This window comes from Amycolatopsis jejuensis, assembly GCF_000717335.1.
GTDB classification, from domain to species: Bacteria; Actinomycetota; Actinomycetes; order Mycobacteriales; family Pseudonocardiaceae; genus Amycolatopsis; species Amycolatopsis jejuensis.
This window is the reverse complement of the sequence record NZ_JNYZ01000035.1, coordinates 1-91,473: the sequence shown is the minus strand read 5'-3', so window position 1 is coordinate 91,473 and position 91,473 is coordinate 1. Positions and strand designations below refer to the sequence as shown.

83 protein-coding genes, 3 tRNA genes and 1 rRNA gene are annotated in these 91,473 nt (G+C 68.6%); 48 read left to right on the top strand and 39 right to left on the bottom strand.

The genetic code is table 11. The features are described from left to right. Positions 1-92, top strand: a 5S ribosomal RNA gene (gene rrf / locus OO71_RS47940); the annotation flags it as partial. 157 nt (positions 93-249) lie between these two features. On the opposite strand, the gene cobF is transcribed toward rrf, so the two are convergent. Next, positions 250-1,011: a precorrin-6A synthase (deacetylating) gene (gene cobF / locus OO71_RS37260; protein WP_033294709.1), complete on the bottom strand. Its 762-nt coding sequence runs from the start codon at positions 1,009-1,011 to the stop codon at positions 250-252. Positions 1,012-1,124: 113 nt separating this feature from the next. Between cobF and OO71_RS37255 the strand changes: the two genes are divergently transcribed. After that, positions 1,125-1,331: a heavy-metal-associated domain-containing protein gene (locus OO71_RS37255; protein ID WP_033294708.1), complete on the top strand. Its 207-nt coding sequence runs from the start codon at positions 1,125-1,127 to the stop codon at positions 1,329-1,331. A 519-nt stretch (positions 1,332-1,850) separates the two neighbouring features. Here OO71_RS37255 and OO71_RS37250 read toward each other — a convergent pair. From OO71_RS37250 to OO71_RS37240, 3 genes are all read right to left on the bottom strand, one after another. Beyond that, positions 1,851-2,132, bottom strand: coding sequence for a metal-sensitive transcriptional regulator (locus OO71_RS37250; protein WP_033294707.1), 282 nt, complete (start codon positions 2,130-2,132; stop codon positions 1,851-1,853). 69 nt (positions 2,133-2,201) lie between these two features. Next, positions 2,202-3,014 (bottom strand): DivIVA domain-containing protein, encoded by an 813-nt coding sequence (locus OO71_RS37245; RefSeq protein WP_033294739.1) that lies wholly within the window; start codon positions 3,012-3,014, stop codon positions 2,202-2,204. 119 nt (positions 3,015-3,133) lie between these two features. After that, positions 3,134-3,853 (bottom strand): MgtC/SapB family protein, encoded by a 720-nt coding sequence (locus tag OO71_RS37240; RefSeq protein ID WP_033294706.1) that lies wholly within the window; start codon positions 3,851-3,853, stop codon positions 3,134-3,136. Positions 3,854-3,921: 68 nt separating this feature from the next. Between OO71_RS37240 and OO71_RS37235 the strand changes: the two genes are divergently transcribed. The 3 genes from OO71_RS37235 (at position 3,922) to OO71_RS37225 (ending at position 6,229) form a co-directional block, all read left to right on the top strand. Next, positions 3,922-4,542 (top strand): L-threonylcarbamoyladenylate synthase, encoded by a 621-nt coding sequence (locus OO71_RS37235; protein WP_033294705.1) that lies wholly within the window; start codon positions 3,922-3,924, stop codon positions 4,540-4,542. 74 nt (positions 4,543-4,616) lie between these two features. Further along, a complete protein-coding gene (locus OO71_RS37230; protein ID WP_033294738.1) occupies positions 4,617-5,000 on the top strand; it encodes a YciI family protein in 384 nt (127 codons plus the stop codon). Next, positions 5,000-6,229 carry an RNA polymerase sigma factor gene (locus OO71_RS37225; RefSeq protein ID WP_033294704.1) on the top strand — a complete coding sequence of 410 codons (1,230 nt, stop codon included), beginning with the start codon at positions 5,000-5,002 and terminating at the stop codon, positions 6,227-6,229. Before OO71_RS37230 ends, OO71_RS37225 begins: the two co-directional genes overlap by 1 nt. Before the next feature lie 2 nt (positions 6,230-6,231). Here the strand turns inward: OO71_RS37225 and OO71_RS37220 are convergent, their stop codons facing one another. The 5 genes from OO71_RS37220 to OO71_RS37200 form a co-directional block, all read right to left on the bottom strand. Beyond that, positions 6,232-6,699: a nitroreductase family deazaflavin-dependent oxidoreductase gene (locus tag OO71_RS37220; RefSeq protein WP_211260793.1), complete on the bottom strand. Its 468-nt coding sequence runs from the start codon at positions 6,697-6,699 to the stop codon at positions 6,232-6,234. 35 nt (positions 6,700-6,734) lie between these two features. Continuing rightward, the gene (locus OO71_RS37215) at positions 6,735-7,757 is read right to left on the bottom strand and encodes an AAA family ATPase (protein WP_033294703.1); all 1,023 of its coding nucleotides are present in this window, start codon (positions 7,755-7,757) and stop codon (positions 6,735-6,737) included. Positions 7,758-7,800: 43 nt separating this feature from the next. Beyond that, positions 7,801-8,838: an aliphatic amidase gene (locus OO71_RS37210; protein ID WP_033294702.1), complete on the bottom strand. Its 1,038-nt coding sequence runs from the start codon at positions 8,836-8,838 to the stop codon at positions 7,801-7,803. Beyond that, on the bottom strand, positions 8,825-9,475 hold the full coding sequence (locus tag OO71_RS37205; protein ID WP_051792702.1) for an AmiS/UreI family transporter: 651 nt from the start codon (positions 9,473-9,475) through the stop codon (positions 8,825-8,827). Before OO71_RS37205 ends, OO71_RS37210 begins: the two co-directional genes overlap by 14 nt. An 89-nt stretch (positions 9,476-9,564) precedes the next feature. Further along, on the bottom strand, positions 9,565-10,635 hold the full coding sequence (locus OO71_RS37200) for a substrate-binding domain-containing protein (protein ID WP_033294701.1): 1,071 nt from the start codon (positions 10,633-10,635) through the stop codon (positions 9,565-9,567). A 94-nt stretch (positions 10,636-10,729) separates the two neighbouring features. Here OO71_RS37200 and OO71_RS37195 point away from each other — a divergent pair, with 94 nt between their 5' ends. Beyond that, entirely contained in the window at positions 10,730-11,131 is a 402-nt protein-coding gene (locus OO71_RS37195) for a MarR family winged helix-turn-helix transcriptional regulator (RefSeq protein ID WP_033294700.1), read from the top strand. 82 nt (positions 11,132-11,213) lie between these two features. Here OO71_RS37195 and OO71_RS37190 read toward each other — a convergent pair whose 3' ends face one another. Beyond that, a complete protein-coding gene (locus tag OO71_RS37190; RefSeq protein WP_033294699.1) occupies positions 11,214-11,966 on the bottom strand; it encodes an IclR family transcriptional regulator in 753 nt (250 codons plus the stop codon). A 109-nt stretch (positions 11,967-12,075) separates the two neighbouring features. On the opposite strand from OO71_RS37190, the gene OO71_RS37185 reads away from it, so the two are divergent. The 3 genes from OO71_RS37185 to OO71_RS37175 all read left to right on the top strand — a co-directional run bounded on the left by OO71_RS37185 (position 12,076) and on the right by OO71_RS37175 (position 15,411). Further along, a complete protein-coding gene (locus tag OO71_RS37185; protein WP_211260794.1) occupies positions 12,076-13,206 on the top strand; it encodes a CaiB/BaiF CoA transferase family protein in 1,131 nt (376 codons plus the stop codon). Then, complete coding sequence (locus OO71_RS37180) at positions 13,203-14,393, top strand: acyl-CoA dehydrogenase family protein (protein ID WP_033294697.1); 1,191 nt, start codon at positions 13,203-13,205, stop codon at positions 14,391-14,393. Before OO71_RS37185 ends, OO71_RS37180 begins: the two co-directional genes overlap by 4 nt. Positions 14,394-14,490: 97 nt before the next feature. After that, positions 14,491-15,411 carry a VOC family protein gene (locus OO71_RS37175; protein ID WP_051792701.1) on the top strand — a complete coding sequence of 307 codons (921 nt, stop codon included), beginning with the start codon at positions 14,491-14,493 and terminating at the stop codon, positions 15,409-15,411. A 54-nt stretch (positions 15,412-15,465) separates the two neighbouring features. Here OO71_RS37175 and OO71_RS37170 read toward each other — a convergent pair whose 3' ends face one another. The 4 genes from OO71_RS37170 to OO71_RS37155 form a co-directional block, all read right to left on the bottom strand. Beyond that, positions 15,466-15,996 carry an aromatic-ring-hydroxylating dioxygenase subunit beta gene (locus OO71_RS37170; RefSeq protein WP_033294696.1) on the bottom strand — a complete coding sequence of 177 codons (531 nt, stop codon included), beginning with the start codon at positions 15,994-15,996 and terminating at the stop codon, positions 15,466-15,468. A gap of 27 nt (positions 15,997-16,023) precedes the next feature. Continuing rightward, the gene (locus tag OO71_RS37165; protein WP_051792700.1) at positions 16,024-17,370 is read right to left on the bottom strand and encodes an aromatic ring-hydroxylating oxygenase subunit alpha; all 1,347 of its coding nucleotides are present in this window, start codon (positions 17,368-17,370) and stop codon (positions 16,024-16,026) included. Between the two features lie 78 nt (positions 17,371-17,448). Next, on the bottom strand, positions 17,449-18,240 hold the full coding sequence (locus tag OO71_RS37160; protein ID WP_033294695.1) for an SDR family NAD(P)-dependent oxidoreductase: 792 nt from the start codon (positions 18,238-18,240) through the stop codon (positions 17,449-17,451). After that, on the bottom strand, positions 18,240-19,475 hold the full coding sequence (locus OO71_RS37155; protein WP_033294733.1) for an NAD(P)/FAD-dependent oxidoreductase: 1,236 nt from the start codon (positions 19,473-19,475) through the stop codon (positions 18,240-18,242). Before OO71_RS37155 ends, OO71_RS37160 begins: the two co-directional genes overlap by 1 nt. Positions 19,476-19,596: 121 nt before the next feature. On the opposite strand from OO71_RS37155, the gene OO71_RS37150 reads away from it, so the two are divergent. The 4 genes from OO71_RS37150 to OO71_RS37135 are packed head-to-tail and all read left to right on the top strand — an operon-like array spanning position 19,597 to position 23,533. Then, positions 19,597-20,856 (top strand): cytochrome P450, encoded by a 1,260-nt coding sequence (locus OO71_RS37150; RefSeq protein ID WP_051792699.1) that lies wholly within the window; start codon positions 19,597-19,599, stop codon positions 20,854-20,856. Then, a complete protein-coding gene (locus tag OO71_RS37145) occupies positions 20,853-21,416 on the top strand; it encodes an alpha/beta fold hydrolase (RefSeq protein WP_033294694.1) in 564 nt (187 codons plus the stop codon). Before OO71_RS37150 ends, OO71_RS37145 begins: the two co-directional genes overlap by 4 nt. A gap of 3 nt (positions 21,417-21,419) precedes the next feature. Then, positions 21,420-22,544 (top strand): acyl-CoA dehydrogenase family protein, encoded by a 1,125-nt coding sequence (locus OO71_RS37140; protein WP_051792698.1) that lies wholly within the window; start codon positions 21,420-21,422, stop codon positions 22,542-22,544. Next, positions 22,535-23,533: an alpha/beta fold hydrolase gene (locus OO71_RS37135; protein WP_033294693.1), complete on the top strand. Its 999-nt coding sequence runs from the start codon at positions 22,535-22,537 to the stop codon at positions 23,531-23,533. The genes OO71_RS37140 and OO71_RS37135 overlap by 10 nt, the downstream gene beginning before the upstream one ends. Here the strand turns inward: OO71_RS37135 and OO71_RS37130 are convergent. Continuing rightward, complete coding sequence (locus tag OO71_RS37130; RefSeq protein ID WP_033294692.1) at positions 23,530-24,069, bottom strand: TetR/AcrR family transcriptional regulator; 540 nt, start codon at positions 24,067-24,069, stop codon at positions 23,530-23,532. The two genes, OO71_RS37135 and OO71_RS37130, sit on opposite strands and share 4 nt — an antisense overlap. A 91-nt stretch (positions 24,070-24,160) precedes the next feature. On the opposite strand from OO71_RS37130, the gene OO71_RS37125 reads away from it, so the two are divergent. From OO71_RS37125 to OO71_RS37115, 3 genes are all read left to right on the top strand, one after another. Then, a complete protein-coding gene (locus OO71_RS37125) occupies positions 24,161-24,964 on the top strand; it encodes an IclR family transcriptional regulator (protein ID WP_162186162.1) in 804 nt (267 codons plus the stop codon). Between the two features lie 20 nt (positions 24,965-24,984). Then, complete coding sequence (locus tag OO71_RS37120) at positions 24,985-25,290, top strand: non-heme iron oxygenase ferredoxin subunit (RefSeq protein ID WP_033294729.1); 306 nt, start codon at positions 24,985-24,987, stop codon at positions 25,288-25,290. A gap of 68 nt (positions 25,291-25,358) precedes the next feature. Continuing rightward, positions 25,359-26,147 (top strand): SDR family oxidoreductase, encoded by a 789-nt coding sequence (locus OO71_RS37115; RefSeq protein WP_033294691.1) that lies wholly within the window; start codon positions 25,359-25,361, stop codon positions 26,145-26,147. On the opposite strand, the gene OO71_RS47935 is transcribed toward OO71_RS37115, so the two are convergent. From OO71_RS47935 to OO71_RS37100, 3 genes are all read right to left on the bottom strand, one after another. Next, positions 26,144-26,800, bottom strand: coding sequence for a TetR/AcrR family transcriptional regulator (locus tag OO71_RS47935; RefSeq protein WP_162186161.1), 657 nt, complete (start codon positions 26,798-26,800; stop codon positions 26,144-26,146). The genes OO71_RS37115 and OO71_RS47935 overlap by 4 nt on opposite strands. Positions 26,801-26,810: 10 nt before the next feature. Beyond that, complete coding sequence (locus OO71_RS50595) at positions 26,811-27,041, bottom strand: hypothetical protein (protein ID WP_033294690.1); 231 nt, start codon at positions 27,039-27,041, stop codon at positions 26,811-26,813. Positions 27,042-27,622: 581 nt separating this feature from the next. After that, positions 27,623-28,465, bottom strand: coding sequence for an MBL fold metallo-hydrolase (locus OO71_RS37100; RefSeq protein WP_033294689.1), 843 nt, complete (start codon positions 28,463-28,465; stop codon positions 27,623-27,625). Positions 28,466-28,637: 172 nt separating this feature from the next. On the opposite strand from OO71_RS37100, the gene OO71_RS37095 reads away from it, so the two are divergent. Beyond that, positions 28,638-29,030: a carboxymuconolactone decarboxylase family protein gene (locus tag OO71_RS37095; protein WP_156096754.1), complete on the top strand. Its 393-nt coding sequence runs from the start codon at positions 28,638-28,640 to the stop codon at positions 29,028-29,030. Here OO71_RS37095 and OO71_RS37090 read toward each other — a convergent pair. From OO71_RS37090 to OO71_RS37070, 6 genes are all read right to left on the bottom strand, one after another. Further along, entirely contained in the window at positions 29,023-29,511 is a 489-nt protein-coding gene (locus OO71_RS37090; RefSeq protein WP_033294688.1) for an SCO family protein, read from the bottom strand. The genes OO71_RS37095 and OO71_RS37090 overlap by 8 nt on opposite strands. Further along, positions 29,508-31,019 (bottom strand): linalool dehydratase/isomerase domain-containing protein, encoded by a 1,512-nt coding sequence (locus OO71_RS37085; protein WP_051792694.1) that lies wholly within the window; start codon positions 31,017-31,019, stop codon positions 29,508-29,510. Before OO71_RS37085 ends, OO71_RS37090 begins: the two co-directional genes overlap by 4 nt. Positions 31,020-31,055: 36 nt before the next feature. After that, entirely contained in the window at positions 31,056-32,474 is a 1,419-nt protein-coding gene (locus OO71_RS46755; RefSeq protein ID WP_245633903.1) for a class I adenylate-forming enzyme family protein, read from the bottom strand. Continuing rightward, positions 32,423-32,563, bottom strand: coding sequence for a hypothetical protein (locus tag OO71_RS51805; RefSeq protein WP_211260791.1), 141 nt, complete (start codon positions 32,561-32,563; stop codon positions 32,423-32,425). Before OO71_RS51805 ends, OO71_RS46755 begins: the two co-directional genes overlap by 52 nt. Further along, on the bottom strand, positions 32,560-33,660 hold the full coding sequence (locus tag OO71_RS37075; protein WP_033294687.1) for an NAD(P)-dependent alcohol dehydrogenase: 1,101 nt from the start codon (positions 33,658-33,660) through the stop codon (positions 32,560-32,562). Before OO71_RS37075 ends, OO71_RS51805 begins: the two co-directional genes overlap by 4 nt. A gap of 89 nt (positions 33,661-33,749) precedes the next feature. Beyond that, positions 33,750-34,370 carry a response regulator gene (locus tag OO71_RS37070; RefSeq protein ID WP_245633902.1) on the bottom strand — a complete coding sequence of 207 codons (621 nt, stop codon included), beginning with the start codon at positions 34,368-34,370 and terminating at the stop codon, positions 33,750-33,752. A gap of 70 nt (positions 34,371-34,440) precedes the next feature. Between OO71_RS37070 and OO71_RS37065 the strand changes: the two genes are divergently transcribed. Both OO71_RS37065 and OO71_RS37060 read left to right on the top strand, forming a co-directional pair. Further along, positions 34,441-35,574 carry a GAF domain-containing sensor histidine kinase gene (locus OO71_RS37065; RefSeq protein ID WP_051792693.1) on the top strand — a complete coding sequence of 378 codons (1,134 nt, stop codon included), beginning with the start codon at positions 34,441-34,443 and terminating at the stop codon, positions 35,572-35,574. Between the two features lie 123 nt (positions 35,575-35,697). After that, entirely contained in the window at positions 35,698-35,997 is a 300-nt protein-coding gene (locus tag OO71_RS37060; protein WP_033294686.1) for a DUF1330 domain-containing protein, read from the top strand. 18 nt (positions 35,998-36,015) lie between these two features. Here the strand turns inward: OO71_RS37060 and OO71_RS37055 are convergent, their stop codons facing one another. Both OO71_RS37055 and OO71_RS37050 read right to left on the bottom strand, forming a co-directional pair. After that, positions 36,016-36,918 (bottom strand): fumarylacetoacetate hydrolase family protein, encoded by a 903-nt coding sequence (locus tag OO71_RS37055; RefSeq protein WP_051792692.1) that lies wholly within the window; start codon positions 36,916-36,918, stop codon positions 36,016-36,018. Positions 36,919-36,939: 21 nt separating this feature from the next. After that, positions 36,940-38,421: a class I adenylate-forming enzyme family protein gene (locus OO71_RS37050; RefSeq protein ID WP_033294685.1), complete on the bottom strand. Its 1,482-nt coding sequence runs from the start codon at positions 38,419-38,421 to the stop codon at positions 36,940-36,942. A 187-nt stretch (positions 38,422-38,608) separates the two neighbouring features. On the opposite strand from OO71_RS37050, the gene OO71_RS37045 reads away from it, so the two are divergent. The 5 genes from OO71_RS37045 to OO71_RS37025 are packed head-to-tail and all read left to right on the top strand — an operon-like array spanning position 38,609 to position 43,621. Continuing rightward, positions 38,609-39,556 carry an MBL fold metallo-hydrolase gene (locus OO71_RS37045; protein WP_033294722.1) on the top strand — a complete coding sequence of 316 codons (948 nt, stop codon included), beginning with the start codon at positions 38,609-38,611 and terminating at the stop codon, positions 39,554-39,556. Positions 39,557-39,581: 25 nt separating this feature from the next. After that, complete coding sequence (locus OO71_RS37040) at positions 39,582-40,937, top strand: MFS transporter (RefSeq protein WP_051792690.1); 1,356 nt, start codon at positions 39,582-39,584, stop codon at positions 40,935-40,937. Between the two features lie 19 nt (positions 40,938-40,956). Beyond that, a complete protein-coding gene (locus tag OO71_RS37035) occupies positions 40,957-41,865 on the top strand; it encodes an NADP-dependent oxidoreductase (protein ID WP_033294684.1) in 909 nt (302 codons plus the stop codon). A gap of 26 nt (positions 41,866-41,891) precedes the next feature. Then, positions 41,892-42,863, top strand: coding sequence for a zinc-binding dehydrogenase (locus OO71_RS37030; protein ID WP_033294683.1), 972 nt, complete (start codon positions 41,892-41,894; stop codon positions 42,861-42,863). After that, a complete protein-coding gene (locus OO71_RS37025; protein WP_051792689.1) occupies positions 42,860-43,621 on the top strand; it encodes a 2-keto-4-pentenoate hydratase in 762 nt (253 codons plus the stop codon). Before OO71_RS37030 ends, OO71_RS37025 begins: the two co-directional genes overlap by 4 nt. Here OO71_RS37025 and OO71_RS37020 read toward each other — a convergent pair. After that, positions 43,598-44,491 carry a LysR family transcriptional regulator gene (locus OO71_RS37020; protein WP_033294682.1) on the bottom strand — a complete coding sequence of 298 codons (894 nt, stop codon included), beginning with the start codon at positions 44,489-44,491 and terminating at the stop codon, positions 43,598-43,600. The two genes, OO71_RS37025 and OO71_RS37020, sit on opposite strands and share 24 nt — an antisense overlap. Before the next feature lie 4 nt (positions 44,492-44,495). Then, entirely contained in the window at positions 44,496-45,098 is a 603-nt protein-coding gene (locus tag OO71_RS37015) for a TetR/AcrR family transcriptional regulator (RefSeq protein WP_051792688.1), read from the bottom strand. Between the two features lie 163 nt (positions 45,099-45,261). Between OO71_RS37015 and OO71_RS37010 the strand changes: the two genes are divergently transcribed. The 5 genes from OO71_RS37010 to OO71_RS36990 are packed head-to-tail and all read left to right on the top strand — an operon-like array spanning position 45,262 to position 49,998. Continuing rightward, positions 45,262-46,122, top strand: coding sequence for a methylenetetrahydrofolate reductase (locus OO71_RS37010; RefSeq protein WP_051792687.1), 861 nt, complete (start codon positions 45,262-45,264; stop codon positions 46,120-46,122). Further along, positions 46,122-46,997: a formyltetrahydrofolate deformylase gene (gene purU / locus OO71_RS37005; RefSeq protein ID WP_211260789.1), complete on the top strand. Its 876-nt coding sequence runs from the start codon at positions 46,122-46,124 to the stop codon at positions 46,995-46,997. The genes OO71_RS37010 and purU overlap by 1 nt, the downstream gene beginning before the upstream one ends. Positions 46,998-47,024: 27 nt before the next feature. Beyond that, entirely contained in the window at positions 47,025-48,416 is a 1,392-nt protein-coding gene (locus tag OO71_RS37000; protein WP_033294680.1) for an aminomethyltransferase family protein, read from the top strand. Between the two features lie 24 nt (positions 48,417-48,440). After that, positions 48,441-49,277 carry a bifunctional methylenetetrahydrofolate dehydrogenase/methenyltetrahydrofolate cyclohydrolase FolD gene (gene folD / locus OO71_RS36995; protein ID WP_033294679.1) on the top strand — a complete coding sequence of 279 codons (837 nt, stop codon included), beginning with the start codon at positions 48,441-48,443 and terminating at the stop codon, positions 49,275-49,277. Position 49,278: 1 nt separating this feature from the next. After that, positions 49,279-49,998 (top strand): alpha/beta fold hydrolase, encoded by a 720-nt coding sequence (locus OO71_RS36990; protein WP_051792685.1) that lies wholly within the window; start codon positions 49,279-49,281, stop codon positions 49,996-49,998. Positions 49,999-50,083: 85 nt separating this feature from the next. Here OO71_RS36990 and OO71_RS50590 read toward each other — a convergent pair whose 3' ends face one another. The 4 genes from OO71_RS50590 to OO71_RS36970 all read right to left on the bottom strand — a co-directional run bounded on the left by OO71_RS50590 (position 50,084) and on the right by OO71_RS36970 (position 55,546). Beyond that, on the bottom strand, positions 50,084-52,885 hold the full coding sequence (locus OO71_RS50590) for a TrlF family AAA-like ATPase (RefSeq protein WP_033294678.1): 2,802 nt from the start codon (positions 52,883-52,885) through the stop codon (positions 50,084-50,086). 1,230 nt (positions 52,886-54,115) lie between these two features. After that, positions 54,116-54,190: transfer RNA gene (locus OO71_RS36980), tRNA-Val, on the bottom strand. Between the two features lie 36 nt (positions 54,191-54,226). After that, positions 54,227-54,298, bottom strand: a tRNA-Val gene (locus OO71_RS36975). 66 nt (positions 54,299-54,364) lie between these two features. Then, positions 54,365-55,546, bottom strand: coding sequence for a sigma-54-dependent transcriptional regulator family protein (locus OO71_RS36970; RefSeq protein WP_033294677.1), 1,182 nt, complete (start codon positions 55,544-55,546; stop codon positions 54,365-54,367). A 160-nt stretch (positions 55,547-55,706) separates the two neighbouring features. Between OO71_RS36970 and OO71_RS36965 the strand changes: the two genes are divergently transcribed. Together OO71_RS36965 and OO71_RS36960 are read left to right on the top strand one after the other, a co-directional pair. After that, complete coding sequence (locus OO71_RS36965; protein ID WP_033294676.1) at positions 55,707-57,524, top strand: flavin-containing monooxygenase; 1,818 nt, start codon at positions 55,707-55,709, stop codon at positions 57,522-57,524. 81 nt (positions 57,525-57,605) lie between these two features. Beyond that, entirely contained in the window at positions 57,606-58,457 is an 852-nt protein-coding gene (locus OO71_RS36960; protein ID WP_051792682.1) for a YwqG family protein, read from the top strand. On the opposite strand, the gene OO71_RS36955 is transcribed toward OO71_RS36960, so the two are convergent. Then, on the bottom strand, positions 58,458-58,964 hold the full coding sequence (locus OO71_RS36955; protein ID WP_051792681.1) for a GbsR/MarR family transcriptional regulator: 507 nt from the start codon (positions 58,962-58,964) through the stop codon (positions 58,458-58,460). A 221-nt stretch (positions 58,965-59,185) separates the two neighbouring features. Between OO71_RS36955 and OO71_RS36950 the strand changes: the two genes are divergently transcribed. From OO71_RS36950 to OO71_RS36925, 6 genes are read left to right on the top strand one after another with little or no spacing between them, the layout of a single operon-like run. Further along, positions 59,186-60,793, top strand: coding sequence for a peptide ABC transporter substrate-binding protein (locus OO71_RS36950; RefSeq protein WP_051792680.1), 1,608 nt, complete (start codon positions 59,186-59,188; stop codon positions 60,791-60,793). Further along, positions 60,790-62,163, top strand: coding sequence for a M14 family zinc carboxypeptidase (locus OO71_RS36945; RefSeq protein ID WP_033294674.1), 1,374 nt, complete (start codon positions 60,790-60,792; stop codon positions 62,161-62,163). Before OO71_RS36950 ends, OO71_RS36945 begins: the two co-directional genes overlap by 4 nt. A 1-nt stretch (position 62,164) precedes the next feature. Next, positions 62,165-63,091: an ABC transporter permease gene (locus OO71_RS36940; RefSeq protein WP_033294673.1), complete on the top strand. Its 927-nt coding sequence runs from the start codon at positions 62,165-62,167 to the stop codon at positions 63,089-63,091. Then, the gene (locus OO71_RS36935) at positions 63,084-63,971 is read left to right on the top strand and encodes an ABC transporter permease (RefSeq protein ID WP_051792679.1); all 888 of its coding nucleotides are present in this window, start codon (positions 63,084-63,086) and stop codon (positions 63,969-63,971) included. Before OO71_RS36940 ends, OO71_RS36935 begins: the two co-directional genes overlap by 8 nt. Next, complete coding sequence (locus tag OO71_RS36930) at positions 63,964-64,932, top strand: ABC transporter ATP-binding protein (protein ID WP_033294672.1); 969 nt, start codon at positions 63,964-63,966, stop codon at positions 64,930-64,932. Before OO71_RS36935 ends, OO71_RS36930 begins: the two co-directional genes overlap by 8 nt. Then, positions 64,925-65,914 (top strand): ABC transporter ATP-binding protein, encoded by a 990-nt coding sequence (locus OO71_RS36925; RefSeq protein WP_033294671.1) that lies wholly within the window; start codon positions 64,925-64,927, stop codon positions 65,912-65,914. Before OO71_RS36930 ends, OO71_RS36925 begins: the two co-directional genes overlap by 8 nt. Here OO71_RS36925 and OO71_RS36920 read toward each other — a convergent pair. The 4 genes from OO71_RS36920 to OO71_RS36905 all read right to left on the bottom strand — a co-directional run bounded on the left by OO71_RS36920 (position 65,887) and on the right by OO71_RS36905 (position 70,249). After that, complete coding sequence (locus tag OO71_RS36920; RefSeq protein ID WP_033294670.1) at positions 65,887-66,519, bottom strand: FMN-binding negative transcriptional regulator; 633 nt, start codon at positions 66,517-66,519, stop codon at positions 65,887-65,889. The two genes, OO71_RS36925 and OO71_RS36920, sit on opposite strands and share 28 nt — an antisense overlap. Continuing rightward, positions 66,516-68,105, bottom strand: a complete 1,590-nt coding sequence (locus OO71_RS36915) for an amidohydrolase (protein ID WP_033294669.1) — start codon at positions 68,103-68,105, stop codon at positions 66,516-66,518. Before OO71_RS36915 ends, OO71_RS36920 begins: the two co-directional genes overlap by 4 nt. Positions 68,106-68,456: 351 nt before the next feature. Then, positions 68,457-69,596, bottom strand: a complete 1,140-nt coding sequence (locus tag OO71_RS36910; protein WP_033294668.1) for a sensor histidine kinase — start codon at positions 69,594-69,596, stop codon at positions 68,457-68,459. Continuing rightward, positions 69,593-70,249: a response regulator transcription factor gene (locus tag OO71_RS36905; RefSeq protein ID WP_033294667.1), complete on the bottom strand. Its 657-nt coding sequence runs from the start codon at positions 70,247-70,249 to the stop codon at positions 69,593-69,595. Before OO71_RS36905 ends, OO71_RS36910 begins: the two co-directional genes overlap by 4 nt. A 186-nt stretch (positions 70,250-70,435) precedes the next feature. On the opposite strand from OO71_RS36905, the gene OO71_RS36900 reads away from it, so the two are divergent. Further along, positions 70,436-70,762, top strand: coding sequence for a hypothetical protein (locus OO71_RS36900; RefSeq protein WP_033294666.1), 327 nt, complete (start codon positions 70,436-70,438; stop codon positions 70,760-70,762). 66 nt (positions 70,763-70,828) lie between these two features. Here the strand turns inward: OO71_RS36900 and OO71_RS36895 are convergent, their stop codons facing one another. After that, positions 70,829-72,235 carry an aminotransferase-like domain-containing protein gene (locus OO71_RS36895; RefSeq protein ID WP_033294665.1) on the bottom strand — a complete coding sequence of 469 codons (1,407 nt, stop codon included), beginning with the start codon at positions 72,233-72,235 and terminating at the stop codon, positions 70,829-70,831. A gap of 31 nt (positions 72,236-72,266) precedes the next feature. On the opposite strand from OO71_RS36895, the gene OO71_RS36890 reads away from it, so the two are divergent. Further along, entirely contained in the window at positions 72,267-73,145 is an 879-nt protein-coding gene (locus OO71_RS36890; protein ID WP_245633901.1) for a DMT family transporter, read from the top strand. Here the strand turns inward: OO71_RS36890 and OO71_RS36885 are convergent, their stop codons facing one another. After that, on the bottom strand, positions 73,146-75,164 hold the full coding sequence (locus OO71_RS36885) for a bifunctional copper resistance protein CopD/cytochrome c oxidase assembly protein (protein WP_051792677.1): 2,019 nt from the start codon (positions 75,162-75,164) through the stop codon (positions 73,146-73,148). It abuts the gene before it with no gap. Positions 75,165-75,316: 152 nt separating this feature from the next. Here OO71_RS36885 and OO71_RS36880 point away from each other — a divergent pair, with 152 nt between their 5' ends. From OO71_RS36880 to OO71_RS36835, 9 genes are all read left to right on the top strand, one after another. Next, positions 75,317-76,357 carry a LacI family DNA-binding transcriptional regulator gene (locus OO71_RS36880; RefSeq protein WP_033294663.1) on the top strand — a complete coding sequence of 347 codons (1,041 nt, stop codon included), beginning with the start codon at positions 75,317-75,319 and terminating at the stop codon, positions 76,355-76,357. 303 nt (positions 76,358-76,660) lie between these two features. Beyond that, on the top strand, positions 76,661-77,032 hold the full coding sequence (locus tag OO71_RS36875) for a peptidase inhibitor family I36 protein (protein WP_033294712.1): 372 nt from the start codon (positions 76,661-76,663) through the stop codon (positions 77,030-77,032). Positions 77,033-77,881: 849 nt separating this feature from the next. Next, positions 77,882-77,955: transfer RNA gene (locus OO71_RS36870), tRNA-Arg, on the top strand. A 947-nt stretch (positions 77,956-78,902) separates the two neighbouring features. Further along, positions 78,903-80,579: an energy-dependent translational throttle protein EttA gene (gene ettA, locus OO71_RS36860; RefSeq protein ID WP_033294661.1), complete on the top strand. Its 1,677-nt coding sequence runs from the start codon at positions 78,903-78,905 to the stop codon at positions 80,577-80,579. An 18-nt stretch (positions 80,580-80,597) separates the two neighbouring features. Beyond that, positions 80,598-83,915 (top strand): hypothetical protein, encoded by a 3,318-nt coding sequence (locus OO71_RS52635; RefSeq protein WP_245633900.1) that lies wholly within the window; start codon positions 80,598-80,600, stop codon positions 83,913-83,915. Positions 83,916-85,134: 1,219 nt separating this feature from the next. After that, on the top strand, positions 85,135-90,135 hold the full coding sequence (locus OO71_RS36850; protein ID WP_033294660.1) for an NAD-glutamate dehydrogenase: 5,001 nt from the start codon (positions 85,135-85,137) through the stop codon (positions 90,133-90,135). Further along, positions 90,132-90,554 carry an acyl-CoA thioesterase gene (locus OO71_RS36845; protein ID WP_033294659.1) on the top strand — a complete coding sequence of 141 codons (423 nt, stop codon included), beginning with the start codon at positions 90,132-90,134 and terminating at the stop codon, positions 90,552-90,554. The genes OO71_RS36850 and OO71_RS36845 overlap by 4 nt, the downstream gene beginning before the upstream one ends. Then, on the top strand, positions 90,547-91,182 hold the full coding sequence (locus tag OO71_RS36840) for a DUF8010 domain-containing protein (RefSeq protein ID WP_033294658.1): 636 nt from the start codon (positions 90,547-90,549) through the stop codon (positions 91,180-91,182). The genes OO71_RS36845 and OO71_RS36840 overlap by 8 nt, the downstream gene beginning before the upstream one ends. 40 nt (positions 91,183-91,222) lie before the next feature. After that, positions 91,223-91,473 (top strand): hypothetical protein (locus OO71_RS36835; protein ID WP_033294710.1); only part of this gene is annotated, 251 nt, incomplete at its 3' end.

Below are 91,473 nucleotides of genomic sequence, written 5' to 3'. Positions count from 1 at the left end.
CGCCCGGTCCCATTCCGAACCCGGAAGCTAAGCCTGATTGCGCCGATGGTACTGCAACCGAAGGGTTGTGGGAGAGTAGGACACCGCCGAACTCAACATGAAAAGGGCTGGGCCCCGGTCGAGCACCCCCCCACACGGGGGGTGCTCCCGGGGCCCAGCCCTTTTTGTGTCTGCGGCCAGAACAGTGGGCCAGCCCGAGCAGGGGCTGGCCCCTTGCGCATGCCCGCCATCGGTCCCGAAAACCCCGCCTCACTCCGGTCGGCGCAGCAGGTACGTGTCCATGATCCACCCGTGCTGTTCCCGAGCGGCGGCCCGCGTATCCCGGATCTTTGCCGCCAGCGCCTCGTCCAGTGGGCCGGAAAGCAGGATCTCGTCCGGCGTCCCCACGTACGCGCCCCAATAGATCCACAACCCCCGATCCGTGTACCGGTCGAAAGTCGTGTGCGCGTCGAGCAGCACGAACACGTCGTCGGCATCGTCCGGCCAGCCTGCGGCCAGCCGGCGACCGGTCGTGAGCTGCACTGCGCGGCCGATCTGGTTCATGGTCGTGCGGTGTCGCGCCACCAGCGCCGAAATGCTGCTGATCCCCGGCACCACCTCGTACTCGAACGCGACGTTTCCGCGCGCCAGGACCGCCTCGATCAGCGCGATAGTGCTGTCGTACAGCGCCGGGTCGCCCCACACCAGGAAAGCACCGGACTCGCCGTCGGCGAGCTCGTCGCGGATGAGCTGCTCGTAGACCTCAGTCCGGAGCCGGTGCCAGTCGGCGACCGCGGTGCGGTAGTCGGCGGGGGTCCGGTCGCGGTCCGGGTCCTGCGCGCTCACCAGGCGATACCCCGGCCGGGTCACGAACCGGTCCAGGATCTCCTGCCGCAGCCGGACCAGGTCGGCCTTCGCGTTGCCCTTGTCCAGCACGAAAAAGACGTCGACGCGATTGAGCCGGTCGACCGCCTGAACCGTGAGATGCTCCGGGTCGCCCGCCCCGATCCCGATCGCGTAGATCTTCCGCATCCCGCAAGTCTCCCCCGGCGGATATCCGAGGCCGCGAGCGGGGCGGGCGTGAAACCCCTACCCCCGAGGGGTATAAAGGAGGCAGCGAACGACCCACGAGAAGGAGCACGGCGATGACCGAAGCCACCTACACCGTCGAGGGCATGACGTGCGGACACTGCGCCGGCGCGGTGAAGGAGGAGGTCAGCGGGCTGACGGGGGTGCAGACGGTCGACGTGGACCTCGCCACCGGAGCCGTCAAGGTCACCAGCCAGGAGCCGCTGCCGCGTGACGCCGTCGAGGCAGCTGTCGCCGAGGCCGGGTACCAGGTTGTCGCGTAGCAAAATTGCTCGGACGGACTCGTCATCGGCGGGATGACCTGCGCGTCGTGCGCCGCCCGGGTCCAGGGCGGCGAGCTTCACCGGCCGAGCCGAGGCCGGGAACCCGTCGTTGCCCCGGCTCGCGCAAGTTGCTGACGTCTCGGGGATCATCAACCGGGGAGGTGCCGGGCCTGCGTAACTTGCCGTGGTTGCCCCTGGGGTTCACCGGTTGTGGTGGTTGCCTGGGGCGGGTGTGACTTGTGGTGGTTGTCGGGCGTTCACCGGTCGCCGTGGTCGCCGCGAGCCTGTGCAAGTCGCCGTGGTTGTCTCACGGCGCGCCAGTTGCGGTGGTCACCCAGGGGCCTGCGCAAGTCGCGGCCGTTCAGCGGTGCGCCAATCACCGCGGTGGTCACCCTGGCCCGCGCGGCCGTTGTCCACCAGGTCAGGACCGCGGTGAGGACCGCGCCAACCGCGACCGCTTGTTCACCAGGTCAGCACCGCGGTCAGGACCGCACCAACCACGGCCCCTGTTCACCAGGGTCAGGACCGCACCAATCGCGCGATGGCGTCCGATGCTTCGCGTACCTTCAGGTCCGCTTCTTCGCCACCGGCGGCAGCTGCTTCCACCACGCAGGTTGCCAGGTGTTCGTCCAGTAGTTCCAGTGAGAAGGACTGCAGGGCTTTCGTCGCGGCGGAGACTTGGGTCAGGATGTCGATGCAGTACTTGTCCTGCTCCACCATGCGCTGCAGGCCGCGGATCTGGCCTTCGATCCGGCGGAGGCGTTTGAGGTAGGCCTCTCGTTCACTGCCGTAGCCGGTCATCGCGCATCATTCCCCTTCATCGGACACTTCCAGTCCACTATACCCTCCCGGTGTATCTGTGCCTGGGGCTCAGCCGGTGGGGCTGGGCTCGGTGAGGGCGGACGTACGGCGTTGGTTCGGGACCGGCGTGCCTTCCGGGGCCAAGTCGGCGTTTGCGGTGGCCAGGAGTTCGCGGGCACCGCGCAGTGCGGCCTTCAGCCGGTGCTGCACGGCGGCCAGTTCGGCGACCCGGTGTTCGGCGTCGGTCACCAGGTGAGTGGCGTGGGCCTTCGCTTCCCCGACGAGCTGATCGGCTTCGGCGCGGGCGGACGTGGTGCGGTCGGCGATTTCGCGGACTGCGTCGGTTCGGCGGTCGGCCAGGGTGCGCGTGACGTGTTCCGTCAGCCGTTGACGTTCCTTCGCTGCGGTCTCGTCCAAAGCTGCGCGCTCTTCGGCCGCGCGGCGCAGCACGTCTTCGTGTTCCCGGCGTTGCTGTTCCCGATCGTGGGACACCGCTTCGACCAGCGCGCGTTCTTTCTCCGTGAGCCGCACGGCCTCGGTTTTTGCGTCGGCGATGATCCGGGCGGCCGTGTGCTCGGCGTGCGCGATGATCTCCGTGGCCTCGTCGCGGGTCAGTTCGACCATGCGCCGGGACCGTTCCTGCAAGGCATCCGGTTCGATGGGGGTGCGGCTGATCCGGTCGATCGTCGCGCGCAGTTCGCGGTTGCGCTCGGCGAGTTCGGCCGCCTGCCGGGCCGCCGCGTCGCGTTCTGCTGCCAGGCGCCGGAATTCCGCCTCCACCCACGTCGCGAATTCTTCGACCTGGCCACGGTGGTAGCCGCGCCACGCACGGTCGAAGGCAGGCCGGACGGACATCAGGTCCTCGCCGCCGCCGGGGGCCATGCTCTCACCTCCCATTTGGATGATTTCTCCCCGCCGCTCGTTTTTCCTGCCGCGCCGGGGATTTTCGCGTACCTCCAGTGTGCCCGAAGTGTGGCGTCCGGTGCGAGACCGGGGGCCGATCAATCTTCGAGCGGATCCTCCGCGCCGGTCGCAGTGCTTCGTACGCCGGGCAATTCGGCCAGTTCCGCGGTGAGCTCGGGAAGATCACCGCGTCCTTGCAGGAGCAGCGTGACGACCGCGATCCGTTGTCCCTCTTCGGAAACCGTTTCACGATCGACCGCCACCCGGTGTACCGCCCACCCCCGTTCGGTGCACGTCGTGAGCACGGCACGCAGGACGCCGTGGCCGTCGGCGTAACTCAACCGGAGGACGGGTGGCCGGCGGCGATGGCGCGCGACGAACCGGGAAAGCAGCGGGAATCCCCGGGTGATCACCACGAGCCCGGCCGTGGTCGCGGCGGCGAGCACCGGCAGTCCGGCCCCGCAGGCGACCCCGACCGCGGCGGCGAGCCACACCGTCGCCGCGGTGGTGAGGCCGCGGACTGCGTCGCGGCGGACGAAGATCAGCCCGCCGCCGACGAAGCCGATGCCGGACACGATCTGCGCGGCGATCCGCGACGGGTCGAGTGCCACGTGCTCGATGCCGAGCAGGTCGGCGAACCCGTATTTCGACACCAGCATGAACACCGCCGACCCGACGCCCACCAGCGTGTGCGTGCGCAGGCCGGCCTGTTTGTTGCCGACCTCCCGCTCGATGCCGATCACGGTGCTCAGCACCAGGGCGAGCAGTACCGGCGGCAGCAGCGCCCACTGTTCGCCGGTGGACCACAGAGCATGCATCCCGCCACTGTGCCCGGCCCCGGGAGAGCCCGCGCGCCCGGCCCGGTGCGCACGCCTAAGCTCGGGCAATGGCCCGGTACTTCGACGTGCACCCGCAGAACCCGCAGCGCCGCGCTCTCGGCCAGGTGGTCGACCTGCTGCGCAACGACGGGCTGATCGCCTATCCGACCGACTCGTGCTTCGCGCTCGGCTGCCGCATCGGCAACCAGCAGGGGATGGAGCGGATCCGCACCATCCGCAAGCTCGACCACCGGCACCACTTCACGCTCGTCTGCCAGGACTTCGCCCAGCTCGGGCAGTTCGTGCACGTCGACAACGCGGTGTTCCGCGCGATCAAGGCCAGCACGCCGGGCCCGTACACGTTCATCCTCCCGGCCACCAAGGAGGTGCCGCGGCGGCTGCTGCACGCCAAGAAGAAGACCGTCGGCGTGCGGATCCCGGACCACGTGGTGACCCAGGAACTGCTCGGCGAGCTGGGCGAACCGATCCTGTCGAGCACGCTGCTGCTGCCCGACTCCGGCGAACCGCTCACCCAGGGCTGGGAGATCAAGGAGGAGCTCGACCACGTGCTGGACGCCGTCCTCGACTCCGGCGACTGCGGCGTGGAGCCCACCACGGTCATCGACTTCTCCTCCGGCGAGGCGGAGGTCGTCCGGCACGGCGCGGGAGACCCGTCCCGGTTCGAGTGAACGGGCGTGCCTCCGGCCGCACCGCGACGCTCCGCTATTTTGGCACCATCGGAGCGCCTACCTGGGGAGACGACGTGAAATTCCTGTTGACGATGCACATGAACCCGGAAGTGTGGAACGGACTGAGCGAGGAGACGCGCCAGGAGGTGATGAACGGGCAAGGGGCCTTCATCACGAAGATCCGGGAGTCCGGCGAGATGATCAGCACGCAGGCGCTCACCGGGCCGGAAGACGCCGCGGTCGTGCGCGTGCGCGGCGGGGTGCCGGTGGTGACCGACGGCCCGTTCATCGAGTCGAAGGAGTTCCTGGCCGGGTTCTACCTGGTGGAGTGCGAGAGCCGGGAGCGGGCGCTGGAGGTCGCCGCCATGATTCCGGACGCGGCGGTCGAGGGGCTCGGCATCGAGGTCCGTCCGGTCCTGTTCTTCGCCGACGCAGAGACCCCGCTCGACTTCGCCTGATGACGGACGTCGGCGAGCTGCTCCGCCCGCTCGTGCCGCAGGTGCTCGGGACGCTCGTCCGGCGGTACGGGCAGTTCGAGGCGGCCGAGGACGCGGTGCAGGAAGCCGTGGTCGCGGCCGTCGAGCAGTGGTCCGCGGGCGAGGTACCGGACAATCCGCGGGCCTGGCTGCTGACCGTCGCGACCAGGCGGCTCACCGACCTCTGGCGGAGTGAGAGCGCACGGCGGCGGCGCGAGGAGACCATCGCGGTGCAGGTGACCGCGGTCGTTCCCGGGCCGGAGGACGAGCCGCCGCCCGACCAGGACGACACGCTCACGCTGCTGTTCCTGTGCTGCCATCCGGCGGTCACGGCCAGCTCGCAGGTCGCGCTCACCTTGCGCGCCGTCGGCGGGCTGACCACCGCGGAGATCGCGCGGGCGTTTCTGGTGCCGGAAGCCACCATGACGCGGCGGATCACGCGGGCGAAGGAGAGCGTCGCGGCTGCGGGCTCGACCTTCGCGCCGCCGTCCGCCGAGGACTGGCCGGCGCGGCTGCAGGTCGTGCTGCACGTGCTGTACCTGATTTTCAACGAGGGGTACACGGCGTCGTCGGGGGAGGAGCTGCACCGGGTCGAACTGTCCGAGGAGGCGATCCGGCTGACCCGTTCGGTGCGCGCGTTGCTTCCGGACGACGGCGAAGTGGCCGGTCTGCTCGCGTTGATGCTGCTCACCGACGCGCGGCGGCCGGCGCGGACCGGGCCGGACGGTGCGCTGACTCCCCTTGCCGAGCAGGACCGTCGACAGTGGACGGTCCCGTTGATCGTCGAAGGTGTCGAGCTGGTGAACCAGGTGCTGGGGCGCGGCCCGATCGGGCCCTACCAGGTGCAGGCGGCGATCGCGGCCTTGCACGATCAGGCGACCGGTACCGACTCCACCGACTGGCCGCAGATCCTCGAGCTGTACGGCCTGCTCGAACAGCTCGCGCCCGGGCCGGTGACCACGCTCAACCGGGCGATTGCCGTCGCGATGGTCGATGGTCCGGACGATGCGCTGGCGCTGCTGGCCACCCTCGAGGACGACGCGCGGCTGAAGCAGGGGCATCGGCTCGACGCGGTCCGCGCGCATCTTCTCGAACTCGCCGGTGACCCCGCGGGCGCGCACGAGCATTACCTCCGCGCGGCCAAGCGGACGAGCAGCCTGCCGGAACGCCGGTACCTGCAGGCGCAGGCAGCGAAGTTCCTGAGCTCCTGAATTCAGGCCTTTTCCAGCAGGAATACCCGGATTTCGCGGTGGGCGGCTCGTTCGGCGTACCGGTCGTAGGCGGGCCAGTACGAGGCCACCTCGTCCCACATTTCCTTTCGCTCGGGGTCTTCGAGGAGCCGCGCGCGGACCGGGATGGTGCGGCCGTGCACGGAGACCGTCGCGTCGGGGCAGGCCAGCAGGTTGGCGGTCCACGCGGGGTGGTTTTCGCCGCCCCAGTTCGAGCCGATGACGACGTAGCCGCCTGAACGCTCGACGTACAGCAGTGGGACCTGCCGCGGTTCGCCGCTCGTGCGGCCGATCGTGGTGAGCAGCAAGGTCCGGAGGCCGACGGTCGCGCCGACCCCGACGCGGCCGCCGCTGACGCGCAACAGCAGCCGGTCGGCGGGCATGATCGCGCGTCCGAACACGGCGAATGCCTTGGTACGGCCCAGCCCGGCGAACACTTTGCGCAGTTCCATGATGGCAGCGTACGCAGTTCGCTGAGCGGGACGGTTCAGGAAATCGCGATCGACCCGCCGGTGGTGGTTGCGGTGATCTGCAACGGGTCCGTGCCGGTCGGGCGGGTGTGCATGATCTGCTCGGCTACCGGGGACGCCAGGTGGGTGCGCAGGGTCCGGCGCAGGCCACGGGCGCCGTACACCGGGTCGAAGCCTTTGGCGGCCAGCAGGTGGATGGCGGAATCGTCCACCTCCAAATCGACGCCTCGGCGGCGGAGGCGGGTTCTCAGCAAGTCGATTTCAAGCCGGGTGATGCGTTCGATCGTGGGGCGGTCGAGTTCGTCGAAGATGACGGTTTCGTCGAGGCGGTTGAGGAATTCCGGGTCGAAGAAGGCTTGCAGGGCCTTGTCCACGATGGTCCGCCGGGAATGGGCGCGGTCCAGGAGGGTGCGCCAGCGGGTGGCTCGGCGGCGGGCCAGTTCCCTCGACCCCAGGTTCGACGTCAGAAAGACGAAGCAGTTCCGGAACGAGATTTTCTCCTGACCGTTCGCCAGGCGCAGCATTCCGTTGTCCAGGACCCCCAACAGTGCGCGCAGAACTGTGGGGTGGGCCTTTTCCACCTCGTCGAACAGGACGATTCCCGGGGCGTACGGGTCACCCTCCACTGTGGACCGGTCGAAGACGGTGAAGGCTTCCTTGCTGCCCGCGTACCCGGGTGGGGCGCCGTTGAAGGACGCGGCGTAATGCTCCTGCGCGAGGGAGTTCATGTCGACCCGGCACAGGTCGTCCGGGCCGGCGCGGAGGGTGGCCGCGACCTGGCGGACGAGCTCGGTTTTGCCCACGCCGGTCGGGCCGAGCAGGAGCATTGTCGCGGGCGGCCGGTCGGGTTCGGTGGCACCGGCCCGGGCCAGCACGATGGCCCGGACCACGGCGTCGACGGCGGGGTCTTGGCCGAGGATGCGGCTGCGCAGGCGTTCGGCAAGGCCGTCGGGAGTGAAGACCGGGGGTGCGGGAGTGGGTGGTGGTGCGGTCTGCCGGTTCCGGTTCTGGTCGTGATACCTGTCGGTGATGAACGGCATGGTGTCCTTTCCCTGAACAAGAAACCGGCAGACCGCGGAACCGTCAGGCCTGTTTCGTCTTTTCCACCGGCAGCGCACCCACCGGGCATTCGGCGACGCCGATGGTGCTGCGGGTAATGGCCTCCGAGTTTTCCTGTGCCTTTTGCGCGTCGGTGACCCACGTGCGGTAGAACTCGAACGGGCAGTCGGCCACGCCCTTGTCCCCGTCACCGGCTGCGTGCACCCCGGAGTAACCGCGGTGCAGCAGTTTGAACAGGTGGTTCTGCGACTGGTCGTACTCGCGGGCGTCGCGGATGGCCGAGATCGACAATTGGGCGAACTGGATACCGTATTCCTCCTCGCCGGTTTCGCCGAGCGTCCGGCCGTCGAAGCCGATGATCGACGAATGGCCGAAATACGAGTACACGCCGTCGAACCCGGCTGCATTGGCGACGGCGACGTACGTGTTATTGGCCCACGCCATCGCTTTCGCCATCAATACCTGCTGGTCCTTCGCCGGATACATGTACCCCTGGCAGCGCACGATCAGCTCGGCGCCCTTCATCGCGCAGTCCCGCCAGATTTCCGGGTAGTTGCCGTCGTCGCAGATGATCAGCGAGGTCTTGAGGCCTTTCGGGCCATCGGTGACGTACGTGGAATCGCCCGGGTACCACCCCTCGATCGGGCACCAGGGCAGGATCTTGCGGTATTTCTGCACGATTTCGCCGTGATTGTCGATCAGTACGAGAGTGTTGTACGGCGGTTTGCCCGGGTGGTCCTCGTGCTGTTCACCGGTGATCGAGAAAACGCCCCATGTATCGGCTTCGCGGCACGCGGCGGAGAAGATCGCGGTTTCTTCGCCGGGGACGGTGGCCGCCGTGTCGTACATTTCCTGCTCGTCGTACATGATCCCCTGGGTCGAGTATTCGGGGAACACGACGAGGTCCATTCCGGGAAGACCGCCCTTCATGCCGACCACCATGTCGGCGATCTTGCGGGCGTTGTCGAGCACCTCGGCTTTGGTGTGCAGCCGCGGCATCTTGTAGTTCACCACCGCGACGCCGACCGTGTCCGGGCTCGCGGAAATGTCACCGTGTCGCATGGGTTTCTCCTAACCTCGGGTGATCCGCCGCGGCGGTGCGCGGACGGGGCTGGCCGCGGAAACCGAGCACCGCGGCGAGGGCGACGAGCAGGACGGCGGCCGCGGCGGCGACGCTCGCCGTGACCGCGGTGGAGCGGTACCCGCCGGTGAGCGCGAGGAAGGCGGGCACCGTGCAGGTCGGCTGGCTGAGAAGCACGGTCGCCCAGCCGGTGAACCGGGTCAGCTCCTCGCGGCCGAGCCCGAGCACCAGGAAGAACAGGCCCCACAGCAGGGCCCAGGAAAGCCAGATGACGCCGAACACCGGATCGTCCTGCCGCCAGAACGCCAGGCCCGCGTACACGATCGCGGCACCCGCGACGAACAGCGAGAACCAGCCGATGCCCTCGGGTTCGAGCCCGGCGAGGTTCGCGATCCCGACGTACAGGTAGGTGAACCCGAACAGGAAGAGGCCGGACGCGCCGAGGATCGCTTCGGAGTCCCCGTGCGCCTGGATGATCAGCACGGTCGGGGTCACGCACTGCAGTGCGCCCACGAACAGGTTCAGCGCGGCCGCCGACCGGGCGGGCACTCTCCCGAGCAGCATCAGGCCGTTGACCAGCAGTACCGCCCCGACGTAGAGCAGGCCGACGTTGTTCATCGCACGCCCTCTCAGTTGGTACCAGATGAAATACTGTCAGATGAAACTAATTGGGCGAGGGCAGCCCGTCAAGGTGCTCGGGGAAAGGATCAGAGCCGGGTGATCGGATCGAAGTCGCAGCCTCGGGCGGCGGCGAGGTGCACGTGCTGGGCGGCTTGCTGGCCGTGGAATTCGACCGTGCCGCGAGGCCCGTCGTACGCGACGCCGTCGATGGCCGCGTTGAGTGCGCGCAGGTCTGGGGTACCGGCGCGGCGGGCGAGCTGTGCGAGCGTGTGCAAGCCCTCGTAACAGGATTCGGCCGCGTTGTTGAGCGGGGGAGCGGCCGGGCCGTGCAGGTGGACGTAGCGGCCGAGGAGGTCCATCGCGTCCGCGGTGACCAGCGAGCGGAAGTACGCGGCGGACACGAAGAGGTTGCGCGTGGCCTCGGCTCCGCTGGCGAGCAGCATGTTCTCTTCCATCAGTGGGCTGAACCGCAGCATCTGCGCGTCGAGGCCCCTCGCGGCGAACTGCCGGTTGAACCGCACGGCATCCTGGCCCACGAACAACATCAGCACGCCGTCGCATGCGGCTGTTTCCACGCGCCGGACGAGCCGCGCCATGTCGCCGGAACCGAGCCCGACGAACGCTTCGCCGACGATCCGCAGGTCCAATTCCCTTGCGTAGCGACGGATTGCGTCCGCGGACCCGCGCGGCCAGACGTAATCGTCACCGGCCACGAACCAGGTCCGCGCGCCGCAGTTGTCCCGCAACCAGCGCAGCGCGGGCTGGATCTGGACGCGCGGGACTTCGCCGGAACAGTAGATACCGGAACGCCTTTCGCCACCTTCGTACAGTGACGTGTACACGTACAGCACGCGGTCGGCCAAGACCGGCGCGAGGGCGTTGCGTAACGAGGAAATGTGCCAGCCGGTGACCGCGTCGACCTCGCCCGCGTCGACGAGCTTGCGCACTGCGGAGGCGACCTGCGCCGGGGGCGCGCCGCCGTCGACGACCTCCAGCGTGACCTCGCGGCCGAGGATGCCACCGGTGTCGTTCAGCTCCCGGACCGCGAGCTCGCTGGTCGCCTCGCACGACGGCCCGAAGAGGCCCGCCGGTCCCTGGAGCGGGACGACCAGCGCGACGCGCAATGCGGTCGCGCGGCTGGCGAGTCCGAGTCCCATGCCGGCTCCGGGCTTCTTTGCCGGTTGACTTGCTTCCATCTGGAAGTCTTACAATGCGAAGGCATTTGCGCAAGGGCGGAACGAGGGCGGGCGGATGGAGCAGCTGGACACGGCCGAAGCGTCGCTCATCCGCACACTCACCCGCACCGCCCGCGAGGTCACGCTCCGGATCGAACCGCTGCTCAAAGCGGAAGGGCTCACCCTCGACGGCTGGCTGGTGCTCGACGCCCTTGCCGCCGGTGACGGTCTCACGATGACCGAGCTGGCCGGGCGCACGCTGGTCACCGGGCCCACGCTGACCCGGGTGGTCGACCGGCTGGTCACCACGGCGGCGGCGTATCGCGAGGTCGACGTCGAGGACCGGCGGCGGGTGCGGGTGTACCTCGCGCCGCGCGGACGCAGCGCGCATCAGCGGGCGAGCGCGAAACTGGCCGAGGTGGAACGCGAACTGGACCCGGCGGGAAGGATCCGGACGGCGCTCGGCGGCGAAAGTTAGCGCCGAAGCACGCACGGCGCTCGGCAGCGATGGTTGAGCCCGCCGCACGCCGGGCGTTCGGGAGCGACGGCCAGCGCTCAGCTCACGAGGGCCGGGGCGCGCGCCACTTCTCCCGGTGCCGCGTAAGCACTTCGATCAGCTCGGCTTTCCGCTCGGCCACCTCGGCGTGGCTGCCCATGATCCCCACTGCGGCAACGGTCCGGCCGTCTTCCACCACCGCGACCGACACGCCGTCGGCCTCGGTGGACGCGTTCGGTGCGGCCACCACGCCCTCGGCCTGGATCTGGGTGAGGTCTTTGAGGAACCGCTCGACCAGGTCCGCGTCGGCCGGGGGCAGTGCGCCGATCCGGGCCCACAGGTCGCGATTTTCCATGCCCGCCAGCAAAACCCAGCCGGTGGACGTGCGGATCGGGGAGCGGCGCACGAATCCTTCGGCGAGGTAGGCGTACCGCGGATCGTGTGAGGAATAGTCGACGTAATAGAGGTCGCTGCCCACCACGATCGCCAGCACCGCGGTCATCCCGGTTTCGGTGTGCAGGGCTTCGAGGTCCTCGTGGGTGACCGTGGTGACGGTGGGCCGCCCGGCCAGCCGGATGAGCAGGAACGGCGCCGGGCCGAGGGTGTAGCGGCGGTCGTGCTCGTCGAGATACCCCGTGGCGACCAGGCCGTTGACCAGGCCCTGGATCGAGCTCATCGGCGCGTCGAGCTCGCGGGCGAACTCGGTGAGCGTGACCCCGTGCCGGGACCGGGCGGCCAGGTCCAGGATGGTCGACACCCGGTCGATCATCCGGTGGTGCGGCCTCGGGCGGCCGTCCGGCGTGGGGTGCGTCGGCATCGGTGCTTTCTCTCCTCGGGGTGATCGCGAACTCTACCTGCCGCGAGGGGGTTGCGTAAATACGTATTTTGATGCCAGTATGCGTAGACAAGGAGGTGCGGGCGTGAGCATGCCATTGGACGGGATCGTCGTCGCGGACTTCAGCCGGGTGCTGGCCGGTCCGCTGGCTTCGGTGCTGCTGGCCGACCTCGGTGCCACCGTGATCAAGGTCGAACGGCCCGGTGCGGGTGACGACACCCGCGGCTGGGGACCGCCCTGGACCGGCAATTCCGCGTCGTACTTCGAATGCGCCAACCGGTCCAAGCAGTCGGTGACGCTCGACCTCGGCGACCCGGCTGACCTGGTTCTCGCGCGCGAGCTCGCCCGCCGCGCCGACGTGTTCGTGGAGAACTTCCGCACCGGCGCGCTGCAGCGGCGCGGCCTGGACTACGAGTCCGTCCGCGCGGACAATCCCGGCATCGTGTACTGCTCGGTCTCGGGTTTCGGCGGCGACGCCGACCTGCCCGGCTACGACTTCCTCGTGCAGGCGATGGGCGGTCTGATGAGCATCACCGGCGCGGCGGACGGCGAACCGGCCAAGGCCGGGGTCGCGCTGGTCGACGTGCTTGCCGCCAAGGACGCCACCATCGGCATCCTTGCCGCGTTGCGGGCGCGGGAAGCGACCGGACGTGGGCAGCGCGTCGAGGTGAACCTGCTGTCCAGCCTGCTCGGCTCGATGGTCAACCAGGCGTCCGCGTACCTCACCACCGGTCGCGCGCCGCGCCGGATGGGCAACCAGCATCCGTCGATCGCGCCGTACGAAACCTTGCGGTGCAAGGACGACATGCTCGCGCTCGCCTGCGGCAACGACGGTCAGTTCCGCCGCCTCGCCGAGGTATTGGGTACCCCCGAGCTGGCCGACGACGTCCGGTTCGCGACGAATGCCGAACGCGTACGCAACCGTCCCGAGCTAAGGGCCGCCCTGGAAGAGGGGCTCGGTACCGACACGGTGGTCGCCTGGGCCGCGAAGCTCACCGAAGCCGGGGTGCCTGCCGGACCGGTCGGCGATCTGGCCGACGGCTTCCGGCTCGCGGAATCGCTCGGCCTTGCCCCGACGGTGCGGGTCGGCGACGACGTCCCACCCCAGGTCCGCCATCCGATCGGCTACTCGGACACGCCGGTCACCCGCTACACCGCCCCGCCCCGGCTGGGGCAGCACAGTGACGAGATCCGCCGCTGGCTCGCAGAGGAGAAGAAATGACCACCACGAAGTCCCTGCCGCCGCTGGACCCGCGGGACCCCGCCGGGCTCGCCGACCTGTTCACCGACGACGAGAAGGACATCGCGGCCGCGGTGCGCCGGATGTGCGCCGACCGGATCGACCCGTACGTCGGCGACTGGTACGAACGCGGCGAGCTGCCCGATGTCCGTGGCCTTGCCAAGGATCTCGGCTCGCTCGGGGTGCTCGGCATGCACCTGGAGGGCTACGGCTGCGCCGGGATGTCGGCCACCCAGTACGGCCTCGCGTGCCTGGAGCTGGAGGCGTCCGACTCGGGCATCCGCTCGCTGGTGTCGGTGCAGGGCTCGCTCGCGATGTTCGCGATCTGGCGGTGGGGTTCGGAGGAGCACAAGCAGCGCTGGCTGCCGTCGATGGCGGCGGGCGAGGCGATCGGCTGCTTCGGCCTGACCGAACCGGACGCGGGATCCGACCCGGCGAGCATGCGCACGCGGGCGCGGCGCGATGGCGGCGACTGGATCCTCGACGGCCGGAAGATGTGGATCACCAACGGAAGCGTCGCCGACGTGGCCGTGGTGTGGGCGCAGACCGACGAGGGCGTGCGCGGCTTCGTGGTACCCACGGACGCCCCGGGTTTCTCGGCGCCGGAGATCAAGCACAAGCTTTCGCTGCGGGCGTCGGTCACGAGTGAACTCGTGCTGGACGGCGTGCGGTTGCCTGCCGACGCGGTGCTCCCGGAGGTCACCGGGCTCAAGGGACCGCTGAGCTGTCTCAACGAAGCGCGGTTCGGCATCGTGTGGGGTTCGCTCGGCGCGGCGCGGTCGTGTCTCAACGCGGCGTTGTCGTATGCCGGGGAACGCACGCAGTTCGGCAAGCCGATCGCCGCGTTCCAGCTGACCCAGCAGAAACTCGTCGACATGACGCTGGAGTACACCAAGGCGCTGCTGCTCGCGATCCACCTCGGCCGCCGCAAGGACGCCGGTACGCTGCGCCCGGAGCAGGTGAGCCTCGGCAAGCTCAACAACGTCCGCGAGGCGATGGACATCTGCCGTACGTCGCGCACCATTCTCGGCGCGAACGGGATTTCGCTGGAGTACCCGGTGATCCGGCACATGACGAACCTCGAATCGGTGCTCACCTACGAGGGCACGGTGGAAATGCACACGCTCGTGCTCGGCCAGGCGATCACCGGGCACGCCGCCTTCCGCTGAGTTCCGGGCATCGGAACGGAATCCGGGCCTGGGCACCCCGGCGCTGCCTACCATGCGGACAGCCTCAGCTGGCAGGCAGCGACCGGGAAGGAAGACCATGGATGCCAAAAAGCCCGTGAGTTCGTTGGGATACACCGTGATCACCGCGGAGGATCTGCCCGCCTGGCAGTCGTTCGCGGAATCGGTACTCGGGCTGCAGGTCAATGCCGGGATGACGACGGACTCGGAACTGTACTTCCGGGTGGACGACTGGGGCTGGCGGTTCGCCGTCGAGCAGGGGACCAACGGCGGGCTGGCCGCGCTGGGCTTCGAAGTGCACGGGTCCGACGCGTTCGCCGAACTGCAGGAACAGCTCACCGCCGCCGGGTTCCCGGTGAAGCACGACCCGGAGCTCGCGAAGCGCCGCCGGGTGCTCGACCTCTTCCGCACCGAGGACCCGGACGGCAACCCGCTGGAGTTCTTCTACGGCGGCACCCGGGTGCGCGAGCCGTTCGTGTCCGCGCAGGGCGCGCGGTTCGTGACCGGCAGCCAGGGTCTCGGCCACGTGGTGCTGTGGGTCGGCGACGTGCAGAAAACCGAGGAGTTCTACCTCAATACGCTCGGCTTCCGGCTCAGTGACGTGTTCAGCGCCGGTCCGATGACGTTGTACTTCACCTCGCCGAATGCGCGGCACCATTCGGTGGCCTACGGGAACATGCCCGGCGTTCCTTCGGGAGTGCAGCACATTCTGCTCGAGGTGGACGACATCGACGCCGTCGGCCGGGCGCTCGACCGCGTGCACGACGCCGGGATTCCGCTGGCCGCCTCGCTCGGCAGGCACACGAACGACCGGATGCTGTCGTTCTACTGCATCAGCCCGTCCGGGCTGGCGATCGAGTACGGGTTCGGCGGCCGGGTCATCGACGACGAACGGCACACCACCGATTTCTACGCCGAGGCCAGCACGTGGGGCCACCGTTTTCCCGACGGCACCGACCCGCAGGCGCAGCTGGAGCCGGGCGACGCGTTGCGCGGCTGAGCACCGGGAAACCGGGTCAGCCGTGGCTGACCCGGTTTCTTCGTGTCTGCAGAGTCAGAACAACGTGCTCAGGTTGCGCGCCAGCAGCACGGTCTGGTCGAGCAGGATGTGCCTGCGGGCGATGAGGAACGAGCCCTCGTGCCGGCGCAGCACGTCCAGCCGCCGCCCGACCCAGGTGTCCACTTCGGACTTCAGCCGCGTGCGGTAGAGGTGGAAGTACGATTCGACGTCCAGCTCGTCGCCGCGGTCCGCGGTGATCCGGATGTTGCTGATCAGGTGCCGGGTGCGCGACGGCGGGTCCTCCGCCCACGCGGTGCCGGTGTCGAACTTGACCTGCCGCAGGCGAAGCGTGCTCTTGTCGTCGTCGTAATACGCGGCTTCACCGGGTTTCGTGAACTCCTTGCCGAGCTCGCGGCGCAGCCGGGTGCGCCGGATCGGCATGAAGTAATGCGTGTCCTCGCTGAACAGGTCGACCCATTCGGTGAGCCGGTAGGAGTCCAGCAGCGCGGCCTCGTCGTAGTAGAACTGCTCGACCTGGCGCTGCAGCAGCAGCGCGGTGAGCTGGCCGGGATCGGTCATGGTCATCGGATGTCCACCTCGTCGTCAGTCGGTTCAGAGAACGTCCGGAGGCGTGGTGGCCTCCCGCAGTGCCGCCCAGCCGAGCCCCTTCATCCACTGCACCCACGAGTGGTACAGCCACAGCTGCGCGTGCTCGTTGGACGTGCCTTCGATCCGGGCGAGGTCGTGTTCCTTGATCACCTTGCCGCGGGCGAGGTCCATCGAGAGCAGTTGCGGTACCTGCTGGCTGCCCGGGCCGTGCACCTGCAGGGTCGACTGTGCCCAGTTCTCGCCGTCCTCCTGTTCGAAGAGGCCGGCCGGGCCGAAGCCGTGGTTGGTGAACCACAGGCTCTTCGCGCGCTGCTCGGGGGTGGCGTCCTTGTCGGCGAAGGTGAACCACCACACCTCGGTCTTGTTCGGGCTGATCGGGATCCGCAGCGAAACCTGCGGTCCGCTGGTGGAAATCCACGCGTTGGGGAAGATGTTGGGATGCCCGCCGACGCGGACGCCGACCGGGCCGAGCAGTTCCTGCACCTCCGGCCTCTCGCGCCACGATTCGTCCACGAACGGCGACGCGATGGCCGACGCCGTGGGACCGGCGATGGCGTGCCCGTATTCGGCGATCACTGCGATTTCTTCGAGCCCGGAAGACCCGGCGGCGGGGACGTTGAGGTCCTGTCCCGCGCTGTCGGTGGCGCCGCCGCTGTCGCTCGCGCCGTCCTGGGTACCGGAGATGATGCTCATCGCCGACATGTGGGTGATCTGCGCGTGGTAGAAGTCGAAAGTGTTGTCGACGGCGAACTTCCAGTTGCAGTCGATCACGAACTTCTGGATGCCGGGCAGCACCTCGACGTTGCGCGCGGCGATCAGGTCGATGCTCATCCGGCCGGCCGCGCCGAGGAATTCGGTGAGCGGCGGGGCGGTCGGGTCCATCGTGGCGAACACGAAACCGTGGTAGCTGTCGAGCTGGGCGACCTTGCGCATGCCGTGCTTCGACTTGTCGAGCTCGCCCTTGTAGTACGAGTCGATGTTCGGCACGCCGACGAGATTGCCGGCGAGGTCGTAGGTCCAGCCGTGGTAGGTGCACATGAAGGCCTTGGTGTTGCCTTCTTCGGCGCGGCACACGGCATTCCCGCGGTGGGCGCAGGTGTTCAGGAGTGCTTTGATCCCGCCGTCGCGCTGGCGGACGGTGAGCACGTTGTCACGGCCGATGGGGGTTTCGAAGAAGTCCCCGGCTTTCGGGATCTGGCTTTCGTGGCACAGGAAGTTCCACGCCCGGCCGAAGATCAGGTCGAGCTCCCGTTCGAAGAGTTCCTCGTCGGCGAAGATCCGCCGGTCGATTTCCCCGCGTTCGAGGGAAACGAAGTCGTCGAGCTGGTCGACGGTGCTGTCTGCAGACATTGTTTCCTCCTTGTCCCGCCCCAAAGTGCCACCTGAGGCGGTACCGGGACAGCGTGGTGTTCCGGGAGGCAGAACGGGCTAGCTCTTGGCGGGTGCGCCCAGCATTCCGTGTGTTTCGAACACGGTGCCGGTGGTGGTGCGGGATTGGTCGGAGGCAAGCAGGACGTATGCGCCGACGTAATCCTCCGGGCGGGGCAGCCGGGGCCGTCCGATCATTGTCGCGAAGGCGTCCTCGCCGCCGATGGATTCGATGGTGCCGCGCAGGGTGACGCCGTCCTGGTCGAGGGCGGGTAAACCGCTCAATTCCGTCGACATCGCCCCGGGCGCGACGCCGTTCACGCGGACCACGTTTTCCAGTTCCCAGGCCAATTGCGTGATCAGGCCACGGATTGCGTGTTTCGCGGCGACGTACAGCGGTCCGCCGCCACCGGGGTGGAAAGCCGCGTTCGACAGTGTGAAGATCATGCTTCCGCCGGTTTCCCGCAACGCTTCCACGCTCGCTCGCGCGCCGAGCAGGTAACCTTGGACGTTCACGCGGAACAGCTGGTCGAAGGCAGCGGGCCAGGCCTCCGCCGGGAGGTCGAGCAGGGCCTTGCCGAAGTCCCACAGCCCGGCGTTGCCGATGAACGTGTCCAGCTTGCCGAAGGCCTTGCGGGTGCGGGAAACGGCGGAAACGTTGTCGGCCGCGGAGCTGACATCGCCGACCGTGACCGCGACGGCGTCCCCGAAATCGGTTTCCAGCCGGGCGGCTTTCTCGGGTGAATGTTCCAGTACGCCGACGCGGGCGCCTTCGCGGAGGAAGCGTTCGACGAGGGCGCGGCCGAGGCCGGATCCACCGCCGGTCAGCAGCGTGACATTTCCGGTCAGCATTACCGTCCTCCGATCGTGCTCAGCTTGCGCAGGTCGGTCGCCGCGTCGGCGAGCACGTCCGGGTCCACCGGGGTGCCGGACTCGATCAGCTTCATCGCCGCCCGGACATCGCGGGGCCGGTTGACCGCGAGGACCCCGGTGATCTTGTTGTCCCGCAAGGAAAGGATGCTGAACGACAGGTCGTCCGGATCACCGCGGCGGACCGTGCGATCGGTTGCGGCGGGATGCCCGGCGTATTGGAGGTTGAGGTCGTACTGGTCGGACCAGAACCACGGGACCTCGTGGTACGGCTCGCCGCGGCCCAGCATCGCCCGTGCCGCGGCCATCGCCTGGTTCTGCGCGGTCTGCCAGTGTTCGAGCCGGACGTGCCCGCCCGCGTACCGGTTCGGGTGCCGCGCAACATCACCGGCGGCCGACACGTTCGGGATCGACGTCCGGCAGAACTCGTCGACCAGGATTCCGTTGTCGGTAGCGATTCCCGCCTCGTCGGCGAGTTCCGTGGCTGCGGTGGTGCCGACGCCGATCAGCACCAGGTCGGTTTCGATTACGTCGCCGGTGGTGGTGACGACCCGGCGCACCCGGCCGTGCTCGCCCTGGATTTCCGCGACCCCGGTGCCGATGCGCAGGTCGACGCCGCGATCGCGGTGGATGTCGGCGTAGAAGCGGCCGACCTCCGCGCTCACCGCCCGGCCCAGCGGCAGGTCGCCCGCTTCGAGCAGAGTGACCGAACTGCACACCTCCCATGCGGACGCGGCCACCTCGGCGCCGATGAACCCCGCGCCCACGACAGTGAGGTTCGTTGCGGCGCTGAGCTGTTCGCGGATGGCGAGGGCGTCGTCGAGCGTGCGCAGGTAGTGCACGCCGTCGAGGTCGGCGCCGAGTACGTCGAGGCGGCGCACGCGGGCGCCGGTGGTGAGCAGGACGTGGTCGGCCGTGACGGTGGTGCCGTCGGAGAGTTCGAGACCGCTCCAGCGCGGCGCGATCCGCTCGACCCGCGTGCCGAGCCGGAGTTCGATGTCGACGGCGGCGTAGTAGTCCTCGGTGTGCAGATACGTCGATTCGGCCTCGCGATGGCCTTTCAGCAGGTCCTTGGACAGCGGCGGCCGTTCGTACGGGGGGTGCGGTTCGGCTCCGATGAGCACGATCCTCCCGTCGAATCCCTCGTCCCGGAGGGTGAGCGCGGCGCGTCCGCCCGCGAGGTTGGCACCGACGATCGCGTACGTAGGGGTGCTCATCGCCCGAGCGTGCGCGTTGCCGCCCGGCTGGTCGAGGACGGTGTACCGCCTGGCTGAACGCCGGTGTTGAAGATCCACTGGCGGGCGGTGTTCGCTGGACGGTGAACCGAGGGGAGGTGCGATGACCTGTCCCGCACCGGATCTGACCACTGCCGGCCGCTACACCCGCGACGGCCATCCGTGGGCCGCGTTCGACCGGCTGCGTCGCGAGGCACCGGCATTCTGGTACCACCGGCCGGGTTTCGAACCGTTCTGGGCGATCACCCGGCACGCCGACATCGTCGCGATCTCGCAGCGGCCGGAGATCTTTTCCAACACTCAGCGGCTGCGGATCGCGGACCTCGACACCGTCGACCGCGAGAACGACCGGCGCGCGGCACGGACCGGATGTCCGTTCGACGCGCCGTCGAACATGCTGGCCATGGATCCGCCCGCGCACCGTGCCAACCGCCGGATCGCGTCGCTGCAGTTCACCCCGCGAGCGGTGGCCAAGCACGAGGAGGTTTTCCGGCGGCTGTCCGAGCATTACGCGGAAGACTTGCTTCGCGTCCTCACCGACGCCGACGGGCCGGTCGACTTCGTGCGGGCCTTCGCCGATCGGTTGCCGCTGTTCGCGATCTGCTCGATCGCCGGGGTACCGGAGGAGGACTGGCCGCGGGTGCTGCGCTGGATCGGCGCGCGGGTCGATCCGGGGCACTACCCGATTCCCGGGCTGACCCCGGCCGAGATCCACCGGGTCAACCTGCGGGAGTTCGACGACTACTTCCTCGCCCTGATCGCCGACCGGCGGCGCACCCCGCGCGAGGACCTGCTCAGCTCACTGGTGCACCGCACCGTCGACGGTGTGCAGCTCACCGATCGGGAACTGCTGGAGTACCTGCTGTTCCTGATCAGCGCGGGCAACGAGACGACGCGGTCGACCACGGCGTTCGGACTCGAAGCCGTGCTGCAGCACCCCGATCAGCTGCAGCTGCTCGTGGACGATCCCGGGTTGCTGCCGTCCGCGGTGGAGGAAATCGTGCGCTGGACGTCGGTCTTCGGGCATTTCGCGCGTACCTGCCGGGAGAGGTTCGCGCTGCACGGCCGCGAGATCCGGCCGGGGGAGACGGTCGCGCTGTTCTACCCGTCGGCCAACCGCGACGAGACCGTGTTCACCGATCCGTACACGTTCGACGTCACGCGGAATCCCAACCCGCATGTGGGATTCGGCCGCGGCGAGCACTTCTGCCTCGGGGTGAACCTGGCGAAAGCGGAGCTGCGGGCGATGTTCGGCGCGTTGATTCCACAGCTGCCGCGGCTTGCGCTGGCTGGTCCGGTGGAACGGATCCCTGGGCGGATCGACGTGCTCATGGCCCGTGCGCTCCCGGTGCGGCTCGCATGACGGCGTCCTGCCCGGTGCTGGTGTTCGCGCCCGGCCCCAGGGCACTGGCTGACGAGTTTGCCGTACACACCGTCGAGCCGTGGCTTTCCGATCCGGAGGCCGTGCTCGACGAGGCTGGGGTGAAGCGGTGCATTGTGCTCGGCGAATCCTGGTGCGCGACGCTCGCAATGCGGTTTGCCGTGGACGCGCGGGACCGGGTGGTCGCAGCGGTGTTCATCCGCCCGCCGGGTCCCCGGTGGGAACCGGTTGCGGCGTTGTTCGAGGAGACCATGCGGGTCGCGCGGGCGTCCGGGATGCGGGCGGTGGTGGACGCGGCCCGTCCGGGTGCCGGGCTCGAAGAGAACCCCGCCGCCGGGCCGTTCGGGCATCGGGTGGCGACCGATCCGGCGTTCCGGGACGAGCTGCTGGCCACTCCGGTCGAGCGGTATGTCGCCCGGATCGTCCGGTGTGCGCAGTCATTGCTGGTGACGGACCTTCCGCCGGTCGAAATGCCGGTTCTCGTTGCCCAGGACGAATCCCTGATCCGCAGTTTCATCCGCAAGCACGCCACGGAGGGCTGAGCCGTGTACTTCGAACTCGACGCCGACCAGCACCAGCTGAGCGAGGCGACCCGCGCGTTACTGGCCGAAGGCTCGGCCGGATTCGATCGGGCCGCGTGGCGCCGCGGGGCCACGCTCGGCTGGTACGGCGTGCTCGTTTCCGAACGCTACGGCGGGTTTTGCCTGACCCGGCGGCCGCTGGTCGACCTGGTGGTGGTCGCCGGGGAGTTCGGCCGCGCCGTGCAGCCGGGGCCGTTCCTGCCGACGAGTGTCGTGGCGCTGGCGATCGAGCGGGGCGGCACGGAGGAGCAGAAACGGCGGTACCTGCCCGATATCGCGTCCGGGGTGCTGGTGGCGACCTGGGCGATCGCGGAGCCGGGAAACCGCTGGGACCCGTCGGCGTTCTCGGTCACCGCGGAGCCCGCCGGGGACGGCTGGGTGCTCGACGGAGTGAAGACGCTCGTCCAGGATGCCGAGGCGGCCGACCTGATCCTGGTGACCGCCCGGGCGGAAAGCGGGTTGGTGCAGCTGCTCGTCCCGGCCGGTACGCGTGGGCTCACGTGCACCGCGAGCACCGGGCTCGATCGCACCCGCCGGTGGTACGACGTGCGGTTCGACGGGGTGTACGTGCCGGATTCGGCGGTGCTCGGGCCGGAGGTCGTCGCGGAACAGCTCCTCGTGGCGAAGGTACTCCAGTGCGCCGAGAGTGCGGCCGGAGCGGCGCGCCTGGTGGAATTGTCCGCGGGGTCGGAAAACTCCGTCCCGCGCGAGGTGGCCGGGTTGCACGTCGCCGCCGAATCCGCTGCTGCGGCAACGTATCGGGCCGCGCTGGCGGTGGCCGACCGGTCGCCGGACGCGGCGGCGGCGGTGGACGTCGCCCAGATCGTGGCCAACGACGCGTATGCGGCCATTGCGGATTCAGCCTTGCAGTCCGGCGGCGATTTCGGCGAGGACCGCGAGGTATCACTGCATTTGCTGCGGGCAAAGGCGAACCAGGTCCTGTTCGGCGATTCCGGAACCCATCGGGACCATCTGGGCGGGCTTCTCGAACTGCGTGCCGCGCACCGAAACGCGGGACGACCGGACGAGCGCCGCGCGGCGATACCGTCCACCGCAATCGACGAGAGAAAGGTGTCGGCATGGCGCTGACGGAAGAGGGCCTCATTCCCGTATCGGGGCTGCTGAGCAGGCGGGTACGCCTGGCCAGCGGATGCCAGGCGCACTACGTGACGTCCGGCGAGACCGGACCGGCGGTGGTGCTGCTGCACGGCGGGCTGTGGGGTGCGTCCGGGGCGGCGGCCTGGGCGCAGATCGCGCCGTTCCTCGGTGCCAATGGATTCCGGGTGTACTGCCCCGATTTCCCCGGTTTCGGGCTCACCGAACAGTACGAGCACGCGTACCCGCCGGACCTCAGCGGGCACCTCGATTTCCTGCACGAGTTCGTCACCGCGTTGTGCCTCGACGAATTCCACATTTCCGGCAATTCCATGGGCTCGCAGAATGCGGTCAACTACATCACCGCGCATCCGAAGAAGATCCTCAGTTACGCGCTCATCGCGGGCGGGCTGGAGGATCTGGTGTCCTTCGACGAGCTGATGGCGAAACTGCCGCAGCCCAAGGAAGTGGACCGCAGTATTGTGTTCGGCTACGACGGGACCACCGAGTCCATGCGGCGCACGCTCGAATGGCTCGTGCACGATCCGGCGAAAATCACCGACGACGTGGTCGAAATGCGCCGGCTCGCCGCGGCAAAGCACGTCGGGTATTACCGCCGGATGAACGAGCATTCGGTGTTCAAGAGCCCCGACCCGGACGTGCAGGCACGGATGAGCATCAAAGGCCGCTTCGACCGGCTCACCATCCCCGGCATCTACCTCTACGGCGCCGAGGACAGGTCGCTGCCGCCGGAAATCGGCGGGCATGCGCAGGAGGACGTGCTGCCGCACGTCCAGTTCTTCTACCCGCCGGACACCGGCCACCAGGGCCAGACCGATTCGCCCGAGCTGTTCGGCCGCGTGTTCCTGGAGTTCTTCCGCGACGGCAAGGTGTCCTGGGACACCGCCCGCGACGCCGGGATCTCGTCGCGGCGCCCGCCGTTGCCGGACCGGGTGGCGGTGCCGGAAACCGCGGTGCGCTAGTCCACGAGCTGTTTCAGCGCCAGCTCGACGACCTCGGGGCGGCTGTAGTCCTCGTAGGTCATCAGGTGGCTGCCGATCCACACGGCCGAGGTGAGCAGGACCTTGGCCTCGACCACCTCGGGCGAGTCGTAGAGCGTGGCGAACAGGGTACGGAGGTATTCGCGGCGGCGGCGGTCGACGCGGCGGAGCCGTTCGGCGACGTCCGCGTCCCGCTGCGCCCACATCCGCACCGCGAAGTCGGTCCGCGACAGGCGATCGTCCGACGAGATCGAGAACAGCAGCCGCAGTTTCGCCCGCGGGTCGGGGTCGGCACTCTCGACGAGCTCGATCGCGTCGGTGGTCGCTGACTTCTCCCAGGCATCCAGGATGGCGGTGAGGAAGGTCGGGCGGTCGGTGAAATGCCAGTAGAACCCGCCTTTGGACACGCCGAGCCGCTGGGCGAGCGGTTCGATCCGCACCGCGTCGGGGCCGCCGTCGGCCAGCGCTTGCAGCCCCTCGCCGATCCAGGCTTCGGGCGGGGTGCGCGTCAGGGCCATCGGAGTTCCCCCTTCGGGCAATCGGGTTGACAGCCTCGGAGGAAGGATACATAGTCGATCCATACGGTTGCGTATGGATCGAGGTGTGACGATGGCGGGTGCACCGGCCGGGCCGGGTTTCCTCGGCGCCGAACGGGACGGGACGGTCCCGGGCAAGCTGGACACGTCGGTGGGCAAGGCGCTGGCGATCCTCAACGCGTTCGATTCGCCGTCGGCGGTGCTGGGGGTCACCGCGCTCGCCGACGCGGCCGGAATCCCCAAGTCGACGGCATTCCGGCTGCTGGTCGCGCTGCACGACAGCGGGTTCGTGGAACGCCGCGGCACCGGGTACAGCCTGGGCAGGCGGCTGTTCGAGCTGGGCAACCTGGTGGCCGACCTCCGGCCGCGGAACCTGCGGGACGCGTCGCTGCCGTATCTCAGCGACCTGTACCAGCTCAGCGGGGAAACGGTGCACCTCGCGACGCTGGAGGACACCGAGATCCTGTACCTGGAGAAGCTTTTCGGGCACGTGAAGGCGCCGGTGCCGTCGTATGTCGGCAGGCGGTTCCCGGCCCACTGCACGGCAATCGGCAAGGCAATCCTGGCGTTCTCCGACGACGAGACGGTGTACCAGGCGATTCAGCACGGGCTCCGGCCGCGCACGCCGTACACGGTGGTGCTGCCGGGAGTGTTCCGCACCGGGCTGGCCCGGGCGCGGCGCGACGGCGTGGCGTACGACCACGAGGAAGCGTCGGTCGGCGTCGCGTGTGTTGCCGCGCCGATCATCGCCCGGGGGAAGGTGCTCGGGGCCATTTCGATTTCGGGGGCCCCACCGCGGTTCGACCCCCGCCAGTTCGCCGTCGCGGTACGCAAGGCGGCGGCGGGGATCTCCGCAAAGCTCGCCGTGCGGGCATGAATTCGGTCGAGGAGGAAACGGTGAGCTGGAAGCGCGCGTGCGCAGTGGACGAGGTCGCGCCGGGCGAGGCGACCAGGGTGGACCATTCGCCGCCGATCGCGGTGTTCAATGTGGACGGAGAATGGCTCGCGACGGCAGACCACTGCTCACACGACGAATCCTCGCTCGCGGAAGACGGGTACCTCGACGGCGACGTCGTGGAATGCGCCTGGCATTTCGCGAAGTTCTGTGTGCGTAACGGGAAGGTGCTTTCGCCACCGGCGCGGGAACCGCTGGCCACGTATGCGACCCGCGTCGACGATGGGGTCGTGTACGTGGAGGTCTGACCACGGTGGCCAAGTCTATGCTGGATGACATAGACTTGGGGTGACGGCCATCGTGGGAGGGCAGCGGGATGACGGAATGGCAGGGTTCGGTCGCCTTCGTGACCGGAGGCGCGCAGGGGATCGGGCTGGGCATCGCGCGGGCGCTGGGTAAACGGGGCGTCCGGCTCGTGCTGGCGGACATCGACGACGAGGCACTGGCGCGGGCGTCCGCCGAGCTTTCGTCCGTGACCCAGGTGGCGGCCTACCGGCTGGACGTTCGCGACCGCGGGGCGTTCGCCGCGGTGGCCGACCGGGCGGAAGCCGAGCTCGGTCCGGTCGGCCTGCTGTTCAACAACGCCGGGATCGTGCCGTATGCGCCGGCGGCGCAGCTGGGCTACGAGCAATGGGACCTGGCGCTGGACGTCAACCTCGGCGGGGTCGTGAACGGGGTGCAGACCTTCGTGCCGCGCATGATCGAACGCGGGGACGGCGGGTATGTGGTGAACACGGCATCGGGTGCCGGTCTGGTCGGCGGCCCGAATGTGCTGTACACGACTGCGAAATTCGGGGTGGTCGGGCTTTCCGAAGCGCTGAAGCTCGAGCTGGCCGAGCACGGGATCGAGGTCAGCGTGCTGTGCCCGGCGTTCGTCGACACCGGAATTCTGGAGCACACCGAGGCGGTCGGCAGTGTCTTGATGCCGGAAGAACGCCGCCGGGCGGCGGAGGCGTCGTTCGCGGGGGGCGTGAGCATCGACGCTGCGGGGGAAGCCGTGCTGGCCGGGATGGAAGCCGGGGCGACCTGGATTCACACCGACGATTGGCTGCGGCCGTACCTGACGATGCGGATGGAACGGCTGCTCGCGTCTCTGCCGGGTTAGCCCGGGTTCTTCTTGCGTCGTTTCTTCGCGGGCTTGTCCGGCGGCACCCACACGTCGGCGACGTTGCGGTCCACGAGGGTGGCCAGTGACTGCAGCGCGCCGTCGAGGTCGACCCCGTCCGGGTCGATCAGGGCTTGCAGGTGGATACCCAGCACGGCGCCCTGCAGGGCAACCGCGACCGCGTGCTCCTGTTTCGCCGCGGCGGCCGGGTCGGCCCTGGCCGGACGTTGCGCCCGCAACCACAGTTCGACCCCGGCGCGGCGCCGGCCCAGGAATTCCTGATACTGGCTGTGGACGTCGCCGGTGTTGCCCATGGCTTCGGCGAGGACCATGAAGATCAGCGCCGAATTGTCGCTCTCGGCCCACTTCCGGTAGTCGAGCACGACCTCGGCCAGGGTGGGGAACGCTTCGGCGTACTGCTCGGGCCCCATGTAGCGGTCCATTGCCCGCTGCAGGACGGCGATCACCAGGCCGTCCTTGTTCTTGAAATGCCACGGAATACTGCCGCGGCTGATGCCGGACCGCTCGGCGATGTCGACGAACGACGTCCGATCGAATCCGCGCTCGGCGAACAGCTCCTCGGCGGCATCGAGAATGCGCCGTCGGCTTTCGTCGCCGATCTCGTCGATCCGGCGCCGTCCTGGGGAACTCACGGCCGCCATCCTAGAACAGGCTACGCCGCCGCAGGAGAGAACCACCGGCATGCAGCGCGGCGGACGCGGCGGCGGCGTAGACGGGGAAAGCTGCGGGATCGAAGTCCGCGGCGTCCACGCCGGGAATGGCTGCGTGCAGAAGGACGACGACGCCCGCGGCGGCCAGCCCGCCGATCGCGCCGCGCAGAGCCGCCGACCACCACCGGCGATGCTCGAGCCCGGCGATCAGCGCACCCAGCATGCCGAGCGCCTGCCACCCCCACCAGACCGGCGCCGCCCACCGGAGCGCAAGAAGGGCGACAACGCCGAAGGCGACCGGGATGGCCGCGAGGGAGATGGCTTGCCGGGTACGGGAAAAGCCGGAGAAGAGGGGAGGTTGCCGAAAGGGACGCTTTCCTTCGGCGGGTCGGTGGCGCTGCTTGGGAGGGGTGGTGGTGGCGCGGTGGTGCGGACGAGGCTCGGGCGGGCGTGACTCGTGGCGCTTGGGAGGTGTTGCGCGGCCGGGCCCGCTCGGACCGGCCCGACCTGACTCGTGCTCGGGAGGCGCGGTGCAGCCAGACCCATCCGGATCGGCCCGACCTGACCGGCGCTGCTGCCTCGCACCGGCCGTGTGCTGGTCGCGTCCCGGATTGCCGGTGGGGCTGGCCGTCGTCGGCGGGGCCGGTTCGTGGGGTGCGGGCATGGGTCCAGACCTCTCCTCCGAGCTGGTTTGCCGGGTCCGGCTTCCTCCAGCAAACACAACAACCAAGTCTATGTCAACCGACACAGAGCATGGCCGGAAAAGGGAAACGGCCTGCCGCTGGGCAGGCCGGATGACTGGAGTCAGTGGGCGGTCAGCAGGGGGATGCCGTCGTAGGCGGAGACGTCGTGTGACGGTACGATTTGCATCCGGTCGGTGAGCGCCAGCATGCGCAGCAGGCCTTGCCGGACCAGTTTCGGGTCGGTGTCGGCCAGTAGGCGGAGCATCAGGGGGCGGTCGACGCGCAGGCGGAGGGCGTCCAGTTGCCACGCGAGGTCGCCGATGAACGCGTAGCGGTTGCCGGTCGGCAGGGTGACGAACACGATCACCGAGCCGGTCGTGTGGCCGCCTGCCAGTGCGATCACCACCGAGCCGTCGCCGTACACATCATAGCTCGACGGGAAACCCAGATATGCCGGGCCGGGGAAATCGTAGTGCCGGATCCGGTGCCCCGGCGAGATTTCGCGGAAGACCTTGCCGTCGGAATCCTTGGCCGCGTACTGCAGTTCGCCCTCGTTCATCCAGATCGGGAGCGAGAGGTCGGACACTCCGCTCACGTGGTCCCAATGCGAATGCGTCACCACCACGCCCTGCAGGCGGCTGCGGTCGTAACCGGCGGCGGTGAGCTGCTCGTCGACCGTGCCGCGCTGCGTGAACGGCGACTGCACGAACCGGGGGAGCAGCTTGATGTGGTCCGCGACTTCCGAGCTGAACCCCGCGTCGATCAGCAGGTCGCCCTCCGGATGCTGCACCAGTACCGCGGTCGAGGCGAAATCGCGCTTGTCACGGAACTTTCCGCCGCGGAAGGCGAAGGCGGCCCGGGTGACGTAGGTGCCCGTGGGCAGCTGGTGCAAGGTCATCTCCGCCGGTGGCGTCGCCTTGGGAAGGGCGCCGGACCAGGCCGGAGGAAGGGGAAGCGGGCTCATGGTTTCAGGGTAGGAACGCGGAAGTGCCCAGGGCAAGGTGACCAGAGTGGCATTGCCGCGGGTTCGCCGTCCGGGCTGCGGCGATATCGGTTCGGTATGGGCCGGACCCGATCGGTCTTGGACATCCGCGCGCGGGCAGCGGTTGCGTGGAAGGCAGCATCCGAAAAGGGGAGTGACCACAGTGGACATCGACACGACACGACGCGACCGCGGTATTGCCGCCTACGCCCGGATCTTCGGCGTACCCGAGCAGGAACTGCCGGCGGCGATGGCTGCCCGGGTGGGCCCGGTGTTCGCCGAGGAGGTGCTGTCGTCGGCCGGTGGCCCGGCGTGGTCGCACGCCGGGCTGACCGACCGCGACCACAGCGTCGCCATCGTGACCGCACTCGTCGCGCAGGGGGTGTCCGGCGAACGCCTCAGCGCCCACCTGCGGCTGGCCGTCGCGAATGGACTCGACCCGGACACCCTCACCGCATTGATGGTGTTGCTGGCCAACTACCTCGGCTACGCGCACGCGTCGGCCGCGATGGAAACGGTGCGCGAGATCACCGCCGAGGTCAGCTGAGTTCGGCCCGCAGCCGGGTGCGGAGTTCCTCGTCGGACAGCGAGTCGGGGAAATGCGCGACGTATTTCCCCTCCGGCGACACCAGATACGTGATGGCCGTGTGCGGAACCGCGTACCCGTCGGGGTCTTCCGGATCGTCCTTGCGCCGGGCGAACACCCGGAAGGCCTTCTTGGCCTCGTCGATGGCCTCGGGCGGTCCGGTGAGCCCGGTGAACGCCGGATAGTCGCGCAGGAACTCCTTCATCACCTCCGGCGTATCACGCTCCGGATCGACCGTGATGTACAACGGCGTGACGGTGTCCGCGAGCCCGCCGAGACTGTCCACAGTGGACGACAGCCGCTTCAGCGCCCGCGGGCACACTGCCCGGCAATGGGTGAAACCGAAGAACACCAGCTGATATCGCCCGCGATAGGTCTGCTCCGTGGCCGGGCGGCCATGGTGATCTACGAGCGAGTACGCCGGGGTGGTGGGGGCGGTCATGATTCCTTCCGGAAGGTGAAGGTCTGCGCTTCGTCCGGGCAGCGGAGGATGACGTCCTCGCCGTCGACCCGCAGGATGTCCGGCGTCTCGGTGGCGCCGTCGATCTGCGCGAGCGGAGCTCCGTCAACGGTGACCGTCCACCGGCCGCGCCCGGCGACGCGGGAGATCGTGACCGTGCCCTCGCCGGGCAGCCCGGCCGCTCGCTGCAGCCGGGTGTGCAACGCGCCGTCGACGACTTCGGCGCGGCTGACGTCCACATTCCGCTCGACCGCGGTGAGCGCAGGCTCCTCGAACCGCGCGCGGTCCCAGGGTTCGTTGTACAGCCGCCACAACCCGTCCGGCACGTTCAGCCGCGCGTAACCGAGCAGCACGTTTCCGGTCATCGGCTCGACTTCCGTGCGGTTTCCGTGCTCGTCGGTGAGCGTGTCGTTGCGCGGGTAGTACAGGCCGCCGTCGCGCCAGGTCGGGTTCATGAACCGGTCGACGTGCTCCAGCAGCCTGCCCAGCGTGCGCTCGTCACCCATTTCCGACGCCCATGCGGTGACCCAGCCGAAATCGCACGTGTCGGACACGACCGGGCGGCCCATGAACTCCTGCGGCGGGGACGGCGCCACCGACAGCGTGCCTGCCGGGCTCTCCTCCAGCAGCCGCGCGACCTGCTCCGGATAGTTCGAGTGCACGAAATCGCGGTTCCACATGTTCATCAGGGCACCGCACCACGCATCGACCCAGGGCAGCTGCCTGCCGTTCGGCAGGACCTTGCGCGAATCCTCGAGCACCATCATGTTGTAGCGCCCGGTTTCGTCGAGCCTGCCGAAATCGGCCCAGGCCCGTTCGTACCCGGTGACGACCTCCTCCGCGCGCTGCCCGCCGGTGATGAGGTCGTGCAGCCGGAAGCCGAGGATCGCGGGCTGGTTGCAGATCTGGAAAATGCAGTTGGGTTCGCAGGCGACGCCGAGATACCCGTTGTTCACCATCTGCCAGTAGATGTGCTCGTTGAGCTTTTCCCGATCGTACGGGAAATGGTGCCCTTCTCCACCCCAGAAGAACGACTGGTACTCGAAGGTGAGCGAACCTTCGGCGGCGTACCGGTCGCTGTCGAAGAGGTAGTCGTGCAGCAGCGCCATCGATTGCACGTACGCGCTGTACATGATGTTGTCCTGCACCACCGGATCCCATTGCTCGCCGAGGGAATCCGAGAGATGTGCGTTGAAGACGCTGCCGCCGCGGCCGACGTCCCGCCAGTACATCCACACCTCGGGGTGCAGGATCTTCTCGACCAGGCGTTGCAGCACCGGCTGGAACAGCCCGGGTGCGGCGGGCAGCCGATGCCGGTGGGTGAGCGCCAGCGCGTACGCCATGTACGCGAGCTGGAACCGGTAGCCGCCGAAGTCCTCCTGGTTGGTTCCCTTGCCCTGCATGAGGGACCAGTCGTTGGGCAGCTGCCGGGACAGGTTGTCGAAGTGCCGGACGTGGCCCAGCTGCTGGGCGGTGAGCGTCGTGGACACTCGTGACCTCCTGATTTTTGCGGTAGGGCACCGACTCTACCGGAAGTCCTCCACCGTGGAGCGGGCCAGCTCCCGGCGCATGATCTTGCCGGTGGACGTCTGCGGAAGAGCGGTCACGAACCGCACGGATCGCGGTACCTTGTACGCGGCGATGTTCCCGCGGCAGTAGTCGATGAGCTCTTCCGCTGTTGCCGCAACGCCTTCGGCGCGCACGACGTACGCTCGCGCGGTTTCGCCCTTGACCTCGTCGGGAACGGGTCCCACGGCCACCATCGCCACCGCGGGATGGGCGGCGAGCACGCGTTCGATCTCCGCGGGGTACACGTTGTACCCCGCAGTGATGATCATGTCTTTCCGCCGGTCGACGATGAAGAAGTGCCCGGCTTCGTCGGCATACGCGACATCTCCGGTGTGCAGCCAGCCGTCGGCGTCGATCGTGTTCGCGGTGGCCTCGTCGTTGCCGTAGTAGCCGAGCATCACCAGGTCGCCGCGCACGAGCAGCTCGCCGGGGGTACCCGGGGGTGCAGTCTGCACGGGGTTTGTCAAGTCTCCGACCCGGATTTCCGTGCCGGGAAGGGCAACTCCGATCGAACCGGGGCAGGGTGCGGCGTCGAGCCAATGGGTGGTGCCGAGGCCGGACAGCTCCGTCATGCCCCACAGTTCGATGAGCCGGGCCCCGCTGACCTTCTCCCAGCGTTCTATTGTGGACAGTGCGATGGTCTGCCCGCCGACAGTGCAGCGGGTCACCGTGGACAGGCCGGCGGTACCGAGCCCCGGATGCGCGAGCAGCATCGAGTACATCACCGGTACGCCTTCGAACATCGTCGCGTGGTGCTTTTCGATGAGTTCGAGCGCGGCACCGGCGTCGAACCGTTCCATCAGCACAACGGTTCCGCCGACGAGGAATGTACTGTTGATCACCACATTGCCGTAGACATGCGGGGCCGGGAGCGCGGTGAGCACCGTGTCCACTTCGGACCGGCCGTGCATGGCGGCGGTCGATTCGCAGTTCCGCAGCACCGCCCGATGCGATTGCACGGCACCTTTCGGACGGCCGGTGGTACCCGAGGTGTACCCGATGGTCGACGGTTGTCCGGCATCGACGTCGACCGGCGGAACAGGGTCAGCTTCAAGGCATTCGGCAAAGGACGGACCGTCGAACGAGAGCACGGTCTTCAGGGTGGCGGTTTCCTCGCCCAGGGTGGCCAGTTTACCTGCGGAAGCGAACAGCGCCGCCGACCCGCAGTCGCGCAGGACGTAGCCCACTTCTTCCGGGGTGAGCATCACGTTGATCGGATTCACGACGGCCCCGGCTTTGAGCGCGCCGTGATATGCGACGACCCATTCCCACCGGTTCTGCGAATAGAGCGAGACCCGGTCGCCGGGACGGATTCCCTGTGCGATCAGGGAAGCCGCGACGCTGCCGGACTCCCGGTCCAGTTCGGCGTAGGACAGCTGCCGGTGGGGGTGACCAGCGCGATCTTGTCCCCGAACCGCGCGGCGCTGCGCGGCAGAATCTCGTTCACCGCGGCCATGGTGCTCACGATTCGAACGTCAGCACGGCTTTGACCACCTTGCCGTGGTGTGCCGCTTCGACGGCTTCGTTGATCTGCTCGAACGGGAACGTGCTGATCAGTTTGTCGAACGGGAACGAGCCCGCCTGGTACAGTTCGATCATCCGCGGAAGGAACTGTGCCGGTACGGAATCCCCCTCGATCACCCCGATCAGCGTCCGCCCGAACAGCAGGTGCCCCTGGTCGATGGTGAGCTCGTTGGTCATGCCCTGGAATCCGACGCTCACACAGGTTCCCGGCGACTGCAGGCATTCCAGTGCCTGCCGCACGGTCGACGAAAGCCCGAGGCAGTCCACCGAATAACGAGCACCGGTTCCGGTGATTTCGCGGATCGCCGCGACCGGATCGGTTTCGCCGGGGTCGATCACGTGGGTGGCGCCGAGTTTGCGGGCGAGGTCGAGCCGCTGCGGCTGGGGGTCCACCGCGATGATCGTGGCGCACCCGGCGGCCGCTGCGGCCATGATGGCGCTCAGCCCCACGGACCCGGCGGCGAACACGGCAATGCCGGACCCGGGCTCGGGGTTCAGCGTGTTGAGTACCGCACCCGCGCCGGTCTGCACGCCGCAGCCCAGTGGTCCGAGCAGTTCCAGCGGCAGCGCCGGGTCCACCTTCACCACGTTCTGCTCGGTCGCGATCACATTACGGGCAAAGGAAGATTGGCCGAAGAAGTGCCCGAACACATTGCCGCCGCCCGAGGAGAACGGGCTGGACCCGTCGAGCCGCGCACCGGTGAGATTCAACGGGACGAAATCACGGCAGTGCACCATCACCCCGGCGCGGCAATTGTCGCAGCCGCCGCAGAAATTGTAGGTCAGCACCACGTGGTCGCCCGTTTCGACACCGGCCACCCCGTCGCCCACCGCCTCGACGACACCCGCGCCCTCGTGCCCGAGAACCACCGGCAGCTGTTCGGCGGCCGCGGTGGCGATCACGCCGAGATCGGTGTGGCACACCCCGGACGACACCAGCCGCACCTGCACCTCTCCGGCACGCGGGTCCTCGACGTCGACCTCTTCCAGGGACAGGGGGGCTCCGGCGGTGCGGAGTACGGCGGCGGTCGTCTTCATCGACGCTCCTCGCAGGTCACGGGTGCAGAGCGAGCACATCGTGCCCCGGCGGGCAGCAGGCCCGGCACCCCCACCTGGGCGTGCCGGGGTCAGAGGAGGCCGAGTTCCCTGGCCCGCGCGATCGCCTCGACCCGGTTGCGGGCACCGAGTTTCTGCAGGACGCTGCGCAGGTAGCTCTTCACGGTGTTGCGCGAAATGTCCATCGCTGCGGCGATTTCCGGGTTGCTCTGCCCCAGTGCGACGCGCCGGAGCAGCTCGTACTCGCGCGGCGCGATCACCTGGCTGGGCGCGCCGTTCTCACCGGTGACGACGGTGGGCAGTGCGCCGGTGCGCGCGACGGTGAGGATGGCGTGCACGAGATCGCCGCGGGCGGCGTCCTTGATCAGCACCCCGTGCGCCCCGGCGTCGACGGCGGCCTGCACACCGGCGTGTTCGGGATACGCGGTGAACAGCACGACTTTCACGCCCGGTAGCGCTCGGAGCAGGTCCGGGATGATCTCCGGCGCGAGGGTTCCGCCGAGGCGCAGGTCGAGCAGGACCACGTCGGGACGGAGCTCGCGCGCGGCGGGCAGGGTGTCCGCGGCGGAGCCGGCATACCCGACTACGCGCAAGCTGCGCGCGGCGCCGAGCTGGGCCGTGACCCCGTCCCGGACCACCGGATGGTCGTCGACCACCAGCACGCGCACCGGTTCGCCATTCGTGATGTCCACGCTGCTCCTCTCGCGTGCATCGTAGTGTCGCGCGTACATTCGCGGGTAGCCGAATGTGGAGTGTGGCGGGATGGACCGTGGAGAACTCACCGATCTGAACGCTGTTCTGACCACGCTCGCCGGGCTGGACCGGCTCTACCGGGAGTCGCTCACGGTCGCCGACCGGCATGCGGCGCTGCGGCAGTCGGTTGCGCGGCTGATCGAATCCGGGGTGCTGGACGTGGCCTGGGCAGGCGAGCCGGGGGACGGGCCGGACCTGACCATCGGCGTCACCGCGGGCACCCGCACCGACCTGCTCACCGGGCTGCCGGTGCCGTCCGGGTCGGGGCTCACCGGGAAGGTGTACGAGCACGCGGCAATGGATTGGGTGAACGAGTACGCCACGGCGCCGTCCATCACGCACGAGTTCGACCGGCACATCCAGGCCGAAAGCATCCAGCGGCTGATCGCGATCCCGATCGTGCACGACGGCCGGACCCTCGGTGTGCTGGCCGCGGGCGCCCGCAAGGCCGGTGCGTTCGGTGACCGGGCGATCGAGCAGGTCGTGGCCGCCGCCAACAGCGCCGCTTTCGCGGTCACCGCAGCAGAACGCGCGCGACACGCGGCCGAACTCGCCGTGCACGAGGAACGACGTCGGGTCGCATTGGAATTGCACGACACGGTCGGCGCGCTGCTGTACGCGATCGGCAGCGGATTGCGTGGCCTACGCGAACCCTCGGCGCCGGAAACCGCCGACCGGATCACCGCATTGGAAGCACAAACCGCCGAGGCATCCCGTTTCCTGCGCGATGCCCTTCGCGCCCTGCACGCTTCTCCGACGGAACTCGCCCTGACCGCCGCCGTGCACGCCGAATGCCGGGCGCTCGAAGAACGAACGGCAATACAGACACACGTGCTCACCCTCGGCGATCTCCCGCCGCTGAGCCGGGAAGTACTCGAACCGATCACCCGCGCAGTGCGCGAAGCCCTGCACAACGTCGAGAAACACGCTGCTGCGCAGTCGGTTGCGGTGACCTTGTCCGCCACCGAGAACGAGGTGGTCATTGCGGTGACCGACGACGGGACCGGGTTCGACCCCGATCCGGCCACCGCGGGGATCGGGCTGGCCGGGTCGGCGCATGCGCTGGGGGCGATCGGGGGAGCGCTGGACGTCCAGGCGAATCCGGACGGCGGAACTCGGTGGCGGGCCCGCATTCCACGGTGATTCCGGCCAGATCCCCGGTCCGGGCTCCGCGCGGCGTGGAAAGAACCGCTGGCGCGGCACACTCGTGCATGTTTTAATTATCCAGTACAAAGTAAGTACGTGCTAGTACAAAATGGAGGCTCGATGCCTGCGTTCGTCATCGCCAACATCGCGGTCCACGACCCGGAGAACTACGAGGAATACCGGCGCGACTCGCCGCCGCTCACCGCCGAGTTCGGCGGCCGGTATCTCGTCAAGGGCGGCGAAACCGTTTCCCTGGAAGGCGATTGGCGGCCGAACCGGTTCGTCCTCATCGAATTCGCCGACCTCGAGCAGGCGCGCCGCTGGTACACCAGTGATCGCTATGCGCCGCTGCGCGGCGTCCGGCAACGGACTGCCGATACGCAATTGCTGCTCGCGGACGGATTTGCCGAGCCGCATTAGCCGACGACGGGGGTTTACTCAAGGTCGGCGCCACGCGGCGAGCGGGACCCCGGGCAGGATCGTGCTGGTGATTTCGCCGAGCGGCCCGGCGGAGAGGCGGACTTCGTCGCCCGGGGCGAGCCAGCCGCGGAAATCGTCGGCGCCGGAGTGTTCCAGCAGGCACCCAGTGGGGACCGTGCCCGCCGCGATCACCTCTCCGGGTACCAGATCGACCCCGGCCGACGCGTACGCCACGAGTTCCGAAAAGGTCCAGTCCATCCCGGCGTACCGCGTCCCCGGGGCGGTCACCTCCTCGCCGTTGACCTGCACGCTGACCGGGAAGTCGAGGCCGTCGGCACGCACGAACGGCGCGGCGTCCGCAGCGGGCAGAATCCACGGACCGAGGGAAATGGCCGAGTCTTTCCCTTTGCCCTGCCCGATTTGCATGGCGCGCTCCTCGGTCTGGATGTCACGGGCGCTCCAGTCGCAGTACAGGACGTATCCGGCGATTGCCTCGCCTGCCTCGGCGAGGGTGAGGTCGCGACCACCTTTTCCGACGACCACGGCGATTTCCAATTCGAAGTCGAACGCCTTGCTCCCGGCCGGAATCGCGATGTCGGCAGAGCACGAATGCAGGGAGTGCGGATTCGCGAAATAGAACGCGGGACGCGCGGCCCATTCCGGTGGCAGGGGATCGACGACACCCCGGCTGCGCCGCGTGTTCCGGATGTGCTGCAGGTGGCCGACGAAGTCGCGCAGGCTCGCCGGACTTGGCACCGGGGCAAGTAATTCCCATTCACCAGCGGGTACGGTCTCACCGCCGGGCTCGGAGCGGAGCGCGTCGGCGAGACTCAGGTTCGGCGGCAGCAGGCGGAATCGGTCGTCGCTTTCGACGAACGCGAAGCGAGACTCGCCGCGTGCGCGGACCCGGACCAGCTTCATCGAGGAATCCTTTCGGCACAATCATTGCGGGATACGGAAACGGCGGACCTTGCCCACGCTCGTGCGGGGAAGCTCGCCGATGAGATGCCAAGCGCGCGGGCGGGCAGCGGGCGGAAGATTGCCCACGGCCCAGTTCTCCAGCTCGGCCGGTGTCGGTGGAGCGGCCTTGTCCTTGGGTACGACATAGGCGACCGGTACCTGGTCGCGCACCGGATCGGGCCGCGCGACCACGGCGACCTCCAGCACCCCGGGGGCCTGCGCGGCGGCCGCTTCGACCTCGGTGAGGCTGACGTTCTCGCCGGACACCTTGATCACGTCGTCGACCCGGCCGACGAAGCGCAGCGCACCGTCGTCCCGCACGGCCAGGTCACCGGTGTGGAACCAGACGTGGTCGCCGTCCGGGGTGAAGGCCGCGGCGTTGAGTTCGGGCGCGTCGAGGTACCCGGCGAACAGGTCCCGGCCGCGTTCGCCGCGGACCCAGATCTCGCCGGGAGTCCCGTCCGGGACGTCGCGGCCGTCGTCGACCAGCCGGATCTCGCGCACCGGCGGGCCGATGACGTCGTGCACCGGCGGATTTCGGTCGTCGGCGGTGACGATCGCAACGGTCTCGGTCATCCCGTAAAGCTGGCGCGGCAGCGTGCCCACGAGCTTGCCGAACGCGCGGTGATGCTCGACGCCCAGGCTCTGCGCGAACCAGACGTGCTTAAGCGCGAGCGGCTCGATCTCCGGACAGCGAGCCAGGATCATCCGGATGGGGGCAGCGAACAGGCTGGCATGCGTCACGCCGAGTTCGCGTGCCACAGGTACCCAGGCCGACGCCGAGAACGACGCCGTCAGGGCCACGCTCGCGCCCGCGCGGATCGCGGGCGCAAAGCAGTAGTACTGCGCGTTGGCATGAAAGAGCGGCAGCGTGACAAACCATCGGTGCTCGGGGCGGAGTCCGGTCGCCATTGCCGTCGCGACCTGGGCATAGTTGGCCTGGGTCAGCTCGACGCCCTTCGGTTCCGACGTCGTACCCGACGTGAACATCACCGCGAGCCGGGCATCAGGGGTCGCCGGACCGGCAGCGAGAGGTGCGCCGCGCAGGAGTGGTGAATTCCGGTCCACATCGGACGCAGTCTCGGAAACCTTTATCGCCACGGCACCTTCCGGCAAAGCAGTTCGGCTGGCTGCCACCACCGACAAGACCGGCTGGACCCGGCGGAGCTGGCTGCGGAGATCGCGGGTCGACGACGCCGGGTCGACCGGCACCATCCAGGCGCCGAGCCGGGCCACCGCCAGCCACACCGCCACGAACACCGGCGAGTTGCGCAGGACGAGATGCACGGCGGAACCCGGTGTCACCCCCGACTCCGCGAGGGTCCCGGCCACGCGGGCGACCACGTCCTCGAACTCGGCATAGGTCCACCGGGTGGTCGTGCCGGACTCCTCGCGGAACAGCAGGAACGGCCGGTCGCCGTGCTCGCCGACAGTACGCCGCCATACCTCGTCGAAGGTGCTCACGCGCCCAGCATGGATGGCGCGGAAACGCACCGGCAATGACGTCTTTCGTGCTGCCGGTGTGCAGAACTGCAGATGTGCATTGCTGCACATCCAAGGCACGCAAGACGTCATTGCGGCGCGCCGTCGCGTGGCACAGGCTTCAGCCAGGTTCTCTGTGCTTCTGCACCGGATCGAAGGTGAGGAAACCGTGGCAGCGACGCCGTACACCACCGGGCTCAACCGGATCGCCGACGGGTGTTACGCCTGGTTCGAGCCGCCGGGGAGCTGGGGACTCGCCAACTCGGGCATCGTGGTGGCGGGCGACGAAGTGCTCGTCGTCGACACCCAGAACGACGTGCCCCGGGCGCGGAACCTGCGGAACGCGGTGCGCGAGGTGGCCGGTCCCCGCGAAATCACCACCGTGGTCAACACGCACGCCGACGGTGACCACTGGTTCGGCAATCTGCTTTTCGAGGAGGCGCGGATTTTCGCCACCGAGGAGGCGGCCGCGCAAATGCGCGAACTCCGGCGCGATCCGCGGATCATCCGCAAGACCGCCGAAGCCGCGCCCGGACCGGCCCTGCGCAATTTCCTCACGTGGCGCGCCGACATGTTCGACTACACCGGCTGGCGGCCGGTCTTCCCGACCGACACCGTTTCCACGTCGAAGTCGCTGACCGTGGGCGGAATCCAGGTCGACCTGATCCCGGTCGGTCCGGCGCACACCACCGGCGACGTTCTCGTGCACGTGCCGGAGCACGGGGTCGTGTTCGCCGGGGACATCGTGTTCCACCGCACGACGCCGATGGTGTGGACCGGTCCGCTGTCCAATGTGGTCGCCGCGTGCGAGCTGATCCTCTCGCTCGACCCCGCGGTGGTGGTCTCCGGGCACGGCTCCGCGGCCGAGCGCACGGGGATCCGCGACCTCTGCGACTACCTGACCATGGTGCACGAGCACGCTTCGGCGCGCTTTGCCGCCGGGGACACGTCGTTCGAGGCGTTCAAGAGCATCGACCTCGGCAGGTACCGGCTCTGGGCGCACGGTTCGCGGGTGTTCCAGGCGATCAACGCGGTGTACCGGGAGCTCGATCCGGACGGCGAGCAGGTGCCGTACCACGAGGTCATGGAAACCGTGCTCGCGCACGACGCGTACTGACTCTTCGACTCAAGGGTGTGTTGCAATGGTGCTCTCGCCACAGTCCGAACAGCGTCGGATCCGGCGGAACATCCGCCTCGGCTCGCTCGGGGTCGGTCTCGAGAACTACGACCTCGTCGTCTACCTCTACGTCGCGACCCTGATCAGCAAGGACTTCCTGCCCTCCGGATCGTCCGAAACGCTCCGGCTGGCCCAGACTTTCGCGATTTACGCCATCGGTTTCCTGATCCGTCCCGTCGCCGGAATTCTCATTGCGCGCATTGCGGATCAGGTCGGCCGGAAACGGTTGTTCGTGCTCAACGTGATCGTGATGTCCGCGGCCACGCTCGCCACCGGTCTCCTGCCGACCTACGCGCAGATCGGCTGGCCAGCCCCGATCCTGCTGATCCTGATGCGGGCGATCCAGGGCTGCGCGATGGGCGGTGAAGTCCCCGCGGCGGCGGTTTTCGTGACCGAACACGCTCCTCGTGGCGGTGTCGCGAGAGCCGGATCATTCCAGCAGATGGTGACCTTCATCGGGCAGCTGTGCGGTGCCGGGGTCGCTTTCCTGAGCGGGGTCATCGCCGCGAACCTGACGCCGGGAATGCCCGACCTGGCGTGGCGGCTGCCGTTCCTCGTCGGCGGAGTCCTCGGTGTCGTGTCGATGTATCTGCGCCGCAAGCTCGACGAAACGCCGGTCTTCAGTGCGTCCGAGCGCACCGTTCAGAAGAGCCCGGTGCGCGAGGTGTTCAGGAACCACCGTCGCGCGGCCTTGTTCGGCGCGGCAATCGTGTCGACGCTCGTCATCGGCAACACCGCCTACATCGGTTTCTGGCCGACGTATCTCCAGCATTCCCTGCACATTTCGCCGACGAAAGCCCTCATGACGAGCCTGGTGTCGATTTCGGGGGCGCTCGTGCTGATGCCGGTGTGGGGCCGGGTCGCCGACCGTTTCGGCTGGCGGCGGGCGCTGCTCTGCGCGGCGGCGATCTCGGCCGCGGGGTCCGTGCTGCTGCTCGTGGTGCTGCCGGGGCTCCCGGCCGGGTCGAGCCTCGTCTACTGGATCGGCCTGCCGGGCGCGATCGGGTCCGGCGCGTCCATCGCGATGGTGCCCGGCCTGGTGTCGTCCCTGTATCCCGCGGAGGTCCGCCAGACCGGCTACTCGCTGTCGTACAACCTGGTCATCGCCTCCATCGGCGGGGTGCTGGGGCTGGTCATGGTCGGCCTGATCTCGCTGCTGGGCGTCGGCGCGCCGATGTACCTCGCGCTGGTCGGAGTGGGCGTCTCGGTCGTCGCGGCGGTAGTGGTCGCGAAACTCCCGCTGTACCTGGGTCGCACCGCCGGGCCCCGACCCGCCGACGACACGTCCAGCCGCACGGGCGATGCTGCTCATGCCGGATGAGCAGCGATGGAGGACGAACATGCGGGCGTACGGATTCACCCAGGTCGGCGGGCCGGACAACGAGGCGTTCCTGGAGGTCGGAGTGCCCGAGCCGGGGCCGGACGAGCTTCGGGTCCGGGTGCGGGCGGCCGGGGTGAATCCGGGGGACTGGCGGTTGCGGGAGGGCTCGTACGGCACCGCCGGGCAGGCGGTGCTGGGCCGCGAGGTCGCCGGAACCGTGACCGCGGTCGGCGAGGGCGTGAGTGGATTCGCCGTGGGGGACGAGGTTTTCGGCGGCTGCCCGGGCATGGTCGGCGGATGGGCGGAGGAGGCCATCGTCACGGCTTCCTTTGCCGCGCACCGGCCTCCCGCGGTGAGCCCCGAGCTGGCGGCATCCCTGCCGGTCGCGGCGGGGACGGCGTGGGACGCGCTGGAGGGCCTCGCGCTCCCGGCGGGCGCGACGCTGCTGGTGAACGGCGCGGGCGGCGGGGTCGGGATTCCGATGCTGCAGCTCGCCCGGGACCAGGGACTGCGGGTGCTCGGGACGGCCAGCCCGGCCAAGCACGAGATCGTGCGGCGGTACGGCGGAATCCCGGTGGCGTACGGCGACGGCGTGCTCGACCGGCTCCGCGCCCTCGCACCGGACGGCGTCGACGCCGTGTTCGACCTGGTCGGCGGCGACGCGCTGCGGACCGTCGCCGAGCTCGTGGCCGACAAGTCGCGGCTGCGGTCGGTCGCCGACAAACCGTTGGTCGGGGAGCTGGGCGGGCAGGACGTCACGCGGGATCGCAGCACGCGCGTGCTGACCGAGCTGGTCCGGCGGGTCGAGGCAGGAACGCTCGATCCGCTGGTGACGGAAATCCGGCCCTTCGAGGACGCCAAGGCCGCGCTCGCGCTGGTCGAGGACGGGCACTCGCTGGGGAAGGTTGTGTTGCGGATGGCCGCTTGACGCGGCCTTCCGGAAGGGAGGAACACATGCAGGCGATGATGGTCGCGCAGGGGCCGGGACCGGCGATTCAGCTGCGCGAAATCGAGGCTCCGGAGCGGTCGGCCGGTCAGGTCCTCATCGGGGTCCGGGCCGCGTCGGTCAACCGGGCGGATCTCGCCGCTCGAGGCGGGACGCACGGGGCCAGCACCGTCGCCGGGCTCGATTGCGCGGGCGTCGTGCTCGAAGCCGATGCGGATTCCGCGCTGGCGCCGGGTGATCGCGTGATGACCATCGTGGGTGGCGGGTTGGCGGAACGGGTGGTCGTCGACGATCGCTTGCCGATCCGCTTGCCGGACGCGTGGTCGTTCGAAATGGGCGCGGCCGCAGTGCTGGCGCTGATGACCGGGCACAACGCGCTGCGCACGGCGGGACGGCTCATCCCCGGCGAGACCGTTCTGGTCAACGCGGCCCGGTCGGGCGTCGGGCAGGCCACCATCCGGATCGCGAACGAGCTCGGCGCGAGCCGGGTCATCGCGGCGGTGCGGTCGTTGCGGGACGAGGAGTTCCTCAAGGAACTCGGCGCGGACACCGTGGTCGGGACCGGTTCGGGTGCCTTCGCCGACGCCATCCGGGCGGCCACCGACGGACACGGTGTGGACGTCATCGTCGACCACGTCGGCGGTCCTTATCTCGAACAGCACGTCGCCGCGGCAGCCGTGAAGGGCCGCATTGTGGGCGTCGGGCGGCTCGGTGGTGCGCTCGGCTCGCTGGACCTGGAAACGTTGGCATTCAAGCGGTTGGAGATCGTCGGCGTCACGTTCCGCACCCGGGACAACGCCGAGAAGGCCGCGATCGCCGCCGGGGTCCGCGCTGATCTGTCCGCGGCGCTGCACGGCGGACGGCTCGACCCGCGGATCGACCGCATCATGCCCTGGACGGACGTCCTCGAAGCCCAGGACGTCCTTGCCGCGGACGAACATCTGGGCAAGATCGTGCTGACCGTTTCGGCGAACGCGTGAGCGGCCTCGCCGCGGAATTGTGGCGGCGCTGGCAGTCGAGGGTACCTGGTGGGCCGCTGCCGGTCACGGCGGAGGAGGCATGGCCGGTCCAGCTGGCGTTCACCGAACTGGCCGGGCCGCGGGCGGGGTGGAAGGTCGCAGCGAGCAGCCTCGCCGGGCAGCGGCACCTCGGGGTGTCCGGTCCGCTGGCCGGGCCATTGCTCGCGCCGGGGGTCCGGGCGGACGGCGACCGGGTGCCGCTGACCTCGATGGCCTCGGCCGAGCCCGAAATCGCGTTCGGGTTCGGCGCGGACCTGCCTGCCGGACGCCGGTACGACCGCGCAACAGTCCTGGCCGCCGTGTCGGACGTCCTCCCGGCCATCGAGATCCCGGACTCCCGTTTCCTCGACGTGTCCGCTGCCGGGGAAGCACAGCTGGTCGCCGACCTCGCATGCGCCGGATTCGTCGTGCTCGGCGAGCCTCTCGAACGCTGGCGTGCCGAGGAGTTGCGGGACCACTGGGTCGTCCTGCGGATCAACGGAGCCGTTTCGTCCGAGGGTTTCGGAGCCAACGCGCTCGGCGATCCCTGTGACGCCCTGGTCTGGCTGGTCGACACCGTCACCGGACAGGGCAACGACATTCGCGCGGGCGAGGTCGTGCTCACCGGCGCCGCCGCGCCGCCGCGGACCATTCGAACCGGCGACGTCGTCACCTGCGAGATCGAGAATGCCCGGCCGCTGACTGCGATCGTCGGCTCAGACCGGGGCGCGCTCGGGTAAAAGCGTTGCGGCGACGGCTTTCAGTTCGGCGACCGTGGCTGCGACAGCCGGTCTTCGCAAGGCTTCGACACGTGTCACGAGCCAGTAGCCGACTGTCGCGGTGATTTCGTCCGGCATCACCTGGATGAGGTCTTCGTGTTGCCGCGCAAGGAAAGTGGGGATCAACCCGAGCCCGGCACCCGCTCGGGTGGCGGCCACGTGCGCGAACACATTGGTGGACGTGACCGCTTCGCGCATGTCGGGCACCACGCGGCGGCCGACGTCGAGGTCGTCGATCTGCAGCATCGACGGGATGAAGTAGACCAGCCCGTGCGTGGTGAGATCCCGCACCGACGCCGGAGTGCCTTGTGCCGCAAGGTAATCGCGGGAGCCGAACAAACCGAGAGTATAGGAGGCGATCTTGACCGCATCGGCCCGGAGCACCCGAGGTTCCCCGACGACCACCTCCAAATCCAGCCCGGAGCGATGCACGGTGGCGGGGCGGGTGGACGACACGATCTCGATGCTCAGGCGCGGATGTCGGCGGCGCAGCCGGGCGGCCGCCGGGGCCACCACGAGCACGCTGAACGCGTCCGGGGTGGACAGCCGCACGACGTCGTCGAGCAGCGTTTCGTCGGCGCCGCTGCGCAGCTCGTGCAGGGCTTCGTCGAGGCGTTCGGCGGTGCGCAGGGCCTGCCGTCCGAGCGGGGTGAGGTCCCAGCCGGAGGTCGACCGCATGAGCACCCGGCCGCCGAGCGCCCGTTCGAGCGAGTCGATCCGGCGGGCGACCGTGGTGTGGCTGAGCCCGAGCGTCTCGCTCGCGCGCGTGTACCGTCCGGCACGCGCGACCTCGAGCAGGATCAGGAAGTCGTCCGCGCTGACCCGGGGCATGGCGCTAGCCGTCTCGCCGGCCGAGGAGGCTCAGCAGCATGCGCGTGAGGACCTCGTAGGTTTCGGTGAGGTCGACGCGGTCCGGGCTGAGGTTCCATTGCTGGTTGACCCCGATCACGGTGCCGAAGACCATCACCGCGAGCGCGTCGGGGCTCACCCCGTCCGGAAGCAGCGACGCGACGTCGGGCTGCCGCGCCCATTCGCTGACGTGCGAGCGGAAGTTGTCGTGCAGCTTGATGAACGACTCGTGGATGGGGGATTCGGGCTGGCTCGCTTCGAGCAGCAGGGCGAGCATCAGCTGCGTCGTGCGGCTGCGGATCGCCCGGGTCGCCATGTGGGCGAGGTCGTGCGCGCCTTCCGGGCCCGGCCGCAGCGGCGCCGCGGCCCGCGACGAGGATGCTTCGTCGTAAATGTGGTCGACGACCGCGACCAGAAGTCCTTGTTTGTCCCCGAAATGCCAGGGAATGGACCCTCGGCTGACGCCTGACCGGTTGGCGACGTCGATCAGTGACGTCTGCTGGTAGCCCTGCTCGGCGAACAGTTCCGCCGCAGCGGACAAGATCATCTCGCGGCTCTGCCGTGTGCGCTCGTCTCGCAGCCCGGACATCGCGCCTCCTTCGCTGGCTTTCCCGAGACTGTACAGCCTGACAGTTGCCGTGTCTCCTGACATCCCCTATTCTGCTCAACACAGGCGCGGCCAGCCGGTTGAGTTTCCACCGGGGCCCATCCGCCCCTTTCCCGAGCCTGTTCGCCGACGAGGAGTTGACATCGTGAGCCCACTTGAGTGCGATACGAGCCCCGGTTCGGGTCTCCTGAAGGACTTCTCCCTGGAGATCACCGGCAAGGACCTGCGTGACCTGCAGCAGGCGGTGGCCGGAATCCCGCGCGGGACGAGGGTCAACATCACGTTCCTGGCGAACGAGGACGCCTCGGTCCGGGTCCACGCAGCGGAGGTGATCAAGAACCTCGGCTTCCGGCCGGTCCCGCACATTTCGGCCCGCCGCCTGGCTTCGCGCGAGGAACTCGGCAGCTACCTGGCGGCGCTGGCCGCGGTCGGGGCCACCGAGGACGTCGTGGTCGTCGCCGGTGATCCGGCGCAGCCGGCCGGGCCGTTCGAGGACTCGCTGGCCGTGCTCACCGGAGGCGACCTCACCGCGTATGGCGTGCGGTCGGTGGACATCGCCGGGTATCCCGAAGGGCACCCGAAAATCCCGGACGAGGTGTTGTGGCAGGCCATTCGGGACAAGACGGAAGCCCTGCGGGCGCAGGAATTGAGCTACGCCATCGCCACGCAGTTCGGCTTCGACGCGGGCGCGGTGGTGCGGTGGATCGAGCGGTTGCGCGGCGAGGGGATCGACGCTCCGGTGCGCATCGGCGTACCTGGACCGGCCGGGGTACAGCGATTGCTGCGGTATGCCAAGCGGTTCGGGGTGAGCTCGTCGGCAAGTGTGGTGCAGAAGTACGGATTCTCGCTCACCGGATTGCTCGGCACGGCGGGTCCGACACGCTTCATCGCCGATCTCCAATCCGCGATCGACCCGGCAGTGCACGGCGAAATCCTCGTGCATTTCTACACGTTCGGCGGCGTACGCGCGACTGCGGAATGGGTCCGGACTGCGAGGGCGGAATGATGGAACACATCGGCCTGTTACGGGATCACGCGAGCCTGGTCGTGCACGGCGACGACAAACGGGGAATCGTCACCGCAGTCGCCGCCGTGCTGACCCGGCATCAGGCGAACATCGTCGCGCTCGACCAGCACAGCGACAATCCCGAAGGCGGCGCATTTTTCCAGCGCACCGTGGTGCACATTCCGGGTCTGCCCGCGATTCTGCCTGCGCTGCAGGAGGATCTGGCTGCCACCGTAGGCACCCAGCTGGGATTGCACTGGCGGTTACGGGATCTTTCCGTTCCGTTGCGAGTGGCGATCCTCGCGTCCAAATCGGACCACTGCCTGCTCGACCTGCTGTGGCGGCAACGGCGGCAGGAACTGCCGATTTCCGTCTGCATGGTGATTTCCAACCATCCCGACGTGGCCGAGGACGTGCGGTTCTTCGACATTCCGTTCTTCCACGTGCCCAGCGCGGCCGGGAAGGACAAGTCCGACGCGGAACGCCGGATCGCCGAGCTGCTGTCCGGCAATGTCGATCTGGTAGTGCTCGCGCGGTACATGCAGATTCTGTCCGGCACCTTCCTTAAGGAGATCGACGTGCCGGTGATCAACATCCACCATTCGTTCCTGCCCGCGTTCATCGGGGCCGGGCCGTACCGCCGGGCGCAGGAACGCGGGGTCAAGCTGATCGGGTCGACCGCGCATTACGTCACCGAGGATCTCGACGAGGGGCCGATCATCGAACAGGACGTGGTGCGCGTGTCGCACAAGGAAAGCCTGGAGGAAATGGTGCGCCGCGGGGCGAATGTCGAACGCGAGGTGCTGGCCCGCGCCGTACTCTGGCACAGCCAGGACCGGGTCGTCCGATGGGAGAACCGCACGATCGTTTTCTGAACCGCCCCCGCTACCGGAAGGACTCCCATGCAGTCGCTGCAAGATCTCGTCGACCGCCTGCCCGGCCTGGTCGACTACTTCTACCACGAAACCCAGGCGCCGACGTTCAAATCCGCCGGCGGCCGGGCAGCGGCGCTCACCCCGCCCGCGTACTCCAACTGGCGCGGCGAGCAACGTGCCTGGAGCGAAACTGCCGTGCTGTTCCAGCAAACCCACAACATGCCGGAACTGTTCCTCGACGGCCCGGACGCACTCAAGCTGCTCGAACGCCTCGGCGTGAACACTTTCGCGAATTTTCCCGCCGATCGGGCCAAACAGTTCGTCGTCTGCACGCCGGACGGCCACGTGATCGGGGAAAGCATTCTTTACCGGCTCGGCGAGCAGAGTTTCGAACTGGTCAGCGGAATGCCCGCGCTCGACTGGGTGCACTACCATGCCGAAACCGGCGGTTACGACGTTTCCGTGGTCCGCGACGACCAGTCCACCGACAATCCCACCGGCCGCCGGGTACGATTCCGGTTCCAGCTCGACGGCCCGAATGCGGGCGCCATTTTCGCGGCAGCGGTCGATGGGGAGCCTCCCGCGATCCCGTTCTTCCGCACCGCCAAGGTGTCGATTGCCGGACGGGAAGTCCTTGTCCTGCGCCACGGAATGGCCGGGTACAAGGGTGTCGAACTGTCCGGCGCATTCGAGGACCACGACGTGGTACGGTCCGCGCTGATCGCGGCGGGCGAGGAGTACGGGCTCGTCCCGGCCGGAACGCAGGCGTATTACAGCACCCCGTTCTCGAGTGGCTGGATGCCTTATCCGGTACCGGGTATTTACAACGGGGAAGAGCTGCGCGGCTTCCGCGAATGGCTTCCGTCGACGTCCTGGGAAGCGCGGATTCAGCTCACCGGCAGCTTCCGTTCGCCGGACATCGAGGATTACTACGTGACCCCGTACGACCTCGGGTACGAACGCGTGGTGAAATTCGACCACGATTTCATCGGGCGAGACGCGCTGGAAAAGATCGGCGCGGAAGACCGCCGTACCAAGCGAACGTTGGTGTGGAACCGCGACGACGTCGTGCGGGTGCTTGCGTCGCAGTTCGGCGAAGGTCCGCGGTACAAGGCAATCGAGCTACCGATCAGTCATTACGGCTGGAACCAGTTCGACACTGTGCAGACTACTTCCGGTGGATTCGCCGGAGTTTCCTGCCACGCCGGGTACAGCGACGGGCACCTGGTTTCGCTCGCGATGCTCGGTGCGGACAACGCGGAGATCGGTACTGAACTGGTCCTGACCTGGGGCGAGCCGGATGGCGGTTCACGCAAGCCGCAGGTCGAGAAACACGAGCAGACGGAGATCCGCGTGACGGTCGCCCCGGCGCCGTTCGCCGGTGCCGTGCAACGGATGCAGCGCAGCGGGATTGCCTGAGTTCACTCCGTGGAAGGAGAGCCGATGACCGCCGAGCTGATCGACGGAAAGGCCGTCGCCGCCAAAGTCCGGCAGGAGGTGGCGGCCAAGGTGGCCGGTGGGCCCGCGCCCGGCCTGGCCACGGTCCTGGTCGGTGAGGACCCCGCTTCGGAGGTGTACGTCCGCAGCAAACGCCGCGCCTGTGTCGCCGCGGGAATGGCCGGCTTCCACCGGCGCCTCCCCGGCACGGCGACCCAGCAGCAGGTCGACGAGGAACTGGCGCGCCTCGCCGAAGACCCCGCCGTCAGCGGCATCCTCCTGCAATTACCCTTGCCCGGCCACCTCGACGCCGACGCACTCATCGACCGTATTCCCGTGCACAAGGACGTAGACGGCCTGACTCCGGGCAACGCAGGCCGCCTGGCCCAAGGCCGCGACGGCTTACGCCCCTGCACCCCCGCCGGAATCGAACGTCTCCTCGACGAATACGCAGTCCCGCTCTCCGGCGCTAAGGCCGTAGTGGTGGGGCGCTCGGTCCTGGTCGGCCGCCCGATGGCGCACCTGCTCCTGACCCGCGACGCGACGGTCACCCTGTGCCATTCCCGCACCAAGGATCTCGCCGCCGAAACCCGGACCGCGGACATCCTGATCGTGGCCGCCGGAATCCCCGGCCTGATCGGACGGGAACACGTCCGCCCCGGCGCAACAGTGATCGACGTCGGCATCCACCGCTCCAGGGCTGGCCTGCACGGCGACGTCCGCTTCCCCGAGGTCCGCGAAATCGCCGGTCTCCTGACCCCGGTCCCCGGCGGCGTCGGTCCCATGACGATCGCGATGCTGCTGGCCAACACCCTCCACGCAGCTCGCCGACAGGAGCCCTGACATGGCCGTTTTCGTCCTGGTCCACGGCGCCTACCACGGCGGCTGGTGCTGGCGCCGAGTGTCCGACCGCTTGCGGGCGCAAGGCCACACCGTGCACACCCCGACCCTCACCGGCCTGGGCGAGCGAGCCCACCTCCTGACCCCCGCCGTCGGCCTGCAGACGATGATCGACGACGTCGTCGGCACCTGCGAGGCGGAGGAAGTAACGGACGCCATCCTGGTGGGCCACAGCTTCGGCGCCCTCCCAGTTCTGGGCGCACTCCCACGCGTCTCGCAGCGACTCACACATGTCGTAGTCCTGGACGGCATCGTCGCGAGACCGGGCACCTCCGGCTTCGCCGCCCTGAACCCGGACGCACTGGAAGAACGCACCCCAACCGGCCCTTTCCTGCCGCCACCCCCACCGTCCATGTTCGGCGTAACCACCCCGGACGACGCCGCATGGCTGACCCGCCGACTGACCCCGCACCCCCTGCAGCCTTACCTGGACCCGTTCCCCGCACCAGGTCCGCTGGGCGCGGGAGTCCCTGTCACCTACCTACGCTGCACCGCCCCGCTGTTCCCCGGCGTCGATGGATCCGCCCGGCTAGCGGAAACCGAAGGCTGGACGATGCGCGAACTGGCCGCCACCCACGACGCGATGATCACCCATCCCGGGGAACTAACGTCAGAACTCACCGGGATCGCCGCGCGGAGGCGTACTTCGCGCTGGCCCCGGTGAGCGTGGTGTCATACGCACATAACATACAGAGGTCGTCACGGCCGCACATCGCCGAACACCAAGTTCGATAGATATGCGTGGTACCTCAAAAGCCGTATCTTTCCTTGCGAAGGCGGAACGCCTTCTCACCCCCTTCCATGACCTTCGTGATCTCGTCCCGAAGGCCGGGGACGTCTATCGCGCCTTGCAAGCTGATTTTTCCGCCGGACTGGTCTCCTGCCTTCCGGTAGTCGCATGCGACGACAAGTTCCGCATCACCGTTCACCACCAGGTTGGCATTGTGGCTTGCAAAAACAATTTGCCGTCCTGATTTGGTCTTCCAGATCTGTGCCACGACGTCTTGTATGACCTGGCTGTCGAGGTCATCTTCCGGCTGGTCAATGATCAACGGTGCTCCCGTTTGTGAAAGAAGGACCCGTAGCAATGCGGTCGCTTGCTGGCCGGCTGATGCGGCACTGAAGGCGATGAACTCCTCCTCTTTTGTTTGATACTCAAAAACGGGTTCGTCGCTTATGGGTGTGAGTGAGAGATCGAGCCACGAATCTGGTGTAATCTGGGTTCTGATGCGGTGCTGGTCGGCGATTGGGAAGCCGAGTCGAGTTAGGTTCGGTGTCGCCTCGGAAGTATGTTGGGCATCCGCTTCCAGTAGTAGAATTGACTCGATTTCATTCAGTACCTCCTCCCAGGTCGCCAAGGGGGCCGACTCGTCGCGAAGCCCTGAGAAAAGCTGCTCGACCCGTCCTCCGCGAACCCCGGACCCTTGAATGGTCGCTCGAAACTTTTGCTCGATGGCATTGATCCCTCGCCCGCGGTTGATTGATGCGCGTAAGAGTCCCTGCGATAGCTTGGTTAGTCGAATGCATTCTTCCGAAAGTAACGAAGACCGTTCCCAAAATAGGGCTACAAATTCAGATCGCAATTCGGAATGAAGAGTTCTAGGATCGCCCAGGGTCCTTCGGTCAAGCTCGTGCTGTTGAAGGAGGTCAGCTACACTCTTCCGCTGAGCTTCGATCTGGGCAAGCTCCTTTAGATGAGTCTGATGGGAAGTAGAACGTTGCTTCACTTCTTCGTAACGAATTTCGAAATCGGAAATTTCTCTTTCTAGAGCCGTTTTTGCTAGCTGTGATGTAGAGCCTGCTTCTTGGGTTTGCGCGAATGCGGTCGCTCCGGCCGCGACAGCTTCGTGCAGGCCTTCGATCGCGGATCTATTTGCGGTGAGTACCGCCGTCACAAGATCATTAAGGTGTGCCGGTGCATCGATCAGATCTTCGAGGCCTCGTGAAACCTGCTCCAATTCATTGATTAGAGCTGCAGCTGAACCATTGACCTGATGCAAATCACGTTCCTGGATCTGTAAAGACTGGCCGATGCGATCGTAGTCGGGTTTGGAATCGAGCACCATGCGATCATCTTGTGAAAGGTCAGTGAGAGAGTTGCGCAAGTTGGCTGCTTGTTCTGCAAGTGACCTTTTGGCGAGTCTCTGTTGCCTAATTGTCACGTCCAGGTGTTGTGCACGCTGCACCTTAGCATAGTTCTCGCGAATTCGCCCAGCAAGTTCTGAAATCCTTTGATCGACTGCGTCAAGATCTCGCTTGACAGGTGAGGTGACGAAACGTGTGAGTTCGTCAACTCGAAGGGCCACGCTGCTCAATTGCTTCTGACTGTACGCGTGAATAGGAAGAAGTGAGCGCACGTGGCTTTCTCGGACCTTTTCGAATTCGTCATCGCCAACTTTGAGGAGAATCTCTCCGGTTGCAGAGTCTCGTCGAACAACGTGTGGGATCTCGTTGATTGTGAAGTAGACCTCAACCTGACCAGAGACGGGCTTCAAGGTTTGTTCTACCAGTTTTTCACGACGAACTGTTGGGTCGGCAAGTTCGTCGTCGCCTGCTTGAGCTGCTTGGTCGCAAAGGCCCCAACGAAGGTAATCCAGTATGGTGGACTTTCCGGTTCCTCGTCCTCCGATTACCGAGTTGTACTGGGAGTTGAATGCTACATCGATAGGGCCGAGAAACTTGCTGTTTGAGACGTTGATCCGGGAAATGAATACACTTGGTAGTTCGGGCATTTGCTGCGAGATTCTCGACTGATACCCCAAGCATGCCTGACGCAAAGCTTCCGCCGTTGGTTCGGCCCACTTGACCCAGGTTGAGTATTTCCCGAGATCCTCTAGTGTGTCGCTTCGGCTGTCGGATGTCTGGAAGAGTGCAAGCGGCTTGCTGCCCCACGCTGCGTCCATGCCGGCGAACTTCCGAGCGTTACCCGTGCCGATACTGGCGACCGAGCCATCGAGGTAGCCGCCTACACATGGCATTTCCTTGTATTTCGATTGCATGCCAGGGCGCATGAGTGTTTGGTGGCCTTTATCGGTCACATTTGGTAGTACAATAAATCGGCCTTTGAGCCAAGTTCGTTGGTTGAGTAGCTCGTATAGCTTGCTTAGGCTCGAGATGTGTTCGAGTGGTTTTACGTCGGGAAGCTTTCCGGCCTGTTCATTGTGTTGCTCACAGGCCAAGGCATCCAGTACCTGGGGGAGGCGATCATCCGGCATGTCGGCGTCGAGGATCAACAGGGCTTGACACGGAACTCCCAGGGTAAGTTCGACACCGGGGAAGACGACGAGCTGTTGATCTAGTGGAATCGGACGACCGTCTGGGCCCGTCTCGCGCTGAGCGGCAGCCCTGATCAGTGGTGCGAAGACAAGGTCATGGTGATCGGTGATCGCAACCGCATCCAACCCGAGTGCACGACATTTTGCCACAAATCTGCTCGCATATGATTTCCGATCTTCGAGTGTCCGCGGACGCCGACCTTTCCATTGGGCGTCACGGGGTGAATGCACCTGAAAGTCGCATCGATAAAAGTGTGCGCCGCTATCGTCACGCATGCTTGTCAGTCTCGTTCATCCTCTCAGGCCACAGTTGATCGGAGCTACCCGACCGTGTCGTAGACATAGATATTCGGCCTCCTTATGCCAACAAGCATGACCATGGCGTACGGTTCAATAAGGCAACTTGCTGCAGGGTCAAACTGCCGGTTGATTAGTTAGTTGCCGTCAACCTGTCGGGCGATCCTCCAAGATTTCCTTTCCAGTTCCATGTGCAGTGATAGCCCTATTACACAAGCTGCGATGTCCGGTCCCAAGGGAGGTCGCCAATAGCCCCGAGCAGCGGTGGCTCGTTGTGATGTACCTGGACGCAGTCGACCACCGACCTTTCGGAACTTGGACCTTATCGTTCGGCAAGAACCACTTGTTACGGAGAAGAACCGGCTCACGACGAGAGAGACTGGAATTCGATTGGCGAAATTCCCTGGAGTTGGCTAAATGCTGGCTGCGGAGCCATCCGGTCGACTCTCGACCTATCCTCCTGGGTCATCGAGGACGTCGCCACATTGGCGGCTGAAGCGCTGTTGCCTGATCGGAATCGGCCAGGAACCTGGCGGGCCATCCGGGCCGACGTCGCGTGGCCGTGTCGTCCCGGCAGTCCGCTTGTTGCGCTTGTCATCGTGGGCGGAGTCATCCCGAAGCCCGCGCGCTCGTCGGCCAGCCTTCGCCGTTGGCCGAACTCGGACACGATTGCCTGACTTCCCACGACGTTCGCTCGTGCCGAAAGCCCGACGAGGTCGTTCAGCCTGAGGTTCCGGGCACCAACAGTACAACCTCACGGTAGCGATGTGGCGGGAGCAGGCGTTGCCCGCTTGCTGGCTGGAGCGGTGAGTGCCCGAATCTCCTCCGGGCCGTGGCAGCCGCCGGACGCAGGTATTCACCGGCTCCTAGTAAGCGCCATGGGACGAGGTAGCCACTCTTCATCGTGCATCGCGCACGAGGTCGACGCCGGTTGCCGCGGATGCGGTAACCGGGCTGAGAGAGCATTGCTTGCGTTGTGCTGTGGTGCGCCCTTGCGGCCAGCGGTCGGGAAGTTCTTTTCCTTCAAGACCCTTAACTGGCCAATCAACTGCGTACGTCGTCGACGGAGCATGACATTGCGTTTGTCGGTGAGCTTCTTGCTAGACGTGACGCGTGGTCAGGTATAGCGGGTGTGTCAGATACTGGAACGGCCGTCGTCCGTACGTCGCCGCGCACCGTGTGCTGCCGAGGTGTGAACAAGGACCGCGATGGTGGGCGATACTGGGATCGAACCAGTGACCTCTTCGGTGTGAACGAAGCGCTCTCCCCCTGAGCTAATCGCCCGTTTCAGCAACTCGCCGGCCTTGGGGTAGGCCGGAGTGCGCGATACTGGGATTGAACCAGTGACCTCTTCCGTGTCAGGGAAGCGCTCTCCCGCTGAGCTAATCGCGCTTGTCGCTGTGCAACGTGAGGTAAACCCTAGCGGACCGTCCGGCGACGGCTGACAGCGACCCCTCGCTACCCGGCGTGCACGGTCATCCGGACGCCGTCCGCGAGGCGGTACGGGCGGGTGTCCACGATGGCGCCCAGCAGGCGGCGCAGGCGGGACACCTCGGCGCGCACAGTGACCAGGTGCTCGGCATCGCCGTAAAGCGCGTGGCTCAAGGCAACTGCGGACAGGCCTTCGCGGCCCGCGTTCTGCAGTCGTACCAGGATTTCTGCGTGCCGGCGAGTCACCGGGCGGCGCCAGCCGGTGTCGCCGGTTTGCAGGCTCAGCAGGGGAGCGGGGGTGAGGTCCAGTTCGAGCAGGACGGCGCGGCCCGTGCCGGACGGGCGGACCAGCCAGCCGTCGCCGACGGGTTCCGGCAGGCACGCGCCCAGGCCGGGGACCGCGACTACCTGGCCTGCGCGCGGGGCGGCAATGCGTTCGCCTGCCGAGACGCCCACGCTGTGTGCCACCCAGCCGTCCTCGTCGACGACGAGTGCCGGGCCCGATGCCAGCACCGGTTCGGCGACCTGGCGTAGCCGTTCGAGGCGTTGCCGGTGCGAGCGCCACAGCTCGGATTCGGCCAGCCGGCGGCCGGTGTCGACGAGGGCGCCGATTGCGGGGTGCAGGGTGAGCGCCGGGCCGCTCACGTCGATGACGCCCAGCAGTTCGCCGGTGCGCGGGTCGTGGATCGGCGACGCCGTGCAGTACCACGGATGCTGGTTCTGCTCGAAGTGTTCACCCGCGAGCAGTTCGATCGGTGCGGCTTCGGCGAGCGCGGTGCCGATCGCGTTCGTGCCGACCCGCGATTCGGTCCATTCCGACCCTTCGGTGAAACCCAGCGTGTCCGCCCGCCGCCGGACGGCCGACGAGCCTTCGCGCCACAGGATGACGCCGTCCGCATCCGTCACTACCAGCAACATGTGCGCCGCGTCGGACGTTGCTCCCACGATCTGCCGGAGGTCTTCGATCACGTGCCGCAGCGGTGACCCGTGCCGCCGCCGTTCGATCTCGTCGCCGGGCACCGAATCGCGCGCGTTCATGCCGTCGGCGGTGAGCCCGAGGCTCAGCACACGGGACCAGGAGCGGGAGACCAGCGGGCGGGGTGGCACGACGGGACGGCTGCCGCCGATCACGGCCTCGTGCATGCGGACCAGATCGCGGGCGTAGGCGGGCAGGTTGCGGCCCGGAGGGACCGCACTGTGCACCGCCACAGTCCACCTCCCGCTGCGTTGCGTCAGCGCTTCAGCATAGGTGACCTGCGCCGATGCCGCCATGGACCAGCCGCGTGCAACTCGCTGCAACCCTTGCTGCGGGGCCGCCGCGAGGAGTGTGATCGGCACAACACGCGACACCGACGTCGGAGGAGTAGCCATGACACAGACGGTCGACCGGATCGCGCCGGCAGACTCGCCGCAGGCCCGGGTCGAGGGCTGGCTGGAGCGGTTCGAGGCCGCGCTCGCCGCTCGCGACGTCGAGGCTGCCGCGGCCCTGTTCGCCGTCGATTCCTATTGGCGTGACCTGGTTTCCTTCACCTGGAACATCAAGACCGTCGAGGGCCGCGACGGCATCGCGGGCCTGCTCGGCGGCTGCCTGGCGACGACCGATCCGCGCGGGTTCCGCACCACCGAACCGGCCACCGAGGCCGACGGCGTCACCGAGGCGTGGATCGAGTTCGAGACCGCCACCGGCCGCGCGAAGGGGCACCTGCGGCTGAAGGAAGAAGGCGCTTGGACGCTGCTCACCACACTGCGTGAGCTGAAGGGCTTCGAGGAGGCCCAGCGCGAGCGGCGGCCGAAGGGCGTGGAGCACGGCGTGGTCCGCGGCCGCCGTTCGTGGGCGGAGAAACGCGCCGCGGAGCAAGAGACGCTCGGGTACGACGAGCAGCCGTACGTCGTCGTGATCGGCGGCGGGCAGGGCGGGATCGCGCTCGGTGCGCGGCTGCGTCAGCTGGGCGTACCGGCGCTGGTCGTGGAACGCAACGACCGGCCCGGCGACTCCTGGCGCAAGCGGTACAAGAACCTCTGCCTGCACGACCCGGTCTGGTACGACCACCTGCCCTACCTGCCGTTCCCGGAGAACTGGCCGGTGTTCGCGCCGAAGGACAAGATCGCCGACTGGCTGGAGATGTACACGCGCCTGATGGAGGTGCCGTACTGGACGCGGTCCGCGGTCACCTCCGCGTCGTGGGACGACGAGGCGAAGCAGTGGCACGTCGCGGTGGAACGCGACGGCGAGCAGATCGTCCTCACCCCGCGGCACGTCGTGTTCGCGACCGGGATGTCCGGCAAGCCGAACCTGCCGTCGTTCCCCGGAATGGACGAGTTCGAGGGCGACCAGCACCACTCGTCGCAGCATCCCGGCCCGGACGCGTACGCAGGCAAGAAAGCCGTGGTCGTCGGGTCGAACAACTCGGCGCACGACATCTGCGCCGCGCTGTGGGAACACGGCGCCGACGTGACCATGGTGCAGCGCTCGTCCACGCACATCGTGAAGTCCGATTCGCTGATGGACCTCGGCCTCGGCGACCTGTACTCCGAACGCGCGCTGGCCGCCGGGGTCACCACCGAGAAGGCCGACCTGATCTTCGCGTCGATCCCGTACCGGGTCCTTCCCGAGTTCCAGATCCCGGTGTACCAGGCAATTCACGAGCGGGACAAGGACTTCTACGCCCGGCTCGAAGCGGCCGGCTTCAAGCACGACTGGGGCGACGACGGGTCCGGCCTCTTCATGAAGTACCTCCGCCGCGGTTCGGGTTACTACATCGACGTCGGTGCTTCGGAGCTCGTCGCCAACGGCAGCATCAAGCTCGCACACGGCCAGGTCGACCATCTGACCGCCAAGACGGTCGTGCTCGCCGACGGCACCGAACTGGACGCCGACCTGGTCGTCTACGCCACCGGGTACGGCTCGATGAACGGCTGGGTCGCCGACCTCGTTGGCCGGGAAACCGCGGACAAGGTCGGCAAATGCTGGGGCCTCGGCTCGGAAACGACGAAGGACCCTGGCCCGTGGGAGGGCGAGCAGCGCAACATGTGGAAGCCGACCCGGCAAGACGGACTGTGGTTCCACGGCGGGAACCTCCACCAGTCACGGCACTACTCGCTGTACCTTGCGCTGCAACTGAAAGCCCGCTACGAGGGCGTGTCCACCCCGGTGTACGGGTTGCCGGAAGTGCATCACCTGTCCTGAAATTGCCGCACCTGCCGGTCGTCCGGGCACATCCGGACGATCGGCGGGGCGATTGCCGTTCCCCGGCGGTAGCTTGCCGCCGTGATCCCCACCGAACTGAAGGAACGGCTCAGCCCGTTCCGCGACGAAGCACTCCGCAGAGATCTCCCCGCGAACGACGTCGACCGCTGGCTTTCCGAAGCCCGCGCATGCGCGACCCTGACCCACGGCGAAGGCCCGGTGGTGGCCCGGTTCGGCGGCCCGCTCCTGCTGCCGCCGGACGCCGAGGACCCGTGGTTCCCGCTCGTCGCCACCCTCGACCTGGCAACGTTTCCGGAGGGCTCCACCGGTCTCCCGCTGCCTCGTGACGGGCACCTGCTGCTCTTCGCCTTCCCGGCCTTCGACGACCCCGGCACCCCGGCATCCGACGGAGCGGTGCGCTACCTCCCGGCCGGCACGGAACTCCGGGAACGCGCGCAGAATCCGTACTTCTACGGCCCCGATTCGTCGTACCGCGAGCTGTCCGAGGCGTACCCGCAGGGCGATCTGCACCTGGCCGCCGACGTCTCCCTGCCGTACGCCGGATTCGTGGAAATCCCCGACCCGCCCTACGAAAGGCCGTTGCCAGGGCATCCCCGCTCGGAGGAACTGGCCGGCGTCTGGCTCGACACCTGCGGCGAGATCACCGCCGACGGCCCGCTGCAGATCGGCGGGTACGCCACCGACGAATCCGGCGGCGACCCGGTGCGCGGTGCCGCGGAGTTCGCCGCCGAGGCCGAGAAAGCGGGTAACCGGGCGAAAAGCGCGGTCTCCTCGGGCTGGGTGCTCCTGGCGAGCTGGAGCCCGGACATCAGCGGCTGGGAAGGGATGCAGATCCACTGGTCGATCCCGGAGGCCGACCTGTCCGCCGGGCGGTTCGAACGCGCGTACACGACGTTCTACTGGAACCCCTGATCAGCCGTTCGCTTCCCGCTCCTGCTTGAACTTCTCGTAGTCGTCGAGCATCTTCCGGTGGTAGGTGCTCAGCCACGCCATGTAGTCGCGCATGTTGGTGACCCGGCGGCGGGGGCCTTCGTCGCCGGTGCCCAGCTTTTCCAGCACGGACTCGGCGAAGGCCGCCCGCTTGTCGAGATAGGCGCGCTCGCCCGCGAGGAACGCGCCCCAGACGTCGTCCTCGACCTTGAAGAAGTGCCCGCGCTGCCCGGTCTGCGTGACCCGCTTGATGAAGCCAACGTCGACGAGCCGCCGCGTGGCCGTGGAGATCCCTGCCGGGCTGGAGCCGAGTTCCTCCATCAGCTCCGCGCTGGACATCGACGGTGCGTTGCTGAGCATGAGGCAGCCGACGATCCGGCCCTCGGCGCGCGGCATCCCCAGCGTCTGCCAGAGCATCCCCATGTCGTCGATGATCTCGTGGCGGGCCTCGTCGCCGAGATGGCGGGGCTCCCGGCTCGATCGCGGCATGCAGTCCATCCTTCCGGTTCCGGGGCGGTCACCGCTCGTGAGCATAGCCGAGTGTTTGGAAATTGTAATCTTCAGAATATTCCGAAGATACGACAAGTCTGGCACGGTAGCGGCATCGATCGCCCCGGCCGCGCTGCTGCGGCCAGCTCTCCCCGGGGATCGAGTGCGCCACCCCTGGCCGGCAACCGGCGGCCCGGGGCCCTCATGGTCAAGGAGTGCCCATGAAGTCCCTGCGTACGGCAGTGAGCGTGCTCGCGCTCGCCTGCGTCGCAACCACCCTCAGCGCCTGTTCGGGGAGCTCCTCCGGTGCTTCCGGAGGAGGCGGCACGCTCGTGGTCGCCGACGGCAACAGCCAGCTCGACACCCTGGTCCCCGGCAACACGGCGCTGGCGTTCTCCCAGCTCGGCGTGCTCTTCGCGCCGATCGTGGCGTTCAAGCCGGACGGGGGTCTCGACTACGTCCAGGCCAGTTCGATCACCGGCAGCGACGGTGCGAAGCAGTGGACGATCAAGTTCCGTCCCGGATGGACGTTCCACAACGGCGAGCCGGTCACCGCGCAGAGCTACGCCGACGGCTGGAACCTCACCGCCTACGGCCCCAACGCCTACGTGGCCGCCGGGGAACTTTCGAACATCGCCGGGTACGACGCCGTGCACCCGGCCAAGGGCGAACCGACGGCGAAGACGTTGTCCGGCCTCAAGGTCGTCGACCAGGAAACGCTGCAGGTCACGTTGACCAAGCCGGACAGCCAGTTCCCGTTCGAGCTCAGCCAGGGCAACGGCGCGTTCTACCCGATGCCCAAGGCCGGGCTGAACGATCTCGCGGCGTTCAAGACCAATCCGATCGGCGACGGCCCGTACCAGATGAGTGCGCCGGCGAAGCTCAACCAGGAGGTACGGCTCAAGCGTTTCGCCGGGTACAAGGGCCCGAACCCCGGGCAGATCGAGAACATCACCTTCCGGATGTACACCAGCCCGGGTACCGCCTACACCGACACCCAGGCGGGCAACGTCGACATCGCGCTCGCGCCGCAGGACAAGTTCCAGCAGATCAAGAACGACTTCGGCGACCGGGTCGCGCATCTCGCCGGGCCGTCGATCGAGTACCTCGGATTCCCGTTGTGGGACAAGCGGTACCAGGACGTCCGGGTCCGCGGGGCGATCTCGCTGGCGATCGACCGGGCGACGATCAACAAGCAGATCTTCGGCGGCCAGTACGAACCGGCGGACTCGCTGTTCTCGTCCAGCATGCTCGGCGGGTCGACGCGGTCCTGCCAGTACTGCGCCTACGACCCGGCCAAGGCCAAGCAGCTGCTCGCCGAAGCAGGCGGGTGGTCCGGCGGCCCGATGACGCTGACCTACCCCGGCGGCGCGGGCTACGACCAGGCGATGCAGTCCATCGCGAACCAGATCCGGCAGAACCTCGGCATCGAGGTCACCGCAAAGCCGACGGTCGGGTTCTCCGATTTCGCCACCGACGTGAAGGAGAAGAAGGTGCCCGGCCCGTTCCGCGGCAAGTGGGGTTCGAGCTACCCGAGCCCGGCCGACACGCTGCACAAGCTGTTCCTGCCAGGAGGGGACTACAACTACTCGGTGGGCGGCTACTCCAGCCCGAAGGTCACCGACCTGATCACCCAGGGCGACGCAGCCCCCGCGGCCACCGACGGCGTGCGCACATACCAGGATGCCGAACGCGCCATTGCCGCCGACTTCCCGGTGGTGCCGTTGTTCTACGAGAAGTTCCCGGTGGTGTATTCGCAGCGGGTCACCGACGTGCACGCACGCCCGGCGCAGATCGACACCGCGGTCGAGGCGGTGAAGCTGAAGTGACTCAGGCCGTGCCGCCGGACCGCATCCTCGGGCTCGCGTCCGCGATCCCGCCGATCGACCGGTTCCCCTCGGTGGACGAGCTCGTCGACGAGTTCGCCGCACTCGCCGAACAGGAGCCGGACACGGTCCGCCGGCGCCGGATCGGCTCGTCCCGCCTCGGCGAGCCGATCCACGAGGTCGTCATCGGCACCGGTGACCAGCACGCGCTGGTGATCGGCGGCGTCCATCCGAACGAGCCGATCGGCAGCCCCACCACCCTCCACCTGGCCCGGACGCTCGCCGCCGACGCGCAGCTGCGCGAGGACCTCGGGTACACGTGGCACATCATCGGCTGCGTCGACCCGGACGGCATGCGGCTCAACGAAGGCTGGTTCAGCTGCACGCTCGACCGGGCCGGGTACGGGCGGGAGTTCTTCCGCCCGGCGTCCGACGAACAGGTCGAATGGACGTTTCCCTTGGCGTACAAGGATCTCTACTTCGACCGCGTGATGCCCGAGACCCTCGCGCTGATGCGGTTGATCGACGAGATCCAGCCCGCGTTCATGTGCACCCTGCACAACGGGGAGATCGGCGGCGTCTACTACTACGTGAGCGCCCCGGCGCCGGAGCTGTACCCGATGCTGCACGCGATCCCGCGGCATCTGGGTATCCCGCTCACGTCCGGCGAGCCGGAAGCGCCGTTCATCCCGCAGTACGCCACCGGGATCTACGGCGACACGGGCGTCGAAAAGCATTACGAGTACGCGCTTTCCCTCGGTCTGGACCCGAAGGAGGGGATGGTCAGCGGTACTTCGAGTGCGGCGTACGCGGCGAAGTACGGCACGTTCACGGTGGTCAGCGAGCTGCCGTACTGGATCCACCCGGACGCCGAAGACGCGACGTCCAGCTCGATCCCGTACCCGGAGGTCCTGCGTGACCGGTCCGAGGTACTGGCCGATCTCGGCGAGCGGATCACCAGCGTGCTCACCGAAGCCGGGCCGGACCTGTCGCTCGATTCGCCGTTCCTCCGGGCCATGCGCCAGTTCGCGCCGCACTTCCTGGAAAGCGCCCGGCAGGAGGCGCGGCGCGCGGAGCTGGCCGACAACGACCGTCTCGCGACCGTCGCGGAGGTGTTCTCCGGAACCGATCTCGCGCACGGGTACCGGATGCGGTACGGCGGAATGACGTTGCGGCTGCTGGAAGCCGAGATCAACGCGGGCAACGGGACCCCGCGCATCCGCGGCCAGTACCGGCGGTTGCGCGCGGTCTACGACGAGTGGGGCGCCGAAGCCGTCCGCGCCACCCCGGCTGAGACCCTGCCGATCAACGCGCTGGTCGGCGTGCAGCTCGGCGCGATCCTGGCCGGTGCCGTGCACGTCCGGGAGCGCTGACATGGCCCGCTACCTGATCGGCCGCGGGCTGCAGCTCGTGCTCGTCTTCGTGGGGGTCACGCTGCTGATCTACCTCGCGGTGTTCACGCTGCCCGGTGACCCGATCGGCAACCTCGCCGGGCACCAGCAGCTGGCCCCGGACACCCTCGCCGCGATCCGCCACCAGTACCACCTCGACGAACCGTTCTGGCAGCAGTACGGCCGGTACCTCGGCGGCGTCGTGCAGGGCGATTTCGGCACCGATTTCTACGGCGAGAGCGTGCTGGACCTGATGGCCGACCGCTGGCCGGTCACCTTGCAGCTGGCGTCGATGGCCTGGGCGTTCGAGATCGTGTTCGGCGTCGGGTTCGGGATCATCGCGGCGCTGCGGCGGCGGAAGCTGGGCGACCACACGATCCTGCTGATGTCGGTCGGCCTGATCTCGATCCCGGCGTTCGTCGCGGCGTTCGCGGCCCAGCTGCTGCTCGGCGTGAAAGCCGGGATCTTCCCGATCGCCGGGAACCAGGAGGGGTGGCCGATGAGCTACCTGCTGCCCGCGGCGGTGCTCGGCGCGGTCGGGGCGGCGGCGGTCACCCGGCTCACGCGGTCGAGCATGATCCAGGCGTTGCAGGCCGATTTCATCCGGACCGCGATCGCGAAAGACCTGCCGTGGTTCCGCGTGGTCGTCCGGCATGCGCTGCGCAATGCGCTGATCCCGGTGCTGACGTTCGTCGCGCTCGACCTCGGGTACCTGCTCGCCAGCACGGTGGTCGTCGAGGGCGTGTTCAACCTGCCCGGTATCGGCCAGCTGCTCTTCACCTCGATCCGGCAGCAGCAGGGGTCGGTGGTGGTCGGCGTCGCGACGGTGCTGGTACTGGTCTTTCTGTTGCTCAACCTGCTCGTGGACATCGGCTACGGGCTACTCGACCCGAGGATCCGCGTTGTCTGACCTGCTGATCACTTCCGAGGAAACGGCGCCGTCCCGCGGCGCCTGGCGCCGGCTGCGGCGTCGGCCGGGGTTCCTGCTCGCGCTGTTCTTCGTGCTGCTGCTGGCGGCGATTTCCGTTGTCCCGCAAGCCTTCGCGGGCTGGTTCGGCAACGGTGACCCGCGGGCCTGCGATCTAGGGCAGAGCGCGAGCGGGCCGGTGTCCGGGCATCCGTTCGGCTTCGACAAACAGGGCTGTGACGTGTACGCCAACGTCATCTACGGCACCCGCGACTCGATCAGTGTCGGCCTGCTGGCCTGCCTGTTCGGCCTGTGCGTCGCGGTGCTGCTCGGCTCCCTTTCGGCATATTACCTCGGCGTGGTGGACGCGATCATCGGCCGGATCTCCGACATCTTCTTCGGTTTTCCGTTCCTGCTCGGGGCGTTGGTGCTGCTCACGGCGTCGCGGTCGCACAGCGTGTGGACGGTGTCGGCCGCGCTCGCGATGTTCACCTGGCCCGCGCTGACGCGCATGATGCGGGCGTCGGTGCTGTCGGTGAAGGAGCTCGATTACGTCCTCGCCGCGCGGAGTCTCGGTGCCGGGGACTGGCGGTTGATCCGGAAACACTTGCTGCCCAACGCGATCTCACCGGTGATCGTGGTGAGCGCGCTGAACATCGGCGGGGTCATCGCGGCGGAGGCGACCTTGACGTTCCTGGGCGTCGGGCTGCAGCAGCCCGCGATCTCCTGGGGGTTGCAGCTGTCGAACGCGCAGAGCGATTTCCAGGTCCACCCGCATCTGCTGATTTTCCCCGCACTGTTCCTGAGCGTCGCGGTCCTCAGCTTCCTGGTGCTGGGTGACGCGCTGGAGGACGTGCTCGACCCGAGGCGGAGCGATGGCTGAACAGGACGCGTTACTGGACGTCCGGGACCTGCACGTCGAGTTCGGCCGGTTGCCCGCGGTGCGCGGGGTGTCGTTCACCCTGCGGCCGGGCGAAACGCTGGCCGTGCTCGGCGAATCAGGGTCGGGCAAGAGCGTGACGGCGCAGGCGGTGATGGGGTTGCTCGACGCGCGCCGCAGCGAGGTCCGCGGCGAAATCCGGCTCGACGGCGTCGACCTGCTTTCTCTTGGCAGGCGCGAACGGCGGCGACGGCAGCGGCACCGGATCGCCATGGTGTTCCAGGACGCGCTGGCGGCGTTGAATCCGGTTGCTTCGGTCGGCGCGCAAATTGCGGAAGTGCTGCGGGTACACGGTAATCAGTCGAAATCGGCGGCGCGTAAGGGTGCCATCGAACTGATGGATCGGGTACGCATTCCGGCGGCGGGTTCGCGGTACGACAGCTATCCGCACCAGCTTTCCGGCGGAATGCGGCAGCGGATCATGATCGCGATCGCGCTGGCGCTCGAACCGGAAATCCTGATCGCCGACGAGCCGACGACCGCGCTGGATGTCACCGTGCAGGCCCAGATCCTCCAGCTGCTCACCGAACTTCGCGACGACACCGGGACCGCCTTGATCTTCATCACCCACGACCTTTCGGTGAGCGCCGAAATCGCCGACCGGATCGCGGTCATGTATTCCGGCCGGATCGTGGAAACCGGGTCGGCCGCCGATGTTTACCGGCATTCGAATCATCCGTACACCTTGGGGCTGCTCAATTCCGTCCCGCGCGTGGCAACGCGAGGGAAACGGCTCACGCCCATTGCGGGTAGCCCGCCTTCGTTGTCGGCGTTGCCGCCGGGGTGTTCGTTCCATCCGCGGTGCCCGCGTTCGGCCGAGATCTGCCTGCGCGAGGAGCCCGTCCTGCCTCTGGACGGGCACGGCAGCGCGTGTCATTTCGCCCTGGAGGTGGGCAGTGTCTGAGCCAGTGCTGGTCGTGCGTGACCTCGTGCGGCGATTTCCCGTGCGGGACAAGGGAGTGCTGCGCCGGGAGATCGGCGAGGTGAAGGCCGTGGACGGGGTGAACCTGACCATCGGCCGCGGCGAGACACTCGGGCTGGTCGGCGAATCCGGCTGCGGCAAGTCGACACTCGCCCGGCTGATCCTCGCCCTCGACCGGCCGGACGCCGGAAGCGTCACGCTCGCCGGGACCGACGTGTTCTCCCTGTCCCGGCGCGAGTTGCGGGCCTTCCGCCGGAAAATGCAGATCGTGCTGCAAGACCCGTACACCTCGCTGAACCCGCGGATGACGGTCGGGGAGATCATCGGCGAACCGCTGGAGATCCACCCGGACGTCGCCCCGCGGGCCGAGCGCGCGGGGTACGTGCGCGACCTGCTGAAACGCGTCGGCCTGAACCCGGACCACGCGGCCCGGTACCCGTACCAGTTCTCCGGCGGCCAGCGGCAGCGCGTCGGGATCGCGCGGGCGCTCGCGCTGCGGCCGGAGCTGCTCGTGCTGGACGAACCGGTGTCCGCGCTCGACGTGTCCGTGCAGGCCCAGGTGCTGAACCTGCTGGAGGACATCCAGCGCGACCTTGGCCTGGCGTACCTGTTCATCGCGCACGACCTGTCGGTGGTCCGGCACGTGTCCGACCGCGTCCAGGTGATGTACCTGGGGAAGATGGTCGAGCTGGGCAGCGCGGACCAGGTACACGACCGGCCGACGCATCCGTACACGCAGGCGCTGCTGTCGGCGGTGTCGGAGCCGGATCTCGACGTGGTACGCGAACGCATCGTGCTGGAGGGCGAGGTACCGAGCCCGCTGAACCCGCCGTCCGGTTGCCGGTTCCGCACGCGGTGCTGGAAAGCGCAGGACATCTGTGCCACGGAAGAACCGACGCTGACCGGGCGGCCCGGTTCGGATCACCCGAGCGCGTGTCACTTCGCCGACGCTCTCCCGGCGTAGGCGGTGCGCATGGCGCGGGCGAGGTCGGGGTTGCCGTAGCGTCCGTCGGTTTCGAGCGCGGCGATCACGCTTTTGGCGGTCTGCGGGGGTTTGTCTTGGCTGAGCTTGGCTTTCGCCTCGATCCGCTGCACCGGGATGCGGAAGCCGACCGTGCCGTGTTGGATCCGCTGGGCGTACTCGGCGTCCGCGGCTCCACTGTGGACTCGCCGGGGGCACGCGACGCCGTCCTCGAAATGGTCGACCAGGCGGCTGAGCTCGCGGAAGTTTTCCTGCGGGGAAAGCAGTTCCGGCCTGCCGTGCAGATGTGCGACGGTGAAGTTCCAGGTCGGCACCGCGGGTCCGGCATGGTCGTACCAGCTGGGCGAGACGTATCCGTGTGCACCCTGCACGATCACCAGGACGTCGTGCTCGCCCAGCTCGTGCAGCTCTTCGTCGGGCCGTCCGACGTGGCCGACGAGGACGATCCCCGGTGCGGTTTCGTCGAGGAGGACCGGATAATGCGACGCCACGATCCCGGTGCTGGTCGTGCTCACGAGCGTGACGAAGGGGTAGTCGCGGATGAGCTGACGGACGTCGTCGGTCTCGTACGCAGGGTTGTGTCTCATCGGGTACTCCAGGTGCCATGGACCAGCTGACCACCGACGACGGTCGCGGTCACCGGGACCGCCGCCAGTTCGGCGGTGGGGACTTCGAACGGATCGGCGTCCAGGACGGTGAAATCCGCGTACTTACCCGGCGTGATGCTGCCGACCTGATGCTGGGTGCGGCACGCGCGGGCCGCACCCATCGTGTACGCGTGCAAGGCTTCCGCCACGGTGATCGTCTCTTGTGGACCGATCAGGCGGCCGGAACCGGAGCGCCGTTCGACCATGAACTGCATGGCCCGCAAGGGCGCTCCGTCGGCGACCGGCCGGTCCGAACTGCCCGCGATCGGGATGCCGTGGTCGAGCAGGCTGCGTCCGCGATACATCCATGGGGCGCGGTCTGGGCCCATGACGGCGGCGTAGTCGTCGCCGAACGCGTGCAGGAAAGTCGGCTGCAGAACGGCCGTGACCTGCGCTTCCGCGAGCTTCGGCAGCTGGTCCGGGCGGACGAGGCCGCAGTGCTCGATCCGATGCCGCGGGTCGGGACGGGGATGGCGGCGCTGCGCGGTGGTCACGATTTCCAGCGCAGCATCGATGGCTCGGTCGCCGATGGCGTGCAGCGCGAGTTGCCACCCCGCCGCGTGGGCGGCGCACGCGGCTTCGGTGATTTCCTCGACGTCGGCCAGGTCGCCGCAGGTGTCGCTGCCGAGGTAAGGCTCGGTGAGCGCCGCGGTGCGAGCCATCATGCCGCCGTCGAGCCAGGTTTTGGCGGCACCGAGGGAAAGCCGTCCGTTGCCGAATCCGCTGCGCAACCCGAGTGGCAGCGCGCGGGTGACGCCGTCGGCCGGATGCGCTTGGGTCGCCTGCAGCGCGTCCAGGGACACCATCAGCTGCGTGCGGATCGGCAGGTCCGCGTTCTGGTACGCGAGCGCCTCGATGGGGGAGCGGGCCGTGAGCCCACCGCCCAGCCCGGCCTCGGTGACGGACGTAATGCCTTGCGCCGCACAGGTTTCCGCCGCTCTCGCGATTGCTTTCTGGAGGGTTTCCAGGGGGTACGGCGTCCGCAGCGCGTTGACGATCTCGGTCGCCGCTTCGAGGAAGAGCCCCGTCGGCCGCCCGTCTTCCAGCACCACGCCGGGTCCGCGAGGGGGCTCGGGCAGTTCGTCGAGCACCGCGGTACTCACGAGATGCGCGTGCCCCGACGTGTGGATGACGTACACCTTGCGCCCCGGCGCGGCCCGGTCGAGGTCTTCGCGGGTCAGGTGCCTGCCGAACGGACGCTGGTCGTACCCGATCACGTCGACCCAGCCGTCCGTCTGCGCGGCAGCCGCCTCGATCACGCCCAACGCCTGGTCGATCGTGGCCGCTCCGGTGAGGTCGACGGCCCCGGCGGCCAGCCCGGCCCACGCAAGGTGACTGTGCGCATCGACGAACCCCGGCACGACCACGCGCCCACGCGCGTCGACCACCTCGGCCGCGGAAACCCCGTCGAGATCCCGATCCAGCCCGACGATCCGCCCGTGCATCACCCCGACCCGCTCCGCCAGCGGATACGCCGGATCCATCGTCCGGATCCGCGCGTTGCCGACCACCAGATCCAGCCGCATGACACCTCACCCAGTGATCCGAAGATTCGGAATTTCCTGAAGACTCGAAACCTTGGGCCAGAGTAGCGCACGCGTGCCACCACGGCCAGTACTCCGGGATGCGAGCCGAGATCCACGCGCGGACGTGCTGCTCGGCACTGGTGCCGGGCATTCCGGGGAGCGTTCTTCTCGCGAACGCCGCCGGCGGCAGCCTTCGCGAGAAGAGCCGACGTGCGTGGTCTGCCGGGGAATGCCGCTGCTGTCGAACGAGCCGGGAGCGCGAGAGCGTGGTCGGGCGGGGAATGCCGCTGCTGTCGAACGAGCCGGGAGCGCGACAGCGTGGTCGGCTGGAGAACGCCGCGGCGGCCGAGCTCAGGCCGCGCCGGGAATCGACACCCGCACCAGCAGCCCGCCACCCGGCCGCGGCTGTGCGGTCACCGATCCGCCGTGCGCCTCCGCGATCGCCCGCACCACCGACAGCCCCAAACCGGATCCCCGGGGCAGGCTCTGCCGGTCGAGGCACAGCCGCCGGAAGGGCTCGAACAGGCGCGCCGCGTCGTCCGGACCCAGTTCCGGGCCGGTGTTCTCGACCTCGGCCACGCATCCGCCGTCGCGCTCCCCGGTGCGCGCCGACACCCAGCCGCCCGGATGGTTGTACAGGAACGCATTGTCGAGCAGGTTGCACAGCATCCGGCCGAGCAGCACGGCGTCACCGAGCACCTTGGCCGACCCCAGCTCGGCCCGGGCCTCGACGTCCTCGGCCGCCTGCGCCGGACGCCGCGGGAGCAGGTCGCCGGTGAGCCTGCCCAGGTCGACGATCTCGGTGCGGGCCACGGTTTCCGGGTTCTGCGCGAGCGCGAGCAGGCTTTCGAGGAGCCGCTCCTGCTGGTCCGTGCTCGCGAGCACCTTGGTGCCGAGTGCGGTGACCGCGCCGTCGGCGCCGGGCCGCGCCAGCGCCACCTCGGCCACCGCCCGCTGCGTCGCGACCGGGGTTTTCAGCTCGTGCGCGGCATTCGCGACGAACCTGCGCTGGGCGGCGAACGACCGTTCCAGCCTGCCCAGCATGTGGTCGAAGGTGTCGGCGAGCTCCTTGACCTCGTCCGCAGGCCCGGCCAGCCGGATCCGCGTACTCAGATCCTGCCCGGCGACCTGCTGGGCCGCCGCGGTGATCCGGCGGACCGGCGCCAGCGCCCGCCGCGCGACGAGCCAGCCGGTGATCGCCGAGGCGGCCACGGCAACGGCGAGGGCGAGCCCACCGGCGCGGAGCAGCGCATGCGTGATGATGTCCGGAAGGGACGGCGAATCGTGGCCGGGTACCACCGTGCCCGCCGCGTCCATCGGCCGGACCGGCGCGTCCGGGGGCAGGTCGAACGTCGGCAGCGCGGCGGCGACCTCGGCCGGCAGGACCGACCTGGCCAGCAGGATCGTGATGCCGAGCAGCACGGCGCCGATCGCAGCGGTGAACGTGGTGTAGATGAGCGTGAGACGCGCCCGCAGCGTCCAGCGCCTCACGAAATCCGGTACCCCACCCCGGGGACGGTCTCGATCACCTGCGGTTCCGCCAGCTTCCGGCGGAGCCCGGCCATGGTCACCCGCACGGCATTGGTGAATGGGTCGGCCTTCTCGTCCCACGCCCGTTCCAGCAATTCCTCCGCCGAGACCACCGCGCCGTTCGCACGCAGCAGTTCTTCGAGGACGGTGAACTCCTTTTTCGTCAACAGCACCTGCCTGCCGTCGCGGACGACCAGGTGCCGGGCCGGATCGAGGGTGATGCCCGCACGAACGAGCACCGGCGGCACCATGGTCCGGCTCCGGCGGCCGAGTGCGTACACCCGCGCGACCAATTCGGCGAAGACGAATGGTTTCGGCAGATAATCGTCGGCACCCCGTTCCAATCCGGAAACCCGGTCCGCGACTTCCGCCGCGGCAGTCAGCATGAGGATTTTCGTCGCGGACTGCCCGGTGGCGAGGGAACGGCAGACCTGGTCACCGTGCACGAGCGGCAGTCCACGGTCGAGTACCAGTACGTCGTACTCGGTGCGTCGGCATCTGTCGAGTGCCGAAGCACCGTCGTGGACGATGTCGACCACGAGGTCCTGATCGCGCAAGCCGTCTCCGACCGCGTTCGCCAGAAGCTCGTCGTCTTCCGCCACGAGGATGTGCATGCGTCCCTGAATACCACGCGATGATCAAGTTCACCAAGGATACAGTCACCATGGGACAGCATATTCAGCCTTTTCTTACCTAAAGAAACAATAAAGCGCGGGCTAGCGTTCGCGTAACGCCCGCCCCGGCAAGCTGACTTCCGTTCCGGAAAACGCCGGAATGCACGAACGGAGTGGGAGAATCCAATGAAACTGACTCGCATTCTCGGCGCCGCTGCGGTCACCGGGGTGGCTTGTGCCGGGATCGCCCTGACCGCGGGCCCTGCCTTCGCCGCCGACGCCCCGCAGCAGCTGCGCTGCATCCCGGCCTCGCCGGCGTCCCCGTTGCAGCCGGCCACGCCGGGCGGCAGCGGTGGCGCGACGCTGCCGACCAACCTGCCGACCGACCTGCCCACGCGGGCGATCAAGTGCACGACGGACGGCGGCCCGACGCTCCCGGTCGAGCCGACCCTCCCGACCCAGCCGGGCGTGCCTGCCGAGCCGGGTGTGCCTGCCCTGCCGGTCCGCGGCTGACCGGGACGGGGTGACGACCGGGTCCGCAGTGGACAGTCCCTTCTCGGCAGTCCACTGCGGATCCGGTCACTGGCTGTTGCGCACCACCGCGTCCTGGATCACCCGGGCTGCCTCCGGGTACGCGCCCGGGTTCGGCCCGGCGTAGTTGAGCCGGATGAATCGCCCGGTCGGTTCCGCGGGGAACCATTCGTCGCCGGAACCGATCACGACCCCGGCCGCTTCGCAGTCGCGGATCACCTGCGGCAGGTCGGTCGTGCCCGGCAGGCGGGCCCAGAGGTTGAGGCCGCCACGGGGCACGGATTCCGCCTGTACCGCGGGCGCGTGCTCGCGCAGGCTGGTGAGCAGCAGGTCGCGCCGGGTTTTGAGCTGGTGGCGGACCCGGCGCAGGTGGGTGCGCCACGCCGGGTGCGTGACGACGTCGAGCGCGACCGTCTGCAGCACGGTGCTCACGTACATCGACTCGGCGAGAGTATCGACGAGAATCCGGTCGCGGGCCGGTCCGCGCGCGATCAGGGCGGCTACCCGGATCGCGGGGGAGACGCTCTTGGTGAGGGACCGGAGGTAGACGACGTGCCCGTCGTCGTCGCGGCCGGCGACCGGCTGTGGTTCCGCGGTGATGCCGAAGTCGTGGGCGGAATCGTCCTCGATGAGAAACGCGCCGTGCTGCCGGACGGTGTCGAGGATCCGGCTGGTGAGGCCGGGATGCCACAGCGCGCCGGTCGGGCTCGCGAAGCTGGGCTGGCCGTAGAAGGCCCGCGCCCCGGTCTGCGCGAAGGTGCGGGACAGCACCTCGGGATCGGGGCCGTCCGGACCGCTCGGTACCGGCACCATCGTGACACCTGCCTTGGTTGCCGCGAGGATGGCGCCCCAGTAGGTCGGCGATTCGAGCAGCAGCGGCCGTCCCGGGCCGACGAGCGCGCGGAACGCCGTCACCAGGCCGCTTTGGCTGCCCGGGGTGATCACGACGTCGCGGGGGGTGGCAGCGGCGATTCCGGCGGGGGTCGCGAGTTCCGCGGCGAACCACGCCTGGAGCTCCGCGACGCCCGCAGTGGGCGGCCGTCCGACAAGGGCGGCAGTGCGCGCGGCACGGGCGAACGCACTCCGGACGAGACGTTCCGGCAGCAGCTCGGGATCGGGGTAGCCGGAGTGTAGCGCTACTACGTTGTTGGACACGAACTGTAGCGCGCCAGGCCGACGCAGCAGCCGGTGTCCGGACGAGCCGAGTGCGGCGGTCTGCCACCCGTAGTCACTGGCGCGAGCGACCGGTGTCGCGCGGACGAAGGTCCCGACGCCGGGCATGCTTTCCACTAGTCCCTGGGAAGACAAGCTGCGCAAGGCTTTCTGCACCGTCACCGGACTCGCCGAGTATTGCGCGACGAGCTCCCGCGAGGTCGGCAGCCGCGCCCCGGCCGGTGCCGTCCCGATCCACTCGCGGAGGGCAGCGGCGATCCGCGAGCTGCTATCGTCGGTCATGAAGCTTGAGGATAGCGCTACTCTCCCCGATGTGAAGGTGCTACCCCGCTCCGGCCTCTGGTGGGGTCTGCTCGGTGTGGTGGCGTTCTCGTTCACGGTGCCTTTCACGCGTGTCGCAGTGGAAAGCGGCGGTCTGTCGGCGTTGTTCATCGGCTCGGCCCGCGCAGTGGTGGCCGCGGCGCTCGCCGGTGCCGCGCTATTGCTGACCAGGCAACGCCTTCCACGCGGTACCCAGTGGGTGCGGGTGGCGATTGTCGCGGGCGGGGTCGTGGTGGGCTTTCCGTTGCTCACGTCGTACGCGCTCACCACGGCTTCGGCGAGCCACGGCGCCGTCGTGATCGCGCTTCTCCCCGCTGCGACGGCTGTGACAGCGGTGCTGCGGGTCCGCGAACGGCCGCCGGTGGTTTTCTGGATCATGGCCGCGGTCGGCGCTGCAGCAGCCGTCGGTTTCGCTGTCGGGCAAGGCGGTCTGGGCGGATTGCACTGGTCGGACGCGCTCCTCTTCGGCGCCGTGCTCGCGGCCGCGATCGGGTACGCGGAGGGCGGCCTGCTGGCCCGGGAATTGGGCGCCTGGCAGACAGTTTCCTGGGCGCTGGTGGTTTCCGCGCCGCTGATGGTCGTGCTCACCGCGGTCTCAGTGGCGGATCACCCGCTCCGCGCGACGCCGATGGAGTGGGCGGCGTTCGCGTACCTGGCCGTGGTGAGCATGTACCTGGGCTATTTCGCCTGGTACCGCGGCCTCGGCTTGGGTCCGATGACACAGGTCAGCCAGGTCCAGCTGGTACAGCCGGTGCTGACGCTCCTGTGGTCGGCGCTGTTCCTCGGCGAACACCTGACGTGGCCGACGATTCTCGGCGGCCTCGCCGTGGTCGCGTGCGCCGGAACCGTGGTGCGCGTGCGGAGCAGGTAGCTACTCGACCCGCTTGCCCTCGGCGAGGTTCTTCAGCATGGCGTTGTACGCAGCCAGTTCCTCGCCACCGGTGGTTTCCTCGCGCCGGTCGCGCCGCTTCGCCTCGCGTTCGTCCTGCCGCGCCCACTGCACCAGCAGCGCAATGAGCACGAGCAGCACCGGGATTTCGCCGGACGCCCACGCGATCCCGCCGCCGAGCCGCTGGTCGGTGAGCAGATCGCCGACCCACGGCAGCCGCAGCGAGGTGTAGAAGTCGCGGCCGATCACGGTCTGCATGTTCATCAGGATCACGCCGAAGAACGCGTGGAACGGCATGGCCCCGAACATCATCCCGAGCCTGCCGATGTGCGGCAGCCGTCGCGGCGCCGGGTCGACGCCGATCACCGGCCAGTAGAAGACGTAGCCGACGAGCAGGAAGTGCGCGTTCATCGCCAGGTGCGCCCAGTGGTAGTTGAGCGCGGAGTCGAAGAGACCGGAGAAGTACAGCGCGTAGAAGGAACCGACGAACAGCAGCAGCGCGACGATCGGGTTCGTCAGAAACCGCGATACCGGCGAATGCACGGCGGCGAGCAGCCATTCGCGCGGACCCGGGGGAGCGTCGCCGCCTGCCGGGGGGAGTGCGCGCAGGGCGAGCGTGACGGGGCCGCCCAGCACGAGCAGCACCGGTGCGACCATCGACAGGAGCATGTGGTTGCCCATGTGCACGCTGAACATCGCGGGCGCGTACCGGCCGATCCCCGACGACGTCGCCAGCAGGATCACCAGGCAGCCGGCCAGCCACGACACGAGACGGCCGACCGGCCACGCGTCGCCGCGCTTGCGCAGCCGCCGTACGCCCGCCAGGTACAGCCCGGCGAGGACGAGCGCGAGGGTGCCGTAGACGAGGTCGAACCGCCAGTCGGTGAGCAGCCGCCAGAACGTGGGCGGGCCTTGAAGTTCGTATCCGATGAGCAGTTCGACGGTCGACGGCTGGGTGATCGCGTCCGGCGGCGGGGGCGTGCGGGCGAGCCCGGACGCGATGCCGATGGTGACGAACATGATCAGCACCTCGACGGCCGCGAGCCGCAGCAGCTGACTGCCGCCCTTGCCGTCGACGAGGTTCGCGACCCCGCGGCTGCGCTGCTGGTGCCCGAAGACACCGAGGAGCAGCAACGCGACGGTCTTGGCGACCACGAGCAGGCCGTAGTCGGTGGTGAAGAGGTCGGCGAGGTTGATCCGCACCAGCGCGTTGACGACGCCGGACACCGCCATCACGATCCAGCAGACCAGCGCCAGCTTGGAGAACCGCTGCGCGGCGAGGCTGAGGTGCTTGCCACGGCGCCAGCCCAGTGCGAGCACGGCGAGCAGCCCGCCGACCCACAGCGCGGCGGCGACCAGGTGGTACAGGAGGCTGTTGGTGGCCAGATCGTGCGAACCGCCGCTCGCGGAGTGCCCGGTGACCGCCACCGGCACCAGCCCGCCGACGGCCAGCACGAACAGCACCACGCTCCAGCCCCAGCTCAGCACCAGACGGCAGCCGAGCGCGAGGAGGATCGCGATCAGGGCCGTCCAGAGCCAGGCTTTGGGTTGCTCGATCGCGTTGATCAGGTCGAGAAGCGTGTCCGGGGCAAGGACTTCGCCGAGCGGTTTGCCCGCGCTGTCCGCCGCGGTGAAGACGACGGACAGGATGGCGGCCGCGAACCACACCCACGCGGCAATCCCGGCGGTGCGGACGGCGGCGTACCCCTCGGGGCCGAGCGTGCCCGATTTCTGGGGCGGTACGAGGAAAGCGGCCAGCAGCAACGCGCCGACGCACACGACCGAAGCCGCCTCGGCGAGCACCCGGACCACGGTGACGCCGTACCGCGTGACGAGGCCGGGGTCGGGCAGCCCGGCGATGAGGTAACCCGCCCCGCCGGTGAGCGCGACGAGCCCCACCGCGACGACCACCGCGAGCACGACCCCGACCGACAGCAACGGAAGCACACTCGTCCGGCGTCCGGCGGGTGCATCCGGCTTGGGCACAGGTTCCGAACTCACCCCACGAGACTAGGCCGGTCCGGCCCGCGGCGGCACGGGGCCCTGGCTCTCGCGCGGGGTGTTTGCCCTGGCCGGGATGCCCCGGGATGTCTTGGAATGTCTCGGGATGGCCGAATCCGGTGCGCGGCAAGACATTCCTCTATGCTCCGCCGATGACCAGCAGCCGTCGCCGCCGTCCGACGCTGGACGACGTCGCGCGGGCGGTCGGGGTGTCGCGCGCCACGGTGTCCAACGCCTACAACCGGCCTGACCAGCTGTCGGCGCGGTTGCGGGAGCAGATTCTGCGGGTGGCGGGTGAACTCGGTTACCCCGGCCCGGACCCGACCGCACGCAGCCTGGCGACGAGCCGCACCGGCGCGATCGCGTTCCTGCTCGATTCGTCCCTGTCCGCCGCGTTTTCGGACCCGGCGCTGTCGATCACCCTGGACGCGCTCGCGAAGACGGTCGAACCCACCGGAAACGCCCTGCTCCTCCTGCCCGGCGGCGAAGCACAGGACGGCCCACCGGCGTCGCGGGTGCTGGCAGCACAGGCGGACATCGCGGTCGCGTACTCCCTCGCCGACGGCACTCCCGCACTGGAAGCGGTACGCGCCCGGGGTTTGCCGCTGGTGGTCATCGACCAGCCGCTGCTGCCGACGTCAGCGAGGGTAGGCTGCGACGATCGTGGCGGAGCGGCACTCGCAGCGCAGCATTTGGCGGACTTGGGCCACCGGAGGTTCGGAATCCTCGCCGCACCACGCATTCAGCGTCATTCGAGCGCTTTCCACGGCACCCGCGAACGCCTGGCCGGGTACCTCGACACGCTGTCGTCGGCCGGAATCACCGACGTCACCGTGACCGAAGCCCCGTGGCTCTCCGCCCAGACCGCCCGCGCCCGCGTCACCGACCTCCTGACGACCGATCCCCGGCCGACCGCACTGCTCTGCATGTCCGACCAGTTGGCCTTCGCCGCCATCGCCGCCGCCCGCCGCCTGGGACTACGCGTACCGGAAGACGTTTCGATAGTCGGCTTCGACGACACCCCGCAAGCCGCATGGTCCGAACCACCACTGACCACCGTCCGCCAGGACCTGGCCGGAAAAGGCCGAGCCGCCGGAGAACTGGTCCTGCGCCTGCTGAACGGCGATCCCCCTCCGCCGCCACTCGAACTGCCGGTGTCCTTGGCCGTCCGGGAAAGCACTGCGGCCCTTTGATTTTCTGGGGTGGTCGGTGGGTGTTTTGGCAAGACCGTCCACCGATCTGTGGATAACGAGGTCCCATTCGAGTGAAGGGGACCGAGTTGTCCACAAGCGGCAAAATGCGTGCAGACAAACTGCTGCGGACGCGCCATCGTAGAGGTACGCGATTCCCATGGCGGCCACCCGGCCACCGGAGGTAAGCGTTTCCTCGGCGGCCACCCGGTCGCCGACAAGAGGGGGTTTACCACAATGTTCCACCGCCTGAAGCCGACCCTGCCCTTCCCCGGCCGCCCCGCCTGGCCCGGCACCCCGTCCAGGATGCCCGGCACCGCAGGCCGCCTGCCCCGGGTCCTGCTGCTGGTAGCCGCCGGTCTCCTGGCCGGTTCCGGGATGGCACAAGCAGATCCGGCCCCGCCGACCTGCACAGCAGGCGAATTCTGCCTATGGGACGGCGAAAACTATTCCGGCACCACCCAGCATTACGACCTGCGCACCGCCAACCCAAGCGACTGCATCCCCCTCCCCGAGGGATTCCAGGCACATTCCTTCGTGAACCGAATGACCAGGGACGTCACCATCTATCAGGACACGGAATGCACGACCGAGGGAGATTTCATCACCTATCCCGGTGGCGGCACCTACGTGCCACAGTCTCCGTTCGTGGTCCGTGCCCTGAAAGTGTGGGAGTAGCCCCGGGCCCCGGAGCTTTCCGAGCGCCGGGTTCGGGACTGGTGAACGGTCAGCTCAATAACCGCAACACCAGAGCTGGAGAGCAACCAGCTCGATAACGGCCAGCCCGCAACTGGCCGACGGTCACCCCCGCAACCGCTACACCGGGCCTGCCGAACGACCAGCCCCGCAACCCCGAGACCGGGACCGCCGAACCGGCCAGCTCCAGGCCGAGTCGACTCGCAGCCGGTTACGCCGGTCCCTGGGGCCGCACCCCCGAGCGGCCCCCCGGCCCGTGGGCGCACCCCCGCGCACACCGCGCCCACGGGCCCCCAACCCTCCCGACCCCTTGCCTCCCGACCCGACCGTCCCGTCCCTCCTGACCCTCCCGACCCCTCGCCTCCCGAGCCCGGCCCCGACCCAGGCCCGGGAGGCGAGGCCCCCGCCCTGCCCATACCCACGAGACGCCCGCCCAGCCACCCGCCCCGGCGACGGACACAGCCGGGCCGCAGTCCTGCCCTTCCGTCCCATCCCGCTCACCCGGAGATCCCAGGCCGCCAGACCCCTGACCCGTCCACCCACACCGCCCCAGTTCCGCCGACCACCCGACCCACCGCATGTCCACAACACACCCGGAGATCCCGATGCCTCCGTCCCGCAACCCGGCACCCCCGCACCCCACCCGGCCACCTCCCGGACGTCCCCCGCAAGCGGTGCGTACCGGCTCTGTCGCACCCCGTCGCAACCCGCCTCCCCACGCCCCCAAATCCGCCGAACCGAACCTGAAACGATTCGACGGTGTCGAACGATCGAGAGATTGGCGATGACTAAGCTGCCCATGCTGGAGAGCAGCAACTGTCGGCCACCCGGGCCCTCGTAGCTCAGCTGGATAGAGCAAGAGCCTTCTAATCTCTAGGTCGCAGGTTCGAGTCCTGCCGGGGGCACTACCAGGGGAAACGCTGTGCTAGCCCCTAGCACAGCGTTTCTCCAGCCAGAGACTTCCGGCCCGCGGCGACATCCCACGCCTGCCGAAGCGCGCCGTCACCCGTCTCCCCACTACTCGACCCCGCCGAGACGTATTCGTGATCTTCGCTGCCCACAGTCACCACCCCGACTCCCGGGACGCCCCATGACCGACCACCCCCGACCTCCCGGCCGCCGCGCCCGCAACCGAGCCACCCGAGCCATCTTCGACGAAGCCCGCCGCGCCGGATTGGTCCGCCGTCACCTCCTCAAACTCCACTACCTGACCGACCACCCGCACCCGGCCACCCAGCCGCACGCCGTAGCCAACCCACCAGCTGACGAAGACTCACCAGCCGCCCCAGACTTAGCCGCCCCAGACTTAGCCGCCCCAGACTTAGCCGCCCCCGGCTCAGCTGCCCCCGGTCCAGCAGCCGTCGATTCACCGGCTGCTCTCGACACCACGACCGCCAACCCGCCAGCAGCCATCACCCCGCCAGCCATCACCCCGCCAGCCGCCACCCCGCCAGCCGCCACCTCGCCAACCGCCAACCCGCCAACGGCCGCCAACCCGCCAGCAGCCACCCCGCCTGCAGCCAACCCACGAGCGGCCAACCCACCAGCTGCCAACCCGCCAGCGGCCAACCCGCCAGCCGCTCACCCGAACCGCCGCTCCACCGCACCCCGCCGCCCACGCAGAGCCAAGAGATCAGAGCAACTCACCCTCGAGTTCCCCACCCCGCCGCAACCGTCCACCCCGACCGGCGAAGCGGCATGACCCGCCGAACCCACGCCCGACCGCAACAGGAGGAACACAAGGAGGAACGCGACCGCAATTGATATCGTCCGCGTGATGTGGGCATGACCCTCGGTGATCCGGTGGTGACCGCCGTCAGGGCGCCGGAGGGGCCACTCTACGATCGCTGGCATGGCCGAGTTCATCTACACCATGAAGAAGGTGCGCAAGACCGTCGGGGACAAGGTCATCCTCGACGACGTGAGCACCGCGTTCTACCCCGGCGCCAAGATCGGCGTGGTGGGTCCGAACGGCGCAGGCAAGTCGACCGTTCTCAAGATCATGGCGGGGATCGAGCAGGCCAGCAACGGCGAAGCGTTCCTGCAGCCGGGCGCCACCGTCGGCATCCTCATGCAGGAGCCGGAGCTGGACGAGACCAAGACGGTCCGGCAGAACGCCGAGGAGGGCCTCGGCGACACCAAGAAGAAGCTCGACCGCTACAACGAGATCGCCGAGCAGATGGCGACCGACTACAGCGACGCGCTCATGGAGGAGATGGGCAAGCTCCAGGAAGACCTGGACCACGCCGACGCCTGGGAGCTCGACTCCACCGTCGAGCAGGCCATGGACGCCCTGCGCTGCCCGCCGCCGGACGAGCCGGTCACCCACCTCTCCGGGGGTGAGCGCCGCCGCGTCGCGTTGTGCAAGCTGCTGCTGTCCGCGCCCGACCTGCTGCTGCTCGACGAGCCCACCAACCACCTGGACGCCGAAAGCGTGCTGTGGCTGGAGCAGTTCCTCGCGAACTACAACGGCGCCGTCCTGGCCGTCACCCACGACCGGTACTTCCTCGACAACGTCGCGCAGTGGATCATGGAGCTCGACCGCGGCCGCGTCGTCGGCTACGAGGGCAACTACTCCACGTACCTGGAGAAGAAGCGCGAGCGGCTCGAGGTACAGGGCAAGAAGGACGCGAAGCTCGCCAAACGGCTCAAGAGCGAGTTGGAATGGGTGCGGTCCAACGCGAAGGCGCGTCAGACCAAGTCCCGCTCGCGGCTCGACCGCTACGAGGAGATGGCCGCGGAGGCCGACAAGCACCGCAAGCTCGACTTCGAGGAGATCCAGATCCCGCCGGGCCCGCGGCTCGGCAGTGTGGTGGTCGAGGTCGACAAGCTGCGCAAGGGCTTCGACGACCGCGTCCTCATCGACGGCCTCTCGTTCGACCTGCCGCGCAACGGCATCGTCGGCGTGATCGGCCCGAACGGCGTCGGCAAGACCACGCTGTTCAAGACCATCGTCGGGCTCGAGGAGCCGGACGCGGGTGCGGTCAAGATCGGCGAGACGGTCAAACTGTCCTATGTGGACCAGTCCCGCGGCGGGATCGACCCGAAGAAGACCGTGTGGGAGGTCGTGTCCGACAAGCTCGACTACATCCACGTCGGCCAGACCGAAATGCCCTCGCGTGCCTACGTGAGCGCGTTCGGCTTCAAGGGCCCGGACCAGCAGAAGCCGGCCGGGGTGCTGTCCGGTGGCGAACGCAACCGGCTCAACCTCGCGCTCACGCTCAAAGAGGGCGGCAACCTGATCCTGCTGGACGAGCCGACGAACGACCTGGACGTCGAGACCCTCGGCTCGCTCGAGAACGCGCTCGAGCAGTTCCCCGGCTGCGCCGTCGTGATCTCCCACGACCGGTGGTTCCTCGACCGGGTCGCGACGCACATCCTCGCCTGGGAAGGCACCGACGAAGACCCCGCGAAGTGGTTCTGGTTCGAAGGCAACTTCGAGGGCTACGAGAAGAACAAGGTCGAGCGCCTCGGCGCCGAAGCCGCGCGCCCGCACCGGGTCACCCATCGCAAGCTGAAGCGCGACTGACCGGCGCGGGGGTCCCGAGTGGAAACCAGCAGGCACAACCGGCCCAGCCCGTCCGCGACCGCGGACGGGCGGCCCGCCGTTGCCGGTGGCGGGACCCTCGCCGACCTCGGGCGGCTGATCGACCGCGCCGACGCGCTTCATCTGCGCGCGCCCGAGTTGTCCCTCGTCCTCGGCGAACGCGCAGCTGCGCTCGCCGAGACGGCGGGCGCGGACGGACATTGGATCCGGGCCGAAGCGCTCGTCGTCGCCGCTCGAGTGCGGACCGGGGCACGCACATCGACGGTCGGCCGTGCCGTCGCAGCTCTGCGCGCGGCTGAGCACGCCGGGTACGCCACCACGGCCGCGCGGCTGCGGATCGACCTCGCAGTGTGCGCGCGCAGTCTCGGCGTTCCGCTGCTGGGGCTGGCCGCGTTGCGGCCGGTGCTGTCGGAGCACGTACCGCCGTCGCTGCGGGCGGAAGCGTTGTGCCATCTCGTCGGATGTCTTGCGCAGTTCGGCCGGAAGGCGGAGCTGGACCGCGTGCTCGTCGAGGCCGACCGGCTGCTGGTGGCCGACGATTCCCTCGACGCCGACGACCGCCTCCTCATGCGAGCATTGCTGCGCAACGGAACCGCGGCCCACCGCCGCCGGCACGGCGACCTCACCGCAGCCGCCGACGCCGCGCGCACCGGCCTCGGATTCCTGGACAAACTGCACCGCCCCGGCGACGACGGCGGCCTCGTGCGCATCCGGCTGGTCCTGCAGCTGGTCAGCACCCTGCTCGACCGCGGCGACGCCGACATGGCCTACGACATTGCCGAACCGATTCTGCGGGAACCCGTGCGGGCCGCAGGCATTGCGCCTTCGGCGTGGCTGCGCCTTGCCGTCGCGACGCGCATTCACCTCCCTGCCGGAGCGGGCGACGCAGCCGCAGAACTGGTGGGGGAGGCCGTCGCCGCCACCGACCGGCACGGCCTCGCCGCGGTCACCGCGCGGTTGTGGCTGGAGCTGGCGCAAATAGAGGAACGATTCGGCAGCGCGGAGGAGGCCATCGCGTGCCTGCACCGGGCGCGCGCAGCGGAACACGTGCACGCCCGAGCGCGGCGGCAGGCCTGCGGGTTGATCGCGGGAGAACTCGGTACCGACGCAGTCGCTTCCCTCGACCTCGACGACGTACTGGCCGCATCTGCCCCGCGCGACGGACGTGCGGTCTCGATGGCCGTCGAACCTCGCGTCGATGCCGCGGTCACCTCGGTAATGCCGATCATCCGGGACGACGCGCCCGCCCCGGAATCCCCGGCGAAGGACAGGAAACCGGCGTGGTCGTTCGGGACGGGCGGAGCGCAGCCCGACGAAACGTCGGTGATCCCGGCGGTACGCGAAAAGCCGTCCGAGCCCGGACACGGAGGCGGCCGCCGCCGCGCCGAGGACCGGCACCCGTCCGCCCTGCCCGGCTGGGTGCGCCCGTTCAGCCGGAAGGACGCAGAAACACGCGACCAACCCGAGGACGCCCCCACTCAGCGGGCGGCTTCGTGGCAGACGGAGGAAACGTCGGGCCGTACCTCGGGCACGCGGTCGGCGCATCGGGCGGACAGCTCGCAGTCGGCGGGGGAACCGTTGGCGCGTCGGGCGGACAGTTCGCGTTCGGCGGCGGAATCGTCGGCTCGGCGAGGTGACAGCTCGCAGTCGGCGGGGGAACCGTTGGCGCATCGGGCGGACAGTTCGCATTCAGCAGAGGGATCGCTGGCGCGCGGGGTGGATCGTTCGCTGTCGGCAGGAGAAACGTTCCCGCGCCGGGCGAACGTGTCGCGGGCCGCCGATGACTTTTCGCCGCACGCCGAGGCGTCGCGAGGCACAGATGACGCTTCGCGGCAGTCGGCGGTGTTCGGGGCTGCGGAAGCCAGGTCGCGGACGACCGACGATCCGTCGTTGGGCTCGGGGTCCTCGCGATCCGCGGAAGAAGCCCGGCGCTCGGAAGCGTTGCGAGCAGCCGAAGACGCATCGCGGTGGGTGGAAGCTTCGCGGGCGGCGGTGGAAGCACGTCGCGCGGAGGCGGCGAGGTCGGACGCAACTTCGCGGACCACGGACGGTTCCCTTACAGCCGGAAAAGCCTCGCGGTGGGCCGAAGCAACGCAGGCCGTGGGGGACGCGCACCGGGCCGAATCGTCGCGAACGATGGGCGAGACCTCGGACCGCCCGCGGGATGACCGCCCCGGACGTCGCAGCGCGGAGGAAATGACGACCCGTCACACAGGTGCGTCGATTGCCGCGGGGGAGAACGTAAACGGTCGCGCGGCGAACGCGACTCATCGCACGGACGTGTCGCCCGGTGCAGGGGCGAGCGCGACTCGCCGCGCGGACGCATCGGCAGGCGCGAAGGACACAACTTATCGCGCGGCCACGGAGAACGCGACCCATCGCGCGGACGCAGCGGTTGCCGCGGAGGGGAACGCGACTCGTCGCGTGGACGGGTCGTTTGCTGCGGAGGGGAACGCGACCCATCGCGCGGACGGGTCGTTTGCCGCGGAGGGGAACGCGACTCGTCGCGTGGACGGGTCGTTTGCCGCGGAGGAGAACGCGGCCCCTCGCAGGGACGGCACGGCGGAGATGCCGGATGCGCGTCGAGGGGAAGGGGCGCGCAGGGCCGTCGAGAAGGCTTCTTCTCCGGCGGAAGAGCCTGCGGCGCCGCGGTTTTCGTTGCGGATGCCGGATTTGTCGGACATCCTGCCGGAGCTCCCGCTGGCCCCCGCGTCCGCGGACGAAGCCGCTGCTCCGCTTTGGGAGAGCGCCGAGTGGGCGCAGGAGGAAGTGGCCCGGCGCGAGTCCCGCGGACGGACGACCCGGCACGATGCCGAGCACGGGTCGGTGGCTGCGAAGTCGGTGCTGGACCGTCTGGGAATCACCGCGACCGGAGGCGGCGGAGGCCGTCGCCGGGCGGACGATGCCGGACGGCGCGCGCGGGATCCGGAACCAGACGAGCCTGTCGCAACGGAATCCGCTGCGGCAGAAACCGAAACCGCCGACAAGCCGGACCCCGCGGCCCGGCCGGAGGAATCTTCCGCCGGGGAACCGTGGCTGCCCCGGCTGCGGATGCCACCGGCACTCGACCCACTCGCCGACATCGACGACTGGACCCCGTCCGAACAGCCCTTCCCGGACAGCTACGCCCGAGCCATCGCCGAGGACGAACCACCCCCGGACGCCGGACTGGCGGAACTGCTGGCCCGCGCCCTCGCGGAACACCAGGCAGGCACCGCCAGCGCGGCCGCCCTGGTGAAACGCCTCGGCCCGGACGACGAGCCCAAGAAACCGGTCAACGGCCGAGCCACCGCAGACCGCCGCCACAACGGCGACTGATTCCGGACCTCGCCTGCCCACCAGCCGGGTTTGCGGTGCGGCCGGGTCCGCCGAGCCGGGACGGAGCCAAATCAGCGAGACCACCGGGCGGAGAGCGGACAGGCTGCCGGGTGGGGAGGGGCGCGGTTCCCGGGCGGAGCTACGTGCTGCCGAGCCGGGAGGCGAGACGCTGCCGGGTCGGATGTGGCGCGGTTGCCAAGCGGACCGACGCGCCGCCGGGCTAGCAGCGATGCGGTTGCCGGGTCGGATGTGGCGCAGTTGCCAGGCGGACCGACGCGCCGCCGGGCTAGCAGCGATGCGGTTGCCGGGTCGGATGTGGTGCGGTTGCCAAGCCGCGAGCTACGTGTTGGCGGGCTAGGAGCGATGCAGCTGTCGTGTGGGGAGTGGTGCGGTTGCCAGCCGGACCGACGCGCCGCCGGGCTAGGAGCGATGGGGCTGCCGGGCGGGATGTGGCGCAGTTCCCAGGCGGAGCTGCGCGCTGCCGAGCCAGGAGGCGAGACGGCGCAGGGCGGGACGGTGTGGTTGCCAGGCCGAGCTACGGACTCACCAAGCCAGTAGGCGGCCCGGTTGCGGAGGCGGCCAGGGGCCAGCGGAGCTGTCAGGCGAGGCGTGACGAGGCCGCTGCGCAATGAGCCAGGCCGGTCGATGACTTACCCGTCTTGCGCAACCGTCGTGGCAAATCAAGACCGCCCGCCCAGCGTGGTTGTGCCTTCGTGTGGGCGTCGGCGCATCAGCGTGCGGCGGAATGACAGCCGGGGGTTGCAATGACGTCAGGTGTGCGCCGCCGCGGCAGCAGAGGTAGGTACGAGCCTCCCCATCCTGACAACCGATATGCAGCCGCCAAGCGGATCCTCGGCAAGAGCCCCCGCGCACCGTACGGAAGGGCAGCAAAATAGCCCGTCCGGGTGGGAAATCTCGCGGGGTGGAACGCAACCTTTCGGTGGGGAGCCGCGGGCGATACGCCTCGCTGAACCGATCCCGAACCATCCCCGGCCGACCCGCGATCCGTGCGACCCGTTCGTGCCAAGGGTTTCCGCCGAGCGCGACCCGTCGGTAGCTGAACCGATCCCGCAGCAACCCGTGCGGAGCGGGCGGGAAACCGAACCTTAAGTCTTTCCCCGCCGTGCGCAGCGGGTCTCCCGGGCGGATTAGGGTGAGGGAAGTCCGGCACGTTGTGGTGACGGATGCATCTCGGTCTCGCACACTGGAGAGTTGCTCAATGAGCTCGACGGGAGTCTCAGCCCCGCCCGGAACCGACCCCGGCACCAACCCCGGCCCCACCGCCGGCCCATCCCGTCGCTCGGCCAGCCCGGAGCAGATCCGGGACGAGCTGATCGACACCGCCGCGGCGCAGGCGCCGGAGATCGCGGACCTGATCCGCTTGTACTACCGGCACATTCCGGCCGACGAGATCGTCGGCGACGACCCGGTGGCGCTCGTCGGCGCGGTGCGTTCGCATCTGCAGCTCGCGGAGCAGCGCATGCCGGGGCGGCCCGCGGTGCGCCTGCTCAACCCCACCACCGCCGAGGACGGCTGGTCGCGTGAGGCGACCGTCGTGCAGGTCGTCACCGACGACATGCCCTACCTCGTCGACAGCCTCACCGCCGAGTTCGCCCGTGACGGCGTGCAGGTGCAGCGCATCGTGCACCCGATCGTCGTCGTCAGCCGCGGCCTCACCGGCGAGCTCGAGGGCCTGCACCCCGAGGCCGACCCGGGCGACCCGCCTGCCGGGGCGTCCGCGGAATCGTGGATGTACGCCGAGATCGACCTCGTCACCGACCCGAACCGGGCGCGCGAGCTGGACAACCGGCTGGCGTCCGTGCTCGGTGACGTGCGCGAGGTCGTCGAGGACGCCGAGAAAATGGCCCAGACCGCCTGCGCACTCGCGCAGACCCTCGAGGAGCACCCGCCCAAGCTGCCCGGAGGCCAAGATCAGGTCTCCGAAGGCGCCCGCCTGCTGCGCTGGCTCGCCGACGGCCACTTCACCTTCCTCGGCTACCGCAAGTACGAGCTGGTCGACAACCCGCATCCGGACACCGACGAGCCCGCCCTGCGTGCGGTCCTCGCCACCGGGCTCGGCGTGCTGCGTCAGGACAGCCTCGCCGCCCGCGGGCTCACCGCCGGGCCGGACAACTCGGTCGACGCGCTCGCGCCGTCGCTGCTCGTGCTCACCCAGGCCAGCGCGCCGAGCACGGTGCACCGTCCGGTGTATCCGTACTACGTCGGCGTGAAGACGTTCGACGACGAGGGCAAGGTCACCGGCGAGCACCGTTTCCTCGGCATGTTCACCACCACCGCGCTGCACGAGAACGTGCTCGACATCCCGGTGGTCGGCCAGCGCGTGCGCGAGGTGATCCACCGCGCCGGCTTCCCGATGGAGTCGTTCTCCGGCCAGCGGATGCTGGAGGTACTGCAGAACTGGCCGCGCGCCGACCTGTTCTCCGCCGACACCGATTCGCTGTACGCCACCACCACCGGCGCGATCACGCTGTCCGACCGGCGGCGGCTGCGGCTCTTCCTGCGCCGCGACCCGTACGGCCGCTTCTACTCCTGCCTCGTCTACCTGCCGCGCGACCGCTACACCACCCGGTCGCGGCTCGCGATGCAGGAAGTGCTGCTGGAGGAACTCGAAGGAACCCAGCTCGAGTACAGCGCCCGCGTCGGCGAAACCCTGCTGGCGCAGGTGCACTTCATGGTGCACACCGACCCGGCGACCCGGCTCGAACCGGACACGCTGCGGATACAGGACCGGCTCAACACGGTCGTGCGCAGCTGGGACGACCGGCTCGTCGAGGCGATCCTCGCCGAACGCCGCGAGCGCGTCGGCGACGGCGGTCCGATCGGGATGATGGGCGAGGAGTCCGTGGTCGACCAGGGGCAGCGGTTCGCCGCGGTGTTCCCGGAGGGCTACAAGGAGGACTTCACCGCCGAGGAAGCGCTCGCCGACCTGCGCAACCTCGACACCCTCGCGGACGAGGGCGACCTCGCCCTGTCGTTCTACCTGCCCGCCGGCGCCGAACCGGGCGAGCGGCGCTTCAAGCTGTACCTGCGCGGCGAAGGCGTCACGCTGTCCAAGGTGCTGCCGGTGCTGCAGGCCATGGGCGTCGAGGTGGTGGACGAGCGGCCGTACGAGCTGTTCCGTGAGGACGGCGGCGCCAGCTGGATCTACGACTTCGGCCTGCTCATCCACCGGAAGGGCCTCGAGTCGGCCGACTACGCGGCGATCCTCGACCTGCGCGAGCGGTTCCAGGACGCGTTCCGCGCGGCGTGGTACGGCGACGCGGAGGTCGACGGCTTCAACGGTCTCGTCCTGCAGGCCGGGCTCACCTGGCGGCAGGCCGCGGTGCTGCGTGCGTACTCGCGGTACCTGCAGCAGGCCCGCAGCCCGTTTTCCCAGGCATACATCCAGAACACGGTGCTCAAGCACACCGAGGTCGCCACGAAGCTGGTACGGCTCTTCGAAACCCGCTTCGACCCGCAACTGTCCGATGTGGACTGCTCGACCGGCGCGGAGGCCCTCACCGCCGAGATCGGCTCGATGGTCGACGAGGTCACGAGCCTCGACGAGGACCGGATCCTGCGCCGGCTGCTGTCGGTGATCAACGCGACCCTCCGCACGAACTACCACGTCCGCGATGCCGACGGGAACCCGCGCCAGTACCTCGCGCTCAAGCTCGACCCGGGCGCGGTGCCGGAGCTGCCCGAACCGCGTCCGCAGTTCGAGATCTTCGTGTACTCGCCGCGGGTCGAGGGCGTGCACCTGCGCTTCGGCGGCGTCGCGCGCGGTGGCCTGCGCTGGTCGGACCGGCAGGAGGACTTCCGCACCGAAATCCTCGGCCTGGTCAAGGCGCAGGCGGTGAAAAACGCGGTGATCGTGCCGGTCGGCGCGAAGGGCGGGTTCGTGGTGAAGCGGCCGCCCGCCGTCACCGGGGACGCCGGGGTCGATCGCGAAGCCCAGCTCGCCGAAGGCATCGCCTGCTACCGCATGTTCATCTCGGGCCTGCTCGACCTCACCGACAACCGGGTCGAGGGCGGCACCGTGCCCGCGCCGGACGTCGTCCGGCACGACGGCGACGACAGCTACCTGGTCGTCGCCGCGGACAAGGGCACCGCGAAGTTCTCCGACATCGCCAACGAAGTCTCGGCGCAGTACGGGTTCTGGCTCGGCGACGCGTTCGCGTCCGGCGGTTCGGTCGGCTACGACCACAAGGCCATGGGCATCACCGCCAAGGGGGCGTGGGAGAGCGTCAAACGGCATTTCCGCGAGCTGGGCAAGGACACGCAGACCGAGGACTTCACCGTCGTCGGCATCGGCGACATGATGGGCGACGTCTTCGGCAACGGCATGCTGCTGTCCGAGCACATCCGGCTCGTGGCCGCGTTCAACCACATGCACGTGTTCCTCGACCCGGACCCGGATGCGGCGGCCACGTTCGCCGAGCGGCGCCGGTTGTTCGACCTGCCGCGCAGCTCGTGGGACGACTACGACCGCTCGCTGATCAGCGAGGGCGGCGGGATCTACCCGCGCTCGGCCAAGACCGTCCCGATCACGCCGCAGGTCCGCCGTGCGCTCGGCCTCGATGACGACGTCACGCAGCTCGCGCCGATGGATCTCATCCAGGCGATCCTGCTGTCGCCGGTCGAGCTGCTGTGGAACGGCGGTATCGGCACGTACGTCAAGGCCGAAAGCGAAAGCCAGGCCGCGGCGGGCGACAAGGCCAACGACGCGATCCGCGTCAACGGCAACCAGCTGCGCGTGCAGGTCGTCGGCGAGGGCGGCAACCTCGGCCTGACCCAGCTCGGCCGCATCGAGTTCGCCCGCTCCGGCGGCAAGATCAACACCGACGCGCTCGACAACTCCGCCGGGGTCGACTGCTCCGACCACGAGGTCAACATCAAGATCCTGCTGGACCACCTCGTGTCCGGCGGGGAACTGGAGCACACGCGGCGCAACGAGCTGCTCGAGGAGATGACCGACGAGGTCGGCGCGCTCGTGCTGGCGGACAACTATCGGCAGAACGCGGTGCTCGGCGTCAGCCGGGCGCATGCCGGGCCGATGGTGTCGGTGCACGCGCGGCAGGTGTCCGCGCTGGTGGCGAAGGGTGCGTTCGACCGCAAGCTGGAGGCGCTGCCCAGCCCGTCGCAGTTCCGCGCGCTGGAGAAGGCGGGTGACGGGCTCGCGTCGCCGGAGCTGGCGACGCTGCTCGCGCACGTGAAGCTCGACCTCAAGGACGAGCTGCTGCAGTCCGACCTTCCCGATTCCGAGGTGTTCACGCGACGGCTGCCGGAGTACTTCCCGGCGCCGCTGCGCGAGCCGTTCGCCACGGCGATCGACCGGCACCCGCTGCGCAGGCAGATCATCACCACGCTGGTCACCAACGAGCTGGTCGACGGCGGCGGCATCTCCTTCGTCTACCGCCTGATGGAGGAAATGAACGCCACCGCCACCGATGCGGTACGCGCGTTCGCCGTGGTCACGCACGTCTACGACCTGCCGAAGCTGTGGGCCGAGATCGACGCGCTGGACAACGTGGTGCCCACCGCGGTCGCGGACTCGATGGTGCTGGAGACGCGGCGGCTGCTCGACCGGGCCGCGCGCTGGTTCCTCAGCAACCGCCCGCAGCCGCTCGCGCCGCTGGCCGAGATCAACCGGTTCGGGCCGATCATCGCGGAGCTGGGGCCGAAGCTCGGCGAGCTGCTGCGCGGACGTCAGCTGGAAGCGGTCGAAGCGCACGCGGCCACGCTGGTCGACGAGGGGGTACCGGCCGATCTCGCCGGCCGGGTGGGGCTGCTGCTGCACAGCTACGGCCTGCTCGACGTGGTCGAGGTGGCGGAGCTGGCCGAGCAGCAGGTCGGGCTCGACGCGACGCACACGCCGCACGACACCGCGGAGCTGTACTACGCGCTGTCGGCCCACCTGGACATCGACAAGATGCTCACCGAGATCAGTGCGCTGGAACGCGGCAACCGCTGGCACGCCCTCGCGCGGCTGTCGCTGCGGGACGACGTGTACGGTTCGCTGCGTGCGATCGTGCTCGATGCCTTGCGGCACAGCGATCAGGACCTGACCGTCGACGAGCAGATCGCGCAGTGGGAGAAAGCCAACGCGTCGCGGCTTTCGCGGGCGCGCGTGTCGCTGGACGAGATCACCCGTTCCGGGCGGCTCGACCTCGCAACGCTGTCCGTGGCCGCCCGCCAGATCCGGAGCACGGTGCGGTGACATTTGTTTCCCACGTCCAGCCGCGATGGTCGGACATGGACGTGTTCGGGCACGTCAACCACGCGAACGTGGTGACGCTGCTCGAAGAGGCACGGGTTCCCGTGCTGTTCGGCGAGGCAGTGGCGGCCGGGCTGACCGACCTGCCCAAGGGCATCGTGGTGGTGAAGCTCGGCGTGCAGTACCGGGCTCCGCTCGTCCCGAAGCCCGGCCGCCCGGTGCGCGTGGAGATCACGCTCACCGAACTGAAGGCCGCCACCGTCACGCTCGGGTACGTCGTGCGCAGCGGGCCGGATGCCGCCGATCCCGTTGCGGTGACGGCGGAAACCGTGCTCGCGCCGTACAACACGGCGGCTCAGCGGCCGCGCCGGCTGAGCGACGAAGAGTCGGAATTCCTCAAGCGGGTGCTGGCCGATGCCTGAGCTGCGCATCCCCGACGCGGGTGACCGCGACACGCTCAGCGCGTTCGTCGCGCGTGCGGTGCGGCTGGACGGCAACACCGCCGTCCGGCTGCGCCGCCGAGGTGACGACGTGGTCGAAGCCTGGACGGCCACGCCATTCGAAGTCCTCGCCACCCGCGCGGTGGCAGGGACGGTGACCCCGGCCGACGTCACGGTGTCCGGCAACGAGCTGCTCGCGGCGCTCACCGTCGCAGGCGGCGAGGTGATGGACCCGGGCCCGGCGCGCGACCTGCTGTGGCACGCCGAGCTGCCCGCGCCCGGCCGCTGGCAACTGGTGGACGAGCTGCCGGTGGGTGTGGTGTCGGACCTCGCCGACCGCGGGGTCACGCTCGCCCGAGACAACGCGGGGCCGCACGGCACGCCGCCCGCGTCGCTGATGGATCAGGCGGTGCTCACCGTGACCGGGGCAGACCTCGAGGTCAAGGTGCAGATGCGATGCCTGTTCGCGTTGTCCGGCATGGGATTGTTCGATTCGTCGATCGACGGCGACGTCGTGCGCGTGACCGCCACGGATTCGTGGCTCCGCCTCGACGCCCGTTACGGTGCGGTGCTCAAGCGTCGCCAAGCGTTGCTGCCACTGCTTTTCTGATTCCGCTGCGGAAGTGCGGCGGCGGTGTCATCGTGAAGGAATGAGCGACCCCGACGGCGACCCGACGGCGGACTTCCTCGCCGAGGTCCGCACCGAAGAGACGCCGTGGCGCACCGATCGCCCGGCGGACGCTCCGGCTTCGGAGCCGGTGGAACGCCCGCGTAGCCGTGCGTTGCGCGCGGTGGGTGAAGCGGCACCGTATGTGCAGGCGGGGTTGTTTGCCGCGTGGGTGGCGACGTCGGTCGCCGATGCGGGCGATGGTGGCGGCCAGGCGGGTGACGTGGGTGGTGA

Coding starts and splice junctions, on each gene's coding strand:
- OO71_RS37100 (WP_033294689.1), bottom strand. CDS start 28,465: ATGAGCCCGCTTCCCCTTCCTCCGGCCTGGTCCGGCGCCCTTCCCAAG.
- OO71_RS37220 (WP_211260793.1), bottom strand. CDS start 6,699: ATGGAACTGCGCAAAGTGTTCGCCGGGCTGGGCCGTACCAAGGCATTC.
- OO71_RS36950 (WP_051792680.1), top strand. CDS start 59,186: ATGAAGTCCCTGCGTACGGCAGTGAGCGTGCTCGCGCTCGCCTGCGTC.
- OO71_RS37240 (WP_033294706.1), bottom strand. CDS start 3,853: ATGCATGCTCTGTGGTCCACCGGCGAACAGTGGGCGCTGCTGCCGCCG.
- OO71_RS37200 (WP_033294701.1), bottom strand. CDS start 10,635: ATGGGACTCGGACTCGCCAGCCGCGCGACCGCATTGCGCGTCGCGCTG.
- OO71_RS37040 (WP_051792690.1), top strand. CDS start 39,582: ATGGTGCTCTCGCCACAGTCCGAACAGCGTCGGATCCGGCGGAACATC.
- OO71_RS36915 (WP_033294669.1), bottom strand. CDS start 68,105: ATGCGGCTGGATCTGGTGGTCGGCAACGCGCGGATCCGGACGATGGAT.
- OO71_RS37060 (WP_033294686.1), top strand. CDS start 35,698: ATGCCTGCGTTCGTCATCGCCAACATCGCGGTCCACGACCCGGAGAAC.
- OO71_RS37255 (WP_033294708.1), top strand. CDS start 1,125: ATGACCGAAGCCACCTACACCGTCGAGGGCATGACGTGCGGACACTGC.
- OO71_RS37000 (WP_033294680.1), top strand. CDS start 47,025: ATGCAGTCGCTGCAAGATCTCGTCGACCGCCTGCCCGGCCTGGTCGAC.
- OO71_RS37145 (WP_033294694.1), top strand. CDS start 20,853: ATGACGGCGTCCTGCCCGGTGCTGGTGTTCGCGCCCGGCCCCAGGGCA.
- OO71_RS37190 (WP_033294699.1), bottom strand. CDS start 11,966: ATGCCGACGCACCCCACGCCGGACGGCCGCCCGAGGCCGCACCACCGG.
- ettA (WP_033294661.1), top strand. CDS start 78,903: ATGGCCGAGTTCATCTACACCATGAAGAAGGTGCGCAAGACCGTCGGG.
- purU (WP_211260789.1), top strand. CDS start 46,122: ATGGAACACATCGGCCTGTTACGGGATCACGCGAGCCTGGTCGTGCAC.
- OO71_RS37020 (WP_033294682.1), bottom strand. CDS start 44,491: ATGCCCCGGGTCAGCGCGGACGACTTCCTGATCCTGCTCGAGGTCGCG.
- OO71_RS37185 (WP_211260794.1), top strand. CDS start 12,076: ATGCCATTGGACGGGATCGTCGTCGCGGACTTCAGCCGGGTGCTGGCC.
- OO71_RS37155 (WP_033294733.1), bottom strand. CDS start 19,475: ATGAGCACCCCTACGTACGCGATCGTCGGTGCCAACCTCGCGGGCGGA.
- OO71_RS37250 (WP_033294707.1), bottom strand. CDS start 2,132: ATGACCGGCTACGGCAGTGAACGAGAGGCCTACCTCAAACGCCTCCGC.
- OO71_RS37195 (WP_033294700.1), top strand. CDS start 10,730: ATGGAGCAGCTGGACACGGCCGAAGCGTCGCTCATCCGCACACTCACC.
- OO71_RS37150 (WP_051792699.1), top strand. CDS start 19,597: ATGACCTGTCCCGCACCGGATCTGACCACTGCCGGCCGCTACACCCGC.
- OO71_RS37075 (WP_033294687.1), bottom strand. CDS start 33,660: ATGAAGACGACCGCCGCCGTACTCCGCACCGCCGGAGCCCCCCTGTCC.
- OO71_RS36940 (WP_033294673.1), top strand. CDS start 62,165: ATGGCCCGCTACCTGATCGGCCGCGGGCTGCAGCTCGTGCTCGTCTTC.
- OO71_RS37015 (WP_051792688.1), bottom strand. CDS start 45,098: ATGTCCGGGCTGCGAGACGAGCGCACACGGCAGAGCCGCGAGATGATC.
- OO71_RS37245 (WP_033294739.1), bottom strand. CDS start 3,014: ATGGCCCCCGGCGGCGGCGAGGACCTGATGTCCGTCCGGCCTGCCTTC.
- OO71_RS50595 (WP_033294690.1), bottom strand. CDS start 27,041: ATGCTGGGTGCGCTGATCGCCGGGCTCGAGCATCGCCGGTGGTGGTCG.
- folD (WP_033294679.1), top strand. CDS start 48,441: ATGACCGCCGAGCTGATCGACGGAAAGGCCGTCGCCGCCAAAGTCCGG.
- OO71_RS36840 (WP_033294658.1), top strand. CDS start 90,547: ATGCCTGAGCTGCGCATCCCCGACGCGGGTGACCGCGACACGCTCAGC.
- OO71_RS37135 (WP_033294693.1), top strand. CDS start 22,535: ATGGCGCTGACGGAAGAGGGCCTCATTCCCGTATCGGGGCTGCTGAGC.
- OO71_RS37210 (WP_033294702.1), bottom strand. CDS start 8,838: ATGCGACACGGTGACATTTCCGCGAGCCCGGACACGGTCGGCGTCGCG.
- OO71_RS36920 (WP_033294670.1), bottom strand. CDS start 66,519: ATGAGACACAACCCTGCGTACGAGACCGACGACGTCCGTCAGCTCATC.
- OO71_RS37065 (WP_051792693.1), top strand. CDS start 34,441: ATGGACCGTGGAGAACTCACCGATCTGAACGCTGTTCTGACCACGCTC.
- OO71_RS36955 (WP_051792681.1), bottom strand. CDS start 58,964: ATGCCGCGATCGAGCCGGGAGCCCCGCCATCTCGGCGACGAGGCCCGC.
- OO71_RS50590 (WP_033294678.1), bottom strand. CDS start 52,885: ATGCGTGACGATAGCGGCGCACACTTTTATCGATGCGACTTTCAGGTG.
- OO71_RS37090 (WP_033294688.1), bottom strand. CDS start 29,511: ATGACCGCCCCCACCACCCCGGCGTACTCGCTCGTAGATCACCATGGC.
- OO71_RS36850 (WP_033294660.1), top strand. CDS start 85,135: ATGAGCTCGACGGGAGTCTCAGCCCCGCCCGGAACCGACCCCGGCACC.
- OO71_RS37180 (WP_033294697.1), top strand. CDS start 13,203: ATGACCACCACGAAGTCCCTGCCGCCGCTGGACCCGCGGGACCCCGCC.
- OO71_RS37125 (WP_162186162.1), top strand. CDS start 24,161: ATGGCGGGTGCACCGGCCGGGCCGGGTTTCCTCGGCGCCGAACGGGAC.
- OO71_RS37170 (WP_033294696.1), bottom strand. CDS start 15,996: ATGACCATGACCGATCCCGGCCAGCTCACCGCGCTGCTGCTGCAGCGC.
- OO71_RS36905 (WP_033294667.1), bottom strand. CDS start 70,249: ATGCACATCCTCGTGGCGGAAGACGACGAGCTTCTGGCGAACGCGGTC.
- OO71_RS37235 (WP_033294705.1), top strand. CDS start 3,922: ATGGCCCGGTACTTCGACGTGCACCCGCAGAACCCGCAGCGCCGCGCT.
- OO71_RS37055 (WP_051792692.1), bottom strand. CDS start 36,918: ATGAAGCTGGTCCGGGTCCGCGCACGCGGCGAGTCTCGCTTCGCGTTC.
- OO71_RS37175 (WP_051792701.1), top strand. CDS start 14,491: ATGGATGCCAAAAAGCCCGTGAGTTCGTTGGGATACACCGTGATCACC.
- OO71_RS37115 (WP_033294691.1), top strand. CDS start 25,359: ATGACGGAATGGCAGGGTTCGGTCGCCTTCGTGACCGGAGGCGCGCAG.
- OO71_RS37035 (WP_033294684.1), top strand. CDS start 40,957: ATGCGGGCGTACGGATTCACCCAGGTCGGCGGGCCGGACAACGAGGCG.
- cobF (WP_033294709.1), bottom strand. CDS start 1,011: ATGCGGAAGATCTACGCGATCGGGATCGGGGCGGGCGACCCGGAGCAT.
- OO71_RS37205 (WP_051792702.1), bottom strand. CDS start 9,475: ATGAACAACGTCGGCCTGCTCTACGTCGGGGCGGTACTGCTGGTCAAC.
- OO71_RS36965 (WP_033294676.1), top strand. CDS start 55,707: ATGACACAGACGGTCGACCGGATCGCGCCGGCAGACTCGCCGCAGGCC.
- OO71_RS37130 (WP_033294692.1), bottom strand. CDS start 24,069: ATGGCCCTGACGCGCACCCCGCCCGAAGCCTGGATCGGCGAGGGGCTG.
- OO71_RS36880 (WP_033294663.1), top strand. CDS start 75,317: ATGACCAGCAGCCGTCGCCGCCGTCCGACGCTGGACGACGTCGCGCGG.
- OO71_RS36990 (WP_051792685.1), top strand. CDS start 49,279: ATGGCCGTTTTCGTCCTGGTCCACGGCGCCTACCACGGCGGCTGGTGC.
- OO71_RS37215 (WP_033294703.1), bottom strand. CDS start 7,757: ATGCCGTTCATCACCGACAGGTATCACGACCAGAACCGGAACCGGCAG.
- OO71_RS37160 (WP_033294695.1), bottom strand. CDS start 18,240: ATGCTGACCGGAAATGTCACGCTGCTGACCGGCGGTGGATCCGGCCTC.
- OO71_RS36900 (WP_033294666.1), top strand. CDS start 70,436: ATGAAACTGACTCGCATTCTCGGCGCCGCTGCGGTCACCGGGGTGGCT.
- OO71_RS37165 (WP_051792700.1), bottom strand. CDS start 17,370: ATGTCTGCAGACAGCACCGTCGACCAGCTCGACGACTTCGTTTCCCTC.
- OO71_RS36895 (WP_033294665.1), bottom strand. CDS start 72,235: ATGACCGACGATAGCAGCTCGCGGATCGCCGCTGCCCTCCGCGAGTGG.
- OO71_RS37030 (WP_033294683.1), top strand. CDS start 41,892: ATGCAGGCGATGATGGTCGCGCAGGGGCCGGGACCGGCGATTCAGCTG.
- OO71_RS36875 (WP_033294712.1), top strand. CDS start 76,661: ATGCCCGGCACCGCAGGCCGCCTGCCCCGGGTCCTGCTGCTGGTAGCC.
- OO71_RS36930 (WP_033294672.1), top strand. CDS start 63,964: ATGGCTGAACAGGACGCGTTACTGGACGTCCGGGACCTGCACGTCGAG.
- OO71_RS37225 (WP_033294704.1), top strand. CDS start 5,000: ATGACGGACGTCGGCGAGCTGCTCCGCCCGCTCGTGCCGCAGGTGCTC.